The sequence below is a fragment of the Streptosporangium sp. G12 genome, from assembly GCF_052983175.1.
The window spans coordinates 57672-173014 of the sequence record NZ_JBRIQO010000002.1 but is presented as its reverse complement, the minus strand read 5'-3'; the positions used below and the strand labels follow the sequence as shown (position 1 = coordinate 173014).

Sequence of the window (115343 nt, the reverse complement as noted above, 5' to 3'; positions counted from 1 at the left end):
GCCACCGGGACGGAGCCGCCGCGGCCGTTCCCCCATGCCGTACCACCGGACGCGCAGGGCGGCCACGTTCTCTCCGGCATGGGCCACCGAACAAGGAGATCTCTTGCAGAAAATCGCGAACCGCGCCACGTTCCTTCTCGTGCACGGAGGCCATCACGGACCGTGGAGCTGGGAGAGGCTGCAGGGCGTGCTGGACGAGAGAGGCTGGCCGAGCCGCACGGTGAGCCTGCCCAGCGCCGTCCGGAACGAGCCCGGCGCCGAGCCGCTCCCCGGCATGTACGACGACGCCGAGGTCATTCGGAAGGCACTTGACGACATCACCGGACCGGTGATCGTCGTGGCTCATTCGTACGGTGGTGTACCGGCCACCGAGGCCGTCGCCGGGGCGGCCAACGTCGCGCACATCGTTTACGTGGCCGCTTACATGCTGGACGTCGGGGAAGGCATGTTCCAGACGCACGGAGTCCCCGTTCCGGAGTCTCTGGCCGGCCTGCGGCCCGCGGAGAATCCCGATCTCAACCTGCCCGCAGCCTTCTACGACGGCGATGCGACGAACCCGGAGACCGCCGAGGCGATTTCCCGTCTGGTGCCGCAGACCGTGCGCGCCGACTTCGAGGTGGTGACACGGGCCGGCTGGCGCACGACGCCGAACAGCTATGTCATCCCGGAAAAAGATGTCTCCATCACCGGAGGTGTCGCGGAGCAAATGGCGGCGCGCGCCGAAACCGTCTACCGCTGCCCGGGACATCACGCGCCGTTCTATTCGAACCCCAGGGAATTCGCCGACATCCTTGTGGGTCGCCACGCGGTCGTCCTCGGCCGGGCAGGCCGTCCACCCGCGACCGGCCGGCACGGGCGCCGAGGCGACGTCGCAGGCCATGGCGCCCGCCGGGACGCGACCCATGCCGGCCCCGGTGGCCCGGCCCTAGTATGTGGTCATGACCTCTGTGACTCGTAGGCGCAAGGACGGTGCCGAGCGACCGGCTCCCGCCGAAGCGCAACTACTGGCCGCGGTCGAGCGGCTCCTCAAAAGGGGAGAGGTCTTCACGGAAATCAGCGTGCGACAGATCATCGAGGAGGCGGGCCTGTCACGCGCCACCTTCTACGCGCATTTTCGGGACAAGTCCCAGCTGCTCATCCGGCTTTCGGACACGCTGAGGGGCAGCCTGGTGGGATTGGCCAGGAAATGGGATCCGAGTGCGGGAGAGGACGGCGCGGCCAGATACGCGAAATTCTTCGAGGAGGTCATCGCGATACACCGGGAGAATTTCGCGACACTGTCCGCGTTGAGAGAACTGGCCACCTACGACCCGACCGTACGTGACTTCTACTCCGCCGATCTCGAGGAATTCGACGAGGCCGTTCACAGAACACTCGTCGACGAACAGGAGTCGGGCTCGACGCCTGCCGACCTGGACGCCGTGGCGGCGAGCCGAGTGATCGTCTGGGGGGGCGCGCAGGCGATCGCCCGGCACATCAGCGTGGACGACGGAAGTGGTGACGCGGCCTTCGCACGCGAGCTCGGCAAGATCTGGTGGCACGGCGCCTATCGCCGCCCCGGCGAACAGCCCGCCGCGAACTGACCGTGCGGGAGGCGGGCGCGCTCCGGTCGCCGGCACGCACCATCCCGCACCACGGCACACTCACCACCGCCGCCTGTCCCACCGGCGGCCCGAGCCTCACCGCCCGCTGCCCCCCGGCGGCCCGAGCCTCACCGCCTGCCTGCCCCCCCCGGCGGCCACGACGCCCGATCCCGCGCGTCACAAGCAGGGCACAAGTGGTCCACAAGTGATCATTCCTAGATTCCTCCCTATGACCGGGGATCGAAGGCGGGAACCCGTGGCCGGCTCTCGACACCGAGGCCGAGAGGCCGCGGGAGCCGCGACGACGCGGCCCGCTCCTCCCCCGGCGGGCGGCCAGGGCCGGCTCGTCTACCGGGAGGAGGCGATGCGCCGGCATGTCGAGGCCCGCGCCGCCGCCCGGATGCCGCTGGTGATCGGCGGCCCGTCGTTCCTGCTGCTGTGGATCGTGGCGGCCGCCGTCCTGGCGGCCGGTGCCACGCTCGTCACTCTCGCGCTCGGAGCGGGCGGATGAGGAACCGCGTCCCGGTCCTGCTGCAGAACACCACCACCGAATGCGGCGCGGCGTGCCTGGCCATGGTGCTCTGCCACCACGGTCACCGCACCACGCTGCACCAGGTGTCCGAACGGCTCCAGGTCGGCAGGGACGGGCTGAGCGCCAAGGCCGTCGTGGAGGGCGCCCGCGAGCACGGCCTGAAGGCGCGCGCGTTCTCCCTCGCGCCCGAGGACCTGGCGCGCGTCCCGCTCCCCGCGGTCGCGCACTGGGAGTTCAACCACTTCGTGGTGGTCGAGCGCTGGTCACCCGACCGGGTGGACCTCGTCGACCCCGGCCGGGGCCGCCGCCGCCTGACACCGCAGGAGTTCAGTGCCGGGTTCACCGGCGTGCTGCTGGTCTTCGAACCCGGCGAGGGATTCCGCCGCGGCACGTCCTCGATGGCGAGCGCCTGGCGGCGCGAGTTCGTCCGCACCCTGTTCCGGCGCCGCCGCGGCCTGCTCGCGCAGGTCATCGCGGCCTCGCTGCTGCTGCAACTGCTGGGGCTGGCCCTGCCCCTTTTCTCCCAGCTGCTGATCGACGAGGTCGTCCCGTCGCGGGGAGCGGACCTGCTGCCCCTGCTGGGCGGCGCCGTGCTGCTGGCCGGGGTGGCCCAGTTCGTGATCGGCTACCTGCGGGCGGCGCTGCTGGTGGCCGTACGGGCCCGTGCCGACCAGGAACTCACCGAGGGGGTGATCGGCCACCTGGTGGCGCTGCCCTACCGGTACTTCGCGCAGCGCGGCAAGGGCGACCTGCTCACCCGGGCCGCCGGCGTCTCCACGCTGCGCGACATCCTCACCGGCCAGATCGTGGCGGCGCTGCTGGACGGCCCGCTGGCCGTCGGCTACCTCGTTCTCGTGTACGTCTGGGATCCCGTCTTCGGGCTGGCGCTGACCGGGGTGGTCGTCGCCCAGGGGCTCCTGGTCCTGGCCACCACCCGCCGGATCAACCTGCTCACCCAGCAGGAGCTCACCGCCTTCTCCGCGTCGCAGAGCAGCCTCATCCAGACGATCACCGGCATCGAGACGCTCAAGGCCTCCGGGGCCGAGCACCGGGCGGTGGAGCAGTGGTCGGCCCACTTCACCCGGCAGCTCAACGCCGACGTGCGCAGCGGCCTCACCCAGGGGCTGGTGGAGGCCGCGCTGTCCGCGATCCGGGTGGTCGCCCCGCTCGGCCTGCTGTGGCTCGGCACGTGGCGGGTCCTCGACGGGGAGCTGACCGTGGGCGCGTTGATCGCGCTCAACGCCATCGCGCTCGGCGCCCTGATCCCGCTGGGTTCGCTGATGACCGGCCTGCAGAGCCTGCAGCAGGCGGGCGCGCACTTCGACCGCCTGGCCGACATCCTCGCCTCGGAACCCGAGCCCGGCGACGGCATCGAGGTGCTGCGGCTGCGCGGCGCGGTGGAGCTGCGCGGCGTGAGCTTCCGGCACGACCCCCGTGGCCCGTGGGTGGTGCGGGACGTCTCGGTCTCCATCCGGCCGGGACAGAAGGTCGCCCTGGTGGGCCCCTCGGGGTCGGGCAAGAGCACGCTGGCCAGGCTGCTGCTCACCCTGCACACCCCGGTGGAGGGCGAGATCCGGTACGACGGCGTCCCGGCCTCCGAGCTCAACCTGCGCACGCTGCGCCGCCAGTTCGGGGTGGTCGGCCAGGATCCCTCCCTGTTCAGCGGCTCGATCCGGGAGAACATCGCGCTGAACTCCCCCGACGCGCCCCTGGAGCGGGTGGTCGCCGCGGCCCAGGTGGCGGCGCTGCACGAGGACATCATGGCCATGCCGATGGGGTACGAGACGATGCTGACCGACGGCGGCGGTCTCTCCGGCGGCCAGCGGCAGCGGCTCTCCCTGGCCCGCGCCCTCCTGTCGCGCCCGAAGATCCTGCTGCTCGACGAGGCCACCAGCAGCCTGGACAGCGCCACCGAGGCGACCATCGAGTCCAACCTGTTCTGGCTCACCCAGACCCGGATCGTGATCGCCCACCGGCTGAGCACGATCCGGGACGCCGACCTGATCCTGGTGGTCGACTCCGGACACGTCGTCGAACGCGGCACCCACGACGAGCTGATGGCCGCCGGCGGCAGGTACGCGAACCTCGTCGCCGCCCAGGCCGCCCCCGCCTGACGCCGTCTCTCCCCGAGGCGGCATCGGTCCGGAAGACGGCAATCACTCCTCCGCGATCCAGGCGGCCCTCAACGACTCACGGCAGATCGCGAAGACCATGCCACCGGGGACCCAGGCCTCCACACGCTCACCGGCCGTACCGGCTCAGGCACACGCTCATTCCGCTGACCGTGCGATCCTCCGATCCCTACCGTTGAATCATGGCCACCCCCCGCCCAGCCCACCGAGTCACCCGCACGTTCACCCACTTGTCCCGCCGCTCCACTCGCCCCGCCAAGGACGACCCCGTCACCGCACCGACCACCGCAGAGCGCCGGCCGAAGGCCGTGTCGCTGGTCAGCCGCTTCCTTCGCCGCCACCCGCCCGTCGACCGGCCCGACCGGGCCGAACTCGAAACCCTTTCCGCCAAAGAACGTCAGGAACTGTGGGACGCCTACCGGCAACGCCCCTTCCAGGCGATCACCGCCGTGATCACCTCATCCGCCGTCATCCTCGGCATCCTCTTCACCGCCCGCACTCTCGACTACACCGCAGGCACCCTGGACTACACCGCCCGTGCCCTCGGAGCCAACCAGGAAGCACAGATCACCGACCGCTACACCAAAGCCGTCGAACAACTCGCCTCACCCGCCGTAGACGTCCGGCTCGGAGCCATCTACGCCCTCCAGCGCCTCGCCGCCGACTCTCCCCGCGACCGCCCCACCGTCAGAAACGTGCTCGCCGCGTTCGTACGCAACCACGACCTGTGCGTTTCCAAACCTCCACCCAAACCCTGCGACCCCGAGTGGAAGGAAACCGTTGTCGTCGAACCCGTACGACCACCGGCCGACGTCCTTGCCGCCCTCACCATCGCCCCGGCCCTCACCACCCCATCACCCCTGAGCGCCACGTCGGCCGGCCACGACCGCGCCGATTTCTCCAAAGCCCGATTCCCGCACGCAGATCTCATGGACAGGTTCCTCGGCGGCTCCGATCTGAGCGGCGGGAATCTGCGCGGCGCGTTCCTGAGCGGCGCGAACCTCACCGGCACGAACCTGAGCCGCGCGATCCTGAGCGGCACGAACCTCAGCGGCACGGACCTGCGCAACGCGGATCTGAACCGCACGGACATGTTCCGTGCGATCCTGATCGGCACGAAACTGAACGGTTCAAGCCTGACCAACGCTCATCTGGAGCGTGCGAACTTGAGTGGCGCGGACCTGCGCGGCGCGGACCTGCGCGGCGCGGACCTGATCAACGCGGAACTGCGCGGCGCGAACCTGACCGGCGCGAACCTGAGAGGCACGGAACTGACCGATGCGAACCTGACCGGCGCGAACCTGATGGGTGCGGACCTGAGAGGCGCGTTCGGCAAAACACCGGCCGAGATCCGGGCGGAGGCGCTCACCGACGCACGTACTCGGTTCGGAGAAAGCTCCTGATCACACTGTCTGGTCCCGACAGACCCTTCGCGCGAGCTTCCGGGGGACCCTTCACACGGACGCGCGGGAAGCCCTTCGCGCGAGGCGCGAGCTCCCGGGAGACCCTTCGCTCGGGCTCCCGGGAAACCTCGGGCCGAACTAGCCGGAGACGCCGAGGCGCTCCAGGATGAGTTCGCGGGCGCGGCCCGCGTCGGCCTTGCCCCTGCTGGCCTTCATGACGCCGCCGACCAGGGCGCCGACGGCGGCGACCTTGCCGTTGCGGACCTTGTCGGCCGCGTCGGCGTTGCCCGCCAGGACCTGGTCGATGATCTCCATCAGCTCGCCCTCGTCGTTCACGATCTGGAGGCCGCGGGCGGCCACCACCTCGTCGGGGGAGCCCTCGCCGTTCAGCACGCCCTCCAGCACCTGGCGGGCCAGCTTGTCGTTCAGCGCTCCCCCGGCGACCATCGCGCACACCCTGGCGATCTGGTCGGGGGTGATGCTCAGCGCGCTCAGCGGGAGACCGGCCTCGTTGGCGCGGCGGGCCAGCTCGCCCATCCACCACTTGCGGGCGTCCGCGGGCGGGGCGCCCGCGGCGACCGTCGCCTCGACCAGGGAGATGGCGTCGGCGTTGTGCATGGCCGCCATGTCCAGGTCGGACACGCCCCACTCCTGCTGGAGCCGCTTGCGCCGCGCGCCCGGCAGCTCGGGCAGGGAGGCCTTGAGCTCGGCGACCCACGCCGGGTCGGGGGCGATCGGCACCAGGTCGGGCTCGGGGAAGTAGCGGTAGTCCTGCGCCTCCTCCTTGGACCGTCCCGAGGTGGTGGTGCCGGTGTTCTCGTGGAAGTGGCGGGTCTCCTGGATGATCCGGCCGCCGCCGGCCAGGATCGCGGCCTGGCGCTCGATCTCACCCCGCACCGAGCGCTCGACGCTGCGCAGCGAGTTGACGTTCTTGGTCTCGGTGCGGGTGCCCCACTCCGAGGAGCCGCGCGGCATGAGGGAGACGTTCACGTCGAAGCGCATGGAGCCCTCCTCCATGCGGACGTCCGAGACGCCGAGGCCGCGCACCAGCTCGCGCAGCTCGATGCCGTACGCGCGGGCGACCTCGGGGGCGAGCCTGTCGGTCCCCGGGACAGGCTTGGTGACGATCTCCACCAGCGGGATGCCCGCCCGGTTGTAGTCGACGATCGAGTAGTCGGCGCCGTGGATGCGGCCGGTCGCGCCGCCCACGTGGGTGGACTTGCCGGTGTCCTCCTCCAGGTGGACGCGCTCGATCTCGATCCTGACGGTCTTGCCGTCGACCTCGACGTCGAGGTAGCCGTCGAAGCAGAGCGGCTCGTCGTACTGGCTGATCTGGTAGTTCTTCGGCATGTCCGGATAGAAGTAGTTCTTCCGGGCGAAGCGGCACCACTCGGCGATGGAGCAGTTGAGCGCCAGGCCGATGCGGATGGTCGCCTCGATCGCCGCGGCGTTCGCCGTCGGCAGCGAGCCGGGCAGCGCCAGGCAGACCGGGCAGACGTGCGTGTTCGGCGGGGCGCCGAACGTGGTCGGGCAGCCGCAGAACATCTTCGACGCCGTGCCCAGCTCGACGTGCGTCTCCAGGCCCAGCACCGGCTCGAAGCGCTCCAGCGCCTCGTCGTACGGCATCAACGTCTCAGCGCTCACTGTCGTTCACCACTTCCTGCTCCATAGAAAACCTCATAGATAACCAAGTCCCTTCAACGCGTTCCTCGTCTCGGCCACCCAGTTCGCGTAGGCGGGCACCTGGGCCAGAACGGCGAGATCGATGTTGCGTCCTATGTACTCGAAGTAGTCGCGGGCCGGCTTGCCGCGCCGGGGGACGGTCGTGGCCAGCACCCCGGCGGGGTCGGAGATCCTGTCGACGTCGCGGGGCCGCGCCGGAAGCCTGCTGAGGTCGCTGCCCTCCAGTTTCGCCCACGCGGCGGGGTCGGCGAGCAGCCAGCCCTCCGTCTCCCCCAGCCCGATCACCGGCACCAGGTAGTGCGAGTGGTAGCGGACGCCGTCCCTGCGGCGGCGCTCCCGCTCGTCGTCGTGCGTGAAGAGCAGGTGGCAGTCGGCCGCGAGCTCCTCCAGCGCGGTGACCATGTGCTCCCGGTCGCAGGAGACGACCTCCGTCGCCTCGACGTCGACGGCGTACGGCGACATCCAGGTGAGCTCGCGCAGCTGCCTGGAGATCACGATGCCGAGGAAGCCCTCGTCGGCCTCCCCCTCCGCGATGAGTCCAGGAACCAGCGGGCGGCTGCTCATGCCGCCGCGCCCAGGTACTTGCGGACCTGCCGGGGCGAGACGAACGTGCCCGGCTCGCCGTCCGGCTGGATCGGCTTCGCCACGGTCACCCGCGACACCCGGTCGTTGTCGGGATCGACGCGGACCGCGGTGTCGAGGAACGTCAGCGCGTCCGGCTCGGTCCGGTAGACCTCCGCGACGACGATCGGGGACTGGCTGGTGAGGATCAGCTGCCGCAGCGGCTCGGGACCTCCCGGCGCGGTGATCCGGCGGCGCACCCGCCGGAGCAGCTCGCCGAGACGGGCCGGATGGACGCCGTTCTCGATCTCCTCCACCAGCAGCGTGCCCGGATGGTCGGGGTCGTGCAGGGCGGCGAGCAGGCCGAGGATGCGCAGGGTGCCGTCGGACAGCAGCGCCGCCGGAACCACCCCCTGGCCGTCGACGATCAGTTCGAAGGAGCACTCCCCGCGCTCGACGCGCGGCACCAGCCCGACGACGTCGGGGACCACCCCCGCGAGGTCGGCCGCGAGGTCGGCCAGCGCCTCCGTACCAGCCATCCGCCCGAGCACCGCCGCCAGGTTCGAACCGTCGGCCACGAGCGGCCCCCGGTTCGCCGAGGGACAGCGGCGGCGCATCGCCGCCGGCGACGGCGAGTATCGGCGCCACGACTGGACCGTACGGCGAGGAGTGCCCTCCGGGTCGGGATCCTCGACCATGAGCTCCAGCAGCTCCTCGGGGATCCGCTGGGCGACATGGCTGACGACGGCACCGCTGGATCTGGGGATCTTCAGCACCATCTCCGCGCCCACGTCGAACCTGATCGGCACCACGGAGCCGGGCTCCGGGGTGACGAGCGCCTCCACCGAGACGACGAACCCCGGCACCGCCGAGCCGTGGGCGACCCGGTGGAACTGCTCGCCCGGCAGCCCGCGGGCCGCCCCGAGCAGCCCGCCGGAACCCTCGATCTCGGCCGCCACGAACCCCACGGCGTCGAAGAGGTTCGACTTGCCGCTCGCGTTGGGGCCGACCAGCGCGAGGAAGGGCGGCACATCGAGATCGAAGCTCAAGAAGGACTTGAACCCGTCGATCTCGATCCGAGTGATCATGCCGCCTTACTCCCTGTCACCTGTCGCCCCCTCGCCCTCGTCCCACGATCCCGGAAAAGCCCTACAGCTCCGGGGCTCTGGACAGCAGGCCGCCGCCCCACCGGCTCTCGAGGGCCTTCTCGACCGCGGCGCCGACCCGGTAGCAGCGGTCGTCGCCGAGCACCGGGGCCATGATCTGCAGACCGACCGGCAGGCCGTCCTCGTCGGCCAGCCCGCACGGCACGGAGATGGCCGCGTTGCCCGCCAGGTTGCTCGGGATGGTGCACAGGTCGGCCAGGTACATCGCCATGGGGTCGTCGGCGCGCTCGCCGATCGGGAACGCCGTGGTGGGCGTCGTCGGCGAGATGAGCACGTCCACCTGCTGGAAGGCGGCCTCGAAGTCGCGCGCGATGAGCGTGCGGACCTTCTGCGCCTGCCCGTAGTAGGCGTCGTAGTAACCGCTGGACAGCGCGTACGTGCCCAGGATGATGCGGCGCTTGACCTCGGGGCCGAAGCCCTGGGCCCGGGTCAGGGCCATGACCTCCTCGGCGCTGCGGGTGCCGTCGTCGCCGACGCGCAGGCCGTAGCGCATGGCGTCGAAGCGGGCCAGGTTGGAGGAGCACTCCGAGGGGGCGATGAGGTAGTACGCCGGGAGGGCCGTGGTGAACGACGGGCAGGAGACCTCGAAGACCTTCGCGCCCAGCGACTCCAGCAGCTCCACGGTCTCGTGGAAGCGCGCGAGCACGCCCGCCTGGTAGCCGTCGCCGCCGAACTCCTTGACCACGCCGATGCGCAGCCCCGCCACGTCGCCGTTGCGGGCCGCCTCGACGACCGAGGGCACCGGGGCGTCGACGGAGGTGGAGTCCATGACGTCGTGCCCGGAGAACGCCTCGTGCAGCAGCGCCGCGTCGAGCACGTTGCGGGCGAAGGGGCCCGGGGTGTCGAGCGAGCTGGCGAAGGCGATCAGGCCGTAGCGGGACGAGCCGCCGTAGGTCGGCTTCATGCCCACGATGCCGGTGACCGCGGCGGGCTGGCGGATCGAGCCACCGGTGTCGGTGCCGGTGGACAGCGGGGCCTCGTACGCGGCGACCGCGGCGGAGGAGCCGCCGGAGGAGCCGCCGGGGATGCGCGACAGGTCCCACGGGTTGTGGGTGGGGCCGTACGCCGAGTTCTCGGTGGAGGAGCCCATCGCGAACTCGTCGAGGTTGGTCTTGCCGAGGATCACCAGCCCGGACTCGCGCAGGCGGCGGGTCACGGTCGCGTCGTACGGCGGCTTCCAACCTTCGAGGATCTTCGATCCGGCCGTGGTCGGCATGTCCCTGGTGGTGAAGACGTCCTTGTGCGCGATCGGCACCCCGGCCAGCGGGCCGAGCTCCTCGCCGGCGGCCCTGCGAGCGTCGACGGCGCGCGCCTGCTCCAGGGTCGTCTCGGCGTCGACGTGCAGGAAGGCGTTCACCTTCGGCTCGACGGCGGCCATCCGGTCGAGGTGGGCCTGGGCGACCTCGACGGCGGAGACCTCGCCGCTCGCGATCAGCGCGCCCAGGTCCGCGGCGGACTTGCGGATGAGGCTCATGCTTCCTCCCCGAGGATGCGCGGGACGCGGAAGCGGCCGTCCTCGACCGCGGGGGCGCCGGACAGCGCCTCTTCCGGCGTCAGACTGGGTCGTACCTCGTCGGGGCGGTAGACGTTGGTGAGCGGGAGCGCGTGCGAGGACGGCGGGATGTCGTCGGCCGCCACCTCGGCGACGCGGGCGACCGCACCGATGATCACATCGAGCTGGGCGGCGAAGTGGTCGAGCTCCTCGTCGGCCAGCGCCAGCCGGGACAGCCGGGCGAGGTGAGCGACCTCGTCGCGGGTTATGGCGGACATGAGTCGTTGAACCCGTTTCGTGGAATGGCAATTGGACACTGTCATCCTATGGCTCGCGACCTGAGGGTCCCGACTCATTAACACTGCCGCAACCAAGCGAAGATCTCTCACTCCCGGCGGTCAGGCCGCCCACCCCTCCGGACCCGGAGGAAACGGCTCCGGATCCTCCCGGCCCTGGAGCCTGAAGGAGATCGCGGACTTCACTGCGACCGCCGAAGCACATAGGAGCGTACTTCTTAGAAGTACGCTCCTATGTTCACTGGAGATACTATCGCTGGCGATAGTATCTCCAGCAGTAGTATCGCCAACGGAAGTATTGGAGCGCATGGGCGAGTTCATCGGCAGGGAGCACGAGCTGACGGTTCTCGGATCCCTGCTCGACCGCGTCCGGGCGGAGGCGACGACCGGACGTCCCGGGCAGTGCGTGCTGATCCGGGGACGCAGGCGGATCGGCAAATCGGCCCTGGCCGAGGAGTTCATCGGCCGCAGCGGCCTGCCGTCGCTCTTCTACACCTCGGCGCGGGCGGACGCCCAGAGCGAGCTCCACCAGTTCACGGCCGATGTCACGACGTCGGACCTGCCGGGCCGGGACGCGTTCTCCGAGGCGGCGCCCGGCACCTGGAACGGAGCGCTGCAGCTGCTGGCGGACACGCTTCCCGATGACACCCCGTCCATCGTCGTGATCGACGAGGTCCCCTATCTCATGGACCGCGTGGACGCCTTCGAGGGACTGCTCCAGCGCGCCTGGGACCGGTTCCTCAGCCGCAAGCCCGTTCTGCTGATCCTCATCGGATCCGACCTGTCCATGATGGAGGCGCTGAACAGTTATGAGCGCCCCTTCCACCAGCGTGGCACCGAAATGATCGTCGGGCCGCTCAACCCCCGTGAGATCCAGCAGATGCTCCGTCTCACGGCCGCCGACGCGTTCGACGCGGCCCTCGTCACCGGCGGGCTCCCGCTCGTCTGCGGGGAGTGGCCTCGCGGGGCGTCACTCTGGGAATACCTGCACGCCGCGCTGACGAACCCGGTCTCGGCCCTCCTGGTGTCCGCCGAACGCTCCCTCTCGGCCGAGTTCCCCTCCGGCGCCCAGGCGAGCGAGGTGCTGCGGGCCATCGGCAGCGGCGAGCGCACGTTCACCAACATCGCCAGAAGCGCGGGCGGGATCTCGCACAGCACCCTCTCCAGGGCGGCCGAGCTTCTGACCTCCAAAGGGCTCGTGGCCGGTGAGCTGCCGCTGTCCACCCGCCCCTCCAAGGATCGCCGATACCGCGTGACCGACGCCTACCTGCGTTTCTGGCTCCACTTCATCCGGCCGCACATGCCCGAGATCGAGCGCCGCAGGGGTGACCTGACCATGCGGCGGGTCGCCGCGCAGTGGAGCACCTGGCGGGGCCGGGCCGTGGAACCCCTCGTCCGCGAATCGCTGGCCCGGCTGCTCCCCGACGACAGGTTGCCGGCGGCACCCGCGATCGGCTCCTACTGGACCAGGAGCAACGACGTGGAGATCGACATCGTGGGCGCGGACAGGGGGCCGATCGCCCGGCGGCTGTGCTTCCTGGGGTCGATCAAGTGGCTGGAGAACGCCTCGTTCGACGACCGCGACCTCGCCGCGCTGGCCAGACACAGGGCGGCCCTGACGGACGAGCTGGTTCCGCTCGTCGCGGTATCGCGCGGCGGGGTCTCCTGCTCCGGCCTCACCGCCGCGTACGGCCCCGACGATCTCATCCGGGCGTGGAACTAGCCGGCGCCGGGATCTACGCCGCCGACGAGGACCGCGACGGTCGCGGGCGGATCAATCCCTCGGCGACCCGCGCGGGGCCGTCCGAGGGCGTGGACGTCTCCGACGCCAGGCGGCCGGAACCCGGGGCAGGGCTAAGCCCGCTGGGGGTCGAGGATCTCGGTGCGGCGCAGGAAGCTCAGGTCGTGCGTGGCGAGGGCCCGGTGTTTGCGCAACCATACGGTCGCGTCGGCGGCGGACATGGGCTCGGCGAACAGCCAGCCCTGGCCGAGGTCGCAGCCCATGTCGGCCAGGCGTTTGGCCACCTCCGCCGACTCGACGCCCTCGGCGACCGAGCGCAGGCCGAGGGAGCGGACCAGGTCGACGATGGAGCGGACGATCCGCTCGTCGTCCTTGGACTCGCCCATGCGGCGGACGAACGAGGAGTCGATCTTGACCTCGGCGACCGGAAGGCGCTGCAGACGGACCAGCGAGGAGTAGCCGGTGCCGAAGTCGTCCAGCGCGAGCGGCACCCCCAGCGCGGTCAGGGCCCGGACGGCGCCGTCGGTGTAGGCCTGGTCGGTCATCAGGATGCGCTCGGTGACCTCCAGCTGGATCGCCTTGGGCGGCAGCCGGTAGCGCGCCAGCCCCTCTCCCAGCTGGTCGGAGAGGGCGCAGTCGAGAAGATCGCGGGCCGAGACGTTGACGGAGATCTGCTCGTGCAGGCCGGTGTGCCACCAGTGGGCGGCCTGCTCCAGCGCGGCGTCGATGACGTATCCGGTGAGGTGGCGCATCAGGTACGACTGCTCGGCCATCGGCACGAACTCGCCGGGGGAGATCATTCCCCGCTCCGGGTGGCGCCACCGCAGCAGCGCCTCCACCCCCCGCACCTGCCCTCCGGCCAGGTCGAGCTTGGGCTGGTAGTGCAACCTCAGCTCGGAGCGGTCGATGGCCCTGCGCAGGTCACCGAGGAGGTTGATCCGCTCGGGACTGTTCCGGTCCTTGTCGGCGGCGTAGATCTCGACCCCGGTCCTGCCCTCCTTCGCGAGATACATCGCCACGTCCGAGCGCTGCAGCAGCATCTCGAAGTCGGGCGCGTGGTCGGGGTAGATCGCGATGCCGAACGAGGCGTCCAGGTCGAAGCTCATGCCCTCCAGCCGGACCGGCTCGGTGATCGCCACCCGCAGGCGCGCCGCCACCTCCCTGGCCGCCGCGGCGTCCCTGACCGAGGGCAGCAGGACGGCGAACTCGTCGCCGCCGAGCCTGGCCACCACGTCGCCGGGACGGACGCTGTGGGTGAGCCGGTGCGCGACCAGTTGCAGGAGCCGGTCGCCGACCGGGTGCCCGAGGGTGTCGTTGATCTCCTTGAACCGGTCGAGGTCGAGCAGGAACAGGCCGACCCGCTCGCCGTCCCGCGCCTCGGCGAGCGCCTCCTCCGTGCTGAGCACGAGCATCTTGCGGTTGGGCAGCCCGGTCAGCACGTCGTGCATCGCCTGGTGGTCGCGGCGGACCGACATGGTGGCGGTGAAGTAGACCGCCAGCATCGGCGCCAGGAACAGCGGCACCAGGGCCGGCGAGTGGTTCATCACCACCACGACGAGCGGGGCCAGGCCGAGCAGCCCGGCGTAGACGAGGCTCTGGTGCCCGATCGTGGTCTTGATCACCCGGCGGATCGACCTGCGCTCGTGCAGCGCCACCGCGCCGGAGACCAGCAGGGCCCGGACCACGAAGTAGGTGAGCCCGGCCAGCCCGATCGCCAGCAGGTCCGAGCCGTCCGGCACCCAGGAGGCCACCGCGACGGACCGGTCGCCGAACAGCCCGAGCACCAGCCCGGCCGCGGTGCAGGCCAGCGTCACCTGCGCGATGTTGAACATGACCCGATGGCTCGCCTTGCGGGTGACGGCCCCGTTGACGACCATGGCGACCGCCTGCAGCAGCACGGCGACCGGCAGGCCGTAGTGGAGCAGCGCGGCGAAGGTGAACATGGTCGACGGGTAGGTGCCGCCCACCGTCATCGACGACGACAGGACCACCGGCCGTAGTTCGCCCAGCACGACCAGGGCCGCGAGCATCCAGAACAGCGGGCTGCGGACGAGCTCCGCGGCCTCGGCCACATCTATGCGCAGCAGGGACACGACGAGAGCGGTGAGCCCGATCGTGATGACGGCGGCGAGGTAGGCCCACAGGGGCGTTCCCGGTCGCGGTCCGGTGTCGCGAGTGTCGGTTGGGTCGGCCATGAGTAACAAAACCCCCATTAGTTCATTATGGGAGAGTACGGCCTGCGGGCCACTTCGCGGAACCGATTGCGCACGTTCCGTCACGAGGAATTCGCACGTTTTCAAGACACAGCACTTCGAGACACCGGCGGGACGACCCCTACTCCTCGGGTCTCACCGTCATCTCCGACGCCGCCTCGGGCCCCTCGGCCAGCAGAACCCGCAGGCCGGCCTCGTCGAGGATCGGCACACCGAGCTTGACCGCCTTGTCGAACTTGGAACCGGCGTTCTCCCCCACCACCACGAAGGAGGTCTTCTTCGACACCGACGCCGAGACCTTGCCGCCCCGGCCGGCGAGGGCCTCGCCCGCCTCGTCGCGGGTGAAGCCGGCGAGCGTGCCGGTCACCACGAAGGTCAGGCCGGCCAGGGTCTGCGGGAGCTGGTCGGCCGGGGGGTCGTCGACCATCCGGACCCCGGCGGCCGCCCACCGCTCGACGATCTCCCGGTGCCAGTCGACCGTGAACCAGTCGTGGATCGCCGCGGCCACGCGCGGTCCGACGCCCTCGACGGCGGCGAGCTCCTCCTCGGAGGCCTTCGCGATCGCGGGGATCGAGCGGAACTCGTCGGCGATCGCCTGGGCCGTCGGCGGGCCGACGTGCCGGATGGAGAGCGCGACGAGCACCCGCCAGACCGGCTGGTCCTTGGCCTTCTCCAGCTGCTCCAGCATCTTCTCGGCGTTCTTGCTCGGCTCGCCGCTCTGGTTGGCGAAGAAGGTGACGACCTTCTGCTCGCCGCTCTCCGGATCGGTCTTCGGCAGGCCGGTGTCGGGGTCGCGGACCACCGACCTGATCGGCAGCAGCTGCTCCATCGTCAGGTCGAACAGGTCCGCCTCGGTGCGGACCGGCGGCTCCTGCGGCGGCAGCGGCTGGGTCAGCGCGGTGGCCGCCACATAGCCCAGCCCCTCGATGTCGAACGCCCTGCGTCCGGCCGCGAAGAAGATGCGCTCGCGGAGCTGGGCGGGGCATGCCCGGGTGTTGGGGCAGCGCAGGTCGGCGTCGCCCTCCTTCTCGTACGCCAGCTCGGTGTCGCACTCCGGGCAGCGCTCCGGCATCACGAACTCGCGCTCGGTGCCGTCGCGCAGGTCGGCGACCGGGCCGACGATCTCGGGAATGACGTCGCCCGCCTTGCGCAGCACCACGGTGTCGCCGATCAGCACGCCCTTGCGCGCCACCTCGGAGGCGTTGTGCAGGGTGGCCCGCTCGACCGTCGAGCCCGCCACGACGATCGGCTCCATCACGCCGTACGGCGTGACCCGGCCGGTGCGGCCCACCGCGACCTGGATGTCGTGGAGCTTGGTGTTGACCTCCTCCGGCGGGTATTTGTAGGCGATCGCCCAGCGCGGGGCCCGGCTGGTGGAGCCCAGGTTGTTCTGCAGCTCGATGCGGTCGACCTTGACCACGACGCCGTCGATCTCGTAGGCCGGGTCGTGGCGGTGCTCGCGGTAGAACTCGATGAAGGCGTTGATGCCGTCGAGGTCGTCGACGACCTTGTAGAGGTCGCTGACCGGCAGGCCGAACCCCTTCAGCCGCTCGTAGACCTCCGACTGGGCGCGGGGCGCGGTGGCGCCCTCCCACCTGCCGACCCCGTGAACGATCATGTACAGCGGCCGCTGCGCGGTGACGCGCGGGTCCTTCTGCCGCAGGGAGCCCGCGGCGGAGTTGCGCGGGTTGGCGAACGGCGCCTTGCCCGCCTCGACCAGCTGCTCGTTGAGCTTCTCGAACTCCTCGACGGGAATGTAGACCTCGCCCCTGACCTCCACCACGTCGGGCACGTCGTCGCCGGTCAGGCGGTGCGGGACGTTGGCGATCGTGCGGACGTTGGCCGTCACGTCGTCGCCGACGCGGCCGTCGCCCCTGGTCGCGCCCCTGGTCAGGCGGCCCTTCTCGTAGAGCAGCGCGATCGCCAGGCCGTCGATCTTCAGCTCGCACAGGTAGGGCGCGGGGTCGCGCTCGGCCAGCCGCTCGGCCCTCGCCTGCCAGGAGGCGAGGTCGTCGGCGTTGAAGGCGTTGTCGAGGCTCTCCATCCGCTGCAGGTGCTTGACGGGGGTGAACTCGCTGGAGATCGGCGCGCCGATCTTCTGGGTGGGCGAGTCGGGCGTGCGGAGGGTCGGACTCTCCTCCTCCAGCTCGCGCAGCTCGCGCATCCACCCGTCGTACTGGGCGTCGCTCACGGTGGGCGAGTCGAGCACGTGGTAACGCCAGTTGGCCTCCTCGACCAGCTCGGTCAGCTCCGCGTGCCGCTCCAGCGCCGACACCGGCACACCCTCGACCTCAGCGCCCATCGCCCGTCTCTCCCCTCGTCGTGGCCCAGGACAAACGTATCTTCGAGCACCGACAATGTGATCCCGCCATTGCTCCGAGTTGGACAAGCCCTCGCCGCTCCCGTACGACACCGGCCGGGCGCGGTCGCGAGCGGCGCGCGGGGAATCGTACGGGAGCCGTACGGATCACTCGCCGGGGTCGTCCTGCAGCACGCGGGCGGCCTTGCGGCAGGCGGCCAGGGCCGCCCTGGCGTAGGCGGGCGAGGCCCCGGCCAGGCCGCAGGCGGGGGTGAGCACGACCTGCGAGGCCAGGGTCGAGGCGGGGAAGCCGAGGCGGCGCCAGAGCCCGACGGCGGGCTCGGCGACCACGTCGACGTCCGGGAGCCTGGTGTCCGCTCCCGGCACGACACCGAGGAACAGGGCGGTACCGGCCTCGACGGTCTCGCCGATCGCGTCCTCGTCGCGCCTCCTCATGAGGTGGGCGTCCAGCGAGACGCCTCCCACTCCCGCCGTGCGCAGCACCCCGAAGGGCACGCCGGGGGCGCAGCAGTGCACGACCGTGAACGTTCCCTCGGGGAGCACCGCCCCGAGCCGGTCGGCGACGATCTGGCGGTCGACGGCGGCGAGCCGCCCGAAGCCCGAGGCGGTCGGCACCGTGCCCATGAGGACGCCGGGCAGCCCCGGCTCGTCGATCTGGACCACGATCCGCGAGGCGCCGGGCACCCTGCGGCGCACGTCGGCGACGTGCGCGGCGAGCCCCTCGGTCAGGGAGTCCACCAGGTCGCGCACCGCGCCCGGATCGGCGAGCGTCTTGTCGCCGTACCGGAGCTCGATCGCCCCCGCCAGCGTCCACGGCCCGCACACCTGGATCTTGAAGGGCCCCTCGTACCCCTGGGTCACCTCCTCCAGCCCGTCGAGGTCGCGTACGAGATGGTCACGGGCGCGCTTGAAGTCGCGGCCCGGCCTGTCGGCGAACCGCCAGCCCGACGGCTGCACCTCGACGGGCAGCTCCAGCAGGAGTGACGCGGTGCGCCCGATCATGTCGGCGCCGACACCGCGGGCGGGCAGCTCGGGCAGGTACGGCAGCGCGGGCGACTCGCCGAAGGCGACCCTGACCGCCTCCGCGTGGTCCTCCCCCGGATGCGACCCGATGCCGGTCGCGGTCGCCTCGCCCCATGGGTACTGGCTCAAGCCTGCTCCTGGTCTCACATCGGTTCGCGTCGGGACGTGGGCGGGACCCGCCGGCGCCTGTCCGGCTCGCCCGCCCACGCCAGCTTATGACCGCCGGGTCGCGCCTCCGTCCGGGAGAATCCCGCCGCGCCGTGACGGCACGCGATCAAGCTGAGTAGGGTGCTGCCCGGTATTCACCCGTTTCTGGGGTCTTCTCGCTCTGGAGGCGTCTCGGCGTGGGGGCCGTTTCGCTCGGGGACCGTTTGTTCCGGGTCGTTCTGGGGGCGTTTCGTGATCGGTCGGATGCTCGTCACAGTGCTGGTGCTCGCGGCGATCGCGGCACCGCCGGCCGTGGCCGAGGTGGAGGCGCGAGCAGAGACGGGGCCGGGGACCTCGGGAACCGTCTCGACGGTGAAGGCGGGAAGCGCGGGAAGCGCGGGAAGCGCCTCGACGGTGAAGGCGGGCACAGCGGGGACGGGCGCCGCGCCGGTCAGGTGCAATCCCGGGCGCGGTACGACCAGCATCGGGGAGTCCTGGGCCCAGCGGCGGCTCAGCCTCCCCGAGGTGTGGGAGCTGACCAAGGGCGCCGGGGTGACCGTCGCGGTCGTCGACAGCGGGGTGGACACCAGGCACCCCCAGCTGAGAAGGACCCGGTCGATCGACCTGACCGCCACCGGGGCCCGCGACTGCCTCGGCCACGGTACGGCGGTGGCGGGCATCATCGCGGCGGCCGAGATGAAGGGGGTGCCCTTCACCGGGGTGGCGCCGCAGGCGAGGTTGATCTCCATCAAGCAGACCTCGGACGGCACCGGCGACGTGGGCCGGCTGGCCCTGGCCATCGTGCGGGCCGCCGAGCTGGGCGCCGACGTGATCAACGTGTCGGTCGAGGCGCGCGACCACGCCGACCTGCGCAACGCGGTCACCTACGCCCTCGCCATGGACGCGGTCGTGGTGGCCGCGGCCGGCAACGTGCAGAAGGAGGACGGCACCCCCGGGCCCGCCTACCCGGCCGCCTACGAGGGGGTCCTCTCGGTCGGGGCCGCCGGACCCGACGGGGCGAGGGCCGACTCGTCCAACGCCGTCACCCCCGTCTCCGTCCTGGCCCCCGGCAAGGGCGTCACGAGCACCTGGGCCGGGCGGGCCTACCGGGAGAACCTGGAGGGCACCAGCTTCGCCGCCCCGTACGTGGCCGGGGTGGTCGCGCTGGTCCGCGCCCGCCACCCGGGGCTGGACAACGTGCGGGTACGGCGGCGCGTCGAGCTGACCGCCAACGGCGGCGCGGGGGCGGGCACCGGGGCGGGAATGGTCAACCCGCTGCTGGCGGTCTCGGCGATCCTGCCGTCCGAGCAGGTGGCGCTCGCGCCGCGCCAGGCGGCCCCGCTGCCGGGGGACGCGGTGCGGCCGGCGCCTCCCGAGGACTCCCGGGCCATCTCGATCTCGCTCTGGGTCGCGCTGGGAGCGCTCGCCGTGGGCGTCCTGGTCACCGTGGCGGGCATCGCCGTCCCGATGGGGCGCCGGAGGGGCTGGCGGCCCGGCTCCGCCGAGAACCAAACATGACAAACGTATTAAAAACACGATCTAGTGCGTCAAATTTGGTTGGATGGTGCCCGATTAGCTTAAAGCGGCTTTATTGACAGCTGTGCTGGAAGGAATGCAATGGGGTATTTGCACCCATTACTGCCTGAAGATCCTAAGCGCATCGGTGTGTACATCCTGGCCGGCCGGCTCGACCCGGATCCAGGACACGCCGTCTACCTGGGACATCTTCCCGACGACGACACCATCCGCGTCATCCGCCTCCTGTCCGCCGAGCCGGAGGCCCCCGACCCCCGGGTGCGGGAGCGGATCACGAACGAGCTGCACGCCGCCAAGCGCGCCTCCGGGGCGCACACCGCCAGACTGCTGGAGGTCGGCTGGTTCGACGACCGCCCGTACGTGGTCCGCGAGCACATCGAGGGACCCACGCTGCGGCAGGCGGTGGCCGGGGACGGGCCGCTCACCGGGGACGCGCTGGAGCGGTTCGCCGTCGGCACGCTCACCGCGCTGACCGCCCTCCACCTGTCCGGCCTCGCCCACGGGTCGCTCACCCCGGACACCGTGCTGCTCGGCCCGGACGGTCCCCGCGTCTTCGACATCGGGCTCGACCCCGTCACGGGCGAGCGGGAGCCGGACTACCGCGCTCCCGAGCACATCCGCGAGGAGGCCGCCGCCACTCCCTCGGCGCCGGAGGCGAGCAGGCCCGCGGACCTCTTCGCCTGGGCGGCCACGGTCGTCTACGCCGCGACCGGGCGACCGCCCTTCGGCGGCCGGCCGGAGAGGGTCCTGGAAGGCCCCGCCGACCTGGCCGGCCTGCCCGCGGAGCTCCGGCCCGTCCTCGTCTCCTGCCTGGACAAGCGGTCGCAGGAGCGCCCGGACGCCAAGGCCGCCATGCTGCGCCTGCTCGGTGAGCCCGAGGCGCCGGACGCGTCGGCTTCCCTCCCCGGCGCCGCCGCCGATCCCGCGCTCCTCCCTCTCCCCGGCCTCGTCTCCGGCACCGTCTCGGGTACCGGAACGGACATCGGAGCGGGTGGCGGCGTGGAGGCGCGGCCGGGTACGGACGTCACGGGGGCCACGCGCGGGGACGACTCCCCGCCGGACGGGAACACCCCCGGCGCGGCCGTACCGCGACAGACGGAGCCCGCGACGTCGGTCTGGGGAGCTCCGCAGCTTCCCCGAGGCGCGTCCCCCGCTCCCGAAACCCCGGCCCCGGCGCCCGCGAAGGCCGCCGGGAACCGTCCGAGGACGGGCAACTTCTCGATGGCGCTGGCCGCCTGCGTCGGCGTGATCGTCCTGCTCTCCGGACTGGGACTGTGGGCCGCCGGGCGGTACACCGCCCTGAGCGAGCTGGAGCGGGCCTCCGCCGACGGCGCGATGCCCGAGGTGTCACTCGGGCTGGCGGACCAGTCACGGGACGAGCCGCAGGGGCAGGACCCGGTGCAGAACACCGGTGACGACCCCGCGGGCAAGGTGACCGTGCCCTGGGGGACGACGCCCGACCCCCAGGTCGCGGAGGTGGGGCCGCTGCAGCTGCCCAGCGACGCCCCCACCGGCCTGCCCCAGGTCCCGACCATCGGCGCGTACACCAATCCTCCGGTGCCGGTGCCGACCGCGCCGCTCACCACGGTTCCGACCGCGCCCGCGGTGCCGACGCCCACGGCCGGGGTGCCCTCCGCCGCGGCGTCGTCCACGTCGGCGGTCCAGCCGACACCGACGCCGACCCCGTCCCTGACCGTCGAGCCTGAGCAGCCTCCGACCGGGACGCCGACCCCGGTCCCGAGCCCCACCCCCACCCTGGCCCCGCCGGGCACTCCGGGGCCGGATCCCACCCCGACGCCGACCCTGCCCCAGGGGACTCCCGGCCTGACTCCCACCCCGACTCCGACTCCGGCCAGACCGTCCGTCAAGCCCACGCAGACGGCGAGACCCACCCAGACGGTGAGACCCACGCAGACAGTGAGACCCACCCAAACAGTGAGACCCACGCAGACAGTGAGGCCCACCCAGACGGTGAGGCCCACGCAGACGGTGAGACCCACCCAAACGGTGAGGCCCACGCAGACAGTGAGGCCCACGCAGACAGTGAGGCCCACGCAGACGAGCAAACCGACGGTGCGGCCCACCACGCCCACGCCCACGTTCGCGCGACCCTCGTCGTCCCCGCCGCCGGCGCAGCGCATCAACCCCTACACCCCGGAGAAGGTCTGCGGGCTGAACTACTCGGTGCAGCGACAGGTCCCGTTCAAGGGCGGGATCGTCTACCAGCTCTTCAACGGCGTCACGAAGAACACCTGCGTGGTCACCATGAAGAGCGCGAACGTGGGCGTCGCGTCCCCGCTCTGGGCCACCCTCGAGGTGCAGGGTGGTCTGTCCAAGAGCGACCGCGGCAACTACGAGTACTACGCGGGCCCGGTCGTCCTGTCCGCCCAGGGCAAGTGCGTGCGCTTCAACGGTGGCAGCCCCGCCGGTTCCTCCGCTGTCGACTGGGGGAGTTGCAAGTAATGCGCGGCGAGCGGGAGAGCGTGCCGGGCATGTCCGGCGGGCCGTACTCACCGACCGGTGATCCGGAGACGGACCGGCTTCTCGCGGTGATCGAGGAGCAGACGACCCGGATGGAGGAGGTCGGCCAGAACCTGGCCGAGGCCAGGGGGCGCGGCGAGTCGGCCGGCGGCCACGTGTCGGTGGAGGTACTGGCCAGCGGCGCGCTGGCGGCCCTCCGCATCGACCCGCGCGCCCTCCGCCTGGGCTCCGAGGCCCTCGCGGAGGCGATCCTGGAGGCCTCGGGCGAGGCGACCAGGGACGCGGCCGAGCAGACCGGCGCGTTGCTGAACTCACTCCTGGAGGACCCCTTCAGGGGCTGACCCGCCGGCCGGTTCACCGGCCGGCCCCGACGACGGGGTCCGGCCCCGGGCAAAGGCCCGGGGCCGGACTTCCGGAGGTACGGGAAGTGCGCCGCCCCGGTCAGGCGGGCGGCTTGGCCGTGCGGGAGCCGTGCACGATGATCTTGGAGATCCACTGCTCCCAGGTGGGGAGGGCGGGATCTCCCTGGAGGGTGTTGTCCGCCACGGTGTACATCCCCGAGCCGACCAGCCGGGACATCAGGTTGCCCGCCGCATCACCGGGAAACGCCTTGCCCCAGGGGCCGATCTTGGTCAGGTCGTAGGCGCCGTTGAAGGCCATGTTGCTGGCGAAGCCCCGGCCGAACTGCTTGAAGTTCTCGCCCGCGCCGGTGACGTCGTTGCCGGTGAGGTCCTTCTTGACCCCGGCGAGCTCGAAGATGCTCCACTGGAGCGCCTGCTGGCCGCCCGCGTAGGCCAGGCTGTCGCCAAGGTAGTAGAACGAGTTGTAGATGATCTTCTCGACGCTGATCTTGAAGATCTTCATCTGCAGGATCGCGCGGCCCTTGAGGAACCTGTCCATGATCTGCTTCTGCACGGCCGCCCCGATGCCCGCGGTGGCCCAGGCCCAGGCCACCGTGTAGACCATGTTCACCCAGGCCTGGATGGCGAGCACGATCAGCACGTACTGGGTGATCTCCACGGACTGGGCGTAGTCGCGGCAGGCCTTGGCGATCGCCCTGCAGAATTTGGCGACCTCGTCGGGGTAGGGACGGATCTTTCCCGTCCACAGCTTTTCGAACTCCTGCACGGCCGCGCCGCCGTTGTTCTTCCAGACCTGCTCGGCGACACCGTTCGCGTCGGCGCCGGCGCGCTCGATGGTCTCGGCCAGGCCCTCCCAGATGTCCGCCGCGCTGCGCAGCTTGTCCGGGTCGCCCTCCGGCCAGGCCACGCCGAGCATGGACGTGACGAACGCGGCGCCGCCGATGGAGCCGGCCCCCATCGCGGTCTTGACCGGGTTGGCCTTGGCGAACGCCCCCACCGCCCCCAGGGGTCCCGGGGCCCCCAGCGGTCCCAGGCCGCTCATTCGAGCTCGGCCTTGCTGGTGGGAACGCTGATCTTGGGGCCGACGACCGCTTTGACCATCTCCTCGACCGTGGCCCAGTTGGCCCCGGTGACGTTGTCGCCGACCAGGCCCAGGTTGTCGCCGATCTTGCGATAGCCGTCCCTGATGCCCTCGACGTGGGACTTGGCCTCGTCCCTCGCGGCGAGGTAGCCCGTGCCGCCCGAGGCGCCCGCGAACTTCTGGCCGACCTCGTCGTTGCCCCAGAAGGCCCCCAGCGCCTCGAGGTCGTTCATGGCCTTGGCGAAGGCCGTGCCGAGCTCGTCGCTCTCGGTGTGGAAGTCTTCCTTGCGTTTTTTCAGGTCGGCCGGACTGATGTCCGTCGGTTCCGGAGAGTATGCCAAGAGGTCCCCCTGAACGTGACACACGTTTAGGGAGTGATGCTAGTCATCCTTTGTTGCGAAAAAATACCCTTTATCGTCGATTCCTGTTCACTTCTCGGGCTCGGGCTGGGCGACGAACGCGGTCTGGATGAGACGCACGCCGTTCCTCCGGTCGGAGAGATAGGCGCGTCCCGGCGGCAGCGCGTGCGGGCGCACCCCGAACAGCACGCCCTCGTCCTTGTGGCCCGACATCATGACGGCCGGGGTGGCCATGTCCTTGAGCCGCTGGAGCACCGGGTCGAACATGGCCCGTCCCGCGCCGCCCATCGCGCGGGCCAGCACCAGGTGCAGGCCGATGTCGCGAGCCTGGGGCAGCAGGTCGAGCAGCGCGCCGAGCGGGTTGGCTCCCGAGGCCACCACGTCGTAGTCGTCGACCACGATGTAGATGTCCGCCCCCTTCCACCAGCCGCGCGACCGCAGTTCCTCGGGCGAGAGGTTCCCCGGGGGGAGCCGCTTGATCAGTGACTCCCTGATCTCGGCGATGAACTCGGTGGCGGCGGTCGAGGAGGCCGCGTACCCGATGCGGTGCTCGGTGTAGGCGGCGTCCAGCAGCGAGCGGCGGTAGTCGATGACGACGAGGCGGGCCTGCGCGGGCTCGTGGCGGGCCACGACGCCCTCGGCCACCAGGCGCAGCAGGTTGGACTTGCCGCTCTCGTTGTCGCCGATGACGACCAGGTGGGGATCGGCGTCGAAGTCGGCGAGCACCGGCGAGAGGGTGCTCTCGTCGATGCCCAGCGGGATGCGCGCGCCGGTCTCCTCGGGGCCCGGCAGGCTCTCCGGCGCGAGGACGGCGGGCAGCAGCCGCACCCTGGGGGCGGGCGGGCCCTGCCAGGCGGTGGCGACGGACTCGACCATCGCCCGGGTGGCGACGGGCAGGTCGTCGCTCCGGTCGCCGCCGTCGACGCGGGGCAGCGCGCTCAGGAAGTGCAGGCCGTCGCGGGTCAGGCCGCGCCCCGGCACGCCCTCGGGAACCGCCATCGCGGTCCTGCGGTTCACCTCGGACTCGTAGGCGTCACCCAGCCTCAGCTCCACCCGGGAGCCGAACAGGTCGCGGATGGACGGCCGGAACTCCGACCACTTGTTGGTCGCCGCGACCACGTGGATGCCGTAGCTGAGGCCGCGGGCGGCCAGCTCGGTGATCGTGGGCTCCAGAGACTCGAACTCCTGGCGAACCGTGAGCCAGCCGTCAACGACGAGGAAGACGTCCCCGAAGCCGCCGGGGTCCACGGTCCCCGCGGCGATCTGGCGCCGGTAAGCGGTGATCGAGTCGATGCCCCGCTCGGCGAACTCGCGCTCTCGCCGCGCGAGCAGCGTGGTGACCTCGGCGACGGTACGGCGGACCCGGTCGGCGTCCAGCCGGTTGGCCACCCCGCCGACGTGCGGCAGGCCCTCCAGCGAGGCGAGGGCGCCGCCGCCGAAGTCCAGGCAGTAGAACTGCACCTCGGCGGGGGTGTGGGTGAGGGCGAGACCGGCGATCAGCGTGCGCAGCACGGTGCTCTTGCCGCTCTGCGGGCCGCCGGCCACGGCCAGGTGCCCGGCGGAGCCCGACAGATCGAGCCAGTACGGGTCGCGCCGCTGCTCGAAGGGACGGTCCACGACGCCGAGCAGCGCGTGCAACCCCCCGCGTCCCTGCCAGTGCGCGGTCGTCAGGCCGTGCTGCGGGGTGACGGACAGGGGCGGCAGGAGCTGGTCCAGCGAGGGCGGCTCGGCCAGCGGCGGCAGCCAGATCCGGTGCGCGGGCGGGCCCTGCCCGCCCAGCCTGCGGACCACGACGTCGAGCAGCGTGTCGCGCCCCGCGCTGACGGTCTCCGGTTCCTCCTCGAGCTCGGGCTGGACGGGAGGCGCGATGTAGGCGGGACCGTACGGGACGATCTGCCGCCCCTCGGCCCGCTCGCGCCGCACGACCCGCCGCTCGGGGGTGTAGGGCCCGGAGACGTACGCGGCCTTGAAGCGGACCATGCCGGTGGTGTCGAACTTCAGGAAGGCGTTGCCCGGCGCCGAGGGCAGCTCGTAGGCGTCGGTCACGCCGAGCACCACCCGGCTCTCCATCGCCGAGAAGGTCCGCAGGCCGATCCGGTACGACAGGTGGGTGTCCAGGCCGCGCAGCCTGCCCTCCTCCAGCCGTTGCGAGGCCAGTAGCAGGTGCACCCCCAGGGACCTGCCGAGACGGCCGATCATCACGAAGAGCTCGATGAACTCGGGCTTGGCCGACAGCAACTCGCTGAACTCGTCCAGCACCACGAAGAGGGTGGGCATCGGGCGCAGGTCGGCCCCCTGCTCCCTGGCCTGCTCGTAGTCGCGCAGCGAGGCGTAGTTCCCGGCGGCGCGGAGCAGCTCCTGGCGCCGCACCATCTCGCCGTGCAGGGCGGCGTGCATGCGGTCGACCAGCGGCAGCTCGTCGGCGAGGTTGGTGATGACGGCCGAGACGTGCGGCAGGGAGTCCATGCCCAGGAAGGTCGCGCCGCCCTTGAAGTCGACGAGCACGAAGTTCAGGACCTCCGACGAGTGCGCGACGGCGAGCCCGAGCACCAGCGTGCGCAGCAGCTCGCTCTTGCCGGAGCCGGTGGCGCCGATGACCAGGCCGTGCGGGCCCATGCCGCCCTGCGCCGACTCCTTGATGTCCAGTTCGACCGGGCGCCCGTCGGTCCCGACGCCGATCGGCACCCGCAGCCGGTTGCGCGGCGCCCTGGGACGCCAGAGCAGCGCCGGGTCCAGCCCCGCGGCGTCGCCGAGCCCCAGCAGCTCGGCCAGCGTGGTGTCGGCGGCGAGCGCGTCACCGCCCCCGGCTCCGGCCGGGGAGCCGCGCAGCGGGGCCAGCCGCCTGGCGAGCCCGTCGGCCTGCAGGTACGAGAACCGGTCGGGCCTGCCGAGCGGCGTGACGACCTCCTTGCCCGCCTGGTCGGTGGTGACCCGGCTGAACAGGTCCTCGGTGACGCGCAGCCTGAGCATCGTCTTCTCGCCCGCCGGGGTGGTGGTCCCGTCGAGGTCGATGAGGGTGACCCCCTCGATCGCGTCGGCGCCCAGCGGGGAGTCCTGCGGGACGTGCCCGCCGTCGATGATCACGACGTGGTACGGGAGCGCCTCGGCGGAGACGCCCGGCTTGAACCGGGCCCGGTTCTTGAAGTCGGCGCCCAGCAGCCGGTCGAGCTCGCCCAGGTCGTCGGTCATGAGGCGGACGGGCCCCGCGGCGTCGGCCTCGTGCGGGTGCAGGGCGTGCGGGAGCCACTTGATCCACTCCCAGTGGGCCATCCACTCCTTGGACGCGCACACCGCGATCCTGAGCTCGTCCGGCGAGTGGAAGACGGCCAGCTGGCCGACGAGCGCCCTCACCATGTCGCGGACGGCCGCCTCCGGGCCGGTGGGCCTGACCCTGGCGAAGGAGTGCAGGGAGATGGCGATGGGCAGGTCCGCCACCGTCGAATGGGCGCGGACGAAGCGGCGCAACGCCCCGGCGGACATGGCGTCCAGGTCCTCGACCGGCTTGGACTCCGGCGGTATGAGCTGGACGGCCAGGCGCTGGGAGCCGGTGCCCACCCGGACGGCGCCGAAGTCGGCGTCCGAGGGCCGCCGCTCCCACAGGCGGGCGCTCAGCGCGATCGTCCAGAGGGCGTCGGGGTCGGGGCCGTTCCAGTTGAGCGCCTCGCGCTGCCTGGCCGCCGCGCGCCTGACCTTGGCGCGGGTCTGGGACAGGTAGCGGAAGTAGTCGCGGCGCAGGCCGTTGAGCCGCTGCTTGCGCTCCCCGCCCGCCCGGCCCATCTGGCCGATGGTCATGCCGACCATGGAGAGCGCGAACATGCCGCTGGCCACGTACATGATCGGGTTCCCGCCGCCGCCGCCGGCGAACATCAGCCCCATCGCGGCGCCGCCGGCCACCATCGGCAGGTACATGAGCACCTGCGTGAACCCCGCCGAGGTGGTCTCCGGGATCTCGGGCGGCGACTCCAGGAGGATCTCGCCGCGCGGCGCCGCCGGAGGTGGACGCCGCTCGGGACGCCGGACGACCACGATGCCCACTTCGCCCCCGATGTGAGTTAAGCAAATATTGTCCAGTCCGGAGTACCGTAGCGAAACCGTCCCCCGGGTTCGACGGAATCTTCGAGAACGCCTCGGGACCGATACCGGGTGATCGCGGAGGTGGATCCCCGCGCCCCGCGGACCGGATGAGCGCCGGGTGGTCACGGGGTGAACACCGTGCACGCGGACCGGATGAGCGCCGGGTGATCGCGGGGTGAACACCGTGCACCTCGCCCCCCGACGGGTGCCGGGTGATCGCGGAGGTGACTACCATGCGCCCTGTGAACCAGGTGACCGCAATCCCCCAGTGCCGCATCACCGTCGTCACCCCGCGCCGCCGGGTCGACCTGGCGGTGCCCGCGGACCTCCCCCTCGCCCACCTGCTGCCCGATCTGCTCGCCGCCACCGGCGAGAGCGCCGAGCAGATCGCTCCCGCCGGCGGCTGGGGGCTCCAGCGGATCGGCGCGGCCCCCATGCCCTCGGGCGCGGGCCTGTCCGAACTGGGCATCAGGGACGGCGAGGTCCTCTACCTGCTCCCCCGCTCGTCCCAGCTGCCCGAGGCGATCTTCGACGACGTCGCCGACACCGTGGCGACCGGCGTCAAGGAGCGGACCGGCCGCTGGCGGGCCGCGCACACCAGGGGCGCGGGGCTGGGCACCGCGGCGCTGTCGATGGTCGCCGCGTTCGCGGTGCTCGTGGCGAGCGGACCGCCCTGGGGGCCGGTCGTCGCCTTCGCCGGGGCGTGCGCGATCCTCGCCGTCGTGGCGAGCGCCGCGCTCTCCAGGGCCGTGGGCGACGGCCGGGCCGGTGCGACCATCGGCTACACCGCGCTGCCGCACGCCTTCCTGGCCGGGGCCTGCGTACCGGCTCCCCCCGCCGGTCCCGCCGTGTTCGGGGCGCCCAACCTGCTGGCCGGGTTCGCGGTGACCGCGCTGGTCGCCACCGTGACCGGCTGGGTCGTCGCCGAGGGACTGCCCAACTTCTTCGGCGTCGGGCTGGCCGCGGTGATCGGGACGATCTGCTCGGCGATCGTCATGTTCACCGAGGCGCCCGCCGCCGGGGTGGCCGCGCTGGCCGCCGCGATAACCCTGGCCTGCGCTCCCCTCATCCCGACGACGTCCTTCCGGCTGGCGCGGCTCCCGCTGCCCACGCTGCCCGCCAACGCCGAGGAACTGCGCGGCGACACCGACGACATCGACGGCGCGGACATCCGGCGGCGCGCGACGGAGGCCGAGCGGTTCGCGACCGGCCTGACCGCGGGCGTCGCCCTGGTGGCGCTGGGCACGCTGCCGGTCCTGCTCACCGCGAGCGGGTGGACCGCCCCCGCGACCCTGGTCACGCTCTCGCTGGCGCTGCTGATGCGCGCCCGCGTCTTCCAGGGGACCGGTCAGCGCCTCTGGCTGCTCGGCTCGGGACTGACCGGGCTGCTGGCGCTGACCCTGGGCCTGGCGTTCACCGCGCCGGACTCGGCCTTCGCGGTGACGATCGGCCTGGTGTGCGCGGCGGCGCTGGCGGGCGGGATGGCACTGTTCCTCCCGCAGCGGCGCCCCTCCCCCTTCTGGGGACGCGCGGGGGACATCGTGGAGTTCTGCCTGATCCTGGCCCTGCTCCCGCTCGCGCTCGGGGTGATGGACGTGTACGCGGCCGTCAGGGGCCTGTCGGGCTGACCGGGGTCCCCCGGTCGGAAGCCCGTGCCGTCCGGGTCCCGCCCGGACGGCACGGTCAGTCTCGTCCCAGGTCGTCCAGGGTGCGGGCCAGATCCTGGCTGATGTCCTCGAAACGGCGCCGGGCGTCGGCCATGTCCAGCGGGAGCGGGTCGCCACCGGTGGCGGCGCGGAGCAGTTCCTCGTTCGCGCGCCCGGCGGCCTCCTGGGCGGCGCGGACCGCCTCGGTCACCGCCTCGGCGACGGCCTGGCTGTCCAGGCGCATGATGCGCGGCTCAAGGGTGATCTCCTTGATCCGCCCGGCGCCGTCCACCAGGGCACGGGCCAGGCCGTCGGCGCCGGACCCCTCGCCGGTGACGGTCTCCAGCTCGCCGAAGACCCCGCCGAGCCGCCGCAGGGTCTCCTCGCTCTGCCGTACGACGGCGTCCAGGTCCTCCAGGCGCAGGTTCTCGGGGTTTCCCAGGCGCAGGTTCTCGGGGTTTCCCAGGCGCAGGTTCTCGGGGATGAGGTCGCTCACTTGTACGGCTCCGGCATCTCTTTCTTGGGGGACAGCCACTCGAACGTCCCGCCCTTGGGCAACTGCGGCGCCTGGCCGGGGGCGACGGCGGGCGCCTGCCGGTACGGCAGGAGCGAGGGGTCGATCCTCGCCTTCGTGAAGTCGACCTTGGCCGAGCCGGTGGGCTCCAGGTTGAACGACTGGACCCACGCCTTGCCGGAGAAGTAGACCGACATGCTTCCGGCCACCGAGGCGACGAGCTTGCCCAGCGCCCCGGTAGAGACGGCGATGACCTGGCTGGCCAGGGTGCCCAGCATCTTCAGGTTGACCATGGCGTTAGCCGCGTACGGGGTCGCCAGCATGGCCGCCGCGATCGTGGCGAGGGCCAGCAGGGTGGCCGCGATCTTGGCGATGGCGAGCCAGTACGCGCGGTAGGCGTCCCCCAGCTCGTCCACGATCCCGGCGACGTTCTTGACGTAGGCGCGCAGGCTCTCCAGCGCCTCCTGCATCCGCTGGACGGCGTCGTCGAACGCCTCCCTGTCGTCGGCGATCCAGCCGTCCTTCTCCTTGGTGAGCAGGATGGCGACGTAGCTCTTCACCGCGGTGTCCAGGCGCGAGTGAACGGACTCCCAGTTGTTGTAGGCGTCGGCCATGCCCGGCACGTTCGCCACGGCGGTGCTCGCGATCGCCACGCCCGCCCAGGCCGTGGGCGCCAGCCTGGCACCGCCCTTGAGGGTGGACAGGACCTTGGTGGAGTTCGTGATCACCCCCTTGGCGCTCTTGCCCGCCGTCAGCGGGCTCGGCCTCCCACCCGGTCTCGCGGTCATCTCGGCTCCCCCTGGTTCACTGACGACCGGTCCACTGGTAACCGGCTCACTGGTACACGACGGTGCTGTCGTCCTCCGCGGTCCGCCAGTTGACGCGGGCGGTGGTCAGCGCGACCGTCCACGACTCCAGCACCTCCACCGCGTCGTCGAACTTCTCCCCGACGTCCCGCTGGACCTCCCGGTAGCGCATCCCGACCGCGAGCTCGCCGACCGCTCCCCAGCCGGGAAATCCGACCGTCGTGTCGCCCAGCATCGCGCGCAGCTCCCTGATCCTCGGGATGACGTCCTCCTCGATCTCCTTGCGAATGCTCTCGATCGCCTTGGAGGTGACGTACTTCTCCTGGGTCATCCGGCCTCCGTGATCACGTGTTCCCGGACATCTCCTACCATCCCGATCCGGTCCTCCCCTCCCCCTCGAAAGCCTGTTCACGGGGTCGCCGACGGCCGGAAACGTTCGGTATCACCGCCGTTCACCATCGGCGTCCCGTGCACCGCCCGGCGATCACGCTTCTATGCTGTCGGCGACCGAGCATCCGGCGAGGCGGAGGTGGGATGCAGACCCGTCGTGATCTCTATCAGGCGCATCGGCTGATGACCCAGCGCCTGGGCATGGCCCTGCTCCAGGGCGAGCCCGACGTGCCCGAGTCGCCGATGCGCAGGCACAACGTCGCGACGTTCTGCGGCGTGCTGGTCGCGGTGCTGGTGGCGGTGGCGTTCGGCATCTACGGCCTGCTGAAGCCCGGCGGCGCCACCGCGCTCACCGCGCCGGGAACGGTGATCGTCGAGGAGGAGTCGGGCGCGACCTTCGTCTACAGCGCGACGCGGGGCCAGATGATCCCGGTCGCCAACGTCACCTCGGCCCGGCTGCTGCTCGGCGGCGGGCAGGGCGTGGCGGTCCGCACGGTCTCCACGGCGTCGCTCACGCGCTTCCCGCGCGGGCTCCTGGTCGGCATCCCCGGCGCCCCCGAGTCCCTGCCGCCCCGCGGGCGGCTGGTCCGCGCCCCCTGGTCGGCCTGCGTGGTCGAGGGCGTGGACGCCGCCGGGACGCGCACCCCGCACACCTCGCTGATCGGCGGCTTCGCGGTCGGCGGCACCCCGATCGGGCGGGACACCGCGATGGTCGTGGAGGAGGGCTCGCAGACCTGGCTGCTCTGGTCGGACCGGCGGATGCGGGTGCCGCAGGAGAGCCTGCGGGCGCTGACCGAGGAACAGCCCCGGCAGGTTCCCGCGGCCTGGCTCAACGCGCTGCCCATCGGCCCCGACTTCCGCGCCCCGGCGCTCGCCGCCCGCGGCAGGGTGGTGCGCGGCCCCGACGGCAGGCGTTCCGTCGCGGGCCGGATCTACACCGTGCGCGCGATGTCGGGCGGCGCGGCCAAGTGGTACGTCCTGCTCCCCGACGGCCTGGCCGCGCTCACGACCGCCCAGGCCGAGCTCCTGCTCCAGGACCCGGCCAGCAAGAAGGCGTACGGCAGGGCGCCGGTGCGCGCCGTGGAGATCGACGCGGCGACCGCGAACGGGATGCGGCGCTCGGCCACCCGCTTCGATCCGGCGGGGCTTCCCGCGGCCATGCCGCGGGTCATCGCCCCCGACCCCGCCTCGCCGGTGTGCGCGGTCTACGCCGACACCGAGCGCGGATCGACCCGGGCGCGGCTGACCGTGGGCAGCACCATGCGCATTCCCGCGCCGCCGGCGGGCCGGTTCGACCAGGACTCGGTGGACCAGGTCGTGCTCCCGCCGGGCACCGCGTCGCTGGTGGGCGTGCTGCCGGGGAACGGCAGGCTGGACGCGGTCACCTCGGTCTTCCTGATCAGCGACCAGGGGCGGCGGCACGCGATCACCGCGATGGAGTCGCTGGCGAGCCTCGGCTACACCGCCGCGGACGTCGCGCCGCTGCCGGCGCACATCGTGCATCTGATCCCGCAGGGCCCCGCGCTCAGCCGGACGGCGGCGGGAATGCCGGTGCCCGTGGGACAACCGTGATCCCCGTTACCAACGGTATATCCGTTCGTTATTGGTGAGAGACGCGACAGCTGTCCACTTTGTAATGATCGAAACTCCTATGCCAGTCGAGCACCATGGAGGTGTCACGTGGTCCAGAGGACCTCCGCGTACCATTCGCGGCTTGGCGAGGCGTCACAGAAGACCGACGACGCCAAGACCACGATCAACCAGATCAAGACCCAGCTCGAAGGCCACCGGGGCGAGCTGCGCTCCGGCTGGGACGGCCAGTCCGCGGTCTCCTTCGACGGCGTGTTCAACGCCTGGAGCACCGAGATGACCAACATCCTGCGCGAGCTCGAGGGTTTGTCGATCAAGCTCAAGCAGATCCAGAAGAACTACGAGACCGCCCAGGAGAACCAGACCGCCGAGTCCAGGCGGCTCGGGGCCGACATCAACAGCTGACGGATTCGGAACGGGGATCACCATGGCTAGCGACTTCGACCGCACTCTTGTCGACTTCGGCCAGATGGACCGCTCTGCCGGCGACTTCGCCCGGCAGTGGCAGATGCTGGAAGGCACCCTCCAGAACCTGGAAGGGGACCTCGACCGGTTGCTCGGTGACTGGGAGGGCGACGCGCGCACGGCCTACTACGGCGCCCGCGCCCAGTGGGACGCGGCGTCCGGCCGGATGGCCGCGCTGCTCCAGCGCCTCGGTGGCGTCATCGAGATCGGCAGGGAGAACTTCGCGATGACCGAGAAGGTCAACGTCACGATGTTCGACGGACGCTGATCCCAGGAACCGGGTGGGCCACGGCGGCGCCGCGGCCCTCTTCGTAACGGGGAGAACCGATCGGGTCGCGGCGGTGCCGCGGCCCCTCAGCAACGGGGAGAAGAGGCATGCCACCTCCCGAGGACAACGTCGCGCCCCCCTGGCCCGGCCTCGACAAGGACCGCCCGGCCGTCGAGATCAAGCGCGACCGGATCAAAAAACTGCTCCAGGCCCTCGAGGAGGACCTGGAGCGCCTGGAGGGCTCGAACGAGGGATCGCTGTCGGACATGCGGTCCCTGACCAATCTGACCGAAGCCCAGTTCGGCACTTGGGACACCGCCAAGGCCGTCGCCGCCACCACGCAGAAGGCGCACCAGAAAATCGGCCTGGTCTACCAGGACACGGTCACCAAGTACCGGGCGGCGCTCAACCTGCTGCGGGTCGTCGCCTACAACTACGAGGACGCCGAGCAGTCCAGCACCACGAACAGGGGAGGGTGAGACGCGATGGGCAACGATCAGGCGCGTCACACCATCAAGGCCGACTGCATGGTCCCGGAAACAGGCAGCCGAGACCACTACAGCGACTACAGCGCGACCGAGATCAGGGCGTTGTTCGAGGCCACCGACCCGCGGGCCATCAAGGAGGCGGGCTACGCCTACAACTCCGCGGCGACCTCTCTGAGCAACAGTCAAACCCTGATCAGGGACGTCGCCGGGGAACTGGCGCAGGTGTGGAGCGGTGACGCCTCGATCGAGGCGCAGAAGGCGCTCAACCTCGTCCACAAGACGATCACCGAGCTGGCCACCCGCTGCGACCAGCTCGGACCCCCGCTGATCCACTACGGCGGGGAGGTCCTTCCCTCCTACATCGGCAAGAAGGCCAAGAGCGGCTGGTTCGAGTTCGACGACGGGCTGGACATCATCCCGGGCGACAACTTCAACGCGGGGACGTTCGCCGGGATCATCTTCACCGACAAGTCGGAGAACGACCTCGCCCGCGAGGACCTGATCGCGCTCAACAAGGAGCTGGTCACGCTCTACGTCCAGATCCCCGCGACCGTGGACAAGGACCTGCCCCGGCTGAGCGACCCGACGACGCCCCCGCTCACCAACCAGAACTACCCCGGCGGCACCGGGGGTTACCCGGGCGGCGGGGCCGGATACCCCGGCGGTGTCGGCTACCCCGGCGGAGGCGGCTACCCCGGTGGGGGTGGTTACCCCGGCGGCGGTGCCGGCTACCCCGGCACCGGAAACCTGCCCGGCTTCCCGGGCGGCGGCTACCCGGGAGGCCCGGGAACGGGCGGCCCGGGTACGGGCGGCGGCTACCCGGACATCTCCAACCCCGCCTATCCGGGCGGTCCCGGCACGGGTGGCCCCGGCACGGGCGGCCCGCCGGGGAACGGCACCATCCCGCCCGGCTTCACCGACCCGACGGGCCTGAACCCGAACGACCCGAACTCGGGCCTCAACCCGAACAACCCGAACAACCCGAACGCGGGCCTGGACCCGAACGATCCGCGCAACACCAAGCTGGCCGGTTTCGAGCCCACCGTGCAGGGCGGTCCCGGTACGGGGCCCGGCACCGGTCTCGGCCCCGGCACGGGACCCGGCCCCGGGACCGGCCTGCCCACCTACTCCGGGGGCGGTGGAGGGGGCGCGGGCCCCACCACGTTCGGCCAGAACGGCCCCGCCGGGCCGACTTCCTGGGTCGGCACCGGTGGCACCACCGGGACCGGCGGCGGCTTCGGGGCCGCCGGTGGCCCGCGGGTCGACGGCCGCGGCGGCATGGGCATGGGCGGCATGCCGTTCATGCCGATGGGCGGTGCGGCGGGCGAGGGGAACCAGGACCGCGAACGCTCCACCTGGCTCACCGAGGACGAGGACGTATGGGGTGGTGACGGCGGCACCGCACCGCCTGTGATCACCTGACCGGACCGCGCGGGGGGCGACGCCTTCCCGGCAGCCTCCCGCGCGTGTCCCGCCCCCGCGGCACCATGATCCGCCCCGCCCATAAAGTGAAGAGATGAGACTCACGAAATTCGGGCACGCGTGTGTCCGCCTGGAGAAGGACGACTCCGTCCTCGTGATCGATCCGGGCTCCTTCAGCGAGGAGTCCGCGCTCGACGGGGCACGGGCGGTGCTCATCACCCACGAACACTTCGACCACGTGGACGCCGACCGGCTGCGCCGGGCCGCCGAGGCCGACCCGTCCCTGCAGATCTGGACCAACGAGGGCGTGGCCGCCACGCTCACCGACGTCCCCGCCAAGATCCAGGTCGTACGGCACGGCGACACCTTCGACACGGCCGGTTTCGGAGTGAGGGTCGTCGGCGAGTGGCACGCCCCCAACCACCCGGACCTGCCGATCGTGCGCAACGTCGGCTTCCTGGTGGACGAGGAGGTCTTCTACCCGGGTGACGCGTTCACCCCGCCGGGTGTCGAGGTGCCCACGCTCATGGTGCCGACCAACGCGCCGTGGATGAAGGCGTCGGAGATGGTCGAGTATCTCCGTCAGGTCCGCCCCGCCCGCGCCTTCTCCACCCACGACGGCCTGCTCAACGACATCGGGCTCCGCCTGGTCGACATGTGGCTGGAGATGGAGTCCGACAGGCAGAAGGCCGAGATGCGCCGCCTCACGTCAGGCGAGTCGGTCACCCTGCCCCAGTAGTACTTCGTTGGCCAAGGCGGGAGGAGCGGCCGGCTGGGACGGGGTGCTGCCCTACCGGCCCGGACTGCCGGCACTCCAGCACCGAGTGCGGCTGACGCTCATCGACCCGTTCCCGCCACCACGAACCCTGTCTCGTAAGCGGCGATCACCGCCTGGGTCCGGTCCCGTACGCCCAGCTTGAGCAGGACCGACGCCACGTGCGACTTCACCGTCTGCACCGACAGGAACAGCTCGCCGGCGATCTCCGCGTTGGACCGCCCGCGCGCCAGCGACCGGAGGACCTCCCGTTCGCGTTCCGACAGCTCCGGCAGCGGTCTCCCGGTTCGTACGGCGAAGCGTTCGATGACGCCGCGAGTCGAGGCGGGGAAGACCAGTGACTCGCCCGAGGCGACGACGCGGACGGCTTCGATCAGTTCCTTCGGCGGCACCCTTTTCAGTACGAAACCGCTCGCACCCACTCGAAGTGCGTCGAAGACGTAGGCGTCGACCTCGAACGTGGTCAGCACCAGGACGCGGGGAGCGTCCTCTGCGACGGTGATGCGGCGGGTGGCCTCCAGGCCGTCCATGCCGGGCATCCGGATGTCCATCAGGACGACGTCGGGGGGCAGGGGGCCGCCGGTGAGGGCGAGCGCGGCCCGGCCGTCGCCGGCTTCGGCGCTCACCTCCCAGTCGGGCTCGCTGGACAGGATGGCGCGCAGGCCGATCCGCACCAAGGGGTCGTCGTCGACGATCGCGATCCGCATCAGGACTCCAGCGGCAGGACGGCCCGCACGGTGAACTCGCCGGCCGCGGGGCCGATGGTGGCCGTGCCGCCCAGCAGGCTCACCCGGTCGCGGATCGAGGCCAGGCCGTGCCCGTGCCCCGGGGAGGCGGGGCCGTCGAAGGCGTTCACCACGCGGATCGTCACCGCGCCGGAGCCGGTGCCGACCTCCACGGTGACCGGGCGGCCGGGGGCGTGCTTGGCCGCGTTGGTCAGCGCCTCCTGGACGATCCGGTGCACCCCGCGCCCGATCGCGGGCGGCAGGCCGGTCGCCTCGATCGACGCGGTCACCGCCATCCCGGCCTCGCGCGCACCGTCGATCAGCGCGGTCAGGGCGGCCGGGTCGTCGCCGCCGGGCAGGGGCGCGTGGCCCTGGATGCCGGAGATGATCCGGTCCAGCTCGCCGAGGGCGGCCCGGCCACGCTGCTCGATCGTGGCGAGCGCCTGGCGGGCGAAGCCGGGGTCGTGGTCGAAGACGTGCGCGCCGGCGCCGGCCTGAACGACGATCATCGACAGCATGTGGCCGATACTGTCGTGCAGCTCCTGGTCGATCCGGAGCTGCTCCTGGGCGCGGGCCAGCGCCAGCTCGCCCGGCCCGGGCCCCAGCAGGCGGGCGGCCAGCCGCAGGTGCCAGGCGGCGAGCGAGGCCAGGACGCGGCGCAGCGGCAGCAGCATCAGCCCCAGGACGGCGACGCAGACAAGCCCTTCCAGCCAGGAGACCTCGACGTCCTGGTCGCCGAACGTCCCGGGGAACAGCATGACGAGCAGCAGGACCAGCACGACGAACGGGCGCAGCGCCCTGACCGCGATCAGGACGAGCGCGACCGGCGCGGTGGCCACTCGGATGAGCGCCCACAGCAGCACCCGGACGGCGCGTACGTCCAGCAGGGAGGTCACCTGCCCATCGTCGCGCCCGATCGCCCCCTTTGTCCTCGCCCACAGGAGTGAATCGCGATCGGCTCCCGGGAGGGAAGCGCCGCCCGGCAGCCCGCGACTAGCTTCGGCGCCGTGAAGAACACACTGTCCGCTTTATGGATCTTCGTCATGTTCAACTACCTCTACTGCGACATCCTCGGCCTCCTGGATCCCGCCGACGTCAACCCGATGGAGGTCACCCCCGGCTTCCTGCTGTCGGCGGCGGCCCTGATGGAGATCCCGATCGTCGCGACCCTCGTCTCCTTCCTGGCCCCGTACGGCCCGAACCGCTGGACCAACGTCGGAGCGGGAACCGTGATGACCTTGGTGCAGATCTGGTCGCTGACCGTGGGACCACCTACGGGCTACTACATCGCCTACAGCGTCGTCGAGATGTCCGCCACAGCACTCATCGCCGTCCTGGCCTGGCGCTGGGCCGGCGCGGCACCCGCACCTCCCGAGGCGTCAACGGACCCTCACCGGGCACGTCGACCGGGGCGGACGTCCGGTTGACGAGGAACCGGAAGTCGTCCGTTCCGTCGGTGCGGATCGCCAACTCGACCACGCCACGCGCCTCCACCGGCAGCTCGGACCGGACGCCGCTGACGGCCGGCGGACTTCCAGGACGCGCTCGGCGGGCGGGCTCAGGAGGCCGAGGCGATGGTGGCCGAGCCGATCACGGTGTCGCCGAGGTAGAGCACGGCCGCCTGACCCGCCGCGACCCCGGTGGCCGGGCCGTCCAGCGTGATGTGGACCTCCCCGCCGGAGAGCTGGGCGCGGCAGCCGTACACCTCGCCGTGGGCGCGGAGCTGGACCGTGCAGGCCAGCGGCTCGCGCGGCTCCTCCACCGGGCCGTTCCAGACCGGCCGCTCCGCGACGATGGTCGTGACCTCGAGGGACGAGCGCGGGCCGACGGTGACCGTGTTGGAGACCGGCTCGATGGACAGCACGTAACGCGGGCGGCCGTCGGGGGCCGGACGGTCGATGCGCAGGCCCTTGCGCTGGCCGACGGTGAAGCCGTAGGCGCCCTCGTGGCCGCCCACCACCTCGCCGGACTCGTCGACGATCGGACCCCGCTCCGCGCCGAGGCGGTCGGCGAGGAAGCCCCGGGTGTCGCCGTCGGCGATGAAGCAGATGTCATGGCTGTCGGGCTTGTCGGCCACCATGAGGCCGCGCCGCGCGGCCTCCTCGCGCACCTGGGCCTTGGTGGAGTCGCCCAGCGGGAAGATCGCGTGACCGAGTTGCTCCCTGGTGAGCACGCCCAGGACGTACGACTGGTCCTTGCCCTGGTCGGGGCTGCGGCTCAGGACGCCGTCCGCGACGCGCGCGTGGTGCCCGGTGGCCACCGCGTCGAAGCCCAGCGCGAGGGCCCGGTCGAGCACCGCCTCGAACTTGATCTTCTCGTTGCAGCGCAGGCACGGGTTGGGCGTGCGCCCGGCGGCGTACTCGCTGACGAAGTCCTCGACCACGTCACGGTGGAAGCGCTCGGCCATGTCCCAGATGTAGAAGGGGATGCCGATCACGTCGGCGGCCCTGCGGGCGTCTCGCGAGTCCTCGACCGTACAGCACCCGCGGGCGCCGGTCCGGTAGGACTGGGGGTTGGCGGAGAGGGCGAGGTGGACACCGGTGACGTCATGGCCCGCCTCGGCGATGCGGGCGGCCGCCACGGCGGAGTCGACGCCACCGGACATGGCGGCAAGCACACGAAGACTCATAACCCCCTGAGCGTACCCGCGCCGGCGCCCACCTCGTCGGGCCGGGAGGTCCCGAGGCCATGCGACGGGCACCCGTACGGCACCGATCAGCTCAGGCCCGCGCGGCGGGCGCGTTCGACGACCAGGCCGATGACGTCGGCCAGCCGGTCCACGTCCGTCTCGGTCGAGGTGTGACCGAGGGAGAAGCGCAGCGAGCCACGCGCCCGGAACCCGTCGGCGCCCATCGCGAGCAGCACGTGGGAGGGCTGCGCCACCCCCGCCGAGCAGGCCGAGCCCGTCGAGCACTCCACGCCCTTGGCGTCCAGGAGCATGAGCAGGGCGTCGCCCTCGCAGCCGGGGAAGGAGAAGTGGGCGTTGCCGGGAAGGCGGTTCACCGGATCGCCGTTGAGGATCACGTCGGGAACCGCCTGGCGGACCCGGCGGATGAGGTCGTCGCGGAGCCCGGTCAGCCGGGCCGAGTTCTCGGCCTGCCGGGCCACCGCGGCCCGCACCGCCGTGGCGAAGCCCGCGACGGAGGGGGCGTCGAGCGTGCCGGAGCGGACGTCGCGTTCCTGGCCGCCGCCGTGCAGCACCGGCACCGGGTCGACACCCCGGGCGAGCAGCAGGGCACCGACGCCCATCGGGCCGCCGACCTTGTGCCCGGAGAGCGTCAGCGCGTCCACCCCCGAGCCGGCGAAGACCACGGGGAGCTGGCCGACGGCCTGGACCGCGTCGGTGTGGAAGGGGATGCCGTACTCCCCGGCGATCGCGGCGAGCTCGTGGACCGGCTGGACGGTGCCGACCTCGTTGTTGGCCCACATGACGCTGACCAGGGCGACACTCCCCGGGTCGCGCTCGATGGCGTCGCGGAGGGTCTGCGGGTGCACCCGGCCGAACTCGTCGACGCCGAGTGGCTCGACGGTCGCGCCCTGGTGGGCGCTCAGCCAGTGCGCGGGGTCCAGGGCGGCGTGGTGCTCCACCGCGCTGATCAGGATCCTGTCGGCCCCCCCGGTACGGCGGGCCCAGTACAGGCCCTTGACGGCGAGGTTGTCGGCCTCGGTGCCGCCCGCGGTGAAGACGACCTCGCTGGGCCTGGCGCCGAGCGCGGCGGCGATGGTCTCCCGCGCCTCCTCCACGACCCGGCGGGTGCGACGGCCGGCGGCGTGCAGGGAGGACGCGTTGCCGACCTGGCCGAGTTGGGCTGTCATCGCCTCGATCGCCTCGGGAAGCATCGGCGTGGTCGCCGCGTGATCGAGATAGGCGGACTTCACGGCCGCATTCCCCTCCCCAACTCGCTGTCAACCTTCCAAGCGTATCCGCGCCCGTGGAGGGCCTGATCCGCGGAGTTGACCACTGAACCGTCCAGACGGTACAGTAACTGCCATGAGACGGGAAGAGCTGTTGGACGCGGCAGAGGATCTGCTCTGCGACCAGGGCTCCCAGGCTCTCACCCTGGCGACCGTCGCGGAGCGCGCCGGATGCAGCAAGGGCGGTCTGCTCTACCACTTCGGCACGAAGGAAGCCCTGATCAAGGGCATGGTCGAGCGGCTGATCGAGGAGTTCGACGAACTCGTCGCGACCCAGGGTCACGACACCTACACCAAGAACTACCTGGCGGCCACGTTCGCCGCCGTGCAGAGCGGCAGACTGCGACGCTGGGCCGTGGTGACCGGGGCCTCCGGCAACCTCTACCTTCTGGCCCCGCTTCGGGTGGCGATGGCCCGCTGGCACCGCGAGGGGCTCGACAGCGAGCCCGACCCGGAGGCGGCGCAGATCGTGCGCCTGGCCTGCGAGGGGCTGTGGGACGTGGCGAGCCACGACCCCGACCTCTACGACGCCGAGCACATCGAGATCCTGAAACGACGTCTGCTGGCCCTGCTGCCCGCCTGATGGCCCTGCCCGCCTGATCACCCCGGCACCACGACGCGCCGGTCGGCGGGCACCCGTCTGATCATTCACCTGACCAGGGGAAACACTCACAAAGATTGGTGGTCGCTTTCGCACGCGCGAAAGCGACCGACTTTGGTGTGCCCGCTCCCCGGTTTGTCAAAACATTTATTGAAGGGATTGAGTCATGACCCGCGACCTGAGAGCGGCTCGAACCGGAGCGGTTCTCACATTCGTGCTCGCAGGCCTGCTGTGCGGATCGATGACCGTGCGCATTCCGGCGCTCTCCGACAAACTCGGGCTGTCCGAGGCATCGGTGGGCGCCACCCTCCTCGTGTGGGGGCTGGGAGCGCTCATCACCATGCAGTCGATGCGCGGGGTGATGACACGCTTCGGCAGCCGGAGCATCCTGCGGGTCGCGGCTCCCCTGACCGCGATCACCCTGGCGCTGCTCGCGGTGGCGCCGTCGTTCCCCCTCGCCCTGGCCGCGAGCGGCCTGTTCGGCATGGCGTTCGGCGCGGTGGACGTCGCGATGAACGCGCAGGGCTCGGTGGTCGAACGCGCCTACGGACGCCCGCTGATGAACGGCCTGCACGCCGGCTGGTGCGTGGGAGCGATCGCCGCGGGCCTGCTGGGCACCGCGGCGATCGCGGCGGGACTCTCGATCACGGTCCACCTGATCCTGGTCGCCCTGCTCGCGCTCCCCGCGGCGGCGCTCCTCAGCCGTTCCTACCTGCCCGAGCCGGTGAGGGCTTCCCGCCGCCCGGCCGAGGGCCGGAGCACGGCGGGGCGCCGGATGCCCCCGGTGGTCTACCTTCTCGGCGTGATCGCCTTCTGCGCGTTCATGGTGGAGGGTACGGTCGCCGACTGGAACGGCCTGTACCTGCGGAACGTGCTGGGCGCGCCGGAGGCGCTCGCCGCCCTGGGCTACCCGATCTTCGAGGCGGGCATGCTGGCCGGTCGCCTCACCGGTGACCGCGTCCGGGCCCGCTTCGGCGCCCGCGGCATGATGGTCGCCTCGGGCCTGGCCACCGCCGCGACCTTCGCCGTGGTCCTCACGGCCCCCACGGCGCCGATCGCCGTCTCGGCCATGCTGTTCGTGGGGGTGGCCGTGGCGACGGTCTCGCCGATGGCCATGTCCCTGGCGGGCGGCGCGACCGGCGATCCCGGACCGGCCATCGCCCAGACGGGCGCGATGGGCTACGCGGGACTGCTGCTCGGCCCCGTGATCATCGGTTTCCTCTCCGACCTGGTCACGCTCAGGGTGGGCCTCGGCATCGCGGTGGTGCTCGGCGTCCTGATCGCCGTGGTCGCGTGGTTCCTGCCCCGCTTCCGCGCGGTCACCGTCCCGCCGGAGACCGCCAGGCACGAGCTCTCCATGGCGGCCTGACACCGGCGGGGGTACGGGCACACGGTGCCCGTACCCCCGGGTACGGCGTGACCCTGCCGGTCACTTGCGCTTGGTGATCTCCTGGGTCAGCTGCGGGACGATCTGGTGCAGGTCGCCCACGACGCCGTAGTCGGCGAGCTCGAAGATCGGCGCCTCGGGGTCCTTGTTGATCGCGACGATCGTCTTGGCGGTCTGCATACCGGCCCGGTGCTGGATGGCCCCGGAGATGCCCGCCGCGATGTACAGCTGCGGCGAGACGGTCTTGCCGGTCTGGCCGACCTGGAACTGGTGCGGGTACCAGCCGGCGTCGGTGGCGGCGCGGGAGGCGCCGACGGCCGCGCCGAGCGAGTCGGCCAGGTCCTCGATGATCGAGAACTTCTCGGCCGAGCCGACGCCCCGGCCACCGGAGACCACGATCGCGGCCTCGGTGAGCTCCGGGCGCGCGCCCTTCTCCTCCTTGACCCGCTCCACGATCCTGGCGCCCTTGGCGGCGTCGGAGACGGTGAAGGTGACGCGCTCCTCGGTGCCCGCGCCCGCGGCGGCCTCGACCGGAGTGGCGTTGGGGCGTACCGCGACGATCGGGGTGCCCTTGGTCACGCGCGACCGGACGTTGATGCCGCCGCCGAAGATGGACTGGTCTGCGACCAGGCCGTCCTCGACGCCCACGACGTCGGTGAGCACACCGGAGTCGATCTTGATGGCGAGACGGCCGGCGATCTCCTTGGCCTCGGCCGTCGCGGCGACGAGTACCGCGGCCGGCGCCTTCTCGCCCACCAGGTGGGCGAGCAGCTCCGCCTTGGGCGCCACGACGTAGTCGCTGACCTCGGCGGAGTCGGCCAGGTAGATCTTCTCCGCGCCGTACTCGGCCAGCCTGGCCTGGGCCTCGGGAGAGTAGCCCGCGCCCGTCCAGACCGCGGACGGGGTGCCCAGCTTCCTGGCGAGCGTCAGCAGCTCAAGGGTGACCTTCTTGACCTGGCCCTCGACGTGCTCGACCAGAACGAGAATCTCGGACATTCCAGCTAACCCCCGCTCTCAGACGAACTTCTTCGACGCGAGGAAGTCGGCGGCCTTCACGCCGCCGTCGCCCTCGTCCTTGACGACCGTGCCGGCCGCGCGCGGCGGGGCGACCTCGAAGTCCGCGACCTCGCTCCAGGAGTTGGCCAGGCCCACCTGGGAGACGTCGATCTCGGCGTCGGCGACGCCGAGCTTCTCGACCGGCTTCTTCTTGGCGGCCATGATGCCCTTGAAGGACGGGTAGCGCGGCTCGTTGATCTTCTCCACGACGGAGACGACGGCGGGCAGCGAGGCCTCGACCCTGTCGTAGCCGTAGTCGGTGACGCGCTGGATGGAGATGGCACCCCCGTCGACCTGAACCTGGTTGGCGAAGGTGAGCTGCGGCACGCCGAGGCGCTCGGCCAGCATGGCGGCGAGGACCCCGGTACGGGCGTCCGTCGACTCCGAGCCGAGCACGACCAGATCGAAACCGATCTTCTTGAGGGTCTGTGCCAGGGCGTGGGAGGTGCCCAGGGCGTCCGAGCCGTGCAGCGCGTCGTCCACCAGGTGGACGGCCTTGTCGGCACCCATGGCCAGGGCCTTGCGAATGGTGTCGCTCGCCTTGGCGGGACCCATGGTGAGGACGGTCACCTCACCGCCGTGCGCCTCCTTCAGGCGCAGCGCCTCCTCGACCGCGTATTCGCACAGCTCGTTGATGACGCCGTCGGCGGCATCGCGGTCGAGCGTATTGTCATCGGACTTCAGCTTGCGCTCGGTCGCCGTGTCGGGGACCTGCTTCACGCAGACGACGATGTTCATGGCCGGTGGCCGACCTCCCGTGTTCGCCTGCGCCACCGCGTCGCTGCGGTTGACGCCGGATGCGGTACGTGCACGCGGGGTACGTGCACGCGCTGCCAAGACTGCCAGGTGCCCTGGGGCGGTGTGGCAGCGGGTGGCCCGGTCGGTACGTGCCCGTCCCGGCCCCCCGTCATTATGTTACCCATCAGTAGCTTAGGTGCAAACCGCCAGGTTGCGCGGCCCGCGCCGAGCGGCCGTAACCTTCCCCGAGGACCGCCACCCCTACCATACCGAACTATATTCCGGTATTCGCGTGCGGGTTCCGCGCCACGCCTGCGCCCCCGGCCCGATCAGCCGGCCGCCAGGATCGCGACCAGGACGAAGACGACGGTGCCCAGCACCAGCGCCAGGGTGAGCGTGCTGAAGAACGTGCTGAGGACCGCTCCCAGCGCGACGGCCCCGGCCCCGGCCGCCAGGTCGAAGATCATCCGCCCGCGGTCCCGGCGGGCGAACAGGGCGATGCCCGCGTCGACGAGCATCACCGAGCCGTACCCGGTCAGGAGCAGCAGCGCCACCTCGGGCAGCGGCTCCCTCGCGGTCGCGGCCGTCAGGGAGACGAGCAGGCCGGTGCCGACGACCCAGCGGCGGTGCAGGACGACCCTGCGGCGCGCGCGGGCCTCCTCCGGCGAGGGCCTGCCCGTCGCCGGGCGCGGCTGCCCCGGTCGCCACTCCCGGGTGCCGAGATCCTGCATCCCGGTGTCCGCCGTGCCCGCTGTGTCCATGGCGTCCCTGGCGTTCCTGGCGTTCCTGGGCTGCCTGGCCTTCGGCACCGGGATGTCCGGGGGCCGGGGTTCCGGGAACGACGCGGGATCAGGAGACGCCGCGGGATCCGGGAACGCGGGGGAGCCCGGGGAGCCCGCTCTCGTGAACGGCGGGGGGTCGTGGAACGCGGCCGGCCGGTGCCGTGCGCCCTCGGTCCGGGCCTGGGCGACCTTCCGGGCGTCGGCGGTGTCGCGGCGGTACCCGGCCGGCCCGACGGCGGGGGCGGCGGGGGCGGCGGGGGCACCGCCCAGCCACGCCGGCAGCGCGTCCGCGCGCGGCCGGGCGGCGGGATCGCGCAGCAGGCACTTGCCGAGCGTCGGCTCCAGCCATCCGGGAACGCCGTCGAGGTCGGGAGGGTGATGGACCACGCGGTAGCCGACCGCCGACGCCGGGCCGGTGCCGTAGGGATGCCGCCCGGTGGACGCGTACGCCAGCGTCGCCCCGAAGGCGAAGACGTCGGCCTCGGAACCGGCCTCGGCGCCCTCCAGCACCTCGGGCGCCAGATAGCCGGGCGTGCCGAGCACGGCCCCCGAGGCGGTGACCGAGGGCGAGTCGAGCGCGGAGGCGATGCCGAAGTCGATGACGACCGGCTCCCCGTCGGTCAGGATCACGTTGGCGGGCTTGAGGTCGCGGTGCACCACCCCGGCGGCGTGCACGATGGCCACGGCCTCGGCCAGGCCGTGCGCCAGCCGTACGAGATCGTCGCCGGCGACCGGCCCGTCGGCCGCGACCACCGCGCCGAGCGGGCGGCCCTGCACGTAACGGGTGACCAGATAGGGGCGGGCCCCCTCCAGGGAGGCGTCCAGGATCTCGGCGACCCGCGGGCCCTGTACCAGCCGCATGGTCTCGACCTCGCGGGCCAGCCTGGTCAGGGCCGTCTCGTCGGCCGCGACGTGGGGATGCAGGATCTTGACCGCCACCGTGCGCCCCTCGGGGTCCAGCGCCAGGTGGACCTCGCCGAAACCTCCGGCGCCCAGTCTCGACAGCAGGCGGTAGGGGCCAAGCCGTTCACCGTCCGGCGCAACCATGCGACTCCTTCCGGCGGGTCCCCTCCATCGTGCCGCAGAGAGGGCGATCGCGCACCGGTCGGCGACCGGTAAAGACCCGCCGGCGGGACCGTTACCTCCAGAACGTCAGGAATCCGAGGCCGAGGCTCTTCATCAGGTCGTCGAAGAGACCGCCGACGAGGTCGAGCGCGCCCATCGCGCCCTCGTTCGCCGACTGCCGCCACTGCGCCGTGAGGTCGTCGACGACCTCGGTCGGAGGCTGCCACGGGGAGAAGGACGGGGCCACGCTGAACGCCGTCATCACCGCGAAGAACGCCAGCGTGCCCAGCACGATCGTGGTCACCATGCCCGCGCCGGGGCTGCGGATGACCCCGCTCAGCGCGCGGGCGACGGCCTTGCGGGGCTTGCCGCCGCCGGGCAGCACGAACAGCCCGGCCACGAAGGCACCCGCGGCGTAGGCGGCCGCGAAGTTCTTGTTCATGTCTCCGGCGTAGACGAGGAACCCCCACACGCACATGCCGAACATGGCGGACAGCGCCCCGGTGACCAGCGTCCCGAACGCGGACCTGATCAGCGCCCACGGCGTGCCGAGCACCGCGAGCAGGGGGTCGCTGGCGCTGCTGCCCCGGATGGAGCGCCGCTGGGCGAGGTCCCCGAAGAGGTATTCGCCCACCCGCAGGCAGAGCGCGGCGGCCAGCGCGAACACGCTCACCACCACGGGCAGCATGCAGGCCAGCGCCACCAGGATGATCAGCAGCAGCACCGAGGCCAGCGGGTGGGCGGCGCGGTAGCGCTCCTGCGGAGGGGTGCGGGGCGCGGGCGCGGGCCGGTCCTGGGTCGGGGCCTCACGCCGCGCCTGGACCGGCGGCGGGTAGGGGCGCGCCTGGCCGGTGGGCGGCGGCGCCGGATATCCGGCCACCCGCTGGTCGGCGAAGGGCGGCGGGGCCGCGGCCCTGACCTGCGCCGAGGGCGGCGCGGGGACGTAGGGCGGCGGCTTGGAGGCCGGGACGTACGGGGGCGGGGCCGTCGCGGCGGACCCCTGGCCCTGCTCCTGCCTGGGCCTGCGCTCACGCCGCTCCGGCTTGGCGTACTCGACTGGCGGGAGCAGGTCGGCGTAACCGCCGTCCTGCGGCAGCGCGCGGGTGCCGTTCCGCGGCGGCGCGGGCGGCGGGGCCTGCGAGGACCGGGACGGCGACGGGGACGACGGGGACGACGGGGACGACGAGGACGGGGCCTGGCCGTCCAGCACCCTGGTGCCGTCGGTGTCGAGGACCTTCGTCCCGCTCTCCAGGACGGAGGTGGGCGGCGTCTCCTGGAATGCCGTCACCCTCGGGTCGAGGGCGCGGGCCATCCGGTGCAGCTCCGTCGCGGACGGCCGGGCGACGGGGTCGACGGCCAGGGCCCGGCGCAGCCAGCCCCGCAGCCACGCGGGGGCCAGGTCGATGTTGGCCCGGCCCTCCATGATGTTGAAGCAGACGACCTCGAAGCTGCCCGTGCCGAACGGCGGCTTGCCGGTCGCGCCGAAGAAGACCGTCGAGGCCAGCGCGTGCACGTCGGCCGCCTGGGTGATCTCGGAATCGCGGATGATCTCTGGGGCGAGGTAGCCGGGGGTGCCGACGAACATGCCGGTCTGGGTCAGCCGGGTCGCGTTGACCAGGTGGGCGATGCCGAAGTCGATGACCAGCGGGTCACCGTTGACGATCATCACGTTGGACGGCTTGAAGTCGCGGTGGATGACGTCGGCGGCGTGGATGGCCACCAGCGCCGCGCACATGCCCTGCGCCAGCCGGATGATCTGGTCGGCGGAGAGCGGGCCGTCCTCCAGGACGGTCTCCTCCAGCGTGCGCCCCGGGGCGAACCGGGTCACGATGTAGGGCTGCTTGGCGGTCAGCTCGGCGTCGAGCACCTCGGCGACGTGCTGGCTGCGCACCCGCCGCATGGTCTCCACCTCGCGGGTGAGCCGGTCGCGTGCCTTGAGGTCGGCGGCCACGTGCGGGTGCAGGACCTTGACGGCCACCTCGCGCCCGTCCTCGTCGAGCCCGAGGTGGACGACGCCCATGCCGCCCTCGCCGATCTTCCTGAGCAGGCGGTACGGACCCAGCCTCTCGGGCGCCCGCGTGTCCCCGGTCATCACGCCGCCTTCTTTCGTAGGTCCTTCAGTTCCTGCACCACCGTTCCGACGTCGACCGGCGTCCACACCGCCCGTCGTGCTGTGTCTCCCACGGTGCCGATCGCCAGGAGGACCATCAGCGCCGCCGCCACCGCCAGCCCCGCGGCGACGACCATGGCCGCGCCGCGCGACGGCAGCAGTGATGCCAGCGTACGTCGCATCTGGCGGCTGGGGCCCTCCACGCCGGGTCCGGCGCAGACGGTCCAGAGCGCGACGGCCGTCCCCCAGCTCAGCGCGTTGGTCTCCGGCATGCTCCCGACCAGCACCGCGAGCAGGAGCGTCACCGGCAGGCCGAGGATCAGCGCGTACGGCACGAGGGCGATGGTGATGCCGATCGACTTCAGCAGCGCGGCCGGCTGGCCGAGCACCCGGAAGACGTCGGCCGCCGCCTCGCCCGCGCCCCTTCTGGCGTTGAAGGCCGGCTGGGCGATGTCGGCGGCGCGCAGCAGGATCGCCACCGGGATCACCAGCGCGGCGACGATCACCGGTGCGACGACCGCCGCGACCGTCATGACGACCAGCATCAGCATGCTCGTCACCCCGTACGCCTTGGAACGCTGCAACGCGTTTCCGGGACGCTGGCCGGGATGGAGCGCGGCCGGCACGGGCTGCTGGGGCTGCTGGGCGTGCTGCTGCGGCTGGGGATGCGGGTAGGGGTAGGGGGGCGGCGTGGGGGTGCGGACCTGCGGGGTCCGCTGCTGGTCGAACGGGGCCTGCCGCTGCGGGTAGGGCGGCGGGGGCTGGCCGCCGGACTGCGGCGACCGGCCCTGCCGACCCGGCGGGGCCTGTTGACCGGGCAGGCCCGGCCGGCCCTGCTGGTCGGTGTACTGGCGGATGTATTCCTGCAGGTCCTGAGGGCGGACCCGCTGGGTGGGGATGTCTCCGTCGGAGACCGGCGCCGTGGCGCCGTCGTCGCCGGCCCGCGCCCCCTGCCGGTCGTGGGCGGGGGTGGACGGACCCGGCACCGGGCCGGGAACGGCGCCCGGGGCGCGGGTGGGGACGTCCTCGGGGGCGAGCATGCCGGTGGGCAGGTCGTGCGCGGCCTGCTGGGCCGCCGCGGCCTGACGCAGCTCCTCGGGCGTCACCCGGCGGGTGGGCCACGGGTCGGGCTGCTCCTCGCCGAGCAGCGAGACGTATTCCTGGGGCTGGGCCACGGGGGCGGGAGGCCAGGAGGTGGGCTGCTGGACCGCGGGGCGTGACGCCACCGGGGTCGGCACGTCGCCCGGCCCGTCGACCGCGGCGCCCTGGCGCCCGGGGACGCGCGGGTTCGGGGCGGCGGGACCACCGGGGCCACCGAAGGCGCCCGGGGCCCCGGCACCGAGGGAGCCGGGGGCGGGGTCGTCGAACTCCGCGACCGTGGTGATCTCGTCGGGCACCCGCGGCCTGCCGGTGCCGGGACGGGGCAGCAGGCGAGCCACCTGCGCCGCCAGCTCGGCGGCGGCGGGCCGCCTGGCCGGGTCGCGCTGGAGCGCGGCCCGCAGGATCGGCTGGAGCGCCTGGGGGACGGCGTCGACGTTCGCCTTGCCCGCGGTGATGTTGTAAAAGATCATCTCCAGCGTGCCCTTGCCGAAGGGCGGCAGGCCGGTGGCGGCGAAGACCAGGGTGCCCGCCCAGGCGTGCACGTCGACCTCGGGCCCGGCCTCGTGCCCCTCGATGATCTCGGGGGCGAGGTAGCCGGGGGTGCCGATGAACATGCCGGTCTGGGTGAGCCGGGTGGCGTCGACGGCCTGTGCGATGCCGAAGTCGATGAGGACCGGCTCGCCGTCCAGGATGAGGACGTTGCCGGGCTTGAGGTCGCGGTGGATCACCCCGACCGAGTGGACGGCGGCCAGCGCCGAGGCCACCCCGTGCGCGACCCGCAGCAGCGCGGGCAGCTCCATCGGGCCGTCCTGCTTGACGACCTCGTCCAGCGGCCTGCCCGCGACGTAGCGCGTCACGATGTAGGGGCGGTGGCCGGTCACGTCGGCGTCGAGGACCTCCGCGATGTACTCGCTGCGCACCCGCCGCATCGTCTCGACCTCGCGCGAAAGACGGCGACGCGCGACGTCGTCGCCCGCCACCTCGGCGCGGAGGACCTTCACCGCCACCTGCCGGCCCTGCGGGTCGACGGCTAGATGGACCACGCCCATACCGCCCTCGCCGAGCCGCCGCAGCAGCCGGTAAGGGCCCAATCGGTCGTCCTGATTCATGGCATGAAGCACCATATCGGCTTAGACCTCGCCCACGAGATGAACCATCGGGCCACATTTTCCGACTGAATAACGTTCACAGAACCCCGACGGTTTCCCGATTCCCGCTCTCACTTAATCTCATTTCCGCTTCAGTTCGCCAGGTGGAGAACCTGCGCCGTCTTCAGTCCGGCCAGCAGGGAGCCGGACACGGCCAGCTTGGAGCGGCGGACGCCGCTGCCGATCACGACCTCCGGATGGGCCGCCACCGCCTCGTCGACGAGCACCGGCCAGTCCTCGGGCAGCCCGAGCGGGGTGATCCCGCCGTACTCCATGCCGGTCAGCGCGACCGCGTCGTCCATCGGCGCGAACGAGATCTTCCGCGCGTCCAGATGGCGCCGGATCACCCCGTTGACGTCGGCCCTCGTGGTGGCGAGCACCATGCACGCCGCGTAGCGGGTCTCCCCCGCGCGCCGGGCCGCCACGATCACGCAGTTGGCCGACTCGCCCATGCCCACGCCGTAGCGCTCGCAGAAGGCCGCCGTGTCGGCCAGCTCCGGGTCGATCTCGGCGACAGTGATTCCGCCGAGCCCGCCGAGTTCCCCGAGCCCGCCGATCGCCCGCGCCACCGGCTCGGCCAGCAGGTCGGGCCGCTCCGCGGCGCTCGTCCAGTCCAACGTCCCGATCGCCATCGCCGTCTCGCCTCCCTAGGAATTCCTTTGGAGATTCTCTCGCACCGAAGACTTTACGGCGGCGGGGTGACACTCAGGAGGTCGTCTGGAGCACCCGGCGGTGCAGATCGGTGACCGCCCTCCTCGCGGATTCCATGGCACCGGCCTGCCAGGCGGTCAGGTGCGTGAGCCAGTCGCCGGCGAAGTAGACCCGGCCCGCCGGACGCTGCAGCAGGGCGAAGCCCCCCTCGTAGGAGGGCCAGCTCGCCCAGCCGCCCTCGATGTACGGCTGGCGCCCCCAGGCGATCGAGACGCTGGAGCGCAGCTCGGCACGGTACTTCTCCCCGTGGATCTTCTTGCCCTGGGTGAGCGCGCGGTTCCGTCGTTCTCGGTGGGAGAGGCCGGTGTACACGTCGGCGTTCTCCTCGGTGTTGTAGTAACCGACCACCAGGCCGCCGCGCGAGTGGTAGCCGTAGGAGGGGTACCAGATGTGGGTGATGTCCAGGTCCGTCTCGGTGGCGCCGCCGTAGATGCGGTCGTCGATCTCCCACCAGCGCCTCCCGTACTCCAGCCCGATCTTGCCGGCGGAGACGGGTACGGGCGTGCGGAGCGCGGCGGTGACCGGGGTGCCGAGGTTGTGCGGCAGGCGCGCGAACAGATGGGGCGGCAGGGTCGCGACGCAGTAGTCGGCGCGGACGACGCCGGTCCCCGCGCCGTCCCGGTGCGTGACCTCCACGCCGTCGGGCAGGTTCCTGACCCCGGTGACCGGCGTGCCCGTCCTGATCCGGTCGCGGCCGACCGCGTCGGCGAGCGCGTCGGTGATCGTGTCCATGCCGCCCACCGGCTGGAACATGGGCATGACCTGGTCGTAGCCGAAGTCCATGGTGACGTACCTGCCGGTGCCCGCGGCGAGCACGTCGCGCAGCGAGGAGGCCGTGCCCACGGAGACGCCCTCGCCCACCCCGGGGTAGGTCTCGAACCCCCGCCGCCGGGAGTCCCGCCGGTAGGCGAGGTCGGGGCCGAGGTCGCCGAAACGCCGCAGGAACTCCTCCAGCCGCTCGCGGTCGTCCGCGGTGAGACGGCGGTCCAGCGCGCCCGCGTTGCTCGCCTTGGCCAGCAGCTCCCCGACGTAGCCGTACAGGTCCGCGCGGGCCGTGCGCGCCCGGGCCGGGGCGGTCATGCCGCGCGTGTAGACGTACGCCGAGGCGTTGTTGTTGACGAAGATCTCGACGGGGACGCCCAGCTCGCGGCAGTAGTCCATGGTGACCATCCAGGCCGCGATCCGCGCGGCCCCCGCGTTGAAGTAGACGCCCTCCTCGAACCCCGCGGTCTGCGTCTCGCCGCCCAGCTCGTCCAGCCGGTCACCCGCGCGCAGCGTGAGGTTCCTGCCGCCCACCCGGCCGGACGCCTCCAGGACCGTGCAGTCGTACCCGGCCTTGCCCAGCTCGTAGGCGCAGGTCAGCCCGGCGACGCCCGCGCCGAGGACGACCACCTTGGCCGCCCCCCTGCCGGTGAGGGAGAAGTCGGAGCGCTGCGGAGGGGTGAAGTCCCTGTCCTGGGACTCCGGGGCGAGTCCGAGGGCGCCCATCGCCGCGAACATGGCCCCGGCTCCCCCGGCCGCGCCCACGCCGACCAGCAGCGCCCTGCGCGTCAGGCCCGCTCCCGTGGCGGGCGCGGCCTTGGCGGGCGCGGCCTTGGCGGGCGCGGCCTTGGCGGGCGCGGCCTTGGCGGCGGGGGTCACCGCGGCAGGGGTCTCGGCGGGGCTCTCTGCGGCGGGTGGCGCCGCGGCGGCGGGGGCGTCGGGCCGCGCGGGACCCGTCTCGTCACTCATGGGGGTCGTCAGGGGACATCGGGCACCGTCGGGTCGAGGGGAATCGCGGGATCGAGGGGATCGCCGGGATCGAGAGGGATCACCGGGTTGCGGGGAGTCGTCGGGGGGAGGGGGATCGCGCGTCGCAGGCTATCCGGATCGAGGGAAGCCTCGGGCGAAGGGGTGGCGAAAAGGACATCGGGGGGTGTCAGAAGGGTCAGCCGTACGCGCCGCTGCCGCAGGCGACGTGGCCGCCGATCATGGCGAAGATCCCCAGCAGGGACATGATCTGCGAGAAGTCGTCGGTGGTGAACTCCGTGTGGCGCGGGCCCGCCGCCGTCACCCCGGGGATGATCGCGCATCCGGCGGCGATGGCGGTGGAGTTCCACTCGACCCCGAGGGTGAAGGGCGGCTCGGGGGCGTGGAGGCGGAAGTCGGCCACCCGGTCGAGCGCGCGGGCCGCGGCCTCGCGGATGCGGGCGTGGGCGACGGCGGGCGGCAGAAGCTCGGCGGCGAACCTGTCGACGCCCTTCTTGACCGCGACGGTCTCCACGTCGCCGAGCAGCTCCCTGGCCTCCTCGCAGACGGCCTCGTCCCCGGTCACCAGGATCACCGGCACGCCGAGCGTCCCGGCGAAGGAGGCGACGAGACGGGTCTCCCCGCAGACCTCGCCGTTGAGGTAGATGTTGTGGATCTCCTTGCCCATCCAGGTGTGGTTGAGCACGCCGTGCTGGACACCGGCCCGCGCGTGGTAGCCGACGAAGCAGGCCGCCCGGTGGCTCGCGTCCAGTCCCTGCCCCATCCGCAGCGGCTTGCCGGGGCCCCGCAGCAGGGTCGCCCGCTCGTCGAGCAGGTCGATCCTGAGGTTCTTGGTCGAGCCGTGGGCGTCGTTGACGCGCACGGCGGTGGCCCCGGCGTCGAACACCCCCTCGACGACCGCGTTGGCGTCGCCGGTCATCAGCTCGCAGCCGCGCTCGTAGCCCCGGCCCCCGGCGTGCATCTCCTCGGGGTCGGTCAGCCCGGTGACACCTTCCATGTCGACCGAGAGGTAGACCTTCACGTCATCCCCCATGTCTCGACGCGTCGCGCCTCTTCCTCGCTCATGAAACCGATCTCCCCGTCCACGAAGTCGTGAACCTGCTTGCGCCACGGTTCGGGAATCTCCGCGACCGCGGACGGGTAGCAGCGGTCCAGCCAGGCGGTGGACGACTCGGTCGCGCGGAGGTACCGGGCCGCCGCGGCGAAGACCGTGTCCTCGATGCCGGGCACCCGGGCGCAGCCGTACTCGATCATCTCCTGACCCCCGTACGGGGGCGGTTCCTGCCACTTGCGGGCGACCGGGCGGCCCGCGGTGATCGTGGTGCGGAGCGGGCGGCGCTCGACGGCGGCCTGGATGAGCTCCTTGTACAGGCACTTGCCGCAGGTCCCGCAGGGGCCGCCCACCCCGCGCAGGCACCAGCGGAGCTGCCCGCGCAGCTCGGAGTTCAGGGCGAGCCGCATCGTGACGGCCTCGCTCACCCCCCCCACCGGGAGCACGATGTGCAGCCCGGCGGCGGCGAACGCCCGCCCCCAGGCGCCGTGCGGGGCCCACATCAGGTTGTCGGGCGTGTAGCGGTGGATGTAGCGGGCGCCCCCCAGCCAGCGCGACCCCAGCTCGTAGCCGAAGGCCAGGCCGCCCAGGTCGAGCTCGTCGGCCATCAGCAGCGCGCCCGCGGCGACCGCGTGGTGCTCGGGGTAGCCGGGACGGGGCTCGGCGAGGGTGAACTCCAGGTCGGAGCGGACGACGGTCAGCTCGCGGCCGGTCTTCTCGGCCAGCGAGGCCAGGACGTCCGAGCGGTAGTGGGTCCACCGGTTGGGCACGCGCGGGTGGGAGACCCGCTGGAAGTGCACGAACGGCGCGTCGGGCAGCATCGCGGCCACCGCGACCGAGTCGGCCCCGCCGCTGTAGGAGATCGCCAGCCTGCCGCCGGACCGCGGCTGTGTCCCGGTGGGACCGGCAGGACCGGCAGGACCCGCATGGACCCCCCAGCCGTCGCCGATCGCCTCGGCGAACTCCGGCGAGATCGGCCGGTCGAAGGTGACGCGGCGCCGGGTCCACGGCGCGATCACGGTCCACGCGGCGAGGGCGAGCAGGTCCGGGTGGATGTCACGGGGCGCCCGCGGCAGCTCGACCCTGAAGGTGTTCGTGGCCAGCTTCAGCGGCGCGCCGTCGGCGCAGTGGCCGGTGACGCCGTCCTCGGGGTCCAGCCGGAACTCCAGGTGCCAGGTGCCGCCGTCGGCCGTCCAGGCCACTCTCACGCGCCGCTCCCCCTGCCCGCCGTGCCCCCGATGCCCGCCGTGTCCGCCGTGCCCCCGGCGTCCGCCGTTCCTCCGGTGGCGCGGTCCACGGCCTGCCAGAGCAGCACCTCGTTCCGGAGCACCCCGTCCAGCGCGACGGCGGTCTCCTGGGCCAGCCGGTGGGCGTCGTCCCAGCGCCCGGCCCGCGCCGGGTCGAGTTTGACCCCGGCCACCTGCGCGCGCAGCTCGACGACCTCCGCGCGCAGCGAGGTGACCTCCCTGGCCAGCGTCTGGACCTCCCAGAGCGCGTCCTTGACGTCCTGCCGGTGGTCGGCCCTGGAGATGTACCGGGAGTCGAACCAGCCGAGAACCGCCCGCCGCAGCGGGGCGGGCACCAGCGCACGCTTCACCAACCGCACCATAACTCGGCACGATACCGGCAATTCCTGATCAGCCAGGACCAATCCCTACAAGCTCCATCCGGCCCGGCGGGCCGGTCAGCGGCCGGTGAACTCGGCCTTCGACCTCTCGGAGAAGGCTCGCATGCCGATCCCCGCGTCGTCGGTGGCGAACAGCCCGGAGAACTGCAGGCGCTCGATCTCCAGGCCGGTGTCGAGGTCGGTCTCCAGGCCACGGTCCACGGCCTTCTTGGCGGCGCGCAGCGCCAGGGCGGGACCTCCCGCGAACCGGGCGGCGTACGCGAGGGCCTCGGTGTACGCGTCGTCGTCGGGGACGACCCGGTCCACCAGGCCGATGCTCAGCGCCTCGGCGGCGGACACGTGGCGCCCGGTGAAGATGAGGTCCTTGGCCCTGGCCGGGCCGACCAGCCGGGGCAGCCTCTGGGTGCCGCCCGCCCCGGGGATGATGCCCAGCAGGATCTCGGGCTGGCCCAGCTTGGCCGACTCCCCGGCGATCCTGACGTCGGCGCACAGCGCCAGCTCGCAGCCGCCGCCGAGCGCGTAGCCGGTCACGGCCGCGACGACCGGCTTGCCGATCCTCGCGACGGCGGTGAAGCAGTCCTGCAGGACCTGCGAGTGGACCGCCATGTCGGCGTACGACATGCCGGCCATCTCCTTGATGTCGGCCCCGGCCGCGAAGACCTTCCCCCCGTAGAGGACCACGGCGTACACGTCGTCGTCGGCGTCCACCTGCCGGGCGCACTCGGCGATCTCCAGCTGGACCTGCCGGTTGAGCGCGTTCATCTTCGGCCGGTCGAGCCTGATCGTCGCGACCCCGTCGGCCGCCTCCACCCGCACGAACTCACCCATGGACGTCCTCCCGCCTTCCGCCGGGACCCGCGGGCCGCGCCGGGGTCCGCCGCGCCGCGATCCCCGTCGATCACGGCGCCGCGAACCACCTTAGGGCGCGTCTCAGTTGACGGGCATGGCCAGGTCCCTGCTCTCCCCGGCGTTCCTGTCCGAGTCCTCCCTCGCCCGCCTCGGCAGCCCGGCGATCGTCCTGCGGTAGATCGCCTCGTACGCGCGGGCCATCACCTCCACGCCGAAGAAGCGCTCCACGCGGGAACGGCAGGCACGCGGGTCGAGCGTGCCCGCCGCCTCGATCGCGGCGGGGAGCTCCGAGGGGTCGCTCCGGATGAATCCGGTGACCCCGTCCACGACCACCTCGGGCACGGCGCCCCGGCAGAGGGCGACCACGGGCGTGCCGCAGGCCATGGCCTCGATCATGACCATGCCGAACGGCTCCTCCCAGACGATCGGGAAGATCAGGCACCTGGCCGCCGCCAGCAGCTCGTGCTTGCGCGGGGTGTCGGCCTCGCCGACGTACTCGGCGTCGGCGCCGAGCCGGGGCCTGACGTACTCGTCGAAGTAGTCGTACTCGATCTTCTCGGTGAGCTTGCCGGCGAGCAGGATGCGCCGTCCCGCGGCGCGGGCGGCGTCGATGGCCAGGTGGGCGCCCTTGTCCTCGTTGAACCGGCCCAGCCACAGCGCCCAGTCCTCCTTGCGCTCCCTGAAGGAGAAGGCCGTGACGTCGACCGCGTTGTGGACCACCCCCGCCCAGTTCAGGTCGGGGGCGATGCGCCGCTGGGCCTCGGAGATGGCCACCATCGACACGGTGGCGCCCAGGACCCGGTAGTACTCGCCGTACTCGCCCCCCACCTCCCCGTGACAGGTGATCACCGTCGGGACGGTCTGCGCGGGCGCGGTCAGCGGGCCGGCCAGGGTGTGGTCGTGGATCACGTCCACCACGAGCTTCGAGGTCATCGCGTACGCCTTGGCGGCGTGCAGGACCTCGGGCAGCGGCTCGCCGATCCGCTCCGAGGGCGCCCGCCCGTAGGTGCTCAGGAAGCGCGCGGAGGTCCCCGCCCGGCCCGCCCCGATCAGCGTGATGTCGTGCCCGCGCCGGGTCAGCCCGGCGACGAGCCCGGCCACCACCGACTCGATGCCCCCGTAGCCCAGGGGCGGCACGTCGTACCAGGGCGGCGCGACCATCAGAATGCGCATGCCCTCCGACCATCCCGGAACATCTCTCGAAGAAACCATGGCCACCTCACAGAAAAGACACGGAACCGAAGAAGACAGGAACCTGGAAGAACGCGGAATCAGAAAAGGCGCGGCCCCGGAAGGACGCGAGAGAAACGATCAGTGGACCTGCCGCAGGGCGGCGTTGAGCGGGCTGCGCGGCTCATTGATCAAGGTGATCCCCTCGGGCAGCCCGGCCACGGCGGCACCGTCCGGGCCGACCTCGATCGTGACCCGGGAGCCCGCGAGCGGAAGTCCCTGGATCCGCAGGCCCTCCAGGCCGACGGGATCCAGCCACACCCGCCCGTACGGGATCCACGGCTCGAAGCGCAGCAGGCTCCTGATCAGCTGGATGGGACTCGCCGCGGCCCACGCCTGCGGGGAGCAGGAGGTGGGGTACGGCACCGGCCAGGTGAACTCGGCCCGGTCGAACCCGCAGAACAGCTCGGGCAGCCGCCAGCCGAAGACCTCGGCCGCGTCCAGCAGGCCGAAGGCGATCCGCTGGGCCTCGCCCGTGAAGCCGTAGCGCATCAGCCCGGCCGCGATCAGGGCGTTGTCGTGCGGCCAGACCGAGCCGTTGTGGTAGCTCATCGGGTTGTAGGCGCCCATGGTGGTGGCGAGGGTCCGCACCCCGTACCCGGTGAACATCTCCGGCGAGAGCAGCCGCTCGGCGACGTGGGGGGCCCGGTCCTCGTCGACGATGCCGGTCCACAGGCAGTGGCCCATGTTGGAGGCGAGGCTGTCGATGGCGCGTCCCGCGCCGTCGAGGCCGATGGCGTAGTGGCCCCGGTCCGGCAGCCAGAAGCGCTCGTTGAAGGCGTCCCTGATGCGTTCCGCGCGGACCGTCCACTGCCCCTCCAGGGCGTTGTCGCCCATCTCGTGGGCGAAGTGGGCGCGGGCGATGTAGGCGGCGTAGACGTAGCCCTGGACCTCGGCCAGGGCGATGGGAGGGGCGGCGATGGTGCCGTCGGCGAAGTTGACGCCGTCGAAGGAGTCCTTCCACCCCTGGTTGATCAGCCCGTGGTCGGTCTTGCGCCGGTAGGACAGGAACGGGTCGGAGGATCTGCGGATCCAGTCGAGGGCCGCGTCGACGTGCGGCATGAGCTCCTCGACGGCGCCCCCGTACATGCCCCACCTGCGCAGCTCGCCCATGACCATCACGAACAGCGGGGTCGAGTCCACCGAGCCGTAGTAGGCGCGGCCCGCGTGCGGCGAGGCGCCGCTCTGCGTGCCGAATCGGAGCTCGTGCAGGATCTTGCCCGGCTCCTCCTCGGTCAGCGGGTCGTCGGCGGTGCCCTGCAACCCGGCCAGGCGCCTCAGGGTGCCCAGTGCCAGGCACTGGTCCATCGAGAGCGCCATCCACGAGGTCAGCAGCGAGTCGCGGCCGAACAGGGTCATGAACCACGGCGCGCCCGCGGCGATCGTCGGCGCCTCGTCCGGCTTGCCGGGCTCGAAGAGCCGCAGCGCGCCGAGATCCGCCTTGGAACGCTCCAGAACCTTGGTCAGGACGCGGTCGGAGGTGACGATGATCGGGCTGAGGCGCTCCCAGTCGGCGCGCCGCCTGGCGGGCTCCGCGTGCTCCAGCGGACGGTGAGTGGAGAACCACGCGGGCGACTCCTCACCGTCCAGGATCGGGTTGACCTGCAGGCTGGCGCTCCACTCACCCCGCGCGGGCACGACGACGCGGAAGATGAGCACCCCGGGCACGGCGAACGGTGACGGCTCGGCCACCACCCTGGTGCCGCGCGAGCGGCAGGCGGAGAAGATCAGCAGTCCCGTCCTGTCGGCCGTCATCTCCACGTCGGTCACGTACCGGATCCGGCCGGCCTTCACCTCGAACAGGTCGGCCACGTCGGAGGCGACGTGGATGTCGATCACGCATCCGGCGGGCTCCCCGGACAGGTTGCGCAGGGTCAGGTCCTCGCGCAGGCCGCCCCCGACGTAGCGGTCCCTGATCACGAGCAGGCTGCCCTCGGCCCGCCCGGGGCGGGGGGCGGCCCTGCCGAGGAACATCGCGTGGTAGGGCTCGGCCGGAAGCACCCTGAGCGCCTCCACGGGCAGCTCGTCCACCCTCAGCTCCCAGCGCGACAGGATCCTGGTGTCGGCGTGGTAAACACCCTGCGCCCCGCCGGGAAGGATGTCGCCGTTACGGGCGCACACGCAGAAGGAGCCGCCCTCGACCAGCGTGACCGTGGTGTCGCCCAGCGCGCCCGGCTGGCCCTCGAAGGTCCATGCGTCCACTGTTCTCTCCAGGGTGTACAAGATGTCGGCTATATAGCCATTCCCGCCACAAACAAGAAAGAACTATGTAAAAGAAGTATATTGTCGCACTTTGCCACATAAGAGGGATTTTGTCCGAGTCGATCCGGCACCCGTCCCCCGAGGCCGCCCACCGGCGGAACCACACACCCCTCCCCGGCCGTGCCCGCACTCCCCATACGACAAAAGCCGCGAAAGACGGATCCTGTGCGACCGGTTGGAGTCACAACCACAAAGAACCTGGCATACCTGAACTTGAACCGATAGTAGTCATTCAATTACTTACAGTGACCGTGAAAGGGAGGATGTCGTGCCAGGGATGAACCGGCGAGGGTTCGCCAGGTTGGCCGGGCTGGGCGCCGTGGGAGCGATGGGCTCGGCCGTGGAACCGGCGGTCGCGGCGGCGGTCTCGCTCACGGACCCGGCCCCCGCACGCACCGGGAGGGAGCCGCGCGACGCGAGGCGCTGGGACACCTGCACCCGGGTGGCCCGGGATCTGTTGCTCGTCGGCGAGGACGGCTCGGACCTCAAGCTCGAATACCTCAAGGTGCTGATCGACAAGGGCCTGCCCAGGACCCGCTCCCCCAAGAAGATCCTCGTCGTCGGCGCCGGGATCGCCGGGCTGGTGGCCGCGACGCTGCTGAAGCGGGCCGGGCACCGGGTCACCGTCATCGAGGCCAACGGCAACCGGATCGGCGGCCGGATCAAGACCTTCCAGACCGGTTTCGCCGACCGGCGGCAGTACGCCGAGGCGGGGGCGATGCGCATCCCCGACTTCCACCCGCTCACCCTGGCCCTGATCGACAAGCTCGGCATCTCCCGGCGCCTGTTCTACAACGTCGACGTGCGGCCGGGCGACGCGGCGAGCGGCCCGACACCGCCCGTCGTCTACACCCCGCGCCGCGGCCCGGTCTGGCGCTCCGGCCCGTCCCGGGGGGAGTTCACCGCGCCGGAGCGGGCGAACCACACCCTGATCCGGGTCAACGGCATCACCCAGCGCCGCGACGAGTACGCCAGGAACCCGCGCGAGATCAACGCCTCGTTCGGGCTGCGGGACGGCAGGACCGCGGGCAGGATCCTGGACGACGCGCTCGACCCGGTCAGGGACTACTTCTCCGTCGTCCGCGGCGGGACGCGGGTCGACAAGCCACTGCCGGAGCTGATCGAGGGCTGGGCCCGCGTCCTGTACGACTTCGACGACCACTCCATGAACCGCTTCCTGCGTGAGCACGCCCGGCTGAGCGACGCGGCGATCGACGCCATCGGCACCCTGGAGAACCTGACCTCCCGGCTGCCGCTGTCGTTCATGCACACCTTCCTGACCCGGAGCCTGGTCAATCCCTCCGCGACCTACTGGGAGATGGAGGGAGGCAGCCGGGAGCTGCCGTACCGGCTGGCGCCGGGGCTGCGCGGCGACATCCGGATGGACCGGCGGGCCGTGCGGATCCGGCACACCGCGCGGGGCGTCCGCGTCGAGACGGTCACCGAGACGGGCAGCACCGAGTCCGCCTCCAGGCCGCAGGGCAGGGGCGAGACGTTCGAGGGAGACCTCGCGATCATCACGATCCCGTTCTCCGCGCTGCGCCACGTGGAGATCACCCCGGCCCTGCCGTACCCGAAGCGGCGCGCGGTGATCGAGCTGCACTACGACTCCGCGACCAAGGTGCTGCTGGAGTTCCGCAGGCGCTGGTGGGAGTTCGACGAGCGGGACTGGCGGCGTGAGCTCGGCTCCCGCTACCGCCCGGGGCCCGCGGCCCACGTGACGGGCGGCGGATCGGTCACCGACAACGCCAACCGGTTCGTCTACTTCCCGTCCCATCCGGTGCGCGGCAGTGAGGGCGGCGTCGTGCTGGCCAGCTACGCGTGGGCCGACGACGCCTCCCGCTGGGACTCCATGGACGACGCCGAGCGCTACGGTCACGCGCTGCGGGGGCTGCAGGAGGTGCACGGGGAGCGCATCTCCGAGTTCTACACCGGCCACGGCATGACCCAGAGCTGGCTGCGCAACCGCTACGCCTTCGGCGAGGCCGCCGTCTTCACACCGGGCCAGATGACCGAGATCCACCCCGCCATCGCCGCCCCCGTGGGGCGGCTGCACTTCGCGGGTGAGCACACCTCGCTGAAGCACTCCTGGATCGAGGGCGCCCTGGAGTCGGCGGTCCGCACCGCCCTGGAGGCCAACGCCTGACCCCTCACCCCTCACCCCTCACCACGGGGTTTCTCCGCGTGGCCCGCGGCACCGACCTCCGCGGGCCACGCGCCACCGGGGCGCCGTACGATCAGGCGCGCTCCGGGGTCACGGCGCCGGGAACCTCTCTCGGGCGCCAGGGATCGAGTGCTCAACCCTACCCACCTCACCACGCAACGTGTCGGCACGCGGACACTTCAGAAAAGCACCGGTGTCGCGACGCCGTCCGTGGACGTCGTACGCGAAGACCGTGTGCGAGACCCCGCACGGCCGCTCACCCCCTCACCCCGCGGGAACGCGAAGACCCCCGCGCCCCTCGCCGGAAACCGGGAGGAGCACGGGGGTCCCGCCGTCCGGCGCGCGCCGGACGGTCACGTGGTCAGCGCAGGGTGCCGTTGGTCATGCCGACGGGCTCCTCGGGCACCGCGACCAGGCCGAGCTCCGAGGTCGACGCCACCAGCGGGTGGTCGGGAACGACCCGGACGGTGTAGCCGAAGGGCCCGGTGCGGTCGAGGGGGATGGTCCCGGCGAAGACGGCCCTGCCGTCGTCGCCCTCGGACTCGACGGTCAGGTCGGCGTAGGAGGGGGCCGCCAGGTCGTCGTGGTCGCCGACCCGGCCGTAGGCCGCCTGGACCCGGATGTCCCCGGGCTCCAGCTCGCCGAGGGCGATGGTGGCCTTCAGCTCCACGGACGTCCCGAGCTCCGGGGTGCTGTCGCCCAGGCCCGAGGCCTCCACGTGCTCGACCCGCACGCCCGGCCAGGCCCTGCCGACCTTGAGCTTCCACGCCGCGAAGCCTCTGGCCTGCTCGTACCCCTCCCCGGAGAGGGCACGGGCGGACCTGGCGGCCGGCGCGTAGAGGTCGACCACGTAGTCGCGGAGCATCCGCCCGGCGAGCACCTTGGGGCCGAGCGAGGCCAGGGTGTGCCTGACCATCTCCAGCCAGCGCCGGGGCAGCCCGTCGGCCCGGTCGTAGAACCGGTCGGCCACCTCGTGCTCGATCAGGTCGTACAGGGCGGCGGCCTCGAGCTCGTCGCGGCGGTCGGGGTCGGCGACGCCGTCGGCGGTGGGGATGGCCCAGCCGTTGGTGCCGTCGTACCACTCGTCCCACCAGCCGTCCCGGATGGACAGGTTGAGCCCGCCGTTGAGCGCGGCCTTCATCCCGGACGTGCCGCACGCCTCCAGCGGGCGCAGCGGGTTGTTCATCCACACGTCGCAGCCCTGGACGAGCAGCTGGCCCAGGGCCATGTCGTAGTCGGGCAGGAAGACGATGCGGTGCCGCACGTCCTCGGAGTCGGCGAACTTCACGATCTGCTGGATGAGCTTCTTGCCGCCCTCGTCGGCCGGGTGGGCCTTGCCCGCGATCACGATCTGCACCGGCCTGGCGGGGTCGAGCAGCAGCGCGCGGAGCCGGTCGGGGTCGGACAGCATCAGGGTGAGCCGCTTGTAGGAGGGCACCCGGCGGGCGAAGCCGATGGTGAGCACCTCGGGGTCGAGGGCGTCGTCGATCCAGCCGAGCTCGGCCTGCGAGGCGCCCCGGTTGATCCACGACTGGCGGAGCCGCACGCGGGCCGCGACGACCAGCTTCTCGCGCAGCCGACCCCTGATGCCCCAGACGTCTCCGTCGGAGATCTTGCCGATGCTCTCCCAGCCCTGGGCGCGGTCGACCAGGGTGGGCAGCTCCCTGCCGGCCAGCTCCATGATCTCCCGGCCGACCCAGGTGGGGGCGTGCACGCCGTTGGTGATGAACCCGATCGGGACCTCTTCGGTGTCGAAGCCCGGCCACAGGCTCTGAAACATCTCCCGGCTCACGGCGCCGTGCAGCTCCGAGACGCCGTTGACCCGCTGGGCCAGCCGCATGCCCATCGCGGCCATGTTGAACTTGCCCGGCTCCTCCTCGGCGCCCAGCGCGAGGATGCGGTCGACGGGGACCGTGGGCCACGCGTTCTCGCCGCCGAACTGGCGGCCGATCATCTCCGCGGGGAAGCGGTCGATCCCGGCGGGCACGGGGGTGTGCGTGGTGAAGACGGTCCCGGCCCTGACCGCCTCCAGGGCCTCGTCGAAGGAGAGCCTGGCCTCGGTGAGCTCGCGGATGCGCTCCAGGCCGAGGAAGCCGGCGTGACCCTCGTTGGTGTGGAACACCTCGGGCTCGGCGTGCCCGGTGACCCGGCAGTAGGCGCGGATGGCGCGGACGCCGCCGACACCGAGCAGCAGCTCCTGGAGCAGCCGGTGGTCGCCGCCGCCGCCGTACAGGCGGTCGGTGACGTCGCGGGCGGCGGTGTCGTTCTCGGCCACGTCGGAGTCGAGCAGCAGCAGCGGCACCCTGCCGACCTGGAGCACCCAGACCTGGGCGTGCAGCGTGCGGTGCTCGGGGAGGCTGATCTTGATGCGTACCGGGGTGCCGTCCTCCTCCCGCAGGAGGGTGAGCGGCAGGCCGCCGGGGTCGAGGGAGGGATAGTGCTCCAGCTGCCAGCCCTCGGGCGAGAGGGACTGGGTGAAGTAGCCGTGCCGGTACAGCAGGCCGACGGCCAGGATGGGCACGCCGAGGTCGCTCGCGGCCTTGAGGTGGTCACCGGCGAGGATGCCGAGCCCGCCCGAGTACTGCGGCAGGGCGGCGGCGATGCCGTACTCGGGAGAGAAGTAGGCGATGGCCTTGGGGGCGTCGGACATGGTCTGGTACCACCGGGGGGCGGTCATGTACTCGCGGAGATCGTCGGCGGCGTCGGCCAGTCGCCTCAGGAAGCGGCGGTCGGCGGCCAGCTCGCGGAGCCGGTCGGCCTGCACGGCGCCCAGCAGGGCGACGGGGTCGTACCCGACACGCCCCCAGATGGCCGGATCGACCTCGCCGAACAGATCCAATGTCTCCGGGTGCCATGACCAGCGCAAATTGAGGACGAGCTCGCCGAGGGAGGCCAGCTCCGGCGGCAGGACGGTGCGGACGGTAAACCTGCGGATTGCTCTCACGGTGCCAGACCCTAGTTACTCAGCGCCACGAGGGCGACCCCAACACTCACGCGTCTCCCTCTCACCGCTATCAATCCACCCCAAACACATCAAAGGCAGGTGATCGACTGTTAGGGCGACTCGCGGAAGAGTAAGAGGTGCCGCACTCTATCCAGAGGGACGCATGAAGCTGGACTATTGGGGCACCGGACATACGAGCCAGAACATGCCGCCCTCGGGAACCGGCCGTCCCATCAGGGCATGCTCCCGCTTGCCCCGAGACCGGCCGCCCGGGGATGCTTGAAAAAACGAAGATCTTTCCTTGCTGACTTCTCCGGCGGTACCGGGCGTGCCGCCGCTACCTTGAGACGCGATGATCGGACGAATCCCAATCCAGGACATCCACCCCACGGTCGACTGCGGGCGCCGCCCCGCCAAGGCCGCCGCGGGTGAGACCTTCGAGATCTCCGCGACCGTGTTCCGTGAGGGACACGACGCGGTCGCGGCGGGGGCCGTGTTCACCGGTCCCGGCGGCGTGCGCGGTCCCCTGCTGCCCATGCGCGAGCTCGCCCCCGGCACCGACCGGTGGGGCGTGGAGGTGACGCTGCCCACCGAGGGTGAGTGGCGTTTCCGGGTGGAGGCGTGGAGTGATCCCATGGCCACCTGGTTGCACGACGCGGGCATCAAGATCCCACGTGACCTGGACGCCGACCTGATGTGCGAGGAGGGTGCCCGTCTCTTCGACCGCGCGGCGAGGGCGGTGCGGGCCGCCGAGTGCGGGCCGGCGGCCGTCCCCGCCACCGGCCCGGTCGCGACCGGCAGGCCGGTGAGCGGCAGGACCCCGGCGGCGCGGACGGCCAGGGGCGCCAAGGTGACGCAGCAGCACGTCTGCGGGCACCGGGCCGCGCTCCAGGCCGTCGCGGCGAGGCTGCGCGACACCGAGATCGACCCGCGCGCCCGGTTCGCCGTGGCCCAGATGCCGGAGACGGCGGCGATGCTGCGCGCCCACCCGCTGCGCGACCTGGTGACGAGATCGGCCCCGCGCACGGTCCTGGTGCACCGCCGCAGGGCGCTGTTCGGGTCGTGGTACGAGTTCTTCCCGCGCTCCGAGGGCGCGATCATCGAGCAGGGCGTCGCCCCCAAGTCCGGGACCTTCCAGACCGCCGCCAAGCGGCTGCCCGCCGTGGCGAAGATGGGTTTCGACGTCGTCTACCTGCCGCCGATCCACCCGATCGGGCACAGCTTCCGCAAGGGGCGCAACAACACCCTGACGCCCGAGCCGTACGACCCCGGCTCACCCTGGGCGATCGGCTCCGAGGAGGGCGGCCACGATGCCATCCACCCCGACCTGGGCACGTTCGAGGACTTCGACGCCTTCGTGGCCAAGACCCGCGAGCTGGGCATGGAGGTCGCCATCGACCTCGCCCTGCAGTGCGCGCCCGACCACCCGTGGGTCAGGGAGCACCCGGAGTGGTTCAACATCCGCGCCGACGGCTCGATCGCGTACGCGGAGAACCCGCCGAAGAAGTACCAGGACATCTACCCGCTGAACTTCGACAGGGATCCCAAGGGGATCTACGAGGAGATCAGGCGGGTCGTGCGGCTCTGGATGGACCACGGCGTGCGGATCTTCCGGGTGGACAACCCGCACACCAAGCCGGTGGCCTTCTGGGAGAAGCTGCTGGCCGACGTCCACACCACCGACCCTGACGTATTGTTCCTGGCGGAGGCCTTCACCCGCCCCGCGATGATGCGGACGCTGGCCAAGGTGGGTTTCCACCAGTCGTACACGTACTACACGTGGAAGAACTCGCGCTCGGACGTCGAGGACTACCTGAGCGAGCTCTCCCACGAGACGTCGCACTACATGCGACCCAACGTGTTCGTCAATACTCCGGACATTCTCCATGAATACCTTCAACACGGGGGAGTCCCGGCATTTTATATCAGAGCAGTACTCGCAGCCACGGCGATGCCGACGTGGGGCGTGTACGCCGGATATGAACTTGCGGAGAATGTGCCGGTTAGACCGGGTAGCGAAGAATACCTTGATAGCGAGAAATATCAGTACAAACCCCGCGATTGGGTAGAGGCCGAGCGAGAAGGCCGTAGCCTCGCCCCGTTCATTACACAACTCAATTTGTTCCGAAGAGCACACCCGGCGCTCCAGGAACTGCGTAATCTACGGTTTCACAGCGTCAACAACCCGGATGTGATCTGCTTCTCCAAGCGGTTGCCCGGCGCCTACGACACGGCCACACGACGGCACGGCCTGGGCGACGTTGTCCTCGTCGTCGTGAACCTGGATCCGCACAACACCCACGAGGCGACGGTGTCGCTGGACATGCCCGCCCTCGGGCTCGACTGGCAAGCCGAGTTCGTCGTGGACGACGAACTGTCGGGCGAGTCGTATCGCTGGCGGCAGGACAACTACGTGCGCCTCGATCCCCACATCCACCCAGCGCACGTCTTCACTCTGCGTGCCGCGGCGGCGAACCAGCGGTGAGCCGGCCGGGTACGCCTATACCGGCAGAACAGCGGGGAGTCACTGGTGAGTCAGCTACCTGAGCCAATTCCTAACACCTTCGACGAGGAAAAGCCGCGCGACCCGTACTGGTTCAAGCGAGCTGTCTTCTACGAGGTTCTCATCCGGGGCTTCGCCGATTCCAACGGCGACGGCACCGGAGACATCCGCGGTCTCATCCAGAGACTGGACTATCTCCAGTGGCTCGGTGTCGACTGCCTCTGGCTGCTTCCGCTGTACGAGTCGCCGCTGCGCGACGGCGGGTACGACATCGCCGACTTCATGAAGATCCTTCCTGATTTCGGCGACCTCGGAGACTTCGTGAAGCTGGTCGACGAGGCGCACAAGCGCGGCATGCGGGTCATCGCCGACCTGGTGATGAACCACACCAGCGACCAGCACCCGTGGTTCCAGGCCTCCCGCCACGACCCCGAGGGGCCGTTCGGCGACTTCTACGTCTGGAACGACCACGACGAGCTCTACAAGGACGCCCGGGTCATCTTCATCGACACCGAGACGTCCAACTGGTCCCACGACCCGGTCCGGGGCCAGTACTACTGGCACCGCTTCTTCTCGCACCAGCCGGACCTCAACTACGAGAACCCGGACGTGCAGGACGCGATGCTGGAGGTGCTGCGCTTCTGGCTGGACCTGGGCATCGACGGCTTCCGGATGGACGCCATCCCGTACCTCTTCGAGCAGGACGGCACCAACTGCGAGAACCTGCCCCGCACCCACGAGTACCTGAAGCGGGTCAGGGCGGAGGTCGACCGCCTCTACCCCGACCGGGTGCTGCTGGCCGAGGCCAACCAGTGGCCCGCCGACGTGGTCGAGTACTTCGGCGACCCCGCCACCGGGGGCGACGAGTGCCACATGGCGTTCCACTTCCCGCTGATGCCGCGCATCTTCATGGCGGTCAGGCGGGAGTCGCGCTACCCCATCTCCGAGATCATGGCCCAGACGCCGAAGATCCCGGAGAACTGCCAGTGGGGCATCTTCCTGCGCAACCACGACGAGCTCACGCTCGAGATGGTCACGGACGACGAGCGCGACTACATGTACTCGGAGTACGCCAAGGACCCCCGGATGCGCGCCAACGTCGGCATCCGGCGGCGGCTCGCCCCGCTGCTGGAGAACGATCGCAACCAGATTGAGCTGTTCACGGCGTTGCTGCTCTCCCTTCCGGGATCTCCCGTGCTGTACTACGGCGATGAGATCGGGATGGGGGACAACATCTGGCTGGGCGACCGCGACGGTGTCCGTACCCCCATGCAGTGGAGCCCCGACCGCAACGCTGGATTCTCCGACTGCGACCCGGGCCGCCTGTATCTCCCGGTCATCATGGACCCGATCTACGGCTACCAGGCGCTCAACGTCGAGGCGCAGCAGCGCAGCGCGGGCTCGCTGCTGCACTGGACCAAGCGGATGATCGACATCCGCAAGCGGCACCCGGTCTTCGGCCTGGGCGAGTTCACCGAGCTGAACTCGTCCAACCCGAGCGTCCTCGCCTTCGTGCGTGAGCTCGGCGACGACCGGATGCTGTGCGTCAACAACCTGTCCCGGTTCCCGCAGCCGGTGGAGCTCGATCTTCGCCGCTTCGAGGGATCGGTTCCCGTGGAGACGATGGGCGGGGTTCCTTTCCCAGCGATTGGCGAGCTTCCGTATCTTTTGACTCTTCCTGGGCATGGGTTCTACTGGTTCACCCTGCCACCCGCATCCCAGGAGGCGTAAAGCCGTGTTGACGGAGCTCCTTACCGGTTGGATCACCCAGCAACGATGGTTCGCCGGTAAGGGGCGCCCGATCGACGACCTCGTCGTCGACTCGGACGTGGAGCTGTCACCACGCCTGCGCCACCTGATCATCTCCGTTCACCAGTCGGGGGCCCGCGACCGCTACCAGCTGCTGCTCGGCAGCGAGGCGCCGGAGTGGGCCCGCTTCAAACCGGCCCACATCGGCGGCGGCTACTACGACGCCGCCTACGACGCCGACCTCACCGGCACCCTGCTCGAGGGCATGGCCTCCGGCCGCGACCTGGGCGCGCTCCGCTTCCGCCACCTCGACGGGGTGGAGATCGACACCTCCAAACGCAGCCTGGTCCTCGGCGCAGAGCAGTCCAACACCTCGCTGGTGTACGGCGACACCTACATCTGCAAGCTGTTCCGCCGGCTGACCGCCGGGGTGAACCCCGAGCTGGAGATCGTCACCGCGCTGGCCCGCCGCGACGGCACGCACATCGCCCGGCCGTACGGCTGGATCGAGACCGACCTCGACGGCGAGACCACCACGCTGGCGATGACCCAGGAGTTCCTGTCGAACGCCAACGACGGCTGGGCCCTCGCCCTGGCCAGCGTCCGCGACCTGTACGGCTCCCTCGAACCGTCGGCCTCCGACGCGGGCGGCGACTTCAGCTCCGAGGCCTACCGCCTCGGCGTCACCACCGCCACGGTCCACCGGGAGATGGCCGCCGCCTTCCCGACCGACGTGATCGAGTCGCAGGAGGTCAAGCGGATGGTCGAGGAGTTCCGCCGCCGCCTGGGCGTCGCGGTGGACGAGGTGCCCGCTCTCGGCGAGCACGCCCACGTCGCCGAGGAGGCGTACCAGCGGGTCTCCGACGTGGCCCGGGAGATGCCCGTCCAGCGCGTCCACGGCGACTACCACCTCGGCCAGGTGATGCGCACCACCAACGACTGGATCATCCTCGACTTCGAGGGCGAGCCTGGCCAGCCCATCGCCGAGCGCCGCGCCCTGTCCTCCCCGCTGCGGGACGTGGCCGGGATGCTCCGATCCTTCGACTACGCCGCCCGCCACCTGCTGGCCGACCACTCCAACGCCGACGAGCTCCGCCCCCGCGCGGTGGAGTGGGCCGAGCTCAACCGCTCCTCCTTCCTGGCGGGCTACTCCGCCGGAGGCGGCCACCTCCGCGCCGAGGACGCCGTCCTGCTGCGCGCCCTGGAACTCGACAAGGCCGCGTACGAGGTGGTGTACGAGTCCCGCAACCGGCCGACCTGGCTGCACATCCCGATGTCGGCCTTCCAGCTGGGCCGCTGACGGTCCGCGAGATCGTGCGGCGCCTCCGGCAGTCGGCCGCGGTCATCGCGGTTCGCTCGTGCCCTCCGTCCGTGCGGAAGTCGTCTGCACGGGGGTCGTCGCCTCGGGAGGCAGCGGATTCTCCGGCACGGGCGGGGTGCGGTAGTCGCGCAGGGGGCGGTTGACCAGGCCGATGGCGACGACGGCCAGCGCGGCTCCCAGGCCGCCCACGACGAGCGCCACGGGCGCGGACGTCAGGGAGGCGAGAAGTCCCCCGCGGAAGTTGCCGGCCTCGGGACCGGCGACGCCGATGACGTGCTCGACCGAGGAGACCCGCCCGCGGTAGTGGTCGGGGGTCTCGAGCTGGACCAGCGCGCCCCGGGTGACCACGGAGACGGTGTCTGCCGCACCGGCGAGGACCAGGCAGCCGAGGGCGAGCCAGAGGGGTCCGGCCAGGCCGAACCCGGCGAGGGCCAGACCCCAGACCGTGGCCGCGAGGAGCTGGACGAGACCGCCGCGACGGAGCCGGGTGACGGTCCCGGAGAGCAGGCCCGCCCCCAGCCCGCCGACCGCGATCGCGGACAGGAAGAGTCCCAGGGTCTGGGGCGCGCCCTCGAAGCGGATCTCGTTGATCAGGGGGAAGAGCGCGATCGGCATGGCCAGGAGGGTGGCGGCGAGGTCGGTGGCGAGGGAGCCCCACAGGGCGGGGCGCCGGAAGATGATCCGCCGGCCCTCTCGGGCCGGGCCGTGCTCCCGGCGCCCGCCGTACCCGGACGGCTGGTCGTCGCCGGTGCGCAGCACGGCCATCGGAGGCAGCCGGACCACCGCGACCAGCGACGCGACGGCGGCGAGTGCCTGGAACGCGTACGCGGCGGGATAGTGCCACCGCGCGAGCACGAGGCCGGCGAGGGCGGGCCCGAGGAGCATGGAGGCCTGGAAGGCGACGTTCTGCAGGGCGAGCCCGGCGGCGACCTGGTCGGCGGGGAGCAACCGGACGGGGAAGGTGCGCTTCGCCGGGGCGCCGAGCGCCGCGCAGCCGGACTGGGCGGCGACCAGGGCGAGCAGCAGCAGGACCGACCGGTTGCCCGCGGCGGCCTGCGCCACGAGGCCCACGGCCAGCAGGATCTGGCCCGCGGTGGTGGCACGGACCAGGGTCCTGCGGTCGACGGCGTCGGCGAGTGATCCGCCGACCAGGCCGAGGACGAGAAGGGGCACGGCTGTCGCGAGGCCGATGGCGCCGGTCCAGAGCGGGCTGCGCGTGAGCTCCCAGACCTGCAGCAGGACGGCGACGCCGGCGATCTGCCGGCCGAGCGAGGAGAGGGAGGAGCCGATCCACAGGTCGCGGAACGGCCGGCTGCCTCGCAGGGGGCGGACGTCGATCAGCCGCTCGCGCCAGGTCACGGGTGCGGCTCCCCCGCCGAGGCGGCCGGGGACTCCGGGGCTGCGGGAGGCTCGTCGAGGTGGGCCAGGATCCGATCCCGCATGGGCCGCCGCTCCAGGGCACGTTCCAGCTCGGCGACGACGGCACTGAGCGCGTGCGGGATCTCGTCGTCGAGTTCGGCGACGGCGGCCTCGGTCGCGCGCCACTCGGCTTCGAGGAAGGGGACGAGCGCGCGGCCGCGGCCGGTCAGGGTGATGCGGCGCGTGCGCGCGTCGGTGCCGGACTCGGAGTCGACCAGTCCCTCGCGGCGCATCGCGGTGAGCGTCTGGCTCATCGCGGAGTGCGAGCGGCCCAGCGATTCCGCCAGCTCGCGGATCGTGAGCGGCCCGGTGTGCGCGAGGCGGATCAGCGGATAGGCGAACCGGGGACGGACCCCCCGGATGCCCCGCTCGGTGTACAACGACTCGATCTGGGCGTCCAGGGCGGCCAGCAGGGCGTGGACCGTGTCCCACCGCCCGGGCGAGGTGGTGGGATCCAGAGATGTCATAGCGCTAATATAACAGCACTCACATAATTTTGCGCCCGTTGAGGCCGGCGGACGGCGACCGCCTCTCCCCGGTCCCGGGACGATCCGCGCGCTGCGCGGCCCGGCCGCCTCGCCGGCGAGTACGGCCGCGTACCCGACCTCTCAGGTCAGTGCAGGTAGCCGGCCGGTGCGACGGGGTGGTTGGCGTGGATCAGGTCGGTGGGGTCGTAGGTGGCCTTGATCCGCTGCAGCCTGATGTGGGTCTCGAGGCGGTCGAACCTCGGCCCGGACCGTTCGGTGAAGTTGCGGAAGGCGGTCTCGGCCTTCCAGGGGGCGAGGGCGTCGCTCATCTCGTCGAGGACGGCGTGCGCGGCGGCCTCCACGCCCGCGTCCGGGACGATCCCGGCGGAGAACACGGCGAACGCGGCGTCCATGCCGGAGACCGCGCCGCCTCCCGGCTGCCCGGGGGCCAGCGCCCCGCCGAGATGGCGCAGCTCGACGGTGAGCAGCGGGACGTCCGCTTGCGGGCCCACGACGCGCAGCAGGGCCTCCAGGGCGGAGGGCGAGAATTCGGCCAGTTGGAAACCGTCGCCGGCGATCGGGGTCGGCTCCTGCGGGTCCATGTGCAGCGCTCCGAGCTCGGTGATCGGGGTCGGGCGGACGGTGTCCAGCTCGGGGCCGAGCGCGCGCAGCGGGGCGAACAGAGGATCGGCCACGGTGGGGTCCAGCAGGCACGCGGCCTGGACGGCGACGAAGGAGCGTCCGCGCAGCGGCTCGGGGATCTGCGGTATCGGCGGAAACCGCAGCAGCCTGCCCATCGAGGTCACCGTCTCCGGCACCGACCGAACCCACTCCCGCCAGGCACCCAGGATCTCGGCGGCGCGCTCGATCGGCCACAGCAGCGTGCCCGCGTGGACCTCGGTGATCGGGAACAGCCGGAACTCCAGGGCGGTGACCACCCCGAAGCTGCCTCCGCCGCCGCGGATGGCCCAGAACAGGGCGGCGTCGCGCGTCGCGTCGATCGTACGCAACTCGCCGTCGGCGGTGACGATGTCCGCCGACAGCACGTGGTTGGCCGCCAGGCCGTGCAGGCGGGCGAACCACGACAGCCCGCCGCCGAGGGTGTACCCGACGACCCCGACATCTGGGGCCGTGCCGGCCAGCCCGGTCAGGCCGTGGGCACTCGCCGCCGCGGTGACGTCCGCCCACAGGGCGCCGGCCTCGACCCTGGCGATCTGGCGCTCGGCGTCGATCGTGACCCCTCGCATCGCCGACGTACGCAGCAGGATCGTCCTGTCGAGCGGCCCGAGGGGGGCGGCGTTGTGCCCGGTCGCCTGCGGTGCGACCCGCAGGCCGAGCCTGGCCGCCGCCTCGACGGTGGCCACGACGTCGCGCACGGAGGCCGCCCGCACGACGGCGGCGGGCCGCTGGTCGACGGCCAGCTGCCAGGCGGCCCGTGCCGCGTCCCAGCCGGGAGAGGAGGGGCGGACCAGGACGCCGTCGAGAACATCCCTGAGCTCATTGAGATCCATCACGGGTGACGAGGAGGACATGGTGAAGATTCTCCGTTTTAGCTATTTTTAAGATGATTTAGGTCACAGACTCCGCGCCCCGGACATGCCGGTCGGGCGCGGGGGGGACGGGCATGCCGGTACGGCACGGCCGAGGCGAGGGCCGATCTGTCCGGTGGGGCCGGGGAGATCGCCGTCGTCCATCAGTCTGTTCAGGGCCACGGCCCCCGCACATCCCTCAATCCGCTGGTCCGGGCGCTCCAGGGTCCCTCATTCGGGGGAGGCTCCCGTGTGACAGCATCGATGTATGACGACGTCCACCGGACGGCCCGGAGAGTGCCGTAAATCCGGCACGGCGGGTCGTGGCAGCGAGCTGTTCGCCGCGGCGTCGCAGCGGTTGCGCCGGGTGATGCCCTTCGACGCGGCGGTGTGGTTCGGCACCGACCCCACCACGATGCTGCCCATCTCGCCGCTGCGGGCCGAGAACATCGAGCCCGATCACTGCGAGGGATACTTCCGCCGGGAGTACGGCACCGAGGACGTCCTGCTGTTCCGCGACGTCGCGCGCAGCCCCGACGGCGGCGGCACCCTGGGCCTGGCCACCGGCGGCTTCCCCGGGCGCAGCCCGCGCTACCGCGAGTTCATGCGGCCCCAGGGCTACGGCGACAACCTGCGCGCGGCGTTCCGGATCGGTGAGCGCACCTGGGGTGTGGTGGACCTGTTCCGCGACACCGGCAGGCGGCCGTTCACCGAGCGTGACGTCAGGCACGTCACCGCGATGGGCCCCGAACTGGCCCTCGGGCTCGCCGGGCTCGCCATCGCGACGACCGAGGACGCACCGCCGGTCACCGCCGAGGCGCCGGGCACCGCGCTGTTCGACGAGTCCGGGCAGATCATCTCGCTGGACGCGCACGCCGAACGGTGGCTGAGCGAGCTCGCCGGACCGCGGTGGGATCACCAGCAGACCCCGCTGCCGATGGTCACCGTGCAGTCGGTCGTGGCCCGCGCCCGATCCGTCGCGGCCGGTCGCGACCCCGGCCCGGCGGCGGCCCGGCTGCGGGGCGGCTCTGGCCGCTGGCTCGCGGTGCACGCCTCGTGCCTGCGCAGCCCCAGCGGTGCGCCCGGTCCGGTGGCGGTCGTCCTGGAACCGGCGAACTCCGCGCAGATCGCCCCGATCATCGTCGAGGCGTACTGCCTGACCCCTCGCGAGCAGCAGATCACCCAGTGCGTCGCGCGCGGGCTGTCGACCGCCGACATCGCCACGGAGCTGCACCTGTCCGCCCACACGGTGCGCCACCACCTCAAGGCGATCTTCACCAAGTTCGGCATCACCAGCCGGGGCGAACTGGTCGCCAAGCTGTTCGCCGAGCACTACGGCCCCCTGATGCACGCCCCGGACGCCGATGTGGAGCACGTCCACACCTGAGACGGGGCTCGCCGGACGTCCCGCCGAGAAGCGGGCGAAGGACGCCGGGTCTCATCGGGTCTCATCGGGTCACCGCCCCACCCGTCGTCTCCTCACCGCCCGTCGCCGGGTACGCGACGGATGCCGCCGTCTCGGACGCGGCGAGAGCGCGGCAAGCCAGGTAGGCCAGATAGGCGAAGCCGGTCAGGACGGACAGTCGCTGGAACAGTCCGGCGGGGGCGGGTGACCAGACGCCGGCGTGGTCCAGGCCGTTCAGCATGCCCGCCACGAGCCAGAGGGCGACCACCAGGCCGCCGGTGGCCAGCCCGTACCACCGGGCGAAGCGACGCGAGTAGATGACGGCCGCCGCCGCGACGGAGAGGACCATGACCGGTCCGGCGATGTCGTGGAGGATGCCGTGCCAGGTCGTCCCGGCCACGGTGCCGGGAGGGCGGTAGGTCCCCGGGTCGATCACGAAGAGGCCGGCGGCGAACAGGGCGACGCCGGCGGTGGTCACGACCCGCGGACCCCAGGTCGCCGCGGGGCCGTCGGCGAAGACGGCGCGCAGGCCGCGCCCGAAGACGGTGATCAGGACACCGCCGATCAGGAAGCCGGCGATCTGGATCCAGCCTCGACCGGACAGGGCGAGTTCGCTGATCCAGCTGCGCATCGGGTCATAACCCGGCCGGATCGCTCCTTCGACCAGCCAGATCAGCGTGAACAGCGAGGTCCCGGCGATTCCGGACCACAGCGACGACCTACGAGCGTCCATTTATCTGCCTCTCTCATTATCTGCTCTGTGCAGATAATGTTATGCGCAGAGTATGAGCATGTAAGGTAGATGCATGTCAAGTGCCGAGCCGGTCGACCGTCAGGCCCTGCTGGCGCACCTGCAGGCCGAGCTCACCCAGACGATCGCCGCCGGGATCCTGTTCCAGCAGGCGGTGGCCGACCGCCTGGGGCTCAGCCTGGGCGATTTCAAAAGCCTGACCGCGCTGACCGGGATCGAGCAGGCGACCGCCGGGGACATCGCCGCCCAGACCGGTCTGACCACCGGTGCCGTCACCCGGATGATCGACCGGTTGGAGCGGGACGGCTGGGTCCGCCGCGAGCACGACCGGCAGGATCGCCGCCGCGTGCTCGTCCGGCCGGTCCCCGAACGGCAGGCGGAGATCCGGCCGCTGTTCGAGGGCATGTCGGAGGCCTGGGCCCAGGCCCTCGCCGAATACGACGACGACCAGATCGCCATGGTGCTCGACCTGTTCGGCCGGATGCGCGACGTCGCCCGCGAACAGGCCGCCCTCCTCCGCGAGGGATAACCGGGAAACACCGCCGGCCAGGTACCCCCTCCTCGAGTCGCGGACTCGTTCCGGCGCCCCGCGAAGCACGCCCACGCGGCGGCCGGGAAGAGATCCCTGCCCGCGAGTCCCGGCGACCGTTCCCTGGGCGTCCGGCCTCGCGCGGCGGGATCCACGGAGGCGAAGGAGACGGCGGAGACCTGTCCGGCATCTCCTCAGAAGGGTGAGACGGAGTTCACTTTTTTTCCATCCGAAATTGATCATTTTTTGGCTGGATGGCTGTACAGTCAACGATTGTCACTGACACCTCCTGATTTAGCCCGTCATGTCAGGAAAGAAGGCTCATGACTGACCGTCCGCCGCCAACTACTCCGCCAGGCGCCGCACGCGAGAATGGACTCAGGGCGGCCACCGCCTCGTACGAGCCATGACGCGAGCCAGTGAGGTGGGGAAGAGTGTCGCCACGATCGGCGCAGGCCAACGAAGTGATGCGCGAGCAGTCGATGGAGAGGATCCTCGCCGCCGCACTGGAGGTCTTCAGCGAGAAGGGCTACCACAACGCCACGATCTCCGACATCACCACCAGAGCCGGGGTCTCGCGCGGCCTGATCACCTACTACTTCCCGGGCAAGCAGAATCTCGTGGACAAACTCCTGGACCGTTATATCGACAGCGTGACCGGAATTCTCGACGTGACCGGCACGCCGGACGAGCGGCTGGCCGCCATCATCGACGGCGTCCTGCTCACCGTCTCCCAGTCCCTGCCCGTGCAGCAGATGACGCTCAGCCTGGTGATCCACCCCTCCACCCACGGGCTCTTCGCGCAGGCGGAGGCCAGGAAGGAGGCCGGGGTACGCCGCCTGGAGGACGGCCTTCGCGAGCTGTTCGCGGCACGCGGCGCGGCCGACCCCGCCCTGGAGGAGGTGATGCTCCGCAGCGTGCTGGAAGGCGTCATCTTCAAGGCCGCCGTCTACCAGGACCAGTACCCGCTGGAGCGTGTCCGCCGCCGCCTGTACGAGATGTACGAACTGCCCGACCCGAGAGCCGCCCTCATCCAGAACGACCCGCCGCCGGTCGGCCGCATGCGCGCCGCCCGAACCGGGGAGTGACCCGCCCCCCTCTCCGCGTGGCGTGACGTCATCTCCTTCCTCCCCCATCACGCATGGAGAACCGACGATGGACGTGCGCGTACCGGCCGCTCGGCCGGAGCCTCCCCGCGGGCTCACCACGGCAGGCACGAGCCGGACGGACCCGAGGGGCCGATCGGGCAGGGCGAACCAGGCTCATTCCACGAACCAGGCGTGCTCGACGGACCCGGCGGCCGGCGCCGGCCTGACAGACCGGGCACCTGACGCCCTGCCGGGCCGCGGCGCCGAGCTGGCCGAGCTGAGAAGACTGGCGGCCCGCGCCGGAGAGTCGGCCTGCGTGGTGGTGGACGGCGAACCGGGTATCGGCAAATCCCGGCTGCTGTCCGCGTTCGCGGCCGTCGCCGCGTCCGACGGCGTCGCGGTGCTCACGTGCCGGGCCACGGAGATCGGCAGCGGCGTCCCCTGGTCACTGGTCCTGGACGCCCTGGACCACGCGGGAAGTCAGCCGGACCTCGCCGCGGACGCCGACCGGCTGCGCGCCAGGCTCGTCGCGCCCGCCCCGCCCGCCGGGAACGGCGACCGGGCGCCCGGCGCGGAACGGCACAGGACGCACCGGCGGGCCCGCGCCCTGCTGGAGGCGCGGGCCCTGCCGTCCGGTCTGGTGCTCCTCCTGGACGACGTGCACTGGGCCGACACGGCCTCCGCCGAACTGGTCGACTATCTCGTACGGCACCCACCCCGGGCGACCGTCACCGTCCTGGCCACCCGCACCGGCAGGCTGCCGCCGATGCTGGAGCGGTCGCTGGCGAGCTCCTCCGCCCCCGTGGCGCGCATGCGGCTGGGCCCGCTGCCGGCGAAGGACGCCGAGTCGCTGACGCCGGGGAAATCACCGGCTTACCGGCGTCGTCTGTACGAGATCAGCAGGGGAAACCCGCTCTACCTGGAGATCCTGGGCCGGCTGCCCGAGCGTACGGTCGACGAGCTGTGCCGGGGATCGGGGTGCGGCGACGGCGGGCGGACGGAGCTCGACGTCCTGATCGCCCGGGAGCTGGGGACGCTCGGGACCTCCCTGACCAAGGTCCTGCAGGCCGCCTCGGCAACCGTCGGCGCGCTCGACCCGGCAATCGATCCGGCACTGGTCGCCTCCATCGCCGAGATGCCGGAGGAGGAGGTGCGAACGGCGCTGGACGACCTCGCGGCGCGGGACGTGCTGAGCGTCACCGACGGACGGCTCCGGTTCCGTCACCCCCTGGTCCGGGCCGCCGCGTACCGCATGACCACGCCGTCCTGGCGGTCGGCCGCCCACCGCCGCGCGGCCGACCACCTGGCAGGGCGGAACGCGCCGCCGTCGGTGCGCGCCGAACACCTGCGGCACGTGGTGCGGCCCGGCGACGCCGCCGGAGCCGCCCTGCTCGCCGAGGCCGCGCTGAACTCGGTGAACGTCGCCCCCGCGACCGCCGCCCGCTGGCTGCGCGCGGCCCTGCGCGCGCTGCCCCACGACGCGGGAACGGCCGGACGGCGGGCCGAGCTCCGGCTGGAGCTGGCCAGGGTGCTCGGGCCGGCGGGCCGGTTCAACGAGGCCCGGACGGTCCTGCACGAGCTGGCCGCCGACGGCGGCGCGTTCCGGTCCGCCGCCCTGGAACGCCTGGGCGCCACGGAAAGGGCCCTGGGCAGGCTGCCCGAGGCCCGTGCCCTGCTCGGCTCCGAGCTGCGCAGGGCGACCCGTGGCAGCGCCCGCGCGCGGAGCGCGTTGCTGGTGGAACTCGCCGCCGTCGACATGATGCGAGGCGACTGGCGTGCCGGGGCCGAGCTGGCCGCCGAGGCGCTCCGGCTGGCCCGCGGGGAAAGCCGCCCCGGGCTCCCAGCCACCGCGATCACCCTGCTGGCGCTGGCCGAGCTGTACCGGTGCCGGTTCGACGAGGGCCGCACGCTGCTGCGGGAGGCCCGCGAGCGCGCCGACGCGCTCACCGATCCGGAGCTGCGCGCCGCCCTGGGACTGATGGCGGCGCTGGCCTGGGCCGAGTTCCTGATGGACGAGCACTGCGACGCGCTCCGCCACGCGGAGCGCGGGCTGCGGGTCGCGCGCCGGTACGGGCACGACGACGTGGTGCCGCACCTCTACCTGGTCCGGTCCGTCGTACACGCCCGTCTCGGGATGGTGCCCCAGGCACTGACCGACGCGGAGGACGGGGAGGAGGTCGCCCGGCGTCTCGACAGCGCGGAGACGCACACCCTCGTCCTGGCGGTCAAGTCCCGGCCGCTGCTGTGGCGGGAGGGTCCCGGCGCCGCCCTTCCGCCGGTGACGGCCCCGCACCACCGGCAGGGCCCGCGTCCCGCGTGGTGGCGGGACATCGCCGACCACGCCCTGGCGGAAATACGTCTCCTCTCCGGTGACCCCGACGGGTGCCGGGACCTGCTGGAGGCACGGTTCGGCCCCGACCCGGAGGGGCTGGGGCCCCACGCCCCCTCGGTGTACGCGCTGCGCTCGCAGGCCGAGGTCGCCCGCGGTGACCTGGACAGCGGCCGGGAGTGGTACGCGCGGGCGAGGGCGGTCGCGGAACGAGGAGCACCGCGGGCCCAGCTGAGCTCCGTGGCCTGTGCCGGGGCGATCGTCGCGCAGGCGCTCGGCGACCGTCCGGCCGCGGTCGCCGCCGCACGGTACGCGGTGGACCGCTTCGCCGGGGAAGGGCTTCCGATCGACGAGGGTCTGGCGCGGATGCTTCTCGCGGAACTCGGCGGCCGGCTCGGCGACACCCGCGCCGCGCACCGCGAGCTGGGGAGCGCCAGGGAGCTGTTCACCGGATGCGGCGCCTCCTGGCTGGCGCAGCGGGCCGGACGCGAGCAGCGCCGGGCGGGGGCCCGCGGATCGCGCGGGGCGGAGCTCGCGGCGGAACTGTCCGGCCGGGAGCGGGAGGTCGCCGAGCTCGCCACGGAAGGGCTGACGAACCGGCAGATCGCGGAGCGGCTCTTCCTCAGCCCTCGTACGGTGGAGACCCATCTCGCCCGGGCGTTCCAGAAGATCGGTGTGACCACGAGGACCGCGCTGGCGCACCGGATGGCAGGGACGGGCTGACCCTCCGGCGCGGTCCTCCCGGCGGGCCGGCCCACCTGAGGGCCGGCCCGCCGCCCGAACGGTCCGCCTGACCGCCGCTCCCCTCGTCCGCTCGGCGGGCCCCGCCGGTCACCGGCTCAGCGGGTGCCGCCGGACGAGGTCGCGCACGTCACACGCAGCGGGACGTCATCTGGCATTCGAGCGGGCTTCCCGTCAAGCTCGGCAGGCACACGCTGGCGACCGTCATGGAACCGCAGCCGAGCGGGTCCGTCAGGCCGCCGCAGCAGCCGAGGCTGAGCAGCCTCTCCGTGGTGGCCGCGTGGGCTCCGCTCGCCCCGGCCATTCCCAGGTCGATGGAGCCGGCGGGATGGGTCGCCTCGTCGAACGAGCCGGCCCTGCCGTCGGGGTCCTTCCAGAAGCGGACGATCTCGTCTTCGGACATGACGTGTTCCTTTCGTGGTCATCCGGATGCCCGTCCTCCCGCCGCTTCCGGCGGGAGGACGGGCGGGGTCGAGGTCGGGGGTCAGGGGTTGAAGTGGGGCTTGCAGCAGCCCACGGTCACCGCGGCGCAGGTTCCCACCCAGGCCGAGCTTCCGCAGCTCGGCCAGCAGCTCACCGCGTCGGTGAGGACGATGCCGCACGGGAGGGACGTCACGTCGTTCCCCCCCGACACGGTCGTCAGGTCGAGGTTCATGTCACCCGAGGGGTGCGACATGCCGTCCCCGCGGAACTCGGGGTCCTTCCAGGCTCTGACCAGGTCGTGGTTGTCGATGGACATGATGGGCTTCCTCCGGTCGGTGGTGCTTTCGTTCCGCGCGGTGGACACCGCGCCGCTAGGGAAGAGCCGGGCCCACGGCCGCGGCCGGCTCGGGCGCGGCCCGCTCGGGCGCGGCCGGTGGGCCGAACAGCTCTCGGTAGGTCCCGGACCGGCTGATCAGCTCGTCGTGGTCGCCGCGGTCCACGACCCGGCCCCGGTCCATGACGACGATCTCGTGGGCGTTGAGGACGGCGCTGAGCCGGTGCGAGATGACGATCCTGGTCACCTTCAGCGCCGACAGCGCGGCGTCGACACGCCGTTCGGTCTCGGGGTCGAGGTGGCTCGTCGCCTCGTCCAGGATGAGCAGCCGGGGCCGGTGGACCAGCGCCCGGGCCAGCGCCACGCGCTGGCGCTGGCCGGCCGACAGCGATGCTCCGCCCTCCCCGACCGTGGTGCGGTAGCCCATGGGCAGGTTGAGAACGTCCTGGTGCAGCCCGGCCATGGTGGCCGCCTCGACGACGTCGGCCTCCGTGGCGTCCGGGTTGCCGAGCGTGATGTTGTCGCGGATCGTGCCGTTGAACAGGGACAGTTCCTGGAGCACGGCGCCGCACCCCTGGCGCAGTTCGGCCAGGTCGAGCTCGCCGACGGCCAGGCCGTCGTGGCGGATCAGCCCCGTCTCGGCCCGCAGCAGGCCCAGCACCAGCAGCGCCAGCGTGCTCTTCCCGGAACCGGTACGCCCGACGACGCCGAGTTTGGTGCCGGCGGGCACGTCGAAGGAGACGTCGCGCAGCACGGGCGGCGACTCCGGCGCGTACCGGAAAGTGACGTTCCTCGCCTGCACGGAGACGGGCCGCCCGCCGGGAAGCACCTGGTCGCCACCGGCCTCGGGCGCCGAGTCGAGGACGTCGTAGACGCGCTCGATCTGGCCGCGGAGCATGGAGAGCAGCTGGACGATGCCCACGAAGCCCATCAGGGGCGCGAGCACGGACATCGCCAGGGCGTTCGCCGCGAGCATGGAGCCGAGCGACATCCGGCCGTCGAGCACCAGCCACACGCCGCACCACAGCAGCGCGAGCGGCGCGAGCAGGGACAGCGCGGCCTGGCCCCCCTCGAACCAGGAGCTGGCCCTCCCCCGGCGCAGCATCGCCGCCTGGTAGGAGTCGAACAGCTCACGCCAGCGTCGCCGCGCCTGCTCCTCCACCCCGTTGGCCTTGACCGGAAGCATCGCCTGGAGCGCCTCGACGAGGTAGTTCTGCTCCTCGGCGCGGGCGGTCAGCTCGTGCTGCGACAGCACGCGCACCCGGCGGTAGGAGCTGAGCATCAGGCCGATCTGCATGACCGCGAGCACAGCGACGATCAGCGTGTACCACGGGCTGATGAGGGCCAGGGCCGTGACGTATCCGGCCAGCATCATCGTGTCCAGGCACAGCGTCAGCGCGTGCTGGGTGACCGTCTCGCGGCCCGCCGACACACTGCCGAGCCGCATCAGCAGGTCACCCTTGCTCCGCTGCAGGAAGAAGTCCAGCGGCAGCCGCAGCAGGTGGGCGACGAACCGCCCGACCAGCTGCTCGTCCGCCAGGGCCCGGAGCCTGAGCAGCATCCGGGAGCGGAACAGCGTCAGCACGCCCTGCATGACGACGACCCCGGCGACCGCGACACCGAGCACCCCGAGCAGGTCGTGGCGCGAGTCGGGGACCAGGTGGTCGACGACCACCTGGGTCGCCAGGGGCAGCGCCAGCCCGAGCGCCTGCATGGCGCCCGCCAGCAGCAGGATCACCGCGAGGATGCGGCGCCCGCCCGCCACGCCGACGAACTCGCGCATGTACCGAAGGAGCAGGTTCCGTCGCAGCGGGGCGCGGCGCCTGACGAACCCCTCGCCGGGCGAGAGGTCGATCAGCACCCCGCCGTACTCGCTCGTGAACTCCTCGCGGGACAGGACGCGCCTGCCCCTGGCGGGGTCGACGATGTGCACTCGGACCGGCCCGAACCGCTCCACCACGACGTAGTGGTCCCTGTCCCAGTAGGCGATGACGGGCCTGGTGGGCGGCGCCGCCAGCGGGTCCCCGACGCGCTCGGCGGTGGCGCGCATCCCGTGCCCGGTGGCCGCGGCGACGAGGCCGGCCGGGGAGACGCCGTCGCGTCCCGGTCCGAGCAGCTCCCGGCATTCGGAGACCGACGTGTCCCGGCCGTGGTGGCTGAGCACCATGGCGAGGCATGCCGCGCCGCATTCGGTACGGGTCATCTGGAGGCGGACGGGAACGCGGCGGCGCACGGTTTCTCCTCGCGGCGGGAACTCGGGATGCGGGAACGGCGAGTACGGCGGGCGGGCGGCTCAGGCGGATCGGGCGGTCCCGGGAGCGGCGGTCCGTGCCGGGAGCGGCGCGGCGGGGCGGGGCGGTGTGGGGCGGGGCGGGGTCAGCCGGTGGGCGGCGCGAGGAGCAGTACCGGCGACACCCGATCCGGGAAGGCGTGGCGCAGCAGGCCGTGCCCGATGCCGGCCAGCCCGGTCATCAGGCCGGGGGTGGGCACGCCCGCCGGGGTGCCGCAGCGCGGACCGGTGTCGAGCTGGTCCAGTACCACGCCGAGGCGGCGGTCACGCTCCTCCGCCAGATCGGTGCGGCCGGCCGCGATGGCGGTGGTGAGCAGTTCGAGGTTGCCCACCTCACCGTGACAGAGGCTGTGCCCGATCTGCGAGGGCGGGCCGGCGAGGAAGGACCGAAGCGCGAGGTCGAGGTCGCCGGCCAGGTCGCGGGCCAGGAGGGGGTGTTCGTCCGCGACGCCGCGCAGCAGCAGGTCGGCGCGGGCCATGCCGATTCCCGGCGCGCCGTGGCACCACCCCTGCATGTGGGGAGGCGTCCCGTCGTCGCCGGAGGACATCCCCGGGGTGTCCCGGTAGTCGGGCCAGTTGCCGGCGCGCGCGTCGAACCGGCCGCGCTCGTAGTCGAAGGCGGCGCGGGCGGTCTCGGCGTAGCGGGCCCGCGCCGCGACGTCGTCCGACGCCGCGGCGGCGCGGGCGAGCGCCCAGCCGATGCCGCCGGCGCCGTGGGAGAAGCCCGTCAGGGGCTGGACGGCCGGTACCGCGACCTGCCAGGCGACGCCCCGCCGCTGCGGCCTGGCGGTCTCGACCAGGCGGTCCGCACACGCGCGGACCGCCTGACGGGCCAGGGCCAGCCCGGTCGCCTCGTACACGGCCAGCAGCGCGCCGATGCCACCCGCCACGCCGCCGATGACGTCAAGCGTCTCGTCACCCGGGATACCCGCGACCATCGAGGCGACGAGCGGTTCGACCGCGTCACACAGGCCCGGATCGTCCAGGTCCCGCGCCAGATGCGTCAGCGCGTACGCCAGGCCGCCGTGCCCGTTGAAGGGCCCGCAGGGAGCGGGGACAAGAGCGGTGGCGTCGGCCGGCGGCGTGGCGAGGGCGTCGACGATCCGGGGCAGCGGGACCAGGGAGCGGCGGGCCAGATCGGCGTAGCGGTCCTCACCGGTGAGAGCCGCGGCCTGGGCGAGGAACAGGGCGACGCCGGGAACACCGCTGTAGAGGTCCATCCGCAGTGGGCTGACCACCCACCTCGTCTCCTGCAGCAGATCCATGCCGAGCCAGTTCACCCGCGACTCGTCGGCCAGCGCGAGATCGGCCAGCTGGTCGGCGATCCTCCGCACGGCGGCGAGGACCCGCTCCCGGTCGAGGGGGGCGGCGGGCGTCCCCGGCCTCCGATCGTGACCGGCGGAGGGCGACGTCGGGCCGAGGTCGGCGGGGATCGCCGCCTGGTCCGGCCGGGTCGCCATGGAGGCCCGGATGATCCACTCCTGCCGGTCCAGGTCGGCCTCCCCCATCGCCCTGATCTTCCCGGTCACGTGCGTCAGGCTCTCGCGGTCCAGCACGCCGGGCAGCCGGACGCCCCGGCCGCTCCACACGTCCCTGGTCGTCGGCCGGGTGGTGAACATGGGGACGTCCCCGGCCCACAGTTCCTCTTTCTCCAGGGGCACCAGCGGGCGGCGGACCGGATCGTTCTCCGCGAGCGCCCAGAGCAGGTCGAACACCCGATCGCGGTCGAGGGCGTCGCGCAGCACGTCCGGATGGGTGGACTCCATGAGGAGCATCCCGTAGATCCGGGTGGCCCTCATCACCACGCGGATCTCGTCGCCGGCGAAGCACTCCAGCAGGCCGCCGTCGCCCACCAGCTCGGCGTGGCCGGACGCGATGGCCCCGTACCCGGCCCGGAAGCCGGCGATCAGCTCTCCGGCGAAGTGCGCGGGGTTCACCATCCGGCCGTCGGCGCTGAGACGGTTCTGGCTGCCGGGGAAGACGGCCTGCTCGCGCACCAGGCGCATCTCGTCGGTCCCCGGCCCGTCCCACTTGACGACCTTGAACGGCATCGTCTGCCCCGCGTCGGCTCCGACCCCGCCCATGTCGAGGGCCTCGCCGTCCTCGTTCCACAACACGGAGGGCAGCAGCCCGATGCGGGAGACGGACTCCGCCAGCACGGCGCCGGCCGGATCCTCATCCATCCAGTCCACGCCGGACAGGCGCGGAACCTCGGGATGGAACACCGCCTCAAGGTCCACCAGGATCGGCTGCTCACCGGCGGCGATCAGGTTCTCGTAGTGGAAGTCGACCCCGTCCAAGGCGTAGAGCAGCGCCATCAGCGCACCCTGGCGGCGGTAGAACCGGCGGATCCCGTGCGGGTCCGCGTCCGGGTCGTACTCGACGAACTCCACCCACCCGTACCCGCCGCTGTCCACGACCGTGAGGGAGCGCAGGTCATAGCCCGGCAGACGGTCGTCCAGCCAGCGGATCGCCTCGTTGACGTGGGCGTGCACCGACAGCGGCCGGGGTTTGTACACCAGGCGCCCGCCACCGGCGAACCGCAGCAGCCCCACCGACCGGCCCCCCTGGTGCGCGTCGCCGACCCCGCCGCCCATCTTCACCTCCACCAGGCGCCCGGGGTCCTCGCCGCCGAAAACCGAGGTGACGAGCTCCGCGCGGTCCGCGGCCAGCCGGACCAGCAGCTCGTGGTACGTCTCGGCCGTCCGGTCGCACGCCTGGGCGAGCAGCCGCGCCAGGACCACGTACTCGGACATCAGGCCGGTCAGCCCGTCCTTCGTGGCGAAGTGCTCGACGAAGGACCTGAAGCGCCGCTGCGGGGTGTCGCCCCGGAGCCGGCCGGTGACGCGCAGCACGTTCAGCTCCAGGACCAGCGTGCGGGCGGCCAGCTCGGCCAGGTGCCCTCCCAGCTGTACGGCCAGCTGATGGCCGATCTCCACCAGGTCGATCAGGCCGTCCAGACCGTCGGCGCGTACGGCCGCGGCGAACCGGTCGACCGCGAAGCGCACGAACGGGGTGACGATCTCCAGGAAGCCCGTCTGCCAGGCCGACTTCCCCTCCGGCTCAGGGATCCCCTCCCGGTGCGGGTCTGGGGTCCCCTCCCGATGCGGGTCCGGAGTCCCCTCCCGATGCGGGTTCGGAGCCCGCCCTCCGGCGGGCATGGTCCGCAGCACCGCCTCGACCGTCTCGGCCCAGGCGGGACGGCCCGTCGTCGCCGTCGCCCGGCCGGCGAGATGCCCGGGATCCTCCGCGAGCAGCGCGTGCAGCCGTACGGCGTCCAGCCCGCGCTCCGCCAGGAGCGCGGCGAAACGTCCGCCCCCCGCCAGCCCGTGGGAGTTCTCCCAGCGCTCCAGCCTGCGGCGCGCCCGCTCCAGCCGCTCGCCGTCCTCCGGATGCGCGGGCCCCCCTGGCAGCCGGAGCCGCTCGGCCAGTGTGAGGCCGGGCGCCCACCAGCCGGGCGCCGGAGCCCCCGGCGCGTCGTGGGAGGAGGCTGCCGGGGCGGTGGGCCGCGCGTCGGCGGAAGCGGCCTGGAGCATGACGATTCCTCACTGAGCGGTACTGAGCGATCAGGTGGCATGGACCCCCGACCGCGGCACAGCTTCCGGCCCGGGACCGACAACAGCATGAATCGGCCGGCGGCGGGCAACATCCGTTGAACTACGTAGTTCCTCACCTACGTAGTCGTCCCCCCGAGCACCTCCACGGCGACGGCCCGCCGGGCGTCCGCCGCGGGACGGCGAGCCGGTCCCCGCGTGGTCGAGAGACCGGCACTCGCCCCATGACCCAGACCCATGACACAGAAAAGCTCCTGGTAGCCGGGGTGATCGTTCCGATCACGCCCGGCACACCCAGGAGCTTCAGGCGCCGTTCCACCGCGCCAAAGTCGATATGTCGTTCTCACCGCTGGACTTCGCGACCCCGCCGAGCCGGCCGCGGCGCGTTCCCGCCCTCACGGCCCGACTCGTACGCGGTCCGATGACGCCGCCTCGCCGTCCGCTCGCCGGCCTCCGGACGCCGGTGGGTTACCAGCGACCGCCCTTGGTGAGCTGGCCGCGGACCGCGCCGTCGGGGAACTGCTTGGTGTGCAGGTTGGCGTACCAGTTCCTCGGGTTGCTCTTGATGCCCTTGAGCAGGCTGGAGTCCTTGACGACGACGGAGCCGAAGCTCGTGTTGCCGCGGATCTTGCCGTTGGACAGCAGGTCGATGACGACGGGGCCGTTCTTGCCCGCCTTGCCCTTGTGGATGTGGAAGGCGCTGGGCTTGTCGGTCCGCTTCCACTGGACGAAGTAGTAGAAACGGTTCCCGTGGATGCGGAACTTCGCGATGGCCACACCGTCCCGGTCGTTGACCTTCTTGCCCGGCTCAGGGACCTCGTTCCTGCCCAGGAGCCCGGCGGCGAAGTAGTACTTCCTGGCCTGGACGGTCTGGACGGTCTGGACGGCCTGGGACGCCTGGCCGGTCGCCGCGCCGGTGATCGAGGCGGCGGGCGCGGCCGCCGCCTCGGCGGGCACCGCCAGCGCACCGGCGGCCAGCGCCACGGTCGCCGCGCCCACCGCCGCGCGGCTCATCGCGAGCTTCCAGGAGATACGTCCGTTGCCGAGCTGTTCGCGAGCATTCATGAGGGCCTCCGCCTTATTTTCGCCGTGCCGTTTTTCCCTGACACCGCAGACCGTTTTTCTGGACACCGCAGACTCTAGGCAGTCAGTCGCCTTTGTTATGCGTACAAATCCACACATGTCGCAAGGGTGGCTGAAGTCACACAATGTCCTCTAAATCCCCTCAAACTCACCCACCTCTGCCGACCGGGGCGCCATGAAGCCGGACAGACCACATGAAGGGGACGGCTCAGGCCGGATCTCGGGCGGCGCGCCGCTCGCGGAGCCCGGGACCCCGGGGGACGTTTTCGCAGGTCGGCTGGGACACTTGCCGGTGAGCCGCGTTCCTGTACGACGCTCTTACATCGCCTGTGGAACGCTCGGTGCAAAGCGAATGCTGAAGATCGGGTGGGAATCAGGTGTCATCAGGTAGCTGGGGATCCACATGGCGGCGTCCCGTTCGGGCGATCGCCTCGGCGGCGGGGGTCGTCGCGCTGGCTCTCGTGGCGGCGAGCTGTTCCTCCGGTGACACCGCCGACCAGGCGGTTCCCGTCGTACGGCAGTCGGCCGCCGCCTCACCGGCGGCGCCGGCGCCGGCCACCACGATCCGGAAGGCGCCGCCGGTCGACCCCGCGTGGCCCCGCTGGGGGTTCACCCACACGGGGGTGAGCGCCAACAACGTCACCGAGCAGTTCGAGCAGGTCGTGGCCGGGGCACTCGCGCGGACCCCGATGCTGCAGAACCAGCACATCATGGGGTTCGGGGCGCTCAACCCCCAGCCTCGCCCGCAGGAGTTCTTCTGGGAGGACCTCGACAGCCGGACGAACCTCATGAGGAAGTCCGGCGGCACGCAGGTCATCACGCTCTGCTGCGCCCCCGACTGGATGAAGGGCGGCCCCGAGGGCCCGACCTCGGACGCGGGCTGGGACGAGCACCTCGAGGACGCCCCCTACCCCAAGCACTTCGACGACTTCGCCAAGCTGTCGGCGACCGTCGCCACCAAGTACCGCGACGTCAAGTACTTCATGGTCTGGAACGAGTTCAAGGGCTTCTGGAAGGACCACTCCAAGCCCGCGGACTTCAAGGGCTACACCACGCTCTACAACAAGGTCTACGACGCGGTGAAGGCGGTCCGGCCCGACGCCCAGGTCGGCGGGCCCTACCTCGGCTTCGACAGCAACAGGACCGGCAGGTCCGAGCTGCGCGGGCCGTGGGGGGTCGTCAACCAGAACGCCCTGGACGCCTTCGAGTACTGGTTCGAGAACAAGAAGGGCGCCGACTTCGTCGTGGTCGACGGCGCCTCGCTGACCGACGCGCACGAGATGCTGCCCGACGCGTTCGGAGCGCTGAGCAAGTTCGGCGCGGTCACCACCTGGCTGCGGGAAAGGACCGGTGACATGCCGGTCTGGTGGGCGGAGTGGTACTTCGTCCCCGAGGACAAGACCACCTGGCCCGAGCCGATGCGACTCGCCGTCCAGGCCGCCTCGATGATCGAGTTCGCCGAGAGCGGCGCCGCCACGGCGCTGTACTGGAACCCGCAGTCCGTGAAGGGCTGCCAGGGGTGCATGTGGGATCCGAAGACCGGTGCCATGCTTCCCACCGGCAAGCTGGTGAGCGACTTCACCACCTGGTTCCCGGCGGGGGCCGAGCTGGAGAAGGTCACCTCCTCCGTTCCCGGGATCCGGGTGCTGGCCCAGCCGAAGAAGCTGCTGATGGTCAACACCACCAAGGCGGAGACCACCACGACCGTGGACGGCAGGGAGTTCACCCTCCGGCCCTACGAGATCAGGTGGAGCGACCGCTGACCCCCTCGGCGGCCCGGCTCGATGGAGCCGGCCGCCGGCCGGGCATGGAAACTTTCATCAGACCGTGCGGGGACACCCTCGCCGGTTCCGGCATCGGCCGCGTCCTTCACCTGCGAGGAAATGGCAGGGGGAGAGAGCGGGAGCCGGAGCCGCGTCCGTACCCGCACGCCGGTGATTGAAAATTTCGGCGAACAACTTTAACTTTCGGCGACAGGTGTGAGGCGTCGAGCGCCGGGGCCGCGACGGTCGGGGGGCCCCGGCGATCGGCCGTGGCCAAGAGGAGATCGACGATGTCCGACAGCGATGTTCCACGCCGGGCCCGACCTGGACCGGGGAGCGGCCGGATGAGAACGGCCCTGCGCGCGGTGTGCGCGGCCCTTCCCCTCCTGCTCGGCCTGGCGCTGACGACCTCGGTAGCGTCCTCGGCGTCCTCCGCCTCCCTGGTGGAGGTCACCGGCTTCGGGACGAACCCCAGCAACCTGCGGATGCACCTCTACGTCCCGGATCGGATGGCGCCCCGGCCCCCCATCCTGCTGGCGGTGCACTACTGCACCGGTTCCGGCCCGGCCTTCCACTCCGGCACCCAGTTCGCCTCGCTGGCCGACCGGTACGGATTCATCGTGATCTACCCGTCGGCCACCCGCAGCGGGAACTGTTTCGACGTCTCCTCCCCCGAGGCGCTCAGGCGCGGCGGCGGGAGCGACCCGGTCGGGCTCATGTCCATGGTGACCTACGTCCAGCAGCGTTACACCGCGAACTCCTCGCGGATCTACGTGACCGGCGCCTCCTCCGGCGCGATGATGACCGAGGTCATGCTGGGCCTGTACCCGGACGTGTTCCAGGCCGGAGCGGCCTTCATGGGCGTGCCCTTCGGCTGCTTCGCGAGCCCCTCGGGGTGGAACAGCGAGTGCGCCAACGGCACGATCGTGAAAACCCCCCAGGAGTGGGGCAACCTGGTACGGGCGGCCTACCCCGGATACACCGGCGCCCGGCCCCGCGTCCAGCTGTGGCACGGCACCGAGGACTCCACCCTGCGCTATCCGAACCTGGGTGAGGCGGTCAAGCAGTGGACCAACGTCCACGGCCTGAGCCAGACGCCGACCTCCACCGACACCCCCCGGGCGGGCTGGAACCGCAGCCGCTACGCCGACTCCACGGGCACCGTCAAGGTCGAGTCCTACAGCCTGCCGGGTGTCGGGCACAACCTGCCGCAGAGCGGGATGGCCGAGTCCGCGATCCAGTTCTTCGGCCTGGACACCTCCGGCCCCACCCCCACGCCCACTCCCACACCGACTCCCACACCCACTCCAACCCCCACACCCACCCCCACGCCCACTCCAACCCCCACGCCCGGTACCTCCTCCTGCCGGGTGACCTACAGCGCCAACAGCTGGAACACCGGTTTCACCGCCAACCTGTCCGTCACCAACACCGGCACCTCGGCGATCAACGGCTGGGAGCTGAGGTTCACCTTCCCCGGGAACCAGCAGGTCACCCAGGGCTGGAGCGCCACCTGGACACAGTCCGGCCAGGTCGTGACCGGCCGCAACGTCCCCTACAACGGCACCCTGAACCCCGGGCAGTCCGCCGGGATCGGTTTCAACGCCTCCTACAGCGGCACCAACGCCGCCCCCGGCTCGTTCACCCTCAACGGCTCGCCCTGTAGCTGACCACCCCGGACACGAACGGGAAACACCTCGGACCATCCCGGTCTCGGCCCCGGGTGGAACAGGTCTTCCCGCTTCTCCCGGCGACAGGCCCGCCGGCCGGTGGCGGGCCTGTCGCCGGCCTCCGCGGGAAACCCCGGAGAAGGCCGGCGAGACGGGCGCGGGAGCGGTCGCGTTCTCGTACGCCGGCTCACCCCGCGGATGCCGCCGACCGTCTCCGCCACCGGGCCGGGGCCGCCGAACGGGCGCGCCGCGTCACTTGACCGCTCCGATCGCGAGGCCCGAGATGAAGTGCCGCTGGAACCGCAGGAACACCAGCAGCGTCGGCACCGCGGCGATGATCGTGCCGGCCGCGATGACGTTCCAGGAGGAGACGAACTGGCCCTGCAGCCCGAGCAGCGCCGGGGTGACCGGCATCCTGGTGTCCGTACGCAGCACCGTGATCGCCCACAGCAGGTCGTTGAAGATCCAGGTGAAGGAGAGCGCACCGAGCGCGGCCAGCGCGGGCCTGGTCAGCGGCAGCACGATGCGCCAGAAGACCTGCGCGACGCCCGCGCCGTCGATGGTGGCCGCCTCCTGGATCGCGGCGGGCAGCTCGCGCATGAAACCGTGCAGGACGAAGGTGTAGAAGCCGAGGCCGAACGCGACGTGGACGGCGACCAGCGCGGCGAGCGTGTCGTACGTGCCGGTGAGCTCGGCGAACTTGGAGACCGGGATGAGCAGGATCTGCGGCGGCAGCAGGTTGCCCGCGAGCATGACCAGCAGCAGCGTGCGGCGGAACGGGATGCGGTAGCGGCCCAGCGCGAACGCCGCCATCGCCGCGAGCAGCAGGCTCAACGCCACCGCGGGCACGGTCACCAGGAAGCTGTTGACCAGCGACTGGAGCTGGCCGCCGTCGCTCCACGCCTGGCGGTAGGTGTCGAACGTGAACGAGCGGGGCAGGCTGCCCACGCCGTTGGCGGCCACGTCGTCGAAGGTGCGCAGCGAGGTGAGCACCACCCAGATGATCGGTGACAACCAGAGCAGCGACAGCAGCGTCATGCCCCCGTGGAAGGCACCGGTCCGAAGTCCTCTTGTCATGATTCCTCCCGGAACGCACGGACCAGGTAACCGAGGATCACGACGAGCGCGAGCGCGAAGATGACCACCGCGATGGCCGAGCCGTAACCGAGGCGCAGGCTCTGGAACGCCGCCGAGTACATGTAGGTGCTCAGCAGCTCGGACGAGTGGTACGGCCCGCCCCTGGTGAGCGCCCAGACGATGTCGAAGGAGCGCAGCGAGTCGATGACGATCACCGAGAGCACGACGGCGTTGACCCCGCGCAGCTGCGGGAGGGTGACGTTCCTGAGCCGCTGCCAGCCCCCGGCCCCGTCCACCTTGGCCGCCTCGTACAGGGCCGGGTCGATCGCCTTGAGTCCGGCTAGGTAGAGCACCATGACGTAGCCGATCTGCCGCCAGAGGGCGGGCAGGATCACCGCGTAGAGCGCGGTGTCCGGGTCGGCGAGCCAGGGGCGGCTCAGGTGCTCCAGCCCGACCGCGGCGAGGACCTGGTCGGCCAGCCCGTCCGGCTGGTAGAAGACCCGCCACACCAGCGCGGTCACGACCAGCGAGAAGACGACCGGCGTGAACAGCGCCGCCCGGTAGAAGCCGACGCCCCGCCGGTCGCGCTGCAGCAGCAACGCCATGCCGAAGCCGCCGAGCACGGAGAGGCCGCCGAAGAGCACCAGCCACAGCACGGTGTTGCCGAGCGCACCCCGGAAGATCGGATCGCCGGCGAGCTCGGTGAAGTTGGCCAGGCCGACGAACTCGGGCGGGGTGAGCCCGTCCCAGCGCGTCAGCGACAGGTAGAGGCCCTGCGCCGCGGGCCAGAAGACCCAGACGCTCTCCACCACGAAGGGCACCAGGACGAACACCGCGAGCAGCGGAGACAGGCGCTGAACCGATCGCCGCCGCTTCGCCGGTCCGGCCGGGGTCGCCTGCAAGGGGGTGGCCGCCACGTCAGCCCTTGAAGACCTTCTGCGCGGCCGTCTGCCATTCGCTCAGGATGGTGTCGATCTCGTCCGGCTCGTCCATGAACCTGGTCAGCGCCGTGTCGGCGGTCGGCTGCAGGGCGTCGCTGGAGTCGCGGTTGAAGAACTGGGTGAGGTCCGCGGCCTCGTCCAGCATCGCCTTGCCCTTGGCGACGAGCGGCGAGTCGGCCGCCTTGGCCCTGGGGTTGGCCGGGAGCACGATGCCGGAGCTGCTCGAGATGTAGAGCTCCTGCGCCTCGGCCGAGGCCAGGTAGGTGAGCAGGGCCTTGGCCCCGGCCGGGTTCGCCGACCTCGCGCTGGCGAAGAAGCCGTCGGTCGGCGCCTCCTCGACGATCGGCACCCCGGGATCGATGATGGGGAACCGGAAGAAGTCCAGGTCGTCGAGGGCGTCCTTGGGGGCGGCGTCGGCGAAGAAGGTGCCGATGAGGAACATCCCGGTCTTGCCCCCGAGCAGGGCGGTGGTCGCCTCCTGGAACGGGTACGCCTTGCCCTTCGGGTCGAAGTAGGGCAGCGCCTCGCGCCACCTGGCGAAAACGGCCTTCACCTTGGGGTCGTCGAAGCGCTGCTCGCCCGCGAGCAGCTCCCGGTGGAAGCCGGCCCCGTTGATCCGGATGTTGAGGTAGTCGAACCAGATGGAGGCCACCCACGGGGTGTCGCCCAGGCCGATGCCGATCGGCGGGATCCCCTTACTCTTCAGCGTCTCGCACAGGGTGAGGAACTCGGCCCAGGTCTTCGGCTCCCGCACGCCCCACTTGGCGAAGTTGGACTTGCGGTAGAAGAAGCCCCACCAGTAGTTGTTCATCGGCACGAAGACCTGCTTGCCCTCGCCGTCGGTGGACAGCTCGCGCAGCGCCGCGGGGTAGTCGCCCATCGAGCCCCACACGTCGGAAACGTCGAGCAGCAGGTCCTTGTCGGCGTAGTTGTTGGCGACCGAGCCCGCGTACCAGGTGTAGAGGTCGGGCGGGTTGGCCGAGGTGAGGTAGGTCGGCAACTGGGTGCGGTAGGTCTCCGAGGCGACCGTGTTGAGCGTCGCCGTCCCCTTGCCCAGCGCGTTGAACCCGTCGACGACCTTCTGCATCGCCGCCTTGGCCTGCGGCGAGGAGAGGTTGGACTGGAGGGTGACCGGCCCGGCCGGGGTGGCGACGGACGAGGTGGCGGCCGCCGTCGCGGCGGGCTTCGTCGCGGAGGTGGCGCAGCCGCTCGCCAGCCCGGCGGCACCGAGCGCGCCCAGGCCGGCGAGCCCCATCTGCCCGAGGAACCGGCGGCGACCGGGGTCGAAGTCGCTCAAGGGTGTTCCCTCCTTCGTCGACACGTTACGTGACATTCGCTTTGTGTCGGTCATGTGAACGTCGTGAGCAGAAGGTTGCATCGGCCCTCATCGACTGTCAATATATTTCATAATTAATGATTTAACTGAGATCGGCGGAGCGACGGGAGGATGGTCATGAACCGGCTTCCGGAGAAGATCAAGCTGGTCACAGAGGTCTCGGCGGGCACCGGGACGGCGAGCGCCCGGCGTCCCGCCGCCGAGGGAGCCGCCGTGGTGCCGCGGTGGGGCCGCCGGACGTGCTGGACGCCCGCGACACGACGGTCCTCGCGGACGAGATCCGGCCCCCCGGCGGGCGATCACCGTCCGTGGCCGCCGGCGTCCGGGACGAGACCCGCGGGGCCGCGGCGGTCGCGGTGGTCGCCGCCGTCGCGTTCCTCGCGCCGCCGGACGCGGCTCACGCGACCGTCGCCGGTCCCGTTGTGGACGGCGGCCGGACCGCGGTGAAAGCCTCGGCCTGAAACATCGATCACCAACAGGGAAGGCGCGAAAACCTTGGCACGGTACGCACATCGCGGCGTCCACGGGCAGACCGTCGAGATCGTCGCACGGCGAATCCTCAGCGGCGGGATCGCCGAGGGCGAGACGCTCAACATCGTGGCTCTGCAGGAGGAGCTGGGTGTGAGCCTCACCGCACTGCGCGAGGCACTCAAGGTGCTCTCCGCCAAGGGCATCGTCGACGCCCGGCAGCGGCGCGGCACCTTCGTGCGGCCGCGCACCGACTGGAACCTGCTCGACGGCGATGTGATCCGCTGGCAGTTCGACGAGCACACCGACCCCCGGCTGCTGGACGAGCTGCACGAGGTACGCACCATCGTGGAGCCGGCCGCCGCCCGGCTGGCCGGCGACAGGGCCACGGAGGCGGACCTCGCCGCCCTGGACGCGGCGCTCGACGCGATGGCCGCCGCCGACGGCGACCCCGTCGCGGCCGTCGCCGCCGACCTGCGCTTCCACCGCGCGCTGCTCGCCGCCACGCACAACGAGCTGCTGGAGCGGATGGAGATCGTCATCGAGACCGGCCTGGCCGAACGGGACCGCCTCGTGCACGGCGGCGAGCACCACGACGACCCGGTGCCCAGCCACCGGGCGGTGGTCGAGGCGATCCACGACCGCGACCCGGACGCCGCCGAACGCGCCATGCGAGAGCTGCTGGCCAAGGCCGTGCACGACGTGGCCAGGATCCGCCGATCGAAGGAAGACCAGTGAGGACCTCGCAGGACTCGAAGCTCCCGGCCTCCACCCGGAGGCCGGGGAACCCCCAGGACTCGCAAGACGTGAAGGAAGCGCAGTGAAGATCGAGCGAGTCGAGACCTTCCTCGTCCCGCCGCGCTGGCTCTTCTGCCGCGTGGAGACCGACGAGGGCATCGTCGGCTGGGGCGAGCCGGTCGTCGAGGGCCGCGCCGAGGTGGTGCGGGCGGCGGTGGAGGTGCTCGCCGGATATCTCGTCGGCGAGGATCCCCTGCGGATCGAGCACCACTGGCAGGTGCTCACCAAGGGCGGCTTCTACCGGGGCGGCCCCGTGCTCTCCAGCGCCGTCGCGGGCCTCGACCAGGCGCTGTGGGACATCGCGGGGCAGGCGTACGGCGCCCCGGTCCACGCGCTGCTCGGCGGCCCGGTGCGCGACCGCGTCCGGGTGTACTCCTGGGTGGGCGGCGACGAGCCCGGTGAGGTGGCGGCGGAGATCGCCGCCCAGGTCGAGGCGGGTTTCACCGCGGTCAAGATGAACGCCGGCGGCCGCCTCTCCCCGCTGCCCACCTCGGCCGAGATCGACGACGTGGTGCGACGGCTCGCCGCCGCCAGGGAGGTGCTCGGCGACGAGCGCGACGTGGCCGTGGACTTCCACGGCCGGGCGGGCGCGGCGGCGGTCCGCCGCATCCTCCCCGAACTCGCGGCGCTGCGGCCGCTGTTCGCGGAGGAGCCGCTGCTTCCCGAGCAGGGTCACGCCCTGCACGACGTCGTCACCTGCTCGCCGATCCCGATCGCCACCGGCGAGCGGCTGTACGGCCGCGCCGAGTTCCTCGAACCGCTGCGGGCCGGTGTCGCCGTGGTGCAGCCGGACCTCTCCCACGCGGGCGGCATCTCCGAGGTACGCCGCATCGCGGCCCTCGCCGAGACCTACGGGGCCCTCCTCGCGCCGCACTGCCCGCTCGGCCCGATCGCCCTGGCCGCGAGCGCGCAGGTCGCCTTCGCCACGCCCAACTTCCTCATCCAGGAACAGAGCGTCGGCATCCACTACCACGAGGGGGCGGACCTCCTCGACTACGTCGTCGACCCCGAGCCGTTCCGTTTCGTCGACGGGCACCTGCGCCGGATGGACGCCCCAGGTCTGGGCATCACCGTGGACGAGCGGGCGGTCCGCCGCGCCGACCGTACCGGCCACGCCTGGCGCAACCCGGTCTGGCACCACGACGACGGCTCGTTCGCCGAATGGTGACCGACCGGCTCGCCCCGGTCCCGCCGCGCCGGCGTCCGCGTCGAGCCGAGGCCCGGCTCCGCGCTCGACCCGACCGGCGCGGGACCGTACCCGCCTCCGGAGCGGTGACCCGGCGGCTCACCGTCTCCGCGTTCCACACCGACCACAAGGACGAATGCCATGCGAATGCCTGACGCCCAGGTATCCGACATCCTCACCCTCGGAGAGACGCTCGTCAGCCTGTACGTGCAGGGACAGCGCCTCGACAGCGCGTCCTGCCTCGCCAAGTCGATAGCCGGGGCGGAGGCGAACGTCGCCATCGGCCTGGCCAGGCTCGGCGCGCGGCCCGCGATGATCTCGCGGGTCGGCCCCGATCCCTTCGGCGTGGAGGTCCACCGCACCCTGCGCGGGGAGGGTGTGGACGTCGGCCACGTGAAGACGGGCGGGTCCCCGACGGGGATGATGGTCAAGGAGGTGCTCGGCCCGCATCTCACGAACGTGTACTACTACCGGGCCGGATCCGCCGCGACCGAGCTGACCGGCGCCGACGTGCCCGGCGAGCTCGTCGCGGCGGCCCGCCGCGTCCACGTCACGGGCGTCACGCTCGCCCTCGGCGAGGGGCCCGCCGAGGCCGTGCGCACCCTCGTCGGCCTGGCCCGCGACCACGGGGTGCCGGTGAGCTTCGACCCGAACATCCGCCGCAAGCTGTGGACGCTCGAAGAGGCCGCGGCGGCCTGCCGCACGCTGCTGCCGGACGTCGACGACCTGCTCCTGGGCGAGGACGAGGCGCTCGCCATCAGCGCGACCACCACCTGCGCGGACGCGCTGAGCGCCCTGACCGACCTCGGCGTCCCCCGGGTCGTGATCCGTCGCGGCGAGCGCGGGTGCGTCGCCGCCGAGCGGGGCGGTGAGCCGGTCGACCTGCCCGCCCACCCGGCCCCGGCCGTCGTCGACACCGTCGGAGCGGGGGACGCGTTCACCGCGGGCTACCTGTTCGAGCTGCTCCGGGGCCGCTCCTTCGCCGACGCCCTGCGGACCGGGTCGTGGACCGCCGCCCAGGTGGTGGCCCACCGGGGCGACTACGAGGGATTCCCCCGCTCGCACGAGTACGACGCCTTCGTTTCAGGACAGGGAGGATTCGATCGATGATCGACCTGGTCAGATCCCATCGGCTGGTGGGGATCATCCGCAAGCGGAGCGAGGACGAGGCGCGCGCCGCCGCGACCGAGGTGCTGGCCGCGGGTGTGCGGCTCATCGAGATCACCATGACCACCCCCGGCGCGCTGCGGCTCATCCACGAGCTGACCGGCGCGTGGCCGGACGCCGTGGTGGGCGCCGGGACCGTGCTCACGGCGCGGGCGACGGAGGAGGCGATCGAGGCCGGTGCCCGCTTCGTCGTCGCGCCCAATGTCGACCGCGCCGTCATCGAGGCCGCGCACCGCGGCGGGGCCGCCGCCATGCCCGGGGCCTTCACCCCCACCGAGGCGCTGACCGCGATGAGTTTCGGCGCGGACGTCGTCAAGCTCTACCCCGCGTCCGGGATCGGCCTGGCAGCCTTCGGCGACCTGTCCCGCGCCCTCGGCCAGGTGCCCTTCATGCCGACGGGCGGGGTGACCGTACAGGACGCGCCGGAGTGGATCCGCGCGGGGGCGATCGCCGTCGGCATGGGCGACGCCCTCACCCGGGCGAGCACCGCCGAGCTGGCCGGCCTCCTGGCCGGGCTCGGCGGCACGGGCTGATCGGGTCGAACCCCGTACCGTCCTTGACCGGCCGCTGTCTCGGCGTCGAGGACTTCGGTACCGGGGCCGGGCGCGGGTCCGGCCGTGAGGCCGCGACACCGCCGACCGGCTCCGGACCCTCCACGGTGACGGCACCGTCCGCGGCGGCCGGGCAAGCGGGCGTTCAGGCAAGGGAGCGTTCAGCGGGTGCCAAGGCGGGTGCGCCAGCCTGGTCCGCATGCCGTTCCTCCCGAGAACCCATGAGATCCCCGCCGGTGTGGAGCACGTGAGGTTCCACATCCGGCCCATCACGATTCACGACGCGGTGCGCGACTTCGACGCCGTGATGAGCAGCGCGGCCCGGCTGCGGGAGCGCTTCCCGCTGTGGGGCTGGCCGCCCGGCGACATGACGCTGGAGGACAACCTGATCGACCTGGCCTGGCACCAGAAGGAGGCCCTGCTGCGCAGGTCTTTCAACTACGCGGTCATGAGTCCCGGCGGGTCCCGCCTGCTCGGCTGCGTCTACGTCGATCCTCCGGAGAAGCGCGGGGCCGACGCCGACGTGTCGTTCTGGGTACGGGCCGACGAGGAGGGCACGGGCCTGGAGGAGGAGCTGGAGCCGGTGGTCCGCGCCTGGCTGGACGAGGCGTGGCCGTACGCCTCGGTGCGCTGGCCGGGCAGGGAGATCTCCTGGGAGGAGTGGGACCTCCTGCCGGACGCGCTTCCCGCGGGCGGGTGAGGTGCCCCCGCCGCAGGTGAAAGGCGCGGAACGCCTTCCCTGACCCGCCTGGGAAGGTCCCGGCCCGCCCCGGCCCCCGGGTCCAGAATGCGGACAAAAATCCATTAACGCCAACAAGATAAACCAAAAGTGCAATACGCCTTTGGACCCGCCGGGACACTCCCCGATCGCTACTCTTCGCAATGAAAAGTCAACGGTGAGTAAAGAGGGCGTTCATGGGGCGAAGACTGATGGTGATGACGGTCGCGGGGGCGGGGGTGGCCGTCGTCGCCGGGGCGGTGCTGTTCCTCTCCGGCGAGCAGGGATCCCAGGCCGCGAGGTCCACCCTGCAGATGCCCGCGCGGGAGGACCCGCTGACCGGCCAGGAGGTCGCCCAGGCCACCACGATCGCGTCGGCGGGGTCCAGATCGCACATGGCCGCCGGGCGGATCAAGCTGCTCTACGTGGAGCGCGACGACGACAAGGACTCCTCCGACCGCCGCCGCGCCGACGCGTACCTCTACGACTACGGCAACGACAGGCTCATCGTGCGGACCGTCGACCTCGGCCGCGGCGCGATCGTGCGGGAGACCGTGGCGCGGGGGGTGCAGCCGCCGCCGTCGAAGGAGGAGGAGACGACGGCCGCCGGTCTCCTGCTGTCCCACCCGGGATACGGCAAGATCACGCGCGACGCGTACGCCAGGGCCGGGGGCGGCCGGCTGAGGTCGGCGGCGGACCTGGGGCTGCGCGGGCTGATCTTCACCCCGTTCGGCGAGAGCGGCCCCGCCGGGCAGTGCGAGGTCCACCGGTGCCTGCGGCTGTTCGTCCGGCTGCCCGACGGCACCTGGCTGGACACCAGCCGGATGGTCGTCGACCTGTCCGCCAAGAAGATCCACACCCTGGAGTGGTAGCCCGTGTTCCTCCGTCTCACCCTCTCCTGCGCCCTGCTCGCCGGAGGGCTCGCCGCACCGCCCTCCGCGCCCGGTGCGCCGATACCTCCGCTGCCGCCGCTCACGTCGTCCAGCGCGCCGCCACCGTCCGGCGCCCCGGCGGAGGCGCCGGCGACGGCACCGGGGACCGCCGCGCGGCCTGCGGCGACCCCCTGCAACGCGCCGTACCGCGTCGACAAGACCCTGCCCAACGGGGCGCGCTGGCAGCTCTGCTGGGAGATGCGCAACGTCGAGGGGCTGACCCTGACCAGGATCGTCTACACGCCGAGGGGCCAGCGGCCGATCACCGTCCTGCGCAGCACCTCGCTGGCCCAGATCCACGTGCCGTACGACAGGGGCCGTCCCCGCTACCACGACATCGGGTCGCTGGGCTACACCGCCATCCCGCTGCGGGCCGCCGACTGCCCGCTCGGCGAGCGTCGCGAGCAGTTCGTCTGCGTGACGACCAGGGCTCGCGGCCACGCGTACCTGAAGGCGCTCCCCGAGCAGCTGAACAAGACGGCTCAGGGGCGTGACCTGGTGGTGTTCGCCGCCTTCCAGGTCGGCTGGTACACCTACCTGGCCGAATGGGCCTTCTCCGACGACGGCGCGATCACCCCGCGGGTGGGGGCCACCGGGTCGCTCGCCGGGTTCGCCACCACGCCCGAGCACGGCTGGCCCATCGGGGTGGGCGCGAGCGGGTTCGAGGCGAGCCACACCCACAACATCTTCTGGCGCCTGGACTTCGACGTGGCGGGCCGGACGGACGACGTCGTGGAGCAGTACGACTTCGGCGGCTCCGGCACCGCGAGCCGGAAGATCCTGCGGACGGCCTTCACGAAGGAGGCCAAGGCCGTCAGCGAACCGATGCGCTGGTGGCGGGTGGTCGACAAGAAGGTGCGCAACGCCGACGGGCACCGTGTCTCCTGGGAGATCAACAACTCCGACACCGCCCAGTACCGGGGCCCCGCCGACGAGGCCTTCACCCGGGCCGATCTCTACGTCACCGACTACCGCTCCTGCGAGCGGCTGGCGACGGTCAACCCGGCCCCCGGGTGCGCCCGCTCCGTCGACCGCTACACCAACGGGGAGCGGCTCGCCGACCCGGTGCTGTGGGTCAACGTCGGCTACCACCACGTCCCCCGCGACGAGGACGCCGACCCCATGCCGAGCCACTGGCAGGGATTCCGCATCACCCCGCGTGACGTCACCGCCAAGAACCCGTACTGACCGCGCCCGGCCGTTCCCCGGCGCGTCGTTCCAGGCCGTTCCCGGCGGTTCCCCGCCGTGTCGGGAGACACCGGCCGTCGGCGGCGGCCCGAACCCGTGCACGCCGCCGCCCATGATCGGATACGGTCGGCGCACGATGGTGTGACCGGCCCCACATAACCGACAATCGTGACTTTTATCTCGCTTGGATCCGCACGTTTTACCAACACGCATGGTGATAGCGGACAGGGGCATGGGATGGGTCACCCGAGTAGGGCAAGGTAGGGGCTATCGATCTACGGGAGTAAGCCATGAACGCGCACTTGGACCTGGACCGGCTCGCGGGCGGAGCGCACCACGATCCGCACTCGATCCTCGGGTCGCACCTGGGTCCCGAGGGCGTGACGATCCGGACGCTGCGGCCCCTGGCGCAGAAGGTCGAGGCGCTCGTGGACGGCGAGGCCCACGACATGAGTCACGTGGCCCACGGCGTGTTCGCGGTGACCCTGCCCGGGATCGACAAGATCCCCGACTACCGGCTCCGGATCACCTACGCCGGTGCCGAGCCGTACGAGACCACGGACCCCTACCGGCACTGGCCCACGCTGGGCGAGGTGGACCTGCACCTCATCGGCGAGGGGCGCCACGAGCGGCTCTGGGAGACCCTCGGCGCGCGGGTCATGCGGCACGAGGACGTGGACGGCACGGCCTTCGCCGTGTGGGCGCCCAACGCGCGCGGCGTCCGGGTCATCGGTGACTTCAACCACTGGGAGGGCGGCGCGCACCCCATGCGCTCGCTCGGCAGGTCGGGCGTGTGGGAGCTCTTCATTCCCGGTCTCGGCCCCGGCGACCGCTACAAGTTCAGCGTCCTCGGCGCGGACGGGGTCTGGCGGGCCAAGGCCGACCCGATGGCCCGGCGCACCGAGGTGCCGCCCGCGACCGCCTCGGTGATCGAGAAGTCGGAATACGTCTGGCGGGACGACGAGTGGATGCGCCGCCGCGCGGGCGGCGACGCCCTGCGGGAGGCGATGAGCGTCTACGAGGTGCACCTCGGCTCGTGGCGGCCCGGCCTGTCGTACCGGGAACTCGCCGTCGAGCTTGTCGACTACGTGGTGGACATGGGGTTCACGCACGTGGAGCTGATGCCGGTGGCCGAGCACCCGTTCGGCGGCTCCTGGGGTTACCAGGTGACCTCCTACTACGCCCCGACGTCCCGCTTCGGCTCCCCCGACGACTTCCGCCACCTGGTCGACAGCCTGCACGAGGCGGGCATCGGGGTGCTGGTCGACTGGGTGCCCGCGCACTTCCCGATGGACGACTGGGCGCTGGCCAGGTTCGACGGCACCCCGCTGTACGAGCACGCCGACCCCGCGCGGGGCGAGCACCCCGAGTGGGGCACCTACATCTTCGACTTCGGCCGCAGGGAGGTGCGCAACTTCCTGGTCGCCAACGCCGTGTACTGGCTGCGCGAGTTCCACGTCGACGGGCTGCGCGTCGACGCGGTCGCCTCGATGCTCTACCTCGACTACTCGCGGCGCGAGGGCGAGTGGACGCCCAACGAGTACGGCGGCAGGGAGAACCTCGACGCGGTCGCGTTCCTCAAGGAGATGAACGCGGTCGCCTACCGGGAGGCGCCGGGCATCATCACCGTCGCCGAGGAGTCGACCGCGTGGCCGGGCGTCTCCCGGCCGGTGCACCTGGGCGGGCTCGGCTTCGGGTTCAAGTGGAACATGGGCTGGATGCACGACACGCTCGCGTACCTCAAGCACGAGCCGGTCTTCCGCCAGTACCACCACCACCAGATGACGTTCTCGCTGATGTACGCGTACTCGGAGAACTTCGTGCTGCCGCTCTCGCACGACGAGGTGGTGCACGGCAAGGGGTCGCTGCTCGGCAAGATGCCCGGCGACGAGTGGCAGCGGTTCGCGAACCTGCGGGCGCTGTTCGCCTTCATGTGGGCCCACCCCGGCAAGCAGCTGCTGTTCATGGGCGGCGAGTTCGGCCAGGGCTCGGAGTGGTCGGAGGAGCGCGGGCTCGACTGGTGGGTGCTCGACTTCGACGGGCACAGGGGGGTGCAGCGGCTGGTCCGCGACCTCAACCGGGTCTACAGGGAATCCCCGGCCCTGTGGAGCGTGGACGCCTCCCCCGACGGCTTCCGATGGATCGACGCCGACGACGCGCTGGGCAACGTGTTCTCCTTCCTGCGCTACGCCGAGGACGGCTCGGTGGTGGCGTGCGTGGCCAACTTCTCCGGCGCGCCGCACGAGGACTACCGTCTCGGGCTGCCCTTCCCCGGGGTGTGGGAGGAGGTGCTCAACACCGACGCCTACGACTACGCGGGCAGCGGGGTGGGCAACCTCGGCGCCGTCGAGGCCATCGAGGAGCCGCGGCACGGTCTCCCGTACTCCGCGACCCTGCGCGTCCCGCCCCTGGGCGCCCTGTGGCTGCGCCATCCGGGCGAGCTCGCACCCGCCGTGGACGAGCGCGCGGCGGAGATCGTCGAAGCCGCGGAGCGGGAGATCGTACGGGAGCGGGTGGTGACCGAGCTGCCCGCCGCGGACGAGCCGAGGGGACCGGAGGAGCCGGAGGAGCGCAGGGAGGCCGAACCGGCCTGACCGGGCCCCGGAACTCTCCGACAGGGCCTCTGACTCCCTGACGACTCTCTGACAGGCCAGATGCGAAACGGGCCGGTCGCGCGGGCGCGCGACCGGCCCGTTTCGCGCTTCGCGCTTCCGGCACCCGCGCCGCCGCCCGCCCGGCCGAAAACCTTAAATCGGCCTTATATCCACGAACAAGGCATTGACCGTCGGCGAACGAGAACCTACGCTCAGAAAACTAATAGGAAACTTTCCTATGAATACGGGGACTTGGCACTCTCTGACCTGGAGCGACCCTTGCGACGAATTACCATCGGCTCCTTCATCGCGGCGGCAGCGCTGCTCGTCCCCCTGGGGATCGGCACGGCGACGGCCGCCACACCCGCCACCGCGACCTACTCGACGACTTCGAACTGGGGCTCCGGTTTCGAGGGCAAGGTCGTCGTGAAAGCCGGGACGAGCGCGCTGACCAGCTGGAAGGTCGAGTTCGACCTGCCCGCCGGCACCTCGATCAGCTCGTCCTGGGACGCCGACCTGACGAAGAGCGGCAACCACTACACCTTCGTCAACAAGTCGTGGAACGGCGCGCTCGCGGCGGGCGCCTCCACGAGCTTCGGTTTCAACGGCGCGCCCGGTGGCATCACCGGCGTGCTGAACTGCAAGCTCAACGGCGCCGCCTGCGACGGCGGCGGTACCCCGGACCCGACGCCCACCCCCACGCCCACGGTCACCCCCACGCCGACCCCGACCCCCACCCCGACGGTCACCCCCACCGTCCAGCCTCCCGGCGGTAAGAAGATCGTCGGATACTTCACCCAGTGGGGCGTCTACGCCCGCAACTTCCACGTGAAGAACCTGGTCACGAACGGCTCCGCGTCGAAGCTGACGCACATCCTGTACGCCTTCGGCAACACCACCGGCGGCCGGTGCACCATCGGCGACTCCTACGCCGACTACGAGAAGGCCTACACCGCGGCCGACAGCGTCGACGGCGTGGCCGACACCTGGGACCAGCCGCTGCGCGGCAGCTTCAACCAGCTCCGCAAGCTGAAGAAGGCCTACCCGAACATCAAGGTCATCTGGTCCTTCGGCGGCTGGACCTGGTCCGGCGGCTTCACCCAGGCCGCGCAGAACCCGGCCGCGTTCGCCGACTCCTGCCACAACCTGGTCGAGGATCCGCGCTGGGCCGACGTGTTCGACGGCATCGACGTCGACTGGGAGTACCCCAACGCCTGTGGCCTGACCTGTGACAGCAGCGGCCCGAACGCCTTCAAGAACATCATCTCCGCGCTGCGCACCAAGTTCGGCCCCAACGCCCTCGTCACCGCGGCGACCACGGCCGACGGCTCCAACGGCGGCAAGATCGACGCCGCCGACTACGCGGGTGCCATCAACAACCTGAACTGGCTCATGCCGATGACGTACGACTACTTCGGCGCCTTCAACGCCCAGGGCCCGACGGCTCCGCACTCGCCGCTGACCTCCTACCCCGGCATCCCGCAGGCCGGGTTCAACTCCGACGCGGCGATCCAGAAGTTCAAGTCCAAGGGCATCCCGGCCGACAAGCTGCTGCTGGGCATCGGCTTCTACGGCCGCGGCTGGACCGGCGTGACCCAGGCGGCTCCGGGCGGCTCCGCCACCGGCGCGGCCCAGGGCACCTACGAGGCGGGGATCGAGGACTACAAGGTCCTCAAGACCAAGTGCCCGCCCACCGGCACCGTCGGCGGCACCGCCTACGCCTTCTGCAACGGCAACTGGTGGAGCTACGACACCCCCTCCACCATCGCCGGGAAGATGACCTACGCCAAGAACCAGGGTCTGGGCGGGGCGTTCTTCTGGGAGACCAGCGGCGACACCACCAACGGTGAGCTGATCACCGCCATCTCCAACGGCCTCAAGTAATATTCCGACCACTCGACCCTCCGTGTGCGCTACGCCGCGGGGGGTCGAGCTTTTCTCCGAAGATCCTCCAAATCTGGGGCAAAGTATTCACGCGGCGCATACGGCTGCTTAGACTCCGAAACGCCCGTTTGATCCCCCCGGAGGACGTGTGCGACTTCGAGCTCTCGTGGCCATGGCGTTGGTTCTCACCATCGCGCCCGCGGTACCCGCCCTCGCCGAGGACACACCGGCACCGCCGGCGGCCTCCGCGGGCGAGAGCCCACCCGCGGCCCCGGACGACGGAGCCGGAGGGACGGAGGGCCAGGAGACGCCCGCCGCCACACCGGCCCCGCCCCCCGCCGACGCGACGCCCCCACCGGCGCCTCCGCTGCCGAAGCTGGAGGCGGGACTCGCCTCCGACGGCGACGGGGCCCGGGTCATCGTCGAGCTGGCGGCCCCCGCGGAGGCGGCGCCGGTGGCCGGGGAGGCGCGGCGGCTGCCCGACGCCCAGGTCGTCCTCGAACCCGCGGACACCTCGTTCATCGTGGTCGAGGGGACCGGCGAGTCGCTCGCCAAGCTGGCCGAGGACCCGCGCGTCCTCTCCATCCGCCGCGACCGCACGTACTCCCCCACGTCGCTGGGATCACTGGGTTCGGCGGGCTCGCTGGCCACCAGCCTTCAGGTGATCGGCGCGGACAGGGCGCACGCCGCGGGGACCAAGGGCCAGGGCCAGACGATCGCGATCATCGACACCGGGATCGACGCCGCCCACCCCGACTTCGGGGGCAAGGTCGTGGCGCAGGCCTGCTTCTCCGCGACGGACGACGGCGCGCAGTCCCTGTGCCCCAACGGGCAGACGAGCGACCCCGGGTCCGCCGACGCCAACACCGCCGCCTGCGTCCACGAGCAGGTCAACCTGTGTGACCACGGCACCCACGTGGCGGGGATCGCCCACGCCGTCGCCCCCGACGCGGACATCGTGGCGATCCAGGTCTTCAGCAGGATCAACGACTGCGCCGACGAGGGCGGGGTCTGCCTGACCGCATTCGAGTCCACGATCCTGCTCGCCCTGGAACACGTCGCGAAGCTCAAGGACGAGGGCAGGAACGTCGCCGCGGTGAACCTCAGCCTCGGCGGCGGCCTCTACGAGGGAACGTGTGACGCCGAACCCGAACTGGCGGCGATGAGGAGCCGGATCGACGACCTTCGCGCCAAGGGCGTGGCCGTCGTGGCCGCCGCGGGGAACGAGGGCGTGTCCGGCGCCGGGGCTCCCGGCTGCTTCTCCGGCCCGGTGACGGTGGGCGCGACGGGCGACGACGACACCGTCCCCCACTGGTCCAACCACGGCTCCGTGCTCGACCTCTTCGCCCCCGGTCTCGAGATCGACTCCGCGGTGCCCGGTGGCGGCCACCAGGTCTACAGCGGGACCTCGATGTCCACCCCGTTCGTCACCGGCGCCCTGGCGCTGATGGCCCAGAAGGCCCCGGGCACCCCGGACGCGCTGGCCCAGCAGCTCAAGACGACGGGCCGCCCGATCGTCTACGGCACGGTGACCACCCCGCGTCTCGACCTGAACGCCGCGATCGCCGGGGGCACCCCCAGCCCGCCCGTCACCCAGACGCCCCTTCCCGAGGAGCCCGCCGACCCGCCCGCCGACGACCCGTCCGACGAGCCCTCGGAGGAGCCCAGCCCCGACCCCAGCTCGGGTCCCTCCCCCTCGGCCGCGCCGAGCGACCCGGCGCCGACGCCGATCCCGCTGCCGACGGTGACGATCACCGTGACCGTGACCGTCCCCCCGACGAAGGCGGCGGCGGCGCCCACGGTGTGCACGCGCGGCAAGTCCACGAAGACGCTGAGCGCCGCGCAGTGGGCGGTGGAGGTCACCCGGGGCAAGGGCAAGATCTCGGACGCGACGCTCGGCTGCTACCTCGGCCTGGTGACCAAGGCCAGCAAGGTCTTCGCCGAGGTCACGCCCGCCTCCACGCCGGCCGCCGCGTACAAGGTGCTCAAGCCGGCCAAGAAGACGGCGAGGACCAGGCTGGAGAGCGAGCTGCTGGCCGCCTGGCTGAACTGGGCGAACGGCGGAGTGAACTTCACCGCCAGGATCAAGGAGACGGCCACCCTGAAGACGGTTCTCACCTCGGTGGAGAAGACGCGCCTGAAGGGCGGCTCTCCCGCCGCATCCACCTCGATGCTCAAGAAGCAGGTGAACGCCCGCCGAGCCGCGTAGGCGCCGCGTGGACCCCGGGGGTCATGAAGACCCCCGGGGACGGAAAACAGGTGGACGCCCGCCGGACCGCGCGTAGACGCCGGGGTCATGGAACCCCCGGGGGCCGGAAAACAGGTGGACGTTCACCGAACCGCATAAGCCCGGTATGTGTCGCTTAGGGTGAGGGGCATGGACGCGACCAAGGTGATCATCGACACTGTCGACCGGTTCAAGCAGCGCCGTACCGCTCCACTGGTCCTTGAGCTCGACCTCACCGAGGGCCTGACCGACGGCAGTCCCCCGGTGGATCCGCTGAGCGCCGTCCTGGCGATGCGCAAGACGAGCCTGACCGACGTGCTGGCCGGGCTCAAGCGCGCCAGGAAGGACGACCGGGTCAAGGCGCTGATCGTCAAGATCGGCGGCCAGCCGCTGGGGCTCGCGATCGTCCAGGAGCTCCGCCAGGCCGTGATCCACTTCCGGGCCTCGGGCAAGCTGACCGTCGCGTTCGCCGAGACCTTCGGCGAGCTCGGCGGGGGCACCGTCCCCTACTACCTGGGCAGCGCCTTCGAGCGGGTCTACCTCCAGCCGTCCGGCGACGTCGGGCTGACCGGTGTCGCGATGGAGCAGCGCTTCCTGCGGGGCGCGCTGGGCAAGCTCGGCGTCGAGTACCAGATCGGCCAGCGGCACGAGTACAAGACGGCCGCCAACACCTTCACCCAGGACCACATGACCGAGGCCCACCGCGAGTCGATGAGCCGCATCACCGAGTCGATCACCGAACAGGTCGTGGCCGGCATCGCCGACGGGCGCGGGCTCGAACCGGCGAAGGTGCGCGAGCTCATCGACCAGGGCCCGTTCATCGGCGCCGAGGCCGTCGAGGCCGGTCTCGTCGACCGGCTGGCCTACCGCGACGAGGTCTACGACGAGGTCAAGGAGGCCGTCGGCGACAACACGCTGCTGCTGTACGTCGGCCGCTACGCCAAGGCGCTGTCCGCCAAGAAGCTCCCGCACCCCGGCGAGCAGACCGTCGCCCTGGTCCGCGGCAACGGCCCGATCCGGCTCGGCCGCAGCGGCCGCAGCCCGCTGGGCGGCGGTGGCGCCATGGGCTCCGACACCATCTGCGCCGCCCTGCGCGCGGCCCGCCGCGACGACAACGTCAAGGCGGTCGTCTTCCGGGTCGACAGCCCCGGCGGCTCGTACACGGCCTCCGACGCCATCTGGCGCGAGGTCGTGCTCACCCGCAAGGCGGGCAAGCCCATCGTGATCTCGATGGGCGACCTGGCCGCCTCCGGCGGCTACATGGTCTCGATGGCCGCCGACGTGATCGTGGCCCAGCCGGGCACGCTCACCGGCTCCATCGGCGTGTTCGGCGGCAAGGCGGTCATCGGCGGGCTGCTGGAGAAGATCGGCGTGTCCTCCGAGACCGTCGGCGAGGGCGCCAACTCCGGGATGCTCTCCCCCACCAACGCCTTCTCCGAGGCGCAGTGGGCACGGGTCAACGCCTGGCTCGACCGGGTCTACGACGACTTCGTGAACAAGGTCGCCGAGGGGCGCGGCCTGTCCCGCGAGCGGGCCCACGAGCTGGCCAAGGGCCGGGTCTGGACCGGGGCGGACGCCCTGGAGGGCGGCCTCGTCGACGAGCTCGGCGGCCTGGAGGACGCCCTGGCCCTGGCCCGCAAGAAGGCAGGACTGCCCGTCGACGCCCCGGTGCGCTCCTATCCCAAGCTCAGCCCCCTGGAGCGGCTGCGCCCCGCGGAGTCCAGCGAGGACAAGGCCGCCGCCACGGCCCGGGTCCGCCTGGAGGCCTGGGGCCCGATCGCCCACCTCGCAGGCGAGCTGGGCCTGCCGTCGTACGGGCCGCTGATGCTCCCGGGCTCGTGGACGATCCGCTGACCATGCCTTTCCTCGTCCTTCGGTGAAGGAGCCGCCGCGTTCGAACGCGGCGGCTCCCGCCCGTGAGAGAGGGATGAGCGGCGACCCGCCGGGTCAGCGGTAGCGGCTCCGGTAGCGGGCCAGCGGCAGGACCGAGGCGTCGACGTAGTCGACCCCGAGCACCTTGGCGATGAAGATCGTGTGGTCTCCGGCCGGGACGACCTTGACCGTCTCGACCTCCAGCGCGGTGACGCCGCCGTCCACGACGAGGGCCTCGCTCAGCTCGCCCCGGTGATGCGGCGTGCCCGCGAGCAGCAGCCTGGCACCCGGACGGCCCGCCGTGGCGAAGCGGCTGGCGATCGCCTTCTGCCCCGCCGACAGCACGCTGGCGGCCCAGCGGTCATGGCGGAGCAGCAGCTCGTTGAGGTATCCGGCATTGTCCAGGCTCACCATCACCAGGGGCGGGTCCAGCGACAGCGAGGTGAAGGTGGCGACCGTCACCCCCACGTCGTCGCGCCCGTCCTTCACCGTGACGACCGTCACACCGGTCACCACCTGGGCCATGGACTCGACGAACTCGTTCATGCGGCCATCATCCCGGAACCGGACAGGTGCCCGCCCCGGCGCGGTGTGTCGTGAATCACATCGGCCCACGACCTCGTCATCGCCGTTTTTCCTCCGCAGCCGACAGCCTTCCGCGCCTCCGCCTCCGCGAGCACCGACTTCAGGTCGCTCTTAAATCGCGCAGCCGATCCCCCTTCTCCCGCCGCGTCCGCTATGAACGCTTCCTCGTTTCACCGGGTGTGAGCTGCGCTTTCAAGAAAAATCGGAGAGCGAGACACGCGAGGCGAACAGCGGGCCACCACTCACTTTCCCTACGTGATCATTCCGGTCCATGCTCGCGGACAACCAAGCGTCACTGTAAGAACGCAAGTTCGATATGTCGCAATTTCAAACCCAAAATCTATGTCCTATTTATTCATGCTTACACATATTGCGCACATAAAGGACGCATGTGTAATTTCTGATCGTTTGCTGGTTGCGCGCTCCGAACCGTCGACCCCGGCCCCGTTGTGGACCTGGTGGCGGGCTGGGGTAACGCGGGAGCGGTTAGCTTCCGCGCTGACTTGTTCGGAGGGTGACGGCGTATGCGCCGGAGTTTGTCGTGGTCGTTGTCGGCAGCCGTGAGAGCCCGGACAGCGGTGACCGTTATGGTCGCGGCGCTTCCCGGCCTGTTGTTGTTCCAGGCGGTTCCGGTGTCGGCCGCGAGGGTGCAGCCACCCGCGCTCTTTCAGGGCACCCCTGATACGCCTAATCAGCTGACCGGTTCGGCGGCAGGATTTCCGTCGTTGGTGGATTCGGCGGCCACGGCGACGACGGTGAAGGTGAAGCCGTCGCAACAGGATGACGAACCTCCCAAGGGGGCGTTGCGGCCCGAGGGGCGCTTCGTCGATGAGCCCCAGCCCGCCGCCCCTGCCAAGGGCGCCGACGCCGACAGGCGTTCCTTCTCTTCCGGCGCTGCGCGGGCTCAGGCGATGGATTGTCAGTACGGGTGTATTCCGACGATCGTGGATGTGCATCCGTGGAACGAGGCGCAGGTCGGGTCGTTGACGCCGCTGCTGGTGACCTACGCCAAGAGCAACGCCGGCGTGTACGGCATCGACTACCGCTTTGAGATCTGTGACCAGTCGGGGATGTCGGGCACCTGCACCACCTCAGGGTGGCTGAGTGATGTCAATACCTGGCGGGTTCCGGCGGGCAAGCTGAAGTGGGGCAAGGAGTACTGGTGGCAGGTCTCGGCCAAAGACCGCGGCACCTTGGGGGTGAACACCTCGTTGATGTCGTCCATCACCACCGGGGTGCGGCAGCCGATGATCACCTCGCAGTTGTCCGCGCGGGGGGTGAACGGCCAGGAGTTTCACCAGCTGGCCGGGAACTACACCACGGCCTTCACCGACGTCTCGGTCACGACGGCCGGTGAGCCGTTGTCGGTGGTGCGCTCCTACAACACGCTGGATCCGCGGGCCGATGGGATGTTCGGCGCGGCCTGGTCAACGCTGTGGGACATGAAGCTCCTCTCCGAGGTCGGCGGGGAGGCCTCCTCGCTGCTGGTCACCTATCCCGATGGCCGTCAGGTGCGGTTCGCCGACAACGGCAACGGCACCTTCCAGCCGCCGCCGGGAATGCACGCCACCTTGGCGACGGTCAGCGGTGGTGGCTGGCGGTTGATGGACAAGGGCGCCATCTCCTACCATTTCGACGCCCAAGGGCGACTGACGAAGATCACCGATGCCCATGGCCGTAGCCGTAATCTCGTCTACGGAACCGATGGCAAGCTGGCGACGGTGACCGCCTCCGGCGGACGGGCACTGCACTTCACCTGGACGGGTGCGCACGTCACACAGGTGTCCACCGACCCGGTGGGGGGTCAGGCCTTGACGTGGACCTACCATTACCAGGGTGATCGGCTGGTCGGCTCGTGCGCTCCGGTGGCCGCGCCGAACTGCATCACCTACGGGTACGGCACCGGCTCGACCTACCGCTCGACGGTGCTGGACTCCGACCCTTACGGGTACTGGCGGCTGGGTGAGACCTCGGGCACCTCGGCCGCCAATCTGGGCTGGGGTACGGGCCCGGCCACCTACGCCAACGCGACCAAGGGGCAGCCCGGAGCGCTGGCCGGTACCACCGACACCGCGATCAGCGTGACCTCCGGTTCGGTCGAACTTCCGCTGAACTCGGTCGCCCGGCTGGCCGACAAGTTCTCGGTGGAGGTGTGGTTCAAGACCACCTTGCACGGGGTGCTGTTCTCCGCCGGTTTGGAGGATCCGACTCCTGCGGACTCGGCGATCTATGTGGGTACCGACGGCAAACTACGCGCCCGCTCCCAGCCGTTCTCCGGTGATGACGCGGCCCCGATCACCTCGGCGGGTGTCGTCAACGACGGACAGTGGCACCACGCGGTGCTGAGCGTGGCCGGCACCACCGACCGGCTGTATCTGGACGGTCAGCTGGTGGGTTCCCTGACCGGGCCAGGAGGCCTCGAATGGCGCGAACAGGCCCGGTTCGGCAAGGGAATGCTCAGCTGGCGCTGGCCGGCCACCAGCGAGGTGTTCAAGGGGCAACTGGATGAGGCGGCCCTCTATGACAAGCCGCTGACCGCTGGGGAGATCAGCCGCCATCACGCGGCCCGCGCCGAGACCCCGCACAAGCTCACCACCATCACGTTGCCGTCGGGACGGGCATGGGCGACCAACACCTACGACGCTGCCACCGACCGGATCACCACTCACGTCGACCAAAACGGCGGCACCTGGAAGATCGGCGCCCCGGTCTACGCGCCGGAGACGGGCAAGTCGACGATTACCGTCACCGACCCCAACAACAACACCCTGAGCTACGTCCACGACGCCTGGCGCGGCTACCGCCTGGTCAGCCGCACCGACCAGCTAGGCAAGATCACCAGGTACGAGTACGACACCGGCGGGTTCCCCACGAAGGCCACCGATCCAAACGGGGTTGTCACCGAGCGGGTCAACGACGCTCGTGGCAACGTCACCGCCATCAAGACCTGTAAGGCGGTAGGAAACTGCCAGACCACCCGTCAGACGTTCTACCGCAACACCACCGACGAGTTCGACCCACGCAACGACCGTCCCATAACACACAGGGATGCCCGTTCAGCGAGCGCCACCGACAACACCTACGCCACCACCACCGAGTACACCACC

General features: G+C 71.5%; 89 protein-coding genes and 1 pseudogene (2 of these 90 cut by a window edge). 42 read left to right on the top strand and 48 right to left on the bottom strand.

The window, feature by feature from the left end; genetic code table 11:
* Positions 1 to 87, bottom strand: the 5' portion of a protein-coding gene (locus ACVCAG_RS03945; RefSeq protein ID WP_440084564.1) for a hypothetical protein. It extends 51 nt beyond the left edge of the window; 87 of the gene's 138 nt are visible here — the first part of the coding sequence; the start codon lies at positions 85 to 87; the stop codon falls past the left edge of the window.
* 16 nt (positions 88 to 103) lie between these two features.
* On the opposite strand from ACVCAG_RS03945, the gene ACVCAG_RS03940 reads away from it, so the two are divergent.
* The 5 genes from ACVCAG_RS03940 to ACVCAG_RS03920 all read left to right on the top strand — a co-directional run bounded on the left by ACVCAG_RS03940 (position 104) and on the right by ACVCAG_RS03920 (position 5650).
* Complete coding sequence (locus tag ACVCAG_RS03940) at positions 104 to 958, top strand: alpha/beta hydrolase (protein ID WP_447189460.1); 855 nt, start codon at positions 104 to 106, stop codon at positions 956 to 958.
* Positions 939 to 1583, top strand: coding sequence for a TetR family transcriptional regulator (locus ACVCAG_RS03935; protein WP_440084643.1), 645 nt, complete (start codon positions 939 to 941; stop codon positions 1581 to 1583). The genes ACVCAG_RS03940 and ACVCAG_RS03935 overlap by 20 nt, the downstream gene beginning before the upstream one ends.
* A gap of 256 nt (positions 1584 to 1839) precedes the next feature.
* Positions 1840 to 2094: a hypothetical protein gene (locus tag ACVCAG_RS03930; protein ID WP_440084562.1), complete on the top strand. Its 255-nt coding sequence runs from the start codon at positions 1840 to 1842 to the stop codon at positions 2092 to 2094.
* Positions 2091 to 4229: an ATP-binding cassette domain-containing protein gene (locus ACVCAG_RS03925; protein WP_440084561.1), complete on the top strand. Its 2139-nt coding sequence runs from the start codon at positions 2091 to 2093 to the stop codon at positions 4227 to 4229. Before ACVCAG_RS03930 ends, ACVCAG_RS03925 begins: the two co-directional genes overlap by 4 nt.
* Positions 4230 to 4429: 200 nt before the next feature.
* A complete protein-coding gene (locus ACVCAG_RS03920; protein WP_447189459.1) occupies positions 4430 to 5650 on the top strand; it encodes a pentapeptide repeat-containing protein in 1221 nt (406 codons plus the stop codon).
* 138 nt (positions 5651 to 5788) lie between these two features.
* Here ACVCAG_RS03920 and gatB read toward each other — a convergent pair whose 3' ends face one another.
* From gatB to gatC, 5 genes are all read right to left on the bottom strand, one after another.
* Positions 5789 to 7294 carry an Asp-tRNA(Asn)/Glu-tRNA(Gln) amidotransferase subunit GatB gene (gene gatB, locus ACVCAG_RS03915; protein WP_440084559.1) on the bottom strand — a complete coding sequence of 502 codons (1506 nt, stop codon included), beginning with the start codon at positions 7292 to 7294 and terminating at the stop codon, positions 5789 to 5791.
* A gap of 33 nt (positions 7295 to 7327) precedes the next feature.
* Positions 7328 to 7897, bottom strand: coding sequence for a hypothetical protein (locus ACVCAG_RS03910; RefSeq protein WP_440084558.1), 570 nt, complete (start codon positions 7895 to 7897; stop codon positions 7328 to 7330).
* Positions 7894 to 8982, bottom strand: coding sequence for an AAA family ATPase (locus ACVCAG_RS03905; protein WP_440069142.1), 1089 nt, complete (start codon positions 8980 to 8982; stop codon positions 7894 to 7896). The genes ACVCAG_RS03910 and ACVCAG_RS03905 overlap by 4 nt, the downstream gene beginning before the upstream one ends.
* A 61-nt stretch (positions 8983 to 9043) precedes the next feature.
* On the bottom strand, positions 9044 to 10534 hold the full coding sequence (gene gatA / locus ACVCAG_RS03900; protein WP_440084557.1) for an Asp-tRNA(Asn)/Glu-tRNA(Gln) amidotransferase subunit GatA: 1491 nt from the start codon (positions 10532 to 10534) through the stop codon (positions 9044 to 9046).
* Positions 10531 to 10830 carry an Asp-tRNA(Asn)/Glu-tRNA(Gln) amidotransferase subunit GatC gene (gene gatC, locus ACVCAG_RS03895; protein WP_329085297.1) on the bottom strand — a complete coding sequence of 100 codons (300 nt, stop codon included), beginning with the start codon at positions 10828 to 10830 and terminating at the stop codon, positions 10531 to 10533. Before gatC ends, gatA begins: the two co-directional genes overlap by 4 nt.
* A gap of 325 nt (positions 10831 to 11155) precedes the next feature.
* Here gatC and ACVCAG_RS03890 point away from each other — a divergent pair, with 325 nt between their 5' ends.
* On the top strand, positions 11156 to 12571 hold the full coding sequence (locus ACVCAG_RS03890) for an ATP-binding protein (protein ID WP_440084556.1): 1416 nt from the start codon (positions 11156 to 11158) through the stop codon (positions 12569 to 12571).
* A 131-nt stretch (positions 12572 to 12702) separates the two neighbouring features.
* On the opposite strand, the gene ACVCAG_RS03885 is transcribed toward ACVCAG_RS03890, so the two are convergent.
* From ACVCAG_RS03885 to ACVCAG_RS03875, 3 genes are all read right to left on the bottom strand, one after another.
* Positions 12703 to 14784 carry a putative bifunctional diguanylate cyclase/phosphodiesterase gene (locus tag ACVCAG_RS03885; protein WP_447189458.1) on the bottom strand — a complete coding sequence of 694 codons (2082 nt, stop codon included), beginning with the start codon at positions 14782 to 14784 and terminating at the stop codon, positions 12703 to 12705.
* 139 nt (positions 14785 to 14923) lie between these two features.
* Complete coding sequence (ligA, locus tag ACVCAG_RS03880; protein ID WP_440084554.1) at positions 14924 to 17104, bottom strand: NAD-dependent DNA ligase LigA; 2181 nt, start codon at positions 17102 to 17104, stop codon at positions 14924 to 14926.
* Between the two features lie 165 nt (positions 17105 to 17269).
* Positions 17270 to 18274, bottom strand: a complete 1005-nt coding sequence (locus tag ACVCAG_RS03875) for a methionine synthase (RefSeq protein ID WP_447189457.1) — start codon at positions 18272 to 18274, stop codon at positions 17270 to 17272.
* Positions 18275 to 18556: 282 nt separating this feature from the next.
* Between ACVCAG_RS03875 and ACVCAG_RS03870 the strand changes: the two genes are divergently transcribed.
* The 3 genes from ACVCAG_RS03870 (at position 18557) to ACVCAG_RS03860 (ending at position 22650) form a co-directional block, all read left to right on the top strand.
* Complete coding sequence (locus ACVCAG_RS03870) at positions 18557 to 19810, top strand: S8 family serine peptidase (protein WP_447189456.1); 1254 nt, start codon at positions 18557 to 18559, stop codon at positions 19808 to 19810.
* Between the two features lie 147 nt (positions 19811 to 19957).
* Complete coding sequence (locus ACVCAG_RS03865) at positions 19958 to 22291, top strand: protein kinase domain-containing protein (RefSeq protein WP_447189455.1); 2334 nt, start codon at positions 19958 to 19960, stop codon at positions 22289 to 22291.
* On the top strand, positions 22291 to 22650 hold the full coding sequence (locus ACVCAG_RS03860) for a YbaB/EbfC family nucleoid-associated protein (protein WP_440084550.1): 360 nt from the start codon (positions 22291 to 22293) through the stop codon (positions 22648 to 22650). The genes ACVCAG_RS03865 and ACVCAG_RS03860 overlap by 1 nt, the downstream gene beginning before the upstream one ends.
* Positions 22651 to 22750: 100 nt before the next feature.
* Here the strand turns inward: ACVCAG_RS03860 and ACVCAG_RS03855 are convergent, their stop codons facing one another.
* The 3 genes from ACVCAG_RS03855 to eccCa all read right to left on the bottom strand — a co-directional run bounded on the left by ACVCAG_RS03855 (position 22751) and on the right by eccCa (position 28146).
* The gene (locus ACVCAG_RS03855; RefSeq protein WP_440084549.1) at positions 22751 to 23713 is read right to left on the bottom strand and encodes a WXG100-like domain-containing protein; all 963 of its coding nucleotides are present in this window, start codon (positions 23711 to 23713) and stop codon (positions 22751 to 22753) included.
* Positions 23710 to 24093 carry a hypothetical protein gene (locus tag ACVCAG_RS03850; protein WP_440084548.1) on the bottom strand — a complete coding sequence of 128 codons (384 nt, stop codon included), beginning with the start codon at positions 24091 to 24093 and terminating at the stop codon, positions 23710 to 23712. The genes ACVCAG_RS03855 and ACVCAG_RS03850 overlap by 4 nt, the downstream gene beginning before the upstream one ends.
* Before the next feature lie 87 nt (positions 24094 to 24180).
* The gene (gene eccCa, locus ACVCAG_RS03845) at positions 24181 to 28146 is read right to left on the bottom strand and encodes a type VII secretion protein EccCa (protein ID WP_447189454.1); all 3966 of its coding nucleotides are present in this window, start codon (positions 28144 to 28146) and stop codon (positions 24181 to 24183) included.
* A 281-nt stretch (positions 28147 to 28427) separates the two neighbouring features.
* Here eccCa and eccD point away from each other — a divergent pair, with 281 nt between their 5' ends.
* The gene (gene eccD / locus ACVCAG_RS03840; protein WP_447189453.1) at positions 28428 to 29813 is read left to right on the top strand and encodes a type VII secretion integral membrane protein EccD; all 1386 of its coding nucleotides are present in this window, start codon (positions 28428 to 28430) and stop codon (positions 29811 to 29813) included.
* Between the two features lie 55 nt (positions 29814 to 29868).
* On the opposite strand, the gene ACVCAG_RS03835 is transcribed toward eccD, so the two are convergent.
* From ACVCAG_RS03835 to ACVCAG_RS03825, 3 genes are read right to left on the bottom strand one after another with little or no spacing between them, the layout of a single operon-like run.
* The gene (locus tag ACVCAG_RS03835) at positions 29869 to 30327 is read right to left on the bottom strand and encodes a YbaB/EbfC family nucleoid-associated protein (RefSeq protein ID WP_447189452.1); all 459 of its coding nucleotides are present in this window, start codon (positions 30325 to 30327) and stop codon (positions 29869 to 29871) included.
* On the bottom strand, positions 30324 to 31133 hold the full coding sequence (locus tag ACVCAG_RS03830) for a hypothetical protein (RefSeq protein ID WP_440084544.1): 810 nt from the start codon (positions 31131 to 31133) through the stop codon (positions 30324 to 30326). The genes ACVCAG_RS03835 and ACVCAG_RS03830 overlap by 4 nt, the downstream gene beginning before the upstream one ends.
* 46 nt (positions 31134 to 31179) lie before the next feature.
* The gene (locus ACVCAG_RS03825; protein ID WP_440069160.1) at positions 31180 to 31482 is read right to left on the bottom strand and encodes a hypothetical protein; all 303 of its coding nucleotides are present in this window, start codon (positions 31480 to 31482) and stop codon (positions 31180 to 31182) included.
* Positions 31483 to 31685: 203 nt separating this feature from the next.
* On the opposite strand from ACVCAG_RS03825, the gene eccB reads away from it, so the two are divergent.
* The 6 genes from eccB (at position 31686) to ACVCAG_RS03795 (ending at position 36513) form a co-directional block, all read left to right on the top strand.
* The gene (gene eccB / locus ACVCAG_RS03820; RefSeq protein ID WP_447189451.1) at positions 31686 to 33113 is read left to right on the top strand and encodes a type VII secretion protein EccB; all 1428 of its coding nucleotides are present in this window, start codon (positions 31686 to 31688) and stop codon (positions 33111 to 33113) included.
* A 108-nt stretch (positions 33114 to 33221) separates the two neighbouring features.
* Positions 33222 to 33536 carry a WXG100 family type VII secretion target gene (locus ACVCAG_RS03815; RefSeq protein ID WP_440084542.1) on the top strand — a complete coding sequence of 105 codons (315 nt, stop codon included), beginning with the start codon at positions 33222 to 33224 and terminating at the stop codon, positions 33534 to 33536.
* 22 nt (positions 33537 to 33558) lie between these two features.
* On the top strand, positions 33559 to 33864 hold the full coding sequence (locus ACVCAG_RS03810; protein WP_344917995.1) for a WXG100 family type VII secretion target: 306 nt from the start codon (positions 33559 to 33561) through the stop codon (positions 33862 to 33864).
* A gap of 107 nt (positions 33865 to 33971) precedes the next feature.
* Positions 33972 to 34343 (top strand): hypothetical protein, encoded by a 372-nt coding sequence (locus ACVCAG_RS03805; protein WP_440084541.1) that lies wholly within the window; start codon positions 33972 to 33974, stop codon positions 34341 to 34343.
* A 6-nt stretch (positions 34344 to 34349) separates the two neighbouring features.
* On the top strand, positions 34350 to 35774 hold the full coding sequence (locus tag ACVCAG_RS03800) for a hypothetical protein (RefSeq protein WP_447189450.1): 1425 nt from the start codon (positions 34350 to 34352) through the stop codon (positions 35772 to 35774).
* 94 nt (positions 35775 to 35868) lie between these two features.
* Positions 35869 to 36513 carry an MBL fold metallo-hydrolase gene (locus ACVCAG_RS03795; RefSeq protein ID WP_440084539.1) on the top strand — a complete coding sequence of 215 codons (645 nt, stop codon included), beginning with the start codon at positions 35869 to 35871 and terminating at the stop codon, positions 36511 to 36513.
* 98 nt (positions 36514 to 36611) lie between these two features.
* On the opposite strand, the gene ACVCAG_RS03790 is transcribed toward ACVCAG_RS03795, so the two are convergent.
* Complete coding sequence (locus ACVCAG_RS03790) at positions 36612 to 37256, bottom strand: response regulator (protein ID WP_440084538.1); 645 nt, start codon at positions 37254 to 37256, stop codon at positions 36612 to 36614.
* Complete coding sequence (locus tag ACVCAG_RS03785) at positions 37256 to 38170, bottom strand: sensor histidine kinase (RefSeq protein WP_447189449.1); 915 nt, start codon at positions 38168 to 38170, stop codon at positions 37256 to 37258. Before ACVCAG_RS03785 ends, ACVCAG_RS03790 begins: the two co-directional genes overlap by 1 nt.
* Before the next feature lie 111 nt (positions 38171 to 38281).
* Here ACVCAG_RS03785 and ACVCAG_RS03780 point away from each other — a divergent pair, with 111 nt between their 5' ends.
* Positions 38282 to 38701, top strand: coding sequence for a DUF6326 family protein (locus tag ACVCAG_RS03780; RefSeq protein ID WP_447189448.1), 420 nt, complete (start codon positions 38282 to 38284; stop codon positions 38699 to 38701).
* 4 nt (positions 38702 to 38705) lie between these two features.
* Here the strand turns inward: ACVCAG_RS03780 and ACVCAG_RS03775 are convergent.
* From ACVCAG_RS03775 to ACVCAG_RS03765, 3 genes and pseudogenes are all read right to left on the bottom strand, one after another.
* A pseudogene (locus tag ACVCAG_RS03775) lies at positions 38706 to 38753 on the bottom strand (hypothetical protein); the annotation flags it as partial.
* A 79-nt stretch (positions 38754 to 38832) separates the two neighbouring features.
* On the bottom strand, positions 38833 to 39903 hold the full coding sequence (gene mnmA / locus ACVCAG_RS03770) for a tRNA 2-thiouridine(34) synthase MnmA (protein WP_440084535.1): 1071 nt from the start codon (positions 39901 to 39903) through the stop codon (positions 38833 to 38835).
* A gap of 86 nt (positions 39904 to 39989) precedes the next feature.
* Complete coding sequence (locus ACVCAG_RS03765; RefSeq protein ID WP_440084534.1) at positions 39990 to 41153, bottom strand: aminotransferase class V-fold PLP-dependent enzyme; 1164 nt, start codon at positions 41151 to 41153, stop codon at positions 39990 to 39992.
* 112 nt (positions 41154 to 41265) lie between these two features.
* Between ACVCAG_RS03765 and ACVCAG_RS03760 the strand changes: the two genes are divergently transcribed.
* Both ACVCAG_RS03760 and ACVCAG_RS03755 read left to right on the top strand, forming a co-directional pair.
* Complete coding sequence (locus ACVCAG_RS03760; protein ID WP_440069171.1) at positions 41266 to 41772, top strand: TetR family transcriptional regulator; 507 nt, start codon at positions 41266 to 41268, stop codon at positions 41770 to 41772.
* Positions 41773 to 41956: 184 nt separating this feature from the next.
* The gene (locus ACVCAG_RS03755; RefSeq protein WP_447189447.1) at positions 41957 to 43159 is read left to right on the top strand and encodes an MFS transporter; all 1203 of its coding nucleotides are present in this window, start codon (positions 41957 to 41959) and stop codon (positions 43157 to 43159) included.
* Between the two features lie 60 nt (positions 43160 to 43219).
* On the opposite strand, the gene ACVCAG_RS03750 is transcribed toward ACVCAG_RS03755, so the two are convergent.
* The 13 genes from ACVCAG_RS03750 to ACVCAG_RS03690 form a co-directional block, all read right to left on the bottom strand.
* Positions 43220 to 44173 (bottom strand): FAD-binding protein, encoded by a 954-nt coding sequence (locus ACVCAG_RS03750; protein ID WP_440084532.1) that lies wholly within the window; start codon positions 44171 to 44173, stop codon positions 43220 to 43222.
* An 18-nt stretch (positions 44174 to 44191) separates the two neighbouring features.
* The gene (locus ACVCAG_RS03745) at positions 44192 to 44971 is read right to left on the bottom strand and encodes an electron transfer flavoprotein subunit beta/FixA family protein (RefSeq protein ID WP_440084531.1); all 780 of its coding nucleotides are present in this window, start codon (positions 44969 to 44971) and stop codon (positions 44192 to 44194) included.
* Between the two features lie 329 nt (positions 44972 to 45300).
* Complete coding sequence (locus tag ACVCAG_RS03740) at positions 45301 to 46800, bottom strand: protein kinase domain-containing protein (RefSeq protein ID WP_447189446.1); 1500 nt, start codon at positions 46798 to 46800, stop codon at positions 45301 to 45303.
* A gap of 91 nt (positions 46801 to 46891) precedes the next feature.
* Entirely contained in the window at positions 46892 to 48910 is a 2019-nt protein-coding gene (locus ACVCAG_RS03735) for a protein kinase domain-containing protein (RefSeq protein WP_447189445.1), read from the bottom strand.
* Positions 48910 to 51138 (bottom strand): protein kinase domain-containing protein, encoded by a 2229-nt coding sequence (locus ACVCAG_RS03730; protein WP_447189444.1) that lies wholly within the window; start codon positions 51136 to 51138, stop codon positions 48910 to 48912. The genes ACVCAG_RS03735 and ACVCAG_RS03730 overlap by 1 nt, the downstream gene beginning before the upstream one ends.
* Before the next feature lie 131 nt (positions 51139 to 51269).
* Positions 51270 to 51809, bottom strand: coding sequence for a YbaK/EbsC family protein (locus tag ACVCAG_RS03725; protein ID WP_440084527.1), 540 nt, complete (start codon positions 51807 to 51809; stop codon positions 51270 to 51272).
* 73 nt (positions 51810 to 51882) lie between these two features.
* On the bottom strand, positions 51883 to 53619 hold the full coding sequence (locus ACVCAG_RS03720) for a flavin monoamine oxidase family protein (RefSeq protein ID WP_447189443.1): 1737 nt from the start codon (positions 53617 to 53619) through the stop codon (positions 51883 to 51885).
* A gap of 196 nt (positions 53620 to 53815) precedes the next feature.
* Entirely contained in the window at positions 53816 to 54670 is an 855-nt protein-coding gene (locus ACVCAG_RS03715) for a M55 family metallopeptidase (protein WP_440084525.1), read from the bottom strand.
* Positions 54655 to 55896, bottom strand: coding sequence for a DUF6395 domain-containing protein (locus ACVCAG_RS03710; RefSeq protein ID WP_447189442.1), 1242 nt, complete (start codon positions 55894 to 55896; stop codon positions 54655 to 54657). Before ACVCAG_RS03710 ends, ACVCAG_RS03715 begins: the two co-directional genes overlap by 16 nt.
* Complete coding sequence (locus tag ACVCAG_RS03705) at positions 55893 to 56285, bottom strand: hypothetical protein (RefSeq protein WP_440084523.1); 393 nt, start codon at positions 56283 to 56285, stop codon at positions 55893 to 55895. Before ACVCAG_RS03705 ends, ACVCAG_RS03710 begins: the two co-directional genes overlap by 4 nt.
* Before the next feature lie 87 nt (positions 56286 to 56372).
* Positions 56373 to 57143: an enoyl-CoA hydratase/isomerase family protein gene (locus ACVCAG_RS03700; protein ID WP_447189441.1), complete on the bottom strand. Its 771-nt coding sequence runs from the start codon at positions 57141 to 57143 to the stop codon at positions 56373 to 56375.
* 102 nt (positions 57144 to 57245) lie between these two features.
* Entirely contained in the window at positions 57246 to 58337 is a 1092-nt protein-coding gene (locus ACVCAG_RS03695) for a glycosyltransferase (protein ID WP_440084521.1), read from the bottom strand.
* 138 nt (positions 58338 to 58475) lie between these two features.
* The gene (locus ACVCAG_RS03690; RefSeq protein WP_440084520.1) at positions 58476 to 60596 is read right to left on the bottom strand and encodes an amylo-alpha-1,6-glucosidase; all 2121 of its coding nucleotides are present in this window, start codon (positions 60594 to 60596) and stop codon (positions 58476 to 58478) included.
* Positions 60597 to 60933: 337 nt separating this feature from the next.
* On the opposite strand from ACVCAG_RS03690, the gene ACVCAG_RS03685 reads away from it, so the two are divergent.
* On the top strand, positions 60934 to 62802 hold the full coding sequence (locus ACVCAG_RS03685) for an FAD-dependent oxidoreductase (protein ID WP_440084642.1): 1869 nt from the start codon (positions 60934 to 60936) through the stop codon (positions 62800 to 62802).
* A 379-nt stretch (positions 62803 to 63181) separates the two neighbouring features.
* Here the strand turns inward: ACVCAG_RS03685 and glgP are convergent, their stop codons facing one another.
* Positions 63182 to 65764: an alpha-glucan family phosphorylase gene (gene glgP / locus ACVCAG_RS03680; RefSeq protein ID WP_447189440.1), complete on the bottom strand. Its 2583-nt coding sequence runs from the start codon at positions 65762 to 65764 to the stop codon at positions 63182 to 63184.
* A gap of 352 nt (positions 65765 to 66116) precedes the next feature.
* On the opposite strand from glgP, the gene ACVCAG_RS03675 reads away from it, so the two are divergent.
* Genes ACVCAG_RS03675 through ACVCAG_RS03665 form a run of 3 tightly spaced genes read left to right on the top strand, consistent with a single transcriptional unit; the run spans position 66117 to position 71316 of the window.
* Positions 66117 to 68249, top strand: coding sequence for a maltotransferase domain-containing protein (locus tag ACVCAG_RS03675; protein WP_440084518.1), 2133 nt, complete (start codon positions 66117 to 66119; stop codon positions 68247 to 68249).
* 45 nt (positions 68250 to 68294) lie between these two features.
* On the top strand, positions 68295 to 69998 hold the full coding sequence (treS, locus tag ACVCAG_RS03670; protein ID WP_440084517.1) for a maltose alpha-D-glucosyltransferase: 1704 nt from the start codon (positions 68295 to 68297) through the stop codon (positions 69996 to 69998).
* A 4-nt stretch (positions 69999 to 70002) separates the two neighbouring features.
* Positions 70003 to 71316, top strand: coding sequence for a maltokinase N-terminal cap-like domain-containing protein (locus ACVCAG_RS03665; RefSeq protein ID WP_440084516.1), 1314 nt, complete (start codon positions 70003 to 70005; stop codon positions 71314 to 71316).
* 42 nt (positions 71317 to 71358) lie between these two features.
* Here the strand turns inward: ACVCAG_RS03665 and ACVCAG_RS03660 are convergent, their stop codons facing one another.
* The 3 genes from ACVCAG_RS03660 to ACVCAG_RS03650 form a co-directional block, all read right to left on the bottom strand.
* Entirely contained in the window at positions 71359 to 72696 is a 1338-nt protein-coding gene (locus tag ACVCAG_RS03660) for an MFS transporter (protein WP_447189439.1), read from the bottom strand.
* The gene (locus ACVCAG_RS03655) at positions 72693 to 73223 is read right to left on the bottom strand and encodes a MarR family winged helix-turn-helix transcriptional regulator (RefSeq protein WP_447189438.1); all 531 of its coding nucleotides are present in this window, start codon (positions 73221 to 73223) and stop codon (positions 72693 to 72695) included. The genes ACVCAG_RS03660 and ACVCAG_RS03655 overlap by 4 nt, the downstream gene beginning before the upstream one ends.
* Before the next feature lie 146 nt (positions 73224 to 73369).
* Entirely contained in the window at positions 73370 to 74734 is a 1365-nt protein-coding gene (locus ACVCAG_RS03650) for an FAD-binding oxidoreductase (RefSeq protein ID WP_447189437.1), read from the bottom strand.
* A 286-nt stretch (positions 74735 to 75020) separates the two neighbouring features.
* Here ACVCAG_RS03650 and ACVCAG_RS03645 point away from each other — a divergent pair, with 286 nt between their 5' ends.
* A complete protein-coding gene (locus ACVCAG_RS03645) occupies positions 75021 to 76139 on the top strand; it encodes a LuxR C-terminal-related transcriptional regulator (RefSeq protein ID WP_440084512.1) in 1119 nt (372 codons plus the stop codon).
* A gap of 61 nt (positions 76140 to 76200) precedes the next feature.
* Here the strand turns inward: ACVCAG_RS03645 and ACVCAG_RS03640 are convergent, their stop codons facing one another.
* Positions 76201 to 76890 carry a DUF998 domain-containing protein gene (locus tag ACVCAG_RS03640; RefSeq protein WP_440084511.1) on the bottom strand — a complete coding sequence of 230 codons (690 nt, stop codon included), beginning with the start codon at positions 76888 to 76890 and terminating at the stop codon, positions 76201 to 76203.
* 73 nt (positions 76891 to 76963) lie between these two features.
* On the opposite strand from ACVCAG_RS03640, the gene ACVCAG_RS03635 reads away from it, so the two are divergent.
* The 3 genes from ACVCAG_RS03635 (at position 76964) to ACVCAG_RS03625 (ending at position 81577) form a co-directional block, all read left to right on the top strand.
* Positions 76964 to 77437: a MarR family transcriptional regulator gene (locus ACVCAG_RS03635; protein WP_440084510.1), complete on the top strand. Its 474-nt coding sequence runs from the start codon at positions 76964 to 76966 to the stop codon at positions 77435 to 77437.
* 434 nt (positions 77438 to 77871) lie between these two features.
* Positions 77872 to 78525 (top strand): TetR family transcriptional regulator, encoded by a 654-nt coding sequence (locus tag ACVCAG_RS03630; protein WP_440084509.1) that lies wholly within the window; start codon positions 77872 to 77874, stop codon positions 78523 to 78525.
* A 67-nt stretch (positions 78526 to 78592) separates the two neighbouring features.
* On the top strand, positions 78593 to 81577 hold the full coding sequence (locus ACVCAG_RS03625; RefSeq protein WP_440084508.1) for an AAA family ATPase: 2985 nt from the start codon (positions 78593 to 78595) through the stop codon (positions 81575 to 81577).
* Positions 81578 to 81725: 148 nt separating this feature from the next.
* Here ACVCAG_RS03625 and ACVCAG_RS03620 read toward each other — a convergent pair whose 3' ends face one another.
* From ACVCAG_RS03620 to ACVCAG_RS03595, 6 genes are all read right to left on the bottom strand, one after another.
* Positions 81726 to 81998 carry a hypothetical protein gene (locus ACVCAG_RS03620; RefSeq protein WP_440084507.1) on the bottom strand — a complete coding sequence of 91 codons (273 nt, stop codon included), beginning with the start codon at positions 81996 to 81998 and terminating at the stop codon, positions 81726 to 81728.
* Positions 81999 to 82079: 81 nt separating this feature from the next.
* On the bottom strand, positions 82080 to 82334 hold the full coding sequence (locus ACVCAG_RS03615; protein ID WP_440084506.1) for a hypothetical protein: 255 nt from the start codon (positions 82332 to 82334) through the stop codon (positions 82080 to 82082).
* A 55-nt stretch (positions 82335 to 82389) separates the two neighbouring features.
* Positions 82390 to 84585, bottom strand: a complete 2196-nt coding sequence (locus ACVCAG_RS03610) for an ABC transporter transmembrane domain-containing protein (RefSeq protein WP_440084505.1) — start codon at positions 84583 to 84585, stop codon at positions 82390 to 82392.
* A 143-nt stretch (positions 84586 to 84728) separates the two neighbouring features.
* Positions 84729 to 88178, bottom strand: a complete 3450-nt coding sequence (locus ACVCAG_RS03605) for a type 2 lanthipeptide synthetase LanM family protein (protein WP_440084504.1) — start codon at positions 88176 to 88178, stop codon at positions 84729 to 84731.
* Between the two features lie 486 nt (positions 88179 to 88664).
* Complete coding sequence (locus tag ACVCAG_RS03600) at positions 88665 to 89261, bottom strand: CHRD domain-containing protein (protein WP_440084503.1); 597 nt, start codon at positions 89259 to 89261, stop codon at positions 88665 to 88667.
* 391 nt (positions 89262 to 89652) lie between these two features.
* Positions 89653 to 89892 (bottom strand): hypothetical protein, encoded by a 240-nt coding sequence (locus ACVCAG_RS03595; protein ID WP_440084502.1) that lies wholly within the window; start codon positions 89890 to 89892, stop codon positions 89653 to 89655.
* Positions 89893 to 89902: 10 nt separating this feature from the next.
* On the opposite strand from ACVCAG_RS03595, the gene ACVCAG_RS03590 reads away from it, so the two are divergent.
* Positions 89903 to 91042, top strand: coding sequence for a xylan 1,4-beta-xylosidase (locus ACVCAG_RS03590; RefSeq protein ID WP_440084501.1), 1140 nt, complete (start codon positions 89903 to 89905; stop codon positions 91040 to 91042).
* Positions 91043 to 91386: 344 nt separating this feature from the next.
* Positions 91387 to 92712 carry an extracellular catalytic domain type 1 short-chain-length polyhydroxyalkanoate depolymerase gene (locus ACVCAG_RS03585; RefSeq protein WP_440084500.1) on the top strand — a complete coding sequence of 442 codons (1326 nt, stop codon included), beginning with the start codon at positions 91387 to 91389 and terminating at the stop codon, positions 92710 to 92712.
* Between the two features lie 252 nt (positions 92713 to 92964).
* Here ACVCAG_RS03585 and ACVCAG_RS03580 read toward each other — a convergent pair whose 3' ends face one another.
* Genes ACVCAG_RS03580 through ACVCAG_RS03570 form a run of 3 tightly spaced genes read right to left on the bottom strand, consistent with a single transcriptional unit; the run spans position 92965 to position 96027 of the window.
* The gene (locus tag ACVCAG_RS03580) at positions 92965 to 93789 is read right to left on the bottom strand and encodes an ABC transporter permease subunit (RefSeq protein WP_440069227.1); all 825 of its coding nucleotides are present in this window, start codon (positions 93787 to 93789) and stop codon (positions 92965 to 92967) included.
* Positions 93786 to 94706 carry an ABC transporter permease subunit gene (locus tag ACVCAG_RS03575; RefSeq protein WP_440084499.1) on the bottom strand — a complete coding sequence of 307 codons (921 nt, stop codon included), beginning with the start codon at positions 94704 to 94706 and terminating at the stop codon, positions 93786 to 93788. The genes ACVCAG_RS03580 and ACVCAG_RS03575 overlap by 4 nt, the downstream gene beginning before the upstream one ends.
* 1 nt (position 94707) lies before the next feature.
* Positions 94708 to 96027 (bottom strand): extracellular solute-binding protein, encoded by a 1320-nt coding sequence (locus ACVCAG_RS03570; RefSeq protein WP_440084498.1) that lies wholly within the window; start codon positions 96025 to 96027, stop codon positions 94708 to 94710.
* A 263-nt stretch (positions 96028 to 96290) separates the two neighbouring features.
* Here ACVCAG_RS03570 and ACVCAG_RS03565 point away from each other — a divergent pair, with 263 nt between their 5' ends.
* The 12 genes from ACVCAG_RS03565 (at position 96291) to sppA (ending at position 111633) form a co-directional block, all read left to right on the top strand.
* A complete protein-coding gene (locus ACVCAG_RS03565; protein ID WP_440084497.1) occupies positions 96291 to 96527 on the top strand; it encodes a hypothetical protein in 237 nt (78 codons plus the stop codon).
* 34 nt (positions 96528 to 96561) lie between these two features.
* A complete protein-coding gene (locus ACVCAG_RS03560; RefSeq protein ID WP_440084496.1) occupies positions 96562 to 97272 on the top strand; it encodes an FCD domain-containing protein in 711 nt (236 codons plus the stop codon).
* An 82-nt stretch (positions 97273 to 97354) separates the two neighbouring features.
* Entirely contained in the window at positions 97355 to 98500 is a 1146-nt protein-coding gene (gene dgoD, locus ACVCAG_RS03555; protein ID WP_440084495.1) for a galactonate dehydratase, read from the top strand.
* Positions 98501 to 98659: 159 nt separating this feature from the next.
* Complete coding sequence (locus tag ACVCAG_RS03550; RefSeq protein WP_440084494.1) at positions 98660 to 99628, top strand: PfkB family carbohydrate kinase; 969 nt, start codon at positions 98660 to 98662, stop codon at positions 99626 to 99628.
* Entirely contained in the window at positions 99625 to 100218 is a 594-nt protein-coding gene (locus ACVCAG_RS03545; protein WP_440084493.1) for a bifunctional 4-hydroxy-2-oxoglutarate aldolase/2-dehydro-3-deoxy-phosphogluconate aldolase, read from the top strand. The genes ACVCAG_RS03550 and ACVCAG_RS03545 overlap by 4 nt, the downstream gene beginning before the upstream one ends.
* Before the next feature lie 217 nt (positions 100219 to 100435).
* On the top strand, positions 100436 to 100936 hold the full coding sequence (locus tag ACVCAG_RS03540) for a GNAT family N-acetyltransferase (RefSeq protein ID WP_440084492.1): 501 nt from the start codon (positions 100436 to 100438) through the stop codon (positions 100934 to 100936).
* A 215-nt stretch (positions 100937 to 101151) separates the two neighbouring features.
* Positions 101152 to 101826, top strand: a complete 675-nt coding sequence (locus ACVCAG_RS03535; protein WP_440084491.1) for a hypothetical protein — start codon at positions 101152 to 101154, stop codon at positions 101824 to 101826.
* A gap of 3 nt (positions 101827 to 101829) precedes the next feature.
* A complete protein-coding gene (locus ACVCAG_RS03530) occupies positions 101830 to 103074 on the top strand; it encodes a copper amine oxidase (RefSeq protein WP_440084490.1) in 1245 nt (414 codons plus the stop codon).
* Positions 103075 to 103364: 290 nt separating this feature from the next.
* Complete coding sequence (gene glgB, locus ACVCAG_RS03525; RefSeq protein WP_440084489.1) at positions 103365 to 105668, top strand: 1,4-alpha-glucan branching protein GlgB; 2304 nt, start codon at positions 103365 to 103367, stop codon at positions 105666 to 105668.
* 279 nt (positions 105669 to 105947) lie between these two features.
* Positions 105948 to 107552, top strand: a complete 1605-nt coding sequence (locus ACVCAG_RS03520; RefSeq protein ID WP_440084488.1) for a glycosyl hydrolase family 18 protein — start codon at positions 105948 to 105950, stop codon at positions 107550 to 107552.
* Between the two features lie 148 nt (positions 107553 to 107700).
* Positions 107701 to 109761: a S8 family serine peptidase gene (locus ACVCAG_RS03515; protein ID WP_440084487.1), complete on the top strand. Its 2061-nt coding sequence runs from the start codon at positions 107701 to 107703 to the stop codon at positions 109759 to 109761.
* A gap of 168 nt (positions 109762 to 109929) precedes the next feature.
* The gene (gene sppA / locus ACVCAG_RS03510) at positions 109930 to 111633 is read left to right on the top strand and encodes a signal peptide peptidase SppA (RefSeq protein WP_440084486.1); all 1704 of its coding nucleotides are present in this window, start codon (positions 109930 to 109932) and stop codon (positions 111631 to 111633) included.
* 93 nt (positions 111634 to 111726) lie between these two features.
* Here the strand turns inward: sppA and ACVCAG_RS03505 are convergent, their stop codons facing one another.
* The gene (locus ACVCAG_RS03505) at positions 111727 to 112197 is read right to left on the bottom strand and encodes a flavin reductase (protein ID WP_440084485.1); all 471 of its coding nucleotides are present in this window, start codon (positions 112195 to 112197) and stop codon (positions 111727 to 111729) included.
* Positions 112198 to 112823: 626 nt separating this feature from the next.
* Between ACVCAG_RS03505 and ACVCAG_RS03500 the strand changes: the two genes are divergently transcribed.
* Positions 112824 to 115343 carry the 5' end (the start) of a LamG-like jellyroll fold domain-containing protein gene (locus tag ACVCAG_RS03500; RefSeq protein ID WP_447189436.1) on the top strand. It continues 4728 nt past the right edge of the window, so the window shows 2520 of its 7248 coding nt (coding positions 1-2520); the start codon lies at positions 112824 to 112826; its stop codon lies beyond the right edge, outside the window.

Coding starts and splice junctions, on each gene's coding strand:
- ACVCAG_RS03935 (WP_440084643.1), top strand. CDS start 939: ATGACCTCTGTGACTCGTAGGCGCAAGGACGGTGCCGAGCGACCGGCT.
- ACVCAG_RS03925 (WP_440084561.1), top strand. CDS start 2,091: ATGAGGAACCGCGTCCCGGTCCTGCTGCAGAACACCACCACCGAATGC.
- ACVCAG_RS03920 (WP_447189459.1), top strand. CDS start 4,430: ATGGCCACCCCCCGCCCAGCCCACCGAGTCACCCGCACGTTCACCCAC.
- ACVCAG_RS03910 (WP_440084558.1), bottom strand. CDS start 7,897: ATGAGCAGCCGCCCGCTGGTTCCTGGACTCATCGCGGAGGGGGAGGCC.
- ACVCAG_RS03905 (WP_440069142.1), bottom strand. CDS start 8,982: ATGATCACTCGGATCGAGATCGACGGGTTCAAGTCCTTCTTGAGCTTC.
- gatA (WP_440084557.1), bottom strand. CDS start 10,534: ATGAGCCTCATCCGCAAGTCCGCCGCGGACCTGGGCGCGCTGATCGCG.
- gatC (WP_329085297.1), bottom strand. CDS start 10,830: ATGTCCGCCATAACCCGCGACGAGGTCGCTCACCTCGCCCGGCTGTCC.
- ACVCAG_RS03890 (WP_440084556.1), top strand. CDS start 11,156: ATGGGCGAGTTCATCGGCAGGGAGCACGAGCTGACGGTTCTCGGATCC.
- ACVCAG_RS03885 (WP_447189458.1), bottom strand. CDS start 14,784: ATGGCCGACCCAACCGACACTCGCGACACCGGACCGCGACCGGGAACG.
- ligA (WP_440084554.1), bottom strand. CDS start 17,104: ATGGGCGCTGAGGTCGAGGGTGTGCCGGTGTCGGCGCTGGAGCGGCAC.
- ACVCAG_RS03870 (WP_447189456.1), top strand. CDS start 18,557: ATGCTCGTCACAGTGCTGGTGCTCGCGGCGATCGCGGCACCGCCGGCC.
- ACVCAG_RS03860 (WP_440084550.1), top strand. CDS start 22,291: ATGCGCGGCGAGCGGGAGAGCGTGCCGGGCATGTCCGGCGGGCCGTAC.
- ACVCAG_RS03855 (WP_440084549.1), bottom strand. CDS start 23,713: ATGAGCGGCCTGGGACCGCTGGGGGCCCCGGGACCCCTGGGGGCGGTG.
- ACVCAG_RS03830 (WP_440084544.1), bottom strand. CDS start 31,133: ATGACCGCGAGACCGGGTGGGAGGCCGAGCCCGCTGACGGCGGGCAAG.
- ACVCAG_RS03825 (WP_440069160.1), bottom strand. CDS start 31,482: ATGACCCAGGAGAAGTACGTCACCTCCAAGGCGATCGAGAGCATTCGC.
- eccB (WP_447189451.1), top strand. CDS start 31,686: ATGCAGACCCGTCGTGATCTCTATCAGGCGCATCGGCTGATGACCCAG.
- ACVCAG_RS03810 (WP_344917995.1), top strand. CDS start 33,559: ATGGCTAGCGACTTCGACCGCACTCTTGTCGACTTCGGCCAGATGGAC.
- ACVCAG_RS03805 (WP_440084541.1), top strand. CDS start 33,972: ATGCCACCTCCCGAGGACAACGTCGCGCCCCCCTGGCCCGGCCTCGAC.
- ACVCAG_RS03800 (WP_447189450.1), top strand. CDS start 34,350: ATGGGCAACGATCAGGCGCGTCACACCATCAAGGCCGACTGCATGGTC.
- ACVCAG_RS03795 (WP_440084539.1), top strand. CDS start 35,869: ATGAGACTCACGAAATTCGGGCACGCGTGTGTCCGCCTGGAGAAGGAC.
- ACVCAG_RS03790 (WP_440084538.1), bottom strand. CDS start 37,256: ATGCGGATCGCGATCGTCGACGACGACCCCTTGGTGCGGATCGGCCTG.
- mnmA (WP_440084535.1), bottom strand. CDS start 39,903: ATGAGTCTTCGTGTGCTTGCCGCCATGTCCGGTGGCGTCGACTCCGCC.
- ACVCAG_RS03760 (WP_440069171.1), top strand. CDS start 41,266: ATGAGACGGGAAGAGCTGTTGGACGCGGCAGAGGATCTGCTCTGCGAC.
- ACVCAG_RS03755 (WP_447189447.1), top strand. CDS start 41,957: ATGACCCGCGACCTGAGAGCGGCTCGAACCGGAGCGGTTCTCACATTC.
- ACVCAG_RS03750 (WP_440084532.1), bottom strand. CDS start 44,173: ATGTCCGAGATTCTCGTTCTGGTCGAGCACGTCGAGGGCCAGGTCAAG.
- ACVCAG_RS03745 (WP_440084531.1), bottom strand. CDS start 44,971: ATGAACATCGTCGTCTGCGTGAAGCAGGTCCCCGACACGGCGACCGAG.
- ACVCAG_RS03740 (WP_447189446.1), bottom strand. CDS start 46,800: ATGGTTGCGCCGGACGGTGAACGGCTTGGCCCCTACCGCCTGCTGTCG.
- ACVCAG_RS03735 (WP_447189445.1), bottom strand. CDS start 48,910: ATGACCGGGGACACGCGGGCGCCCGAGAGGCTGGGTCCGTACCGCCTG.
- ACVCAG_RS03730 (WP_447189444.1), bottom strand. CDS start 51,138: ATGAATCAGGACGACCGATTGGGCCCTTACCGGCTGCTGCGGCGGCTC.
- ACVCAG_RS03725 (WP_440084527.1), bottom strand. CDS start 51,809: ATGGCGATCGGGACGTTGGACTGGACGAGCGCCGCGGAGCGGCCCGAC.
- ACVCAG_RS03720 (WP_447189443.1), bottom strand. CDS start 53,619: ATGAGTGACGAGACGGGTCCCGCGCGGCCCGACGCCCCCGCCGCCGCG.
- ACVCAG_RS03715 (WP_440084525.1), bottom strand. CDS start 54,670: ATGGGGGATGACGTGAAGGTCTACCTCTCGGTCGACATGGAAGGTGTC.
- ACVCAG_RS03700 (WP_447189441.1), bottom strand. CDS start 57,143: ATGGGTGAGTTCGTGCGGGTGGAGGCGGCCGACGGGGTCGCGACGATC.
- ACVCAG_RS03695 (WP_440084521.1), bottom strand. CDS start 58,337: ATGCGCATTCTGATGGTCGCGCCGCCCTGGTACGACGTGCCGCCCCTG.
- ACVCAG_RS03685 (WP_440084642.1), top strand. CDS start 60,934: ATGAACCGGCGAGGGTTCGCCAGGTTGGCCGGGCTGGGCGCCGTGGGA.
- ACVCAG_RS03675 (WP_440084518.1), top strand. CDS start 66,117: ATGATCGGACGAATCCCAATCCAGGACATCCACCCCACGGTCGACTGC.
- ACVCAG_RS03655 (WP_447189438.1), bottom strand. CDS start 73,223: ATGACATCTCTGGATCCCACCACCTCGCCCGGGCGGTGGGACACGGTC.
- ACVCAG_RS03650 (WP_447189437.1), bottom strand. CDS start 74,734: ATGGATCTCAATGAGCTCAGGGATGTTCTCGACGGCGTCCTGGTCCGC.
- ACVCAG_RS03645 (WP_440084512.1), top strand. CDS start 75,021: ATGACGACGTCCACCGGACGGCCCGGAGAGTGCCGTAAATCCGGCACG.
- ACVCAG_RS03640 (WP_440084511.1), bottom strand. CDS start 76,890: ATGGACGCTCGTAGGTCGTCGCTGTGGTCCGGAATCGCCGGGACCTCG.
- ACVCAG_RS03635 (WP_440084510.1), top strand. CDS start 76,964: ATGTCAAGTGCCGAGCCGGTCGACCGTCAGGCCCTGCTGGCGCACCTG.
- ACVCAG_RS03625 (WP_440084508.1), top strand. CDS start 78,593: ATGGACGTGCGCGTACCGGCCGCTCGGCCGGAGCCTCCCCGCGGGCTC.
- ACVCAG_RS03620 (WP_440084507.1), bottom strand. CDS start 81,998: ATGTCCGAAGACGAGATCGTCCGCTTCTGGAAGGACCCCGACGGCAGG.
- ACVCAG_RS03615 (WP_440084506.1), bottom strand. CDS start 82,334: ATGTCCATCGACAACCACGACCTGGTCAGAGCCTGGAAGGACCCCGAG.
- ACVCAG_RS03605 (WP_440084504.1), bottom strand. CDS start 88,178: ATGCTCCAGGCCGCTTCCGCCGACGCGCGGCCCACCGCCCCGGCAGCC.
- ACVCAG_RS03600 (WP_440084503.1), bottom strand. CDS start 89,261: ATGAATGCTCGCGAACAGCTCGGCAACGGACGTATCTCCTGGAAGCTC.
- ACVCAG_RS03585 (WP_440084500.1), top strand. CDS start 91,387: ATGAGAACGGCCCTGCGCGCGGTGTGCGCGGCCCTTCCCCTCCTGCTC.
- ACVCAG_RS03580 (WP_440069227.1), bottom strand. CDS start 93,789: ATGACAAGAGGACTTCGGACCGGTGCCTTCCACGGGGGCATGACGCTG.
- ACVCAG_RS03550 (WP_440084494.1), top strand. CDS start 98,660: ATGCGAATGCCTGACGCCCAGGTATCCGACATCCTCACCCTCGGAGAG.
- ACVCAG_RS03545 (WP_440084493.1), top strand. CDS start 99,625: ATGATCGACCTGGTCAGATCCCATCGGCTGGTGGGGATCATCCGCAAG.
- ACVCAG_RS03540 (WP_440084492.1), top strand. CDS start 100,436: ATGCCGTTCCTCCCGAGAACCCATGAGATCCCCGCCGGTGTGGAGCAC.
- ACVCAG_RS03535 (WP_440084491.1), top strand. CDS start 101,152: ATGGGGCGAAGACTGATGGTGATGACGGTCGCGGGGGCGGGGGTGGCC.
- glgB (WP_440084489.1), top strand. CDS start 103,365: ATGAACGCGCACTTGGACCTGGACCGGCTCGCGGGCGGAGCGCACCAC.
- sppA (WP_440084486.1), top strand. CDS start 109,930: ATGGACGCGACCAAGGTGATCATCGACACTGTCGACCGGTTCAAGCAG.
- ACVCAG_RS03505 (WP_440084485.1), bottom strand. CDS start 112,197: ATGAACGAGTTCGTCGAGTCCATGGCCCAGGTGGTGACCGGTGTGACG.